Below are 85,228 nucleotides of genomic sequence, written 5' to 3'. Positions count from 1 at the left end.
CCTTTGCCACAGATAGAAAAAAAGCAACCCGCACTAGCTCAAAGCAGTGTCGTTAAATAATGGCTCGGTTTTACGATTTTCCAGATCCTATGGATGCGCCCGATTTTGCGCCGCTTGCAAGTGGCGGCGATCTGAGCGAGGATTGCTTGCTTAGTGCTTATAGCGCAGGGATATTTCCGTGGTTTAGCGAGGATGAGCCTATTTTATGGTGGTCGCCCAATCCGCGCGCGGTGCTTGATCCGCGCGAAGTGCGCGTGCAAAAGTCCATCAAGCCCTATCTTAAGCGATATGAAGTGAAATTTGACGCGAATTTTAAGGGCTTCATCGAGCGCTGCAAAGACGTGCGCAAAAAAGAGAGCGACGGCACGTGGATCAGCGAGCAGATCGTGCAGGCTTACTCGCGTTTGGCAGCAGACGGCTATGCTCACAGCGTCGAGACATACGAGGAGGGCGAGCTTGTGGGTGGGCTATACGGGCTAATTTTTGGGCGTGTGTTTTGCGGCGAGAGTATGCTGAGCCTAAAGAGCAACGCTTCGAAAGTAGCGCTGATTAGGCTTTGTGAGGTGCTTGAAAATTTCGGCTTTCTAATCGATTGTCAGATTATGAACGAGCATCTGAAATTTATGGGTGCTAAAGAGATGCCGCGAGCGGAATTCCTCGCTTTATTTGCTGAGCTTAGTGTGCAAGATAGCGGCTTTGAGCGATTTGCGGATCTTAAAGTTCCGCGCGGAGCGCAGCATTGAGCCAAAGCTTGAAATGCGGCGGCGTAAAAAACGCGCGGAATTTAAAATTTTAAAGAAATAAGATGTGGCAAAGAGATAAAAGCTCCTCAGTCGGTATGATTATCGTGATGTTTATATTCGTGCCGGCGGCGCTTTTCGTATTTTTGGCGATTTTATATTTTTGGGGCAGCACCGAGCGCAAGTTACCGCGTCTGGACGTCAATGAAACCAACAGCGCGATCCGCGGCGCGATAATCGCAAAAGATAATTATGTCGCGGCAAATTCCGTCAAACTCTACAAAGTTAGTGTCGATGCACGTAGCATCGATAAAAACAAGCTTGATCTTTTCGTGCGGCTATACTGCATCTACACGGGCGATAGCGAAAAGCGTGTCAAAAGCGCTATCGAGGGCTCTGGCGGCACGACAGTGCTGTCGTATAAGATCGACGCCAAAACCGCCGTGCACCTTAAAGAGCTTGCGTATAAGCTAAATTTAAAAAAGGTCTTTGTTAGCTTTATAGGCGCAAACGGCAGGCTAAATCCGCCTATCCGCATGAGCGTGAGCGAAAGCGGCGAGAAGCGCAGCTACAATGTCGGTGATTCGCTCACTCCGTTAATCGGCTATATCAATAAAAAAGAGGTCGGCGGCATCACTAAGGTTAGCGGCATCAAAGGGATTGAGAAGTACTACGAGTATTATCTAGCGCCGGTTAGAGATGAGTTTATCGTGGGTCCGCGCGATATCGGCGGTAATATCATTCTAGAGCGCAGCAGCAAAAAGACGGGCAGGATCGACGGCTACAATGTCCGCCTAAGCGTGCCGCTAACGCTGCAAAGAAAGATAGAGCGCCTAAGCGATGAGGGCGCTGATAATTACGATGCGCGAGAAATCGTGGTGGGCATTATGAACTCTAAAACGGGCAAAATTTTATCTCTTGCGACCAATGCCCGCTATGACCCCTCAAACATCACGAAAAACGATCTTAAGAATTTAAATTTTACCGCGAGCGAATACGCCTACGAGGTGGGCTCTATTATGAAGCCGATAATTTTCGCAATCGCCTACGACGCCAAAGCCGTCAAACCGGGCGAGATTATCAATACCTATAACGGCAGCTATAAGCTTGGTACTCGCACGATCCGCGACACGCACCCGGCTAAGCAGATGAGTGGCGAGGAGATCATCATCCACAGCTCAAACATAGGAATGATTAAAATTTCAGAGCGGCTGGAGGGGCAGGCTATTTATGATGGGCTTATGAATTTTGGTATGTCGCAAAAAACAGGCATTGATCTGCCGTATGAGCAAAGCGGAAATATCCCAAGCATCAAAAGCCTGAATAATAAAATTTACAAAGCCACGATCAGCTACGGCTACGGCGCGCAGATGACCTTCCTTCAGATGCTCAATGCCTATACCGTCTTTAACAACGGCGGCGTCATGATTAGCCCGCGCCTAGTCGAAAATCTAGAAAATAACGGCAAAACTTACACTGTTAACGAAAGCGAAACCCGCCAGGTAATCTCTAAAACTACCGCTGACGTAATCAAAGGAATTTTAATCAAAACGGTTGAGAGCGGCACGGGGCGCAAGGGGCGGGTAGCGGGGCTGCAAATCGGCGGCAAGACGGGCACTGCGCGCATCGCCAAGGGGGGCAGCTATTCGAGCGCCTATAACAGCTCGTTTTTTGGCTTTGCCAACGACGCGGACACCAGCTACACGATCGGCGTTTTGGTGCGCGAGCCTAAAAGGGGCAGCTACTACGCCGCTCAAAACGCGCTACCGATATTTAAGCGAGCGGTAGGAATTTTGATAGAGGAGGGCTATCTAAAGCCCGCAGCCGACGCAAACGCCACGCAAAAGGTCGAGATCAAGGATGAGGCGGTTGAAATTAAAGATTAAATTTGCTAAATTTCGCGAGGTTTTTTAAAATTTTGCGGCGATGAAATTTTACGGAATTCGGCGCAGCTTTTTGAAATTTTAAGGCGTTTAAATTTTATGGCGCGGAATTTTGGTGGCATAGAATTTCGCAGCGCAAATTTTAACGGCACGGCGATGGAATTTTATCGTGATGCGAAATTTTGCCGCGGCGTAAAATTCCGTATCAAGACAAAATTTTAAATTTGCTGTCGCGCAAGTAATGCAAGCAAAATGGCGAGCAAGCTTGTAGCGTAAATTTTTAAGACGCAGCGCTATAAATTCACGCCGTATGTCTGCGCAACTGCGAAATTTAGCGAGTTTGGCTGCGGAATTTAACGATGAAATTTAACGCAAAGAAAAGAGGAAAATATGAAAGCAAATGAGGGAAAAATGAAAATAGCGATAATCGGACTTGGCTACGTGGGGCTTCCTTTGGCGGCGGCGTTTGCCGCGAAACACGAGGTCGTGGGCTTTGACGTAGCTCAGGACCGCATAGACGAGCTGCGCGGCGGGCACGATCGCACGCTGGAGCTTAGCGACGAGGAGCTTGCTGCGGCGATTCAAAACGGGCTTAAATTTAGCGCAAATCTAGATGATATGAGGCAGAGCAATTTTTATATCGTGTGCGTGCCTACGCCCGTAGATAGGCTAAATCGCCCCGATCTTACGCCGCTAATCAAGGCCAGCGAAAGCGTCGGGGCCGTGCTTAAAAAGGGCGACATCGTCGTGTATGAAAGCACCGTTTATCCGGGCGCTACAGAGGAGGACTGCGTACCAGTACTGGAGCGCGCCAGCGGGCTTAAATTTAACCGCGATTTTTTCTGCGGATATTCGCCCGAGCGGATCAATCCGGGCGATAAAATTCACACCGTCACGAAGATCAAAAAGATCGTCTCGGCAAGCACGCCGGAGGCTTTGGACGTCGTAGATAGCGTCTATCTTAGTATCCTGCAAAACGGCACCTTTCGCGCTAGCAGCATCAAGGTCGCCGAGGCCGCAAAGGTGATCGAAAACACCCAGCGCGACATCAATATCGGCTTTATAAACGAGCTTGCGATCCTGTTTGGCAAGCTCGGTATCAACACCAACGACGTCATCGACGCGGCGGCTACGAAGTGGAATTTCTTAAGCTTCCGTCCGGGCCTCGTGGGCGGACACTGCATCGGCATCGATCCGTATTATCTGGCGCAGAAGGCGACCGAGGTGGGTTATCACCCCGAAATCATCCTCTCAAGCCGTCGCATCAACGATAATATGGGAAGCTACGTCGCTACGGAGGTCATCAAGATGATGATAAAATACGACGAAAAGGTAAAGGGCGCGAAGGTCTTGATCTTGGGACTTACGTTTAAAGAAAACTGCCCCGACACCCGCAATACGCGCGTTGTGGATATGATAAACGAGCTTAAAAATTTCGGCTGCGAGGTAAGCGTCTATGATCCTTGGGCGAGCGCCGCCGACGCTAAGAGATACTACGACATCGATCTGCTGCAAAAGCCCGATTTGCGCAAATTCGACTGCGTCGTAATTGCCGTGGCGCATAAGCAATTTTTCGAGCTTGATTACAGGGGCTCGCTGGTTTACGACGTGAAAAACGTCTATAAAGACGCGCAAGGAAGGCTTTGAGATTTTGCTTGGGGTTTAAAATTTAGACTTTTAAATCGATGGCTTAGCGGGGATAAGGATGAACGAGGCAAGGCTTGAAAAGTTAAAGAGACTTTTAGATGGGCGGCGTCAGAATTTAGAGCGGGGCTCACAGGAAAATTCTGACGCTCAAAATTCCAATGCCTTAATTTTAATAAAGGAGATATAGATGAGTAGAGGAAGTGTTGATAAAAGGTGTACTTATTACAGGTGGTTTTAAATCGCTACAAGAATATTCTGATTTGCCAAAAGCTACTAAAGGAATACAATGAAAAACCCGCTTTACTACGTAGATTATTGGTATGATTTGATTAAATTCGGCTTCGATCGGAAACACACTTTTATAACGCTAATCGTTGTTTGCGTTTCATTTATCGCACCGATACTTCTTTTGATAGCATATCAAAGCGCACCTAGTAGAAAAAATATAGAAGATCCTTTTGTTTTTGTTGGAACTATAAGCGAATTTCATAAATATGATAGCTATCGTGGCGGAACCGGCTGCAATATATCCGTGCGAGGAAGCGGTAAAATTTTTGATCTGCATATCGGAAATAGCAAGACAGATTATGAACAATTCGGTATGCAATTTTGTGATTTAATTTACAAAAACTATATAGATCAAATTTGCGTAAAAATTAAAATGTCGGAAAGATTTTTAAATGAATACGGGTATTGCGATGGAACAAAAATACATACCTCAAATGCAGAGGATTGGGATAATTTATATTTTCAAAGAAATATACTAACCTTAACTAGTATATTGCTATTTTTATCCGCATTGTATTCAATCCTCAAGCTTCATAAAGAATATAAAAAATCCAAACTAAAAGATTAAATTTTAATCTCTAAATTTACAGCGCCTGCGCGAGTATAAATTTTGCAAAATCCTCGCGGGAGTTCGGGCATTTGCACACTTCGTAGTATTCGTAATTCAGCTCGCGCGCAAGCTGTCTATAAAAAATATCTAATTCGAAATTCGTTTCTGAATTATCCACGCAAAATGCGATCGGAAATATGAGCGCTTTTTTGCTCTGCAGATCTCGCAAGACGTCCGCGACATTGGGCTCTAGCCACTTCACGGGACCCAGGCGCGATTGATACGCCAAAATGATCTCTTTAAATTTAATCCCGCGCGCAGCCAGCAGATCTTTTAAAATTTCCACATGCGCCTCGACCTGTGCCTCGTAAGGATCGCCCGCGGCGATCATTTTTACCGGCAGCGAATGCGCAGAAAATATGAGCGAAATTTGCGAAATTTCATCCGCGCTAAATTTCGCGACGCAGCTTGCGATTAAATTTAGTAAAATTTCGTTGTAAGCGGCGTTGTCGTAGAAGATGTCAATGGTTTTATAATTTTTTATACCGAGCCGTTTAAGCGCCGCTTCGGCAGAGTACAGGCTCGATTGCACCGTAGTTTTCGAGAAGTGCGGATACAAAGGCATCAAAATTATCTCGTCAAAATCCGCGTATTTTTTAAACACATCCTCCGCAAATGGCGGCGTGTAATTCATCGCATAATCGCAAATCAGCTCGTCTATCGGTTTTTTATCCCGCGGCGCTTCATTTTGCAGCGCCTCGCCCTGCGTCAGGACGTCTCGCGGCTGCTTGCTTTGCAATGAAATATCTTGCGGCGGCTCATTTGCGGCACCTGCATCCGCCGTGCCTTCAAATTTTAATCCCGCGCCTAATTCGGCTCGCGCTAGCTCGTTTACCCGCCCGCAAAGAGCTGCGGTGATGGAGCATATCGGCGAGCGTCCGCCCAGTTTTTCGTAGTTGCTACGCGCCGCCGCCGCTCTACTTCTTACGATGAGTGTAGCCAAAATGCTGCGCCAAAAACCACTTTTAATGCTCAAAATAAAGGGGTCGTTAAACATATTTTTTAAAAAAACTTCAACCTCGCCCAGATTGTTCGGACCGCCCATGTTGAGCAAAATTAAAGCTTTTTTCATGAGATGATTTCTCTGATTTTTATCGCATCCTCTACGCTTGCAAGACCTGCGTTAGTGCTGCTGTCGCACATCGCGCAAAACGCTTCGTGTTCACGTCGTAGCGAAAAGTCATCGCGATCGACGCGTAGATTCACGCGCCCGTCAGGCGTAATTTTAAAAAGAGTTATTGAGATTAGATCGCCGAAATACACGCCACTATCGGTGCAAATCTCGATACCGTGGCGTCTGATCGGATAGAGATTGGACTGCATTAGCGTGCAATAGCAGCCGCTTTTTGTGTGAAGCGTTGCACATGCGGCTAGAGTGCGCTCTTTAGAGATATTTTTGCTAAGTTCTATGCAAGCGATCTCGCTGTGAGAAAGCAGCCGCACAAGATCGATATCTCTAAAAAGGGCATTGGCGACGATATCTGCTCTATCATCGTTTGCAAAACCGCTTACAAAGCTCATCGAAAAAATTTTATCCCCCTTGGCAAGCTCGCGTAGCAAGGATACGATGACAGGATTGTAGCGGTCGGAGTAGCCTACGGCTAGGCGTGTACCGTTAGTGGTGACTGCGTAGTTTATCTCTCTAGCTTCGGCTAGGCTTTGTGCGAGCGGAGATTCTACAAAGATATTTTTAGTAAACGGCAGGCATTTTAAAATCAGCTCTTTATGCGATGGCGGGGGAGCTGTGATGACTACGGCGTCGGGCTTAGCGACGTTAAAAAGATCGGTTAGATTATCAAAGATCGGATAGCGCGGGCCAAAATTTTCACTGCTGCCCTTATGATAAAGCGCTACAAGCTCGAAATAATCGCTCCTTCTTAGCTCGCTGAAGTGCTTTTGACCAAGCTCGCCCATGCCTATGATCGCTATCTTTTTTTTCATCGCCATGCCCTAAATTTAATCTTTTGTGCCATTATAACTAAGAATGGTTAAAATTTATAATTTTTAAAATCTAATTTAGCTAAAATGCGCCTTTAAAATTTAACTTGAAATAGGACAAATCATGGATATTAGAAGCGAATATTTAAATTTCTTTGCAAGCAAGGGCCATCAGATCATCCCTAGTGCACCGCTGGTGCCAGATGATGATAGCTTGCTTTTTACAAACGCGGGCATGGTGCCGTTTAAAAGCATATTTACTGGAGCCGTTCCGCGTCCGACGCCGCCTATCCGCACGAGCTGTCAGACCTGCATCCGCGCCGGTGGCAAGCACAACGACCTAGACAACGTCGGCTACACCGCGCGCCATCATACGTTTTTTGAGATGCTTGGAAATTTCAGCTTCGGCGAGTATTTCAAAGAGCAGGCAATCGCCTATGCGTGGGAGTTTATCACTGAAATTTTAAAGCTTCCTAAAGATAAACTCTACGTCACCGTGCATGAAAAGGACGATGAGGCGTTTGGGTTCTGGGCGCGCCACATAGCGCAGGAGCGCATCTACCGCTTCGGCGATCACGATAACTTTTGGGCGATGGGCGATACCGGGCCGTGCGGACCGTGCAGCGAAATTTTTTACGATCAGGGTGAGGAGCATTTTCACTCGCCCGAGGATTATATGGGCGGCGACGGCGACCGCTTTTTGGAGATTTGGAATTTAGTTTTCATGCAGTACGAGCGCAGCAAAGACGGCAAACTTAGCCCGCTTCCAAAGCCTAGCATCGACACTGGCATGGGGCTTGAGCGCGTCACAGCGATTAAAGAGGGCAAATTTAGCAACTATGACAGCTCGCTTTTTATGCCACTAATCGACGAGGTTGCAAAGCTTTGCGGCAAACCTTACGTTTATGAAAGCGGCGCGAGCTATCGCGTCATCGCCGATCATATCCGCTCGGTTACGTTTTTGCTAGCGCAGGGAACAAATTTTAATCGCGAGGGCAGGGGATATGTTTTGCGTAGAATTCTGCGCCGCGCCGTTCGCCATGGCTATCTGCTCGGCATCAAAGAGCCCTTTATGTATCGCCTCGTGGATAAAGTATGCGAGCTGATGGGCGGGCACTATGCCTATCTGAATGAGAAAAAGCAAGCCGTAAAGGAGCAGATCAAACTCGAAGAGGAGCGGTTTTTCGCCACTTTGGCAAACGGCATCGAGCTTTTTAACGAGGAGCTTGCGCGCACTAAAGAAATTTTTAGCGGCGAGGTCGCGTTTAAGTTATACGATACCTACGGCTTTCCGCTCGATCTGACCGCCGATATGCTGCGCGAGAAAAATTTGCGCGTGGATGAGGCTAAATTTGACGCGCTTATGAGCGAGCAAAGGCAGATAGCTAAGGCTGCATGGAGGGGCAGTGGCGATAAAAACGTCCGTGGCGATTTTAAGGCACTGCTAGAGAAATTCGGCGAGAATAAATTTAGCGGTTACGAAGAGCTTAGTCGCACGAGCAAGGTTTTAGCACTGCTTAACGAGGATTTTGCGGAAGTGGATGAGCTCAAAGCCGGCGATATCGGCTGGGCGATGTTTGATATCACTCCGTTTTATGCACAAAGCGGCGGTCAGATGGGCGATAGTGGTGAAGTGGAGTCCATAGCCGATGTGTTTGATACGCAGAAATTTTATGGGCTAAATTTATCCCACTTGCGCCTTAATCGTAACTTAAAAATTGGCGATATCGTCGGGCTCAAGGTTTCTGAGGAGCGTGAGCAGATTGCACGCCATCACAGCGCGACACATCTTTTACACGCGGCGCTTCGTGCGGTGCTAGGGGCTCATATCGCTCAAGCAGGAAGCTTAGTCGAAGCAGACCGCTTAAGATTTGACTTCTCGCATCCTAAGGCACTTAGCGATGAGGAGCTAGCTAAAATCGAGGAATTTGTAAATAATGCCGTTTGCAAGGGCTGTGCGGCAAAAACTGAGATTATGGATATAGATGATGCTAAAAACAGCGGCGCGATTGCGCTTTTTGGCGAAAAATATCGCTCAAAAGTGCGCGTTGTGAGCTTTGGAGAGATTAGCAAGGAGCTTTGCGGCGGAATTCACGTGCGTAATTTAAGCGAAATAGGGTCGTTTTTTATAGTCAAATAAAGCGGCGTAAGTGCGGGTGTTAGACGTATCGAGGCGGTTTGTTCTCGCGCTGCTTTAAATTTAGCGCTTCAAAATCGCGCTAAGCTTGCTGAAATTTCTGCGGAGCTAAAAGGGATTGAGCCTCTCCGCGCGATTGAGAAATTAAAAGATGAGATCAGATCGCTAAAAGATCAGATCAAGCATGCAAGCAGTTCTCATTCACTGGCGTTTTTAAATGTTGGCGATACCAAACTTTGCGTAGCCTCGGTCGAAAGCGGCGATATAAAAACTATGATAGATGAGTTTAAAAATAGCCACGAAAAGGCGGCGATAATGCTGATGCAAGTGGGCTCAGATGGCAAAATTTCAATTGCAGCAGGCGTTAAAAACGCACCTATTAAAGCAGGTGAGTGGGTTAAGCTCGCGGCGCAAATTTTAGGCGGCGGCGGCGGCGGACGCGATGATTTTGCAACCGCAGGCGGCAAGGACGTGCTAAAAATCGAAGAAGCGATCAAAGAGGCGATCTCTTACGCAAAAGGTAAAATTTGAACGAAATCGATACCGGCTTCATCAAAGCCTCGCAAATTTTGCCGCTGATTCACATTTTAAGCGTGATTTTTTTGATCTGCGCGCAGATCTGCGTATTTTTGATCGCGCGAATTTTTATGAATTTAAGCAGTAAAAGCCAAGCAGATGTAAAGGATGTAAAATTTACAGAAATTTTGCGATATATGAAACGCTACGAACAACTCTTTGCACTATTTTTGGCGATCGTTTGCGTAAGTGGATTTTTTCTTGCGGACGGCGGAGGTTTTAAATTTTCAGATCCTATGGTAAAAGGCGCGATTGCGACACTGTGGGCTGGCGCCGGCTTTATATTACTAAATTTTATCTACATGCATTATAAAATTTCATCTTTGAAGCGAGCTTTGGATGCGGGAGATGAGCTTGAGGCGAATGAGCATTTAATCATCGTCGTTAAATATTTCATCCCGTTAAATATCGTAGTTACGCTGATTTGCGTTTATTTGGGCGTGACAGTGGGTGAATTTTGATGATTTATTTAGCTTCAAGTTCGCCTACTAGAGCGCAAATTCTAAAGGATAACGGCGTAGAATTTACGCAAATTCCTTTTAATTTCGATGAAAGCGGCATTAGCAAGGACGATGCACGCACCTATGCTTACCGCGTTGCCGTAGCCAAGAAAGTGCAGTTTTTTAAAATTTATAAAAATTATGATAGAGTGCTGTTTGCCGATAGCTCCGTGCTTGCCGGCGGTAAAATTTTAGGCAAGGCGCGGGATGAAGCGGACGCATTAAGAATGCTGCGAGCTCAAAGCGGTGCCAGCTGCGCCGTTTATACTGCGATGATTTTTTGCAGTAAGGCGCTAGAGCTTTCGGCACTTAGCGTCGCAAGCTTTGAATTTGCGGAATTTAATGAAGCGGATTTAAAAAGCTATATCGCTAGCGGCGATTGGCGTGGCAAGGCGGGTGCGATGAGTATCGAAGGCTTTAACGAAAAATATATCAAAAGCTCGCGTGGGTCAAAATTCACGGCGATGGGGCTTGATCTGGAAATTTTAAAGAGGTTTGTATGGTAAGAGTTTTATTTAGTTTTATTACGGTTTGTGCGTTTGCCGCAGGCGGAATTTTTTTGTATTTTTACTCGCAAATCCGCTTGGAATCGGACTCGATCATAGATTATCATCCCGAGCTTACGACTAAAATTTATGACCGCAACGGCAATTTGATAGCCAATGTTTTTAATGAACAAAATAGAATTTACGTAAAATTTGACGAGATCCCGGGCCGCGTGATCGAGGCGCTCGTAGCTATCGAGGATACGGCGTTTTTCGAGCATGGCGGCGTGAACGTGGAGGCGATTTTTAGGGCGATTATTAAGGACGTCAAAGCGATGAAATTCGTCGAAGGGGCTTCCACGATTACGCAGCAGATCACGCGAAATTTAGTTCTTTCGAGCGAAAAGAAGCTTGATCGCAAGATCAAAGAAGCGATTCTATCGCTTAAGATAGAAAACGCCCTAAGCAAGGAACAAATTCTAGAGCGTTACTTCAACGAAGTGTATTTCGGGCACGGATATTACGGCATCCGCACGGCGGCTTTGGGATATTTCAAAAAGGATTTGCAAGATTTGAGCCTTAAAGAGATCGCGATTTTAGTGGGCTTGCCGAAAGCTCCTAGCAGCTTCGATCCTACTAAGCACCTAGATTTGTCGCTTTCGCGCGCCAATAATGTGATTTATAGGATGCATGAGCTCGGCTGGATAAATAAGACCGAATATGAGCTTGCGATGAACGAACAGCCTATGATCTACAATGAAACGCTCACGCAAAACGTAGCGCCGTATGCCGTAGATGAGATTATAAAAGAAGCCGAAAAAATTCTGCCGGACGTCCGTACGGGCGGATATCGCATAGACACGAGCCTTGATCTAAAGGCGCAAGCGATGGCGCAAGAGGCATTAGTTTTCGGCTACAATGAAATTTTAAAGCGCAACAAAGACGCCAATGCAAGTAACGTAAACGGCGCTATGGTCGTCACGCATCCGCAAAATGGCGAAATTTTAGCCTTAGTAGGCGGCGTGGATTACGCGAAATCAAATTTCAATCGCGCCAGCCAATCCCAGCGCCAAACCGGCTCCAGCTTCAAGCCTTTCGTCTATCAAATCGCCCTTGATATGGGCTACTCGACGATGACCGAAGTTCCCGATATAGCTAGAGAATTCGACGATGGCAGCGATAAAACGTGGAAGCCGAAAAATTACGACAAGACTTACAGCGGCTACATCACGATCAAAGAAGCTTTAACGCGCTCACGTAACCTTGCCTCGATCAATCTGATGCAATCTATCGGCGTTGATCGCGCGGTAAAAAAGCTGGGCGAGTTCGGCTTTAAAAACGTCCCGCCCGCTCTATCGGTGGCTATCGGCAGCTACGGAATTTCGCCGCTTGAATACTCCACAATGTATTCGATGTTCCCGGGGCTTGGAATTACAGCAAAATCAAAATTTATCGTTTCGATTACCGATAAGGACGGCAAAACTCGCTTTATCGAGCCTGAGAGACGTCGCGTGCTGCGCCCTGAGCAGGCATATCTGATGACTACGCTGCTAAAAAATATCGTGCAGCGCGGCACCGGTACTCGCGCGCGAGTGCAAGGCATCGACATAGCGGGCAAAACAGGTACCTCAAACGACAGCATAGATGCATGGTTTTGCGGCTTTACGCCCGATCTGCAGATCATAATCTGGTATGGCAACGACGATTATAAACCTATGCGAAAGGTCGAGGGTGGCGGACGTACTGCAGCACCGGTCTTTGCGAAATTTTTAGATGCCTATTTAAAAGAATATCCGCAAACCAAGCGCAACTTTACCATCCCAGACGGCGTTTTTAGCCGCCAATACAACGGCAAGGAGGAATATTATACTAAAATTTCGCCGCTTCCTAAACCCCGAGAAAGTAGCAGCGACGGATCGCTTTAAATTTGGATGCAAATCCAAATTTAATCCGTTCTCGGAAGCCCTTACATAGATTGCGTTACACAAACTATAAATATGCTAATTTTATAGTTTGTGTAAGGTTGTAGGCAATAAAATGCGTAATCATTTTATTTAGGGGTTAAGATTGCAGGATTTAGAATTTGAAAGCAAAAAGATAAGAATAGAAAATACTCGTATAAAATTCGGTAAATTTTTTACGAAATTGTGTTTTATATATTTTTTATATTCTCTTAGCGCCTTTATAATTCCTAAAAATATTTTAGATATTTCTCCTGTGTGCTTAAATTTCGTAAATTTTATGAAAAGCTATTTTCCAAATATCGAAATTATCGGCAATATTAGCCCATACACCCAACTTTCGGAATTTTACGTTAGTATTATGTGGATATACGGGATTATTATTTTTTGCGGTTTCTAGCTTATATTCATTGGTTTATTATATTTACTTTTGCAGATATGATGATGATTTTATAGTGCTTTCAAAAAAGAAGCGGGAAAACGATTGCCCGTTTTTGTTGCTTCCATTTATGTTCGGTCTTGGTATTTTTATGTTTTGGGTTTATTATACCGGATATTTTGCAAGTAGCGGTATAAGCATAAGAACAAGCCATTTTATGCCGGAATTTCAAAGTAGATTTTCAATTTTTGGATATATCTTTTTCTTTCAATCCGGTTTTTCTCTTTCGGGTTCCGTAATATTAATGTCTACATTCGAATTTATTTACAAAATATATTTCTATTTAAAAGGAGTGAAAGATGCAGAGCAAAGTCAATGAAAAGAGCGGCGTATTGAATTAAAAATTTGGAGTATTATCGTATGAAATTTCAAAGTTATAAATCTGAAATGCCTCTTTTTATGATCAAAGATTATTGGACTAAAATCAGCACAGAATGTTATTTAATATTAGCTGTATTTTTAGTTATATTTCTATTTTTCTGCAGAGGAAGTGCTTGGGCATATCAATTTTTAGGAGCTGTTACTTTTTTAGTGGGAATTTTATTTATTAATAAACATAAATTTTTAAATTTCTATTCCGATAGAATAGAATATAATTCTTTATGCAAAAATTATAACGATGTATATTCGGTACATAAAAGTGTAAAGGCTTCTAATTTCGATAAAATCGCTATTTATAAATTTTCTGGACTCGTGATTGAAGACGCTTGCAAATACAATGCCAATATAACTAGGTTTAAAAAATTTCTCTTGCTAATTTTATCGTACGCTTTGCATCCGATAAATCTTCTTTGCTTTGGTGTACTTAAAATTTTAAGAAGAATAGATAGCATAAATTTAAATGTTCTAATTTTATTAGATAGTACTCATAGTAATTATTTTGCCATTCCGTTAACTATGTTAAGTGAGTATGAACGAGTAAATTTGAAAAAGTATTTAAAAGACAAACTAAATCTAAATCTTGATAATATTGAGGTAAGGGATAGATTTATAGATATAAATTTTATATAAAATTTTTTAAAACCCTTTATTTCAGTATACTTTAATAAATTCCAGCTTAAGCAGATAAATTTTATCTTTTTATTGACGGACCTCAATGCTTATAGAAATTTAAATAGGTAAAATTCACTCCTAATTTCAGTTAAAGGAGTGAAAATGGCAGAATTTAAGAAGCTCTGGATGGCGCTTGTAGCGGTGCTCATCGTGGGCTTTAGTTTCTTGGGTTTTTACGGCGGCGAGGTGTATAGGCAGTCTCCGCCGGTGGTAAAATTTACCGATGCTAGCGGCAACGAGCTAATCAGCACCGAGCGTATTTACCGCGGGCAGGAAGCCTGGCAGAGCATCGGCGGTATGCAGGTGGGCTCGATCTGGGGTCACGGCGCGTATCAGGCGCCCGATTGGAGCGCGGATTGGCTGCATAAGGAGCTGGTTGCGTTTATGGATATCAAGGCGCAGGAGCGCTTCGGAGCGAAATTTGACGCTTTGAGCGACGAGCAAAAGGCGCAGATTAAGGCGCTTACCAAGGCCGAGTACCGCACCAACACCGTAAAAGACGGCGCCGTTAAACTAAGCGATGATCGCTTAAAGGCTATGGCGGTCGTAAAAGACGAGTACATGGGCGTTTTCGGAAACGATCCGCGCTTTAAAAAGCTTCGCGAGGATTACGCGATGAAGGAAAACACGCTCGCAAACGAGCAACACCGTGCCGAGCTCGTGGATTTCATATTTTGGACTGCGTGGGTGGTTTCTACGGATCGTCCGAGCGGAGAGGCGACCTATACCAATAACTGGCCGCATGAGCCACTGATAGACAATGTCCCTACCACGGAAAACGTCGTTTGGACGATCGCAAGCCTCGTTATTTTGCTTACCGGCATCGGTCTTTTAGTGTGGTTTGGAAATTTCTACGGCAAAAAGGATGAGGATTTCGAGGCTCCTGCGAGGCTTAGCGCAGATCCGATCGCCGCTTTAGCGCTTACGCCGTCGCAAAAGGCGCTCGGCAAGTACCTTTTCGTAGCGGTTGCATTGTTTGCATTTCAGGCCTTCATCGGCGGCTTCGTTGCGCACTATACGATCGAGGGTCAGTCCTTTTTCGGGCTTGATATTTCGCAGTATATCCCTTACTCGCTAGCGCGCACCTGGCACGTGCAGGCGTCCATTTTCTGGATCGCTACGGGCTTTTTGGCGGCGGGATTGTTTCTAGCTCCGATCATCAACGGCGGCAAGGATCCGAAATTTCAAAAGCTCGGCGTGGACGTGCTTTTCTACGCGCTTCTTTTCTTGGTCGTCGGCAGCTTCGCGGGCGAATACATGGCGATTGCGGGCAAGATGGATCCAAGCAGCAGCTTCTGGATCGGACATCAAGGATACGAGTATTTAGACCTCGGTAGAATTTGGCAGCTGATACTGTTCGTGGGCCTCGTGATCTGGATGGTGCTCGTGCTGCGCGGCTTTATCGCGGGCTTTAGAGCCGAGGGCGATAAGAATTTATTAGCGATCTTTACCGCTTCGGTTATCGCCGTGGGGCTTTTTTACGGCGCAGGGTTATTTTACGGACAGCGCTCGCCGATCCCTGTGATGGAGTATTGGCGCTGGTGGGTCGTGCACCTTTGGGTCGAGGGATTTTTCGAGGTTTTCGCAACGGCGTCTTTGGCGTTCGTGTTCGCGTCCTTAGGCTTAGTAAGCAAGAAATTTGCTACCTACACCTCGATTGCTAGCGCGTCGATTTTCCTAATCGGCGGAATTCCTGGCACCTTCCACCACCTTTATTTTGCGGGCACCACTACGCCGATAATGGCTGTGGGCGCGAGCTTCTCGGCGCTTGAGGTCGTGCCTTTGGTGCTTTTGGGTTCGGAAGCGTTTCATTACTACAAGCTTCAATTCGCGCAGGATTGGGCTAAGCGCCTAAAATGGCCGCTTTACTGCTTCATCGCCGTAGCGTTTTGGAATATGCTGGGCGCGGGCGTTTTTGGCTTTTTGATCAACCCGCCGCTTGCGCTATTTTACATCCAGGGCTTAAACACCACCGCAGTGCACGCTCATACGGCGCTATTTGGCGTATACGGCTTTTTGGCGCTCGGCTTCGTGTGGCTCGTGGCGCTGTATATTTACAAAGACAAAAATTTTGACGATACGCTGATGAAGATCGGCTTTTGGGCGCTTAACGCGGGTCTGCTTCTAATGGTGCTGATTTCGCTATTACCTGTCGGAATTTTGCAGGCGTTTGCGGCGATCGACGTAGGTATGTGGTACGCAAGAAGCGCGGAGTTTTTGCAGAAAGATAGCCTCTACGGGCTCCGCTGGGCGCGTATCATCGGCGATACAATCTTTTTGGTTGGAAGCGTATGCTTCTTGCTTCAAATCGTGCGAATGATATTCTCGCGCTCTAAATAGAGCCTTTGCGAGCTTTTATCGCTTGCTTTGCCTCGCAGGAATTTTTGTTCTTACGGGGCTTTTAAATTTTACTAGGCTTCGCGCGAGCCTTTCGTGCGTGAGCTTATTTTCGCGGACGATATCCGCGCGAGCTTTAAGCTTAGCCGCAAATCGTGCTAAATCTTTAAAATTTTAAAATTTAATCCTCTTAAATTTACCCGAGCCAAATTTTAAATTTGCTACAATTACCGCCGAAATTTCAATCTCAAGGAGTGGAAAATGGGTGTGCGAGAGCAAATTTTAGAAGACATTAAAACGGCGATGAAAAGCGGCGATCACTTCCGCAGAGACAGCCTGCGGATGCTTAACGCCGCGCTTAAGCAGGTCGAGGTGGACGAGCGCATCAGCCTTAGCGACGAGCGCGTCTTTAGCATACTTCAAAGCGAGATCAAGCGCCGAAACGACTCTGTAGAGCAGTACCGTGCGGGCGGTCGCGACGATCTGGTGCAAAAAGAGCGGGGCGAGATCGAGATCATCGCGTCTTATCTACCCGCGCAGCTAAGCGATGCCGAGCTTGCCGCCGAGGTTGGCTCACTAATCGCGCAGCTCGGTGCGAGCGGCGCAAAGGATATGGGGCGCGTGATGAAAGCCGCCAAGGAAGCGCTCGGCTCAAGCGTGGACGGCAAGCGGCTGAGCGAGGCGGTCAAAGCGGCACTGAAGTAGAGCCGGGATTTAAAAGCCGTGGCTTTTGCTTCTCGGCGGAGTTTTACGGAGAGGAATTTGTGGCTGGAGCTTTGCTGAGCGCAGAATTCCGTATCGAAATTCCGCACCCAAAATTCTGCGCCGGGATTTTATAGCGCGGAATTTGGCACTGAAATTCCGAGCGTGAAATTTAAAGCGCGAAATTTCGCTGCTGAAATTTTTAAATAGAGTTTTAGCCGTGGAATTCATACGTTAATTTAAAATTTTAAAGGACTATCATGAAAAAATTTATCGCGGTTTTACTAGCTGTCCTGCTTGTGGGATGCCAGTGCAAACAAAACGTAGTGCCTGGGGCGAACGAAACGCCCGAAAAGATCACAGCATTTTTCATAAACGACGGTAAAGAATACATCGTAGGCGAGAAACTCAGCTATGTGCTGACGGACGGCTCGTCGCTTAAGAATATCTCGGAATTTTACGATGGCGGATACGCCAAAGGGCTTAAGCGCGAGTTTGTGCAGATCGAAGTAACCGATGCTAAAAACGGCGAGGCGCGCGGCAGCTTCAGTGCATTTTTGAATTCCGCAGCCGGTGCAGATGTCGCCAAAATCAAAGCTTTAGCAGATCGCATCGAAATCGATGAGAAAAAAGGCGAGATAGAAGCGATTTTCTACTTCGATGCGCGCGTCGTGCAGATCAAAAATCTTAACGAAATAATGAAGCCTAGTGATAGGTTGCGCTCCCCAATCCCAGCCAATATCGAGGTTAGGCCTGAACGCTGCGAGGGCAACGCCCTATTGTATACGATAAGCACCATCGTAGCTATACCGATAATAATCGTGGGAACAGTGCTATTTCTACCTGTGGTGGCGATGCAGGAATATAGCCCGCGATAATAAAAGCCGTGAAAATTCCGTATCTTGCAGCGAAACTTACAATGTAATGATCGATGAAGCTCGGCGAAATTTGGCATAACTTAGATCGTAAGTTTGATCTATTTATGATCGCATTTTATTTGGCGGCGATGTGGTACGGATTTCTTTTTGGCTTGAATCCGAAAAGCTTAGACGACCTGAAAATTGCACACGGAATAATCATGGATGTTGGAAGCGATGATGAGCGCGAATATATGCAGATTTTTACGGACGAGTGCAAATTTATCAAAATCTTTTTAAATGGCGATACGGATAACTTAACCTCCTTTTATAAAAATAAAATTTTGCTCAATGCAGCAATTGCTGAAGCTAATTTTAAGCGGACAGGAGCAGACGAGTGGCAAGGCGTAAATATTAAGCCTTCTATCTCGTTAATCGCATACGAATGGCTAGAAGGCAAGCGAGTTAAAGCTTGGTATCAAAGCCGTCCGTTTCCGTTTCAAGATCGCGGCACGGCATATCAAGTTTTATTTTTGGATTACAATGCAAGCATATATCCGCCGCAGCGCGAGTATCTGATGAAATTCAGATATGACAAATACGCTGCGATGGATGATAAATTTACAGCTATGGTATTTGGAGCTTTGACACTCATTTTTCTTGCGATTATGGCGGGTAAATTTTATCAAACATTGCGCCGCGAATTTTAAGTAGCATCGGATAGCCTGAAAACACGGCGCGCAGTATTGATATGAAGCATTTTAAAAGACTCTAGGCTTGCGGCGTGCATTTCATTGCGGATAGCGGCGCAAACAGGATAAGCTTACGACGATAAATTCAGAGCGTCATTAAAATACAGGCCGAAACGAGATTTAAAATTTAGATAAATAGCGTGCGCCGAGTTTTGAAATTTTGCGGCTTTGTCTGCGCCAGCTAGCGCTAAATTTTAGAATTTAAACTGCGCGAGATTTCAAAATTTCAAAATTTTAAATCTCGCGCTCGTTTAGCAGGATCCATAAATTCCAAACGTCAAATGGGGGCGGATGGGCTAAAATAGCCCATTTATCAGTCCCTTAATCGCGTCAGATTTTTCCTTTTTCGCGTCGTTTTTGCTGCTGTTATCGTCCTTTTTTACGCCGAAAAGTTTGTCGATACCCTTGCCGATCTGCTTGTCGAGCTTGCCCTTTAGATAATCCGATTGGATATTGTATTTCGGCTCTTTGATCGTGCCGGTGATGTTTATTTCAAGATCGGTCTTTTCGATATTTGCTTTAACCGGTACCGAAATCGCGCCCGTTTTGCTATCCAGCGTGCCACCGGTGACGTTTAGCTTGCTTTTTTGCGCGCTCATATCGGCGTTGAAATTTATCAAATTTTGCTTGATCGTGCCGTTTACTTTGGCGTCGTTATAGACCTCGCCGCCTAGATCGCGCCCTAAAATTTTACCGATTTTATCGATCAATCCGCCGCTAGGAAGGCGGCCGTTGTTGATGATCGCGTCGAATTTGCCGCTGTGCGAGCTCGTATTATACGTAAGATTTGCGTTGCCCGTGCCGTCGTAGACGTGATCGATATTTAGAAGCGTCGTAAGCTCTTTGACGATAAAATTTTGGATTTTAAAGTTCGCTTCATCGCCCGCGATCTGTCCGTTTAGCTCGCCGCCCGCGACCTTGGAATTTATGGTCGCAAACAGGCTCTTGCCGTCATGCGAAAGCTCGCCCGTCGCAGCAATTTTGCCGTTTAGTCTGCGATTTAAGAAAAACTCTAGTCGCTGCAAGCTCGGGATCAGCAGCGCGTAGTTTGCTTTAAGCGCTTTGTTTTTGAGTTCATAAGTGCCGTTTAAGCTCTGAAGCTGCGCCAGATCGGAGTTTGCGCTAGCGCTAAAGGTCGCGACTGAGTTTTTGATATTTGTCTGCGCCTGCGCGTCCGCTTTTAGATCGCTCGGGAAGTTCTTGCCCGTCGCGCCGTCTAAAAATTTCTTAAAAATCGCGCCGTTAGCGAGCGAAATTTGCGCCGTGCCGTTGATGCCGTCTTTTAAGCTTAACTTCGCATCGCCGTTTATCGTGCCCTCTCCGATGGCGCTACCGTAAAACAGAGCCGAAAGCACGGCCAGATTTAGGTTGCTCGCCTTAAGCTTTAGATCGCTTAAATTTCCGTTCGCATTCAGGTTGCCGCCCATCGCGTTTAGATTTAAGTTTAGATTTTTAAGCTCATTTTGCGCTAGAGCCGCGCTAAGCTCGCCGTTTGCCTTGCCCTGCAGCTTCACTCCCAGGACGTTTTGCAGCGCGGCTAGATCGTTTGCATTTAGCTTCGCGGACAGCTCGCCGTTTTTGTTTTTCAGGTCAAATTTGGCCTCCGTATCCGCTTTAAGCGCGTCTCTAAACGCCGAAATTTGCGAGTTTGAAAGCTCAAGCGTAGAAAAATCGGTCTTTAAATTTCCGTTTGCTTTAACGTCGCCAGAAATTTTACGCCCGAGCAGGCTTTCGAGCTTCGCTAGATTGGGCAAATTCAGATTAAAATCTGAGTTTAAAGTTTTGTTTTTCAGATCAAATTCCGACTTTTCGGCGCTGATTTTGCCTAGCGTCGAATCGATCTTGCTTGCTGCTCGCAAGACGTCATTTTGCGCCGTGATGTCCGAGTTTAGCGTGATCTGCACGCCTTTTGGGATGGAGATATTCATATCTTTAAACGCAGATTCGTTTAGGATCAAATTTGAGCTTTTGATGCTTGCGTTGCCCTCTGCGCCGCCGCTGCTAGCCTTGATGTCCGAGAGCACGTCGATATTTCCTTTTGCGTAGATCGGCAGTGAGGCCACGGCAAGGGCTTTTTCGACATTTAGGCCCTTAGCGTCGATTTGCAGATCAAGTGGTTTAAGGTCTTTTAAATTTGCTAAAAATTTTACGTTGCTATCAAAAATCCGCCCGCTGCCGTTGATGCCGAATTTGTCAAGATCGCCCAAAATTTGCCCTTTGAGGCTTAGCCCTTCGCTCGTTTTGATGCCGAGCTTGGCTAGATCGTGCGCATTTGCGTCGTAGTTAAGATCGAAAGAGCGCGCAAAAAGCGAGTATTTGCCCTTTACGTTTACGCTCGCAGCATCATTTACGTTGGCGCTGATGTCCAGATCGCCGAAATTTAGATCGAATTTCTCAAGCTTCACGTCAAGGCCGCTTTTTTCTTTGATCAAATTTTCTACGTAAGGCTTGGTAAGATTGTTGCCAAAATCGCTGAAAAATAGGCAGCCCGCGCCTACGATAAGCAGGATTAAAATTCCTGCGATTATGCCGAAAATTTTCATTTCGTCCCCTTAAAATTTAAAATTTGAGGGTATTATAGCCCTTAAAATTTAACGTTTGAAATCTCAATACTTGAGTTCAAATCACTAAAGTTTTATAAAAATTTTTCATAAACTATTGACAAGATTTTAAATTTTGCATATAATCTTAGCACTCAAACACATTGAGTGCCAATTTTAGAAATCACAAATCAAAGAAAGGACTGAAATGAAATTTCAACCACTTGGCAAGCGCGTTCTAATCGAGCGCGAGGAGGAAACTAAAAAGACCGCTTCGGGTATCATCATCCCCGACAATGCTTCAAAGGAGAAGCCTTCGACCGGCAAAATCGTAGCCGTCGGCAGCGAATGTGAAGGTGTCAAAAATGGCGATACCGTAGCGTTTGCAAAATACGCAGGCAGCGAGATTAGCTTAGATGATAAGAAATACCTTATCTTAAATTTAGAAGATGTTTTAGGCATAATTAAATAAAAAGGATTGAAAATGGCAAAAGAGATTATTTTTTCAGACGACGCAAGAAACAAGCTTTACGCAGGCGTTAGGAAGCTCAACGACGCTGTAAAAGTTACGATGGGACCTCGCGGTCGCAATGTCTTAATCCAAAAGAGCTTCGGCGCTCCTGCGATCACAAAAGACGGCGTAACCGTCGCTAAAGAGATTGAGCTAAAAGATACGCTAGAGAACATGGGCGCTTCTTTGGTGCGCGAAGTAGCGAGTAAAACCAACGATCAAGCAGGAGATGGCACTACTACAGCAACCGTGCTAGCTCACGCGATCTTTAAAGAGGGTCTACGCAACGTAACTGCGGGCGCAAATCCGATCGAGGTTAAACGCGGTATGGATAAATTTAGCGCTGCGATCATCGAGGAGCTAAAAAAGTCCTCTAAAAAAGTAAGCGGCAAAAAAGAGATCGCTCAGGTCGCTACGATCTCTGCCAATAACGACAGCGCGGTGGGTGATCTGATCGCAGACGCTATGGAAAGAGTCGGTAAAGACGGTGTTATCACTGTCGAAGAGGCAAAATCGATCAATGATGAGTTAAACGTAGTCGAAGGAATGCAGTTTGACCGCGGCTATCTAAGCCCGTATTTTATTACAAATGCCGAGAAAATGCTAGTCGAGCTCGGCTCGCCGCTGGTTTTGCTATTCGATAAGAAAATTACAAATTTAAAAGACCTGCTACCGGTTTTGGAGCAGGTTCAAAAAAGCGGCAAACCGCTTCTAATCATCGCCGAGGATATCGAGGGCGAGGCGCTTGCGACATTGGTCGTAAATAAACTTCGCGGCGTACTAAACATCTCCGCGGTCAAAGCCCCAGGATTTGGCGATCGCAGAAAGGCGATGCTTGAAGATATCGCGATTTTAACGGGCGGTACCGTCATCAGCGAAGAGCTTGGCAGAACGCTAGAAAGCGCTTCTATGGCTGATCTCGGACAAGCCGAGCGCATAGTGATCGACAAAGACAACACCACTATCGTAGGCGGCGCGGGCAAGAAAAAAGATATCGATGCGCGCGTTTCGCAGATCAAAGCTCAAATAGCCGAGACTACGAGCGATTACGACAAAGAGAAGCTTCAAGAGCGCATGGCCAAGCTTAGCGGCGGCGTCGCGGTCATCAAGGTGGGCGCTGCGACCGAAACCGAGATGAAAGAGAAAAAAGACCGCGTGGACGACGCTCTAAACGCAACCAAAGCAGCCGTAGACGAGGGTATCGTAATCGGCGGCGGCGCTGCGCTAATCAGAGCCGGACTTAGCGTAAAGCTAGCTCTAAGCGGCGACGAGCTTATCGGCGCAGACATCGTTAAACGCGCGCTTTTCGCTCCGCTTCGCCAGATTGCCGAGAATGCGGGATTTGACGCGGGTGTCGTAGCAAATAAGGTCGAGCAGGGCTCAGACAAAAAATTCGGCTTCAACGCCGCAAACGGCGAGTACGTCAATATGTTTGAGGCAGGTATCATCGATCCAGTCAAGGTTGAGCGTATCGCGCTTCAAAACGCGGTCTCCGTCGCAAGCTTGCTTCTAACGACCGAAGCGACTGTAAGCGAGATCAAAGAGGAGAAACCTGCAATGCCTCCAATGCCTGATATGGGCGGAATGGGTGGCATGGGCGGAATGATGTAGTCCCATAGGAGCGTCATTCGGCGCTCTTATGCTATTGCAACGGCGCTGCAAGATTTTGCGGCGCCGCGAAATGCTTTATGCGCGGCGATGTTTTAGCTATACGCCGCTAAAATGATATGTGCCGCGTTTTGGATATGTCTAAGACGCGGCGATTTATTATGAATTAGCGATTAAGCGGTGTGATTTTTAGTCATTGCTTGATCTGATAAATTTCGTATCTCATCGCAAATTTAGGATTTTGCTGCATTATCCTTTAACTTAAAGGCTTTATCTGAACTTGCTTTTTACCTTAAATTCTGACTTGCCACTCAAAATTTAAGCGCAGAATTCTAAAGCTTTAAAATTTTATCAGCCCTCCCGCCTAAACACTTACAAGATAAAATTTTGTCGTGGTGTAATATTTTTTTTGTGATAAAATTTTATTGCCAAACAGAATCCTAGCTGCGGAATTTTTAAAGCTTAGCCTTTATCCAGGTTTTTATCTGGCGATACGGCTTGGAATTAGAGCTGAGATTTCATAGCCTCACTCATTAAATTTAACGCGGCTTAATCTAAGCTTTGCTAAATTTCGCCTAAAATCCATGGAAAGGAAAACGATGAAAAATTTAGCTCGTATCTTTTTAATCACGTTCATTTTGGCGAGCTTCTCTAGCGTTTTTGCTGCGCAGCAAAGCCACAAATCGCCCGCCGCGCAGCAAAACCATAAATATAAAATTTCATCTCAAAATCTGCGAGCCAAAGATCATTCGAGTAAAAATATAGCGGCAAGATCCTCTGCCGAGCCACATGCTAAAAAACCTGCAAATGCTAAAAGCCTTTCAAATTCCAAGCTCACAAAAAATACGCGTGCATCTGGGGATTCCGCTAAAAATTCCACGCAAAAAAGCGCGAAAAATTTCACTAAAAATCCCGGGCAAAATTCCGCATCGCATTCTGCGAGAAATAAAGCACCTAGGCGCTCAGCCAATCGATCAAGCAGTCAGAATGGAGCTAGCAAGAGCCTAGTCGCGACGCTGATGCGTTTGCCAAAGACCCGCATCTATGAGGATGAGGTGCCAAACGCCCGCGATACGGAGCAAACTTACAGAGGTGCAGATATGCGGAGAAGCGTAAGCGCGCAAACCCATGGAGGCGCGGATGAGCAGACTGACAAAATCGTAGACGCACGAACTCGCAAATTAACGACGACTCAAATTGTACAGCCGCAAGCTCGCCACGGCTATAGTGCAGCTCGTTCTGGCACTATGGAGCATACAGCAGCCGCATCTCATTCGAGCGCCACGAAATATACGGCTCGTCAAAATGCTCGCGCGCCCTATCTTCCCACATCTGCTCGCTCTAGCCGTGCGATAGGGCGCCCTGGCGGTAGCGCGCTTAGTAAAATACAGTCGCCGGAGAGAAGTAATGCGCTAGGGCAAGGTGCTGCGATGCGTTATGATGAGCGTTGGGCGAAGCCCGCTCCACAGCCGTACGAGCCTGCGCCTGAGACCGAGAAAAAGCGAGGGCTAATATTTTCGTCGCAGTGGGGTCCCGCCGCGCCGAAAAGTAAGTGGCAGCAGCACGAAGCCCCGACGGATGACGCTTCGTCGCGCAATGAGTCGGTGATGGATATGTTGCAGGACAAGATGAGCAGGGTCAAGGTGAATATGGAGCTGGTGCGCTAGCCTAGGCGGCACGCCGGCGCAATTTATATGCGTAGGCGGGTTAATTTTGCTTCCTCTGTAAGAACGGCGCTTGCATTGCAAAAACACGAACGCTGATGTTTTTTCGGCTTTGTCGCCGTGCGAAACAATACTCCCTACTGCTGCAATTAAAAATAAAATTTTCATATTTCATCCATGCGCTTTGAAATTTCACGGCTGCATGCCGCGCTGCTAGGATAAACCAGACTACACTCGTTTTGCGCGAACGAGCGCTGCGACGATACTGCGGATAAAATTTCGCCGAAATTTCAAAAGCTTAATTTTGTAATTTTACGTCGCAGGACTTCGCCCGCCTCGCCTACTAAATTCGCGGAATTTTGCTTGGCCGCGTAGTTTGTTAAATTTCGCTTGCCATCAAATTTTGTAGAGTTTCATTTGTCGCCGGAATTTTTATAATTTTATTAGATGGCGGAATTTTATAGAACTCTATTCGCTCAAATTTCGCGGCGAAATGAAATTTTTTGCAAGCGCGAAAGCAAAATTTAGCGGGTAAAATTTTGCAGGCAAAATTTTAGCAGTGGTCAGATGGCGCTTTGTTAATCGTTAAGTTCCATTGTTTGCGCGGACTATAATAAATTCCGCGTAAATCACGGCTTTGCTATGCTTTTTATTTTCCCTCATCGTGGCTTTTATTATAATCCTGCAGGCGAAATTCTACGGCGGCTAGCGAGTGCGAATTATTAAATTTTAACCCCGTTTTGAATAAAATAGCGCAAAAAATTCTAAAGGCTTAAATTTGAAAAATCGCTATCCGACCCGCCAAATCTCCGTCGGCTCCGTCAAAATCGGCGGCGGCGCGCCCATCTCCGTGCAGTCGATGAGCTTTTCTAAAACGAAGGACGTGGAGGGCACGCTAGAGCAGATTAACCGCCTGTATTTCGCGGGCTGCGACATCGTGCGCTGCGCCGTGCTCGATAAGCAGGACGCGGACGCGCTCGCACGTATCAAAAAAAGCTCGCCGCTTCCCATCGTAGCGGACATCCATTTTAATTTTCGCTTGGCGCTGCAGGTTGCGGAGTTTGTCGATGCTATCCGCATCAATCCGGGCAATATCGGCGGCAAGGACCGCATTAAAGAGGTCGTGCGCGCGTGCAAAGCTCGCAGCTTACCCATCCGCATCGGCGTAAATTTGGGCTCACTCGAGGAGCAGTTTGAGCAAAAATACGGCCGCAGCACTGAAGCAATGGTGCAAAGCGCGCTGTATAACGCCGCGCTGCTGCAGGATGAGGACTTTAGCGACATCGCGATCTCGCTTAAGACTTCGGACGCGCCGAGTACGGTGGCTGCGTATCGCGCGCTGCGCCCCCTGTGCGAGTATCCTTTTCATCTGGGCGTGACCGAGGCCGGGACGAAATTTCACGCGAGCATCAAGAGCGCGATCGCGCTGGGAGCACTTCTGATGGAGGGGATCGGCGATACGATGCGCGTGAGCATCACGGGCGAGCTTGAGGAGGAGATCCGCGTCGCGCGCGCGATCCTGCAGGATGCGGGCGTGCAAAAAAGCGGCGTCAATATCATCTCGTGCCCTACCTGCGGGCGTTTGCAAAGCGATCTGCTAAGCGCGATCAAAATCGTCGAAGAAAAAACCGCGCATATCAAAACGCCGCTAAACATCAGCGTCATGGGCTGCGTGGTAAATGCGATCGGCGAGGCGAAGGGCGCGGACGTGGCGATCGCGTTCGGCAATGGGCGCGGTATCGTGATGCGCCACGGCGAAGTGGTCGCCAAACTCGAGGAGAGCAAGCTCGTGGAGCGGTTTTTGCAAGAGGTCGAGGACGAGGTGCGGGTTCGCGAAGGCGCGTGATAGCTGCGGAGCGCCTAGCGGCTTAAATGTCGCTATGACGCGCGGCTTGGGCGGCTCAGCCCTGAATTTCGGCGCGCTTGGCTAGTTGTAGTTTGCTCGGCGTTTTAAGGCGCTCTCGGGCTCATCGCGGTTCGTTTAGGCTCATCGGTACAGCGCGTCTTGGCGTGAAATTTTAAAATTTCATCTTAAGGCAGCGCTTTTAATTTGAGCCTTTGGAGAGTGCAGCTTAAAATTTCGGGCTTAGAATTTTAGCTTGAAATTTCGTGTGAAATTTTTGAGTTTAAAATTTTAGCTTTGAAATTTGGGCTAAAATTTCGGCTCCGAAATTTTGCCTTGAAATTTCGTTTTAAAATTTTAAACTCGCGATTTGAAGTGAAATTTTATAGCGCAGAATTTGCAGTGTAAAATTTTAAGGCGCAAAATTTTAAACCGTAGGGCTCGGCTGCGTAGAGTTAAAATTCGGCGTTCAATACCAGCCGCGTTAATTTAATGCGCTCACGCTCACGACAGCCGTGCGGGCTCCTGAGCTTAGATGAGCCGCGTAAGCGCCGGACGTGCTGTTTTGCGAAACAGCGGGCGAATGTTAAATTTAAATGCCGCGGCTTCGGCTCGTATTTAAGGCGCTTGAAAAATTTCAAGTCGCGACGTTCGGTTTAAATGTAGCAACATTCGCTCGCTACGGAGTGAGCATAAAATTTGGCGCCAGAGCTCGAGGCGCTAAATTTTTAATGGGCGGGCTTAAAATTTTAACAAATTCTAAGCCCTAGCGAAATTTCAAGCTCTATGAAATTTCAAAATTTTAAATCCGCCACCGCAGTCTTTGGGTGTAGCCTAAAAGTCGTTGCGGTATATGTGGCATAAGGCATAGCGGCTTAAAATTGCGCGACTTTTGAAAACGTTAAGTTTTAAGAATGCAGCGGTTTCAAAATCGTTCGATCTTTCAAGATCGCAAGCTGTTTGATCTAGCGAGGTTTTGGGTTGCAAGGCTCCGAGCTTCGCGAGCTTTCGGAAGCACAAAACTTTCAAAGCCGCGATAGTTCCAAGGCCACGACGAACGTTCAAAGCCGTATCGGTTTTCAAAAGAGCGGACCGGGCTGCGGATTAAATTTACGATTTTATAGAGCTTAAAATTTAGACGCGCAAAAGCGCGCGAAACGACGGGAGAGACGATGGCAACGAAGCAGAATGTGCCTGCAAATTTATACGATCTGGATATGGAGCGCGCGATTTTAAGCTCGCTTTTGCAAAACGAGGACGCATACGGCGAGCTGAGCGAGATAATCTCGGTCGGCGATTTTTTCTACAAGCCGCACGCCGACATCTACGAGGCGATCGTCAAGTGTTCTTCGCACAACGAGCCGATCGCGCCGAGCTTCGTTAAAAAATGGCTGGCCGAGCGCTACGACGATGGCGCATTTACCGAGGTCGTAGCCACCAGCGGCGTGGTCGATGCCCCAAAATACGCGCTCGAACTGCGCGAAAAATCGATCAAACGCTCGCTAATCAAGGTCGCGCACGAGATCCCTTCGATGGTAAATGAAGCCGTGCGCAGCAAGGACACCGCCGATAAAATCAGCTCTAAAATTTACGAGCTCATCGATGAGGAGCGCCACGGCGGCATCAAAAAATCACACGAGATTATTGCCGATGTGGTGGAGGAGCTGAAACGCCAAAAGGCGCTCGCAGGCTCGGAGCTCGTGGGACTGGATACGGGCTTTCGCTTCCTAAACGACTGCACGAAGGGGCTGAAGCCGGGCGAGCTCATAATCATCGCCGCCCGCCCCGGCATGGGAAAGACCGCATTTGCGCTAAATTTGATGATGAAAACGTTGCAAAGCGGCAAAGGCGTCGTATTTTTTTCGCTCGAGATGCCCTCTGTGCAGCTGATGTATCGCATACTAAGCGCGCTTAGCTCAATCCCGCTAAGCGACATAATGAGCGCCAAGCTCAGCGACGACGACTGGACGCGGTTCAACGACGCCTGCGATGCGGTGCTGAATATGCCGCTTTTCGTCTATGACAGCGGCTACGTGAACATACACCAAGTCCGCACCCAGCTGCGCAAACTCAAATCCGCGGATGCCAACATCGAGCTTTGCGTGATCGATTACATCGGACTTATGACGAGTACGAGCAACTACTCCGAGCGCCACCTACAAATCGCCGAAATTTCACGCGGGCTCAAGCTCTTGGCGCGCGAGCTAAACATCCCGATTATCGCGCTGTCGCAGCTAAACCGCTCGCTTGAGGCGCGCTCGAACAAACGCCCGATGCTAAGTGATCTGCGCGAAAGCGGCGCGATCGAGCAGGACGCCGACATCATACTTTTCGTCTATCGCGACGAGGTTTATAAGGAGCAGATGGAGCGCGAGCGCATTTCGCGCCTGGAGGCCGAGGGCAAGGACGCGGGCGAGCCCGTGTTTAGGCGAAACGACTATCAGGAAAAAGCCGAAATCATCGTCGGCAAAAACCGCTCGGGCGAGGCGGGCAGGACGATCGAGGTGGGCTTTCAGGGCAGATTTACCCGTTTTGTCGATACGAGCTTCGGCGGCGAGCCCAGCGAGAGCGCGATCTTTAACGAAAATGACAATCTCGACTACGTCTCTCAGCTACAAGATCAGGGCTTCGAGGACGCCGCTGCGGCGCGCTTCGATACGGCGCAGCAGGGTGTAGCACAAAATTTACAGCAAGATTTAACGCAGAATTTTAATGAAGCTCAAAATTTTAACGAAGCGCAAAATAGCGGCGTAAGCTTAAATGAAAGCTCCGCTAGCGCTCGAAATCCCGGAGTAAATATCGATTTTGATGAGATGCCTAGCTTCGGCCAAAGCGGTGCGCAAGACGGCGAGGAGATAGACGGCGAGTCTAAGCTTAGTGCAGAACAGGGCTTGGCAGAAACACGGCGCGCAGCACAGGGCGCACCGCAGAAGCAAGAATTTGAGGGGCAAAATTTAGATGATACGAGGATGGGCGGTGTCGCGCCCGAAACAAAGCATATGCGCGGAAATTCGGCCGAGCAAAACGTAAAGAGTGCGGAAGGCGCAAAAGACGCGCGGCAACGTGCAGAGGGCAAATCGCAAGGCGCAGAGAAGGTAGCGGGAGCGTCGCGAGGAGCGGAGAGTACGCAGCGAGAGGATGCCTCGTATTTTGAGAGTGATGATAGTGCCGATGGCGGCAGGTCGTCTTTTGAAGCGCAAGAGCGGCGGCAGGATGAGGCGAAATTTAAACCCGCACCGCCTTTAAATATCGAAGAGATGGGCATTCCAAAGATCAATGAGGCAAACAGGCTCGATGACGACGACGCGCCGTTGGATCTGTGAAATAGCGCTTAGGCTAGCGCTGATCGTTAGCGTTTTTTGCTTCGCGCTTTACGCGCAGGGTTTCGACGATGCGGGCTTTTGCGCGTTGGCGGTGTTCTGGGCTTACGCACTATTTCGGGTGCTATTTAGCTTTTTTTACGAGGCGAGGCAGCGCGCTAATGCGGCGCTATTTCGTAGCGGCGGGACTTTGATTAAAATTTTTAGAGGCAGGCTAATAAGCGGAGTTTTAGCCTTCGCGGGCGCGATCCTTTTAAGCGCTACTTTGGCGCTAGGTCTAGCGGATCTGCGCGGCGCAGAGCTGTTTGTGACGCTAGCAGCGCTGCCAGCGGGGCTTGCTCTGATGCGTCTAGCGGTGCTTAAGCTCAGCCTAAAAGAGATTAAAAATCCTAGAATTTTATCGCTCAAACTTAGTATTTTGCTGCTCGCCATGCTTGCCGTAGCGGTAAATTTTGCCATAAATTTGGCCTATTTGCGGCTTGCAGACGCTGCAGATCCAGCCACACACTCTTTAAATTCCGCGATAAATTTTATTTCGTCCGCCAGCGCTACCGTATCTTCTAGAAATTTCGCAACAAATAACGCTTCCGCACCTGTCGGAAATTTTGCAACAGATAATGCCTCTAAATCCGCTAAAAATTTCGCGACAAATAACGTCGCCATAGTTATCGGAAATTCCGAGACGGATAATGCCGTCAAGTACGTGCCGGTCACCGTCAAAAAACCTACCGCTTCGGCCGCAAATTTTAAAGCGGGCTCCGTCAAGGCGGTGTACGCCTCGGCTGAAAATTCAAAGGCAAATACCGCTGCCACATCGCAAATCAACGCTAAAAATTCTACGACTAGCCCCGCTGCACCGAGTATGGCTGCCGACAGTTCCGCTGAAAAATCCGCGACTAGCCCTACATCGGTAGCCGAAATTTTTGAAATTTTAAAATCTACCGCGCCGCAAGCGCACTTCAAATCCGCTCTGCTAAATGAAATTTACGCTTTGAAATTTTACAAAAACGCGCTGTTTGAGCTGGCGCTGTCGCAAAGCCCTAGCTCGCTAAAAATCGTCCTTTTGCTTCTGATCTGCGCGGGAGATTTCGTCTTTTACTGCGCGATCTTGCATCTTTGTGCCTTCGTGCTTTTTATGCCGCGAGCTACGTCCGCGCCCAAAATAGGGCGCTTCAGCGGCACTATCTTTGCGCTTGCCTACGTCACGCTGTGTTTGATCTGCGCCGCGCAGACGTACACGGCAAGGGGTGAGGCGGAGCGCCCTAAAAGCGCGGTCGAGACGGGCGTGCAGATCGTGCTGCAAAGTGGCGAGCGGCTGATCTTAAGCGCGCGAGAGGCGGACGTTCTAAGAGGCGAGCTAAACGCCACGCGCTTTGCCGCGGAAGCGAACGCCGCGTCCGCGCTGAATAGCTACATCGACGCCGTTTACGACGAGAGCGCGAGGCTTAGCGCGCAGAAAATGGCGGATTTCAATTACTCGTTTCTGAGCGATTATCTGGTGCTGTGGCACGGCGTGTGGGACGATGACGCGGGGGCGTATCTGAATGAGAAATTTGCGAGCTTCGTGAGCGAAAGTTTTCCGAAAGATTTTGGCGAAAACATTGCTAAAATCGCTGCGGCGAACGTCAAAAATTATGAGAGCTCGCTAAATTTTACGCTCAAAAAATACGGCGCGAAAATCGATCTTAACGTCACGCAGAGCTTCAGCCTAAAAAGCAAGGCGTATCGCGCGAGCGGGACGGGGCTGGGGGCGCTGGGCGGCGTGCTGGGCGCAAAGCTGATAAGCAAGAGCCTCGCTAAAACTGCAGCCAAGACGGGCGCGAAAGCCCTTACCAAGGCGGGCGCCAGCGCGACTAGCGGTGGTGCGGGGCTCGTGTGCGGCCCGGGCGCGGTGGTGTGCGTGCCTGCGTTTGCCGTGGCTACGTGGTTTGGGCTGGATTTTGCGTTTGCCAAGGGCGACGAGGCGCTGAATCGAGAGGAGTTTGAAGCTGCGATCGTGCGCGATATGATGGCGGCGAAAGAGGAGCTAAAGCGCGCGCTGGCGGAGGATTTCAACGCGACGGTAGATGAAATTTCGAGCGAAATTTTAAATTTAGACGGGAAGTAGGGCGGCGGATTATGCCCGCGCAACTTAGACTCCTTGCGAGTGAAATTTTACGGCGGATTATGGAGTTTTCGTGCGTGGCGGGCGGCGAAATTTTAAAATTTAATCTAAGTGTGGGCGGCGGACGGGATTACGGCGCACTTATAGCACCGCTGTGCCTCTTAAATTTTAAGAAGCAGCTAAAAATTTTTAAATATAATCGCCGCTTAAAATAAGGAGTGCTAATGAAAAAATTCTATCTTAAAATTTCGTTATTTGCGTTTATAACGGCATTTGCGGCGATTCCTGCTGCGGCACAACCGCCTTTGGTAAGCTTAATAGAATTAGAGAATTTTAAAAATGAAGAGCAAAGGACGCTTTTGAAATCCTGTGATTACGGCGAAGGTAAATATAGCTCATGCAATAAACTCGTTGAAATTTTATCTAAAGAGTGCGACGACGATAGGCGTTATTTAAGTTGCGAATTAAATGCGCTTCTTTTATTGACATTAAATAGAGACGAAGAAGCTATAAATTATCTTGTTAAAAGTTGCGATGCAAATTTAATGACGAGTTGTTTATGCCTTAATTGGGAAGATCTGTATTTCACCGGAAATACGGATAGGGTTTTAAAGAGCTTTAAAAAAATATGTAGTATGGATTCGGAATCTGCACATGAGTATTGCGAATTTTACGATGAACTTAAAATTTGTATGGAAGATAAAGAGTGCAATCCAAGAGGAAAAATGAAAGAAATTTATAATAAACTATATGGGGAGTTGAAATGACAAGGCTATGCTTTATATTTTATTCTATGATATTTTTAGTTTCTGTCGCAATGGCTGGCAAGCCTACGGCTGAAGAGGAAAATCTTTATAATGAATGCGATAAAGGAAACGGCAAATATAGCTCATGCACTAAGCTAATAAAAATTTTATCCGAAAAATGCGATAGCGGAGATATGATCGGGTGCGCCGATGTGGGTTATATTATGGGCTTTGAACTGGGTATGCGTGAAGCAGCTTTTGTGCCTTTAGAAAAATCTTGCAAGGCGGGTATTGCAGCCTCTTGTTTTAACCTAGGAATTCATGATATTGCGATAAGAGGCAATGTCAAAAGAGCGGCACATAACTACGCTATAGCTTGCGAAAAATATTCAGAGCATCTAGAAAAAGAAAGAATATTTAAACTAAAATCTTGCGCGCTAAAGATGGCTTTAGAAAACTGTTTACGAGATGAGGAGGAACACGATCCCGTAAAGTGTGCGAAAAAAGCCTTTTGGGAAATAAGTGATAAATACGACGCAAATTCAACCAAGGAGTAAAAGATGGCGAATCCAAAGAGGGGTAAAGAGCGATAATGAAAGAATTTTATCCCGCAATTTTGGCTCCTTTAATAACGCAAGCCGCGGCAGAACTCAACCAAAGCGCAGCCGCTAGCAAAGAGATAAAATTTACGTCGTTTTCTGATTTAAAATTTAAATTTATATCGTTTAGAGCGGCTGAAATGAAAGCACTATGTTTATACTCGTATCGGCTCTGTTTTTGAAAGCCGCGAGCGTAAGCGAAATTTATTCTCTAGGGGCGCCTGCGTGCGATACTTACGATTTAAATTTAAAGAAATGCAGTAGCGGCGACGGCGAAGCATGTTATTTGGCGGCTTTAATTCTAAATAATAAATCTTGCGCACGAAAAAATGGCGATTTGGCATTGGAATTTTTTGAAAAATCATGCAGTTTGGGATATGCCAAAGGCTGCATTTTTATGGGGCAAGCGTATTCGCTTACTTCTTTGGACGAAAAACACGCGAAAATCAAGACATATTACGAAAGAGCTTGCGAGCTAGATGCGAAATTTTGCGACGATTACGGGCTTTTATATTTTTACGGCGAGGGCGTAAAAAAGGATGAGCTTGCGGCAAAAGAGTATTTTAAAAAATCCTGCGATGCGGGAAATCCCGCAGGATGCGGGCACTTTGCCACATCGTTAAACAGAGAGGACAAAGATATAAACGAGGTTACGAAATTTTATGAAATCGGCTGTAGCGGAGAGCATTACCCTTCGTGCTACGCTTACGGACTGCTGTTGTGGGCTAAAGTAGATAAAAATAAAGGCAAAAATTTTTGCAAGAAGGCTTGCGACAGGGGTAATATAAAGGAGGCGTGCAAATGGGTGCTTGATATGAGCGAGGAGGAGGAAGAGCAAATTTTATATTTGAGGCGGTATTTAAAGCTGGGCTGCAAAGACGGCAATGCGCAAATGTGCAAGGATTTAGAAAAAACAGGGAATTAGGGCAGAATTTTAAATACTAAATTGCCCCACTTGCAAGCTCATGAAATTCGGACTTTAAAATTTAATCTTAATTGGGCTATAATCTTAGAATTAATATTCAAAAAAGGAGTTTTTATGCAAACGCAAAATAATTTTATAAACCGCGAGCTAAGCTGGCTACGCTTCAATACACGCGTGCTGGAACAATGCAAAAAGGATATCCCGCTAATTGAAAAATTAAAATTTCTAGCGATTTACAGCACTAATTTAGACGAATTTTATATGATCCGCGTGGCGGGCTTGAAGCAGCTTTTTACCGCCGGCGTTATAACCAGCGGAGATGACGAGATGACGCCTCTTGAGCAGCTACGCGCGATTCGCTCCTATCTAAGAAACGAACAAACCGAGCTTGAGCAGCAGTATTTCGGCATCCAAAAGGAGCTTTGCAAAAACGGGCTTTTTATCAAAAGCTACGACGAACTGCAGCCCGAGCTAAAGCCGGCGGCGGATGAGTTTTTTTTCTCGCAGATAATGCCAGTAATCGTCCCGATCGCAGTGGATGCGACCCATCCGTTCCCACATTTAAATAATCTCAGCTTCTCCCTTGCGGTCAAGCTCTGCGATGAGGGCGCGCCCGAGTCGGTACATTTTGGAATGATTAGGATCCCACGCGTGATCCCGCGCTTCGTACAGGTCGCGCAAAACACCTACGTGCCGATCGGCACTATCGTAAAGCGCCACGCGGAGGAAATTTTCCCGGGCTATAAGCTTCTTAGCTCCGCAGCTTTCCGCGTTACGCGAAACGCCGACATCGTAATCGAAGAGGAGGAAGCGGACGATTTTATGATGATCTTAGAAGCGGGGCTTAAGCTGCGCCGCAAAGGGGCTTTCGTACGGCTTCAGATCGAGAAAGACGCCGACGCCGAACTATTAGAATTTCTAAATTCTCATCTTAAAATTTTTTACAAAGATATATATGAATGCGCCGTGCCGCTTACGCTGGACGGGCTTTGGGAGATCGCTTCTAATAAGGATTTTTCCTTTCTAGCCCATCCTCAGTATCTGCCAAAGACGCTGCCCCCCTTTAACGAAAACACCTCTGTTATGAGCGCGATGGAGAAGGAGGATATCCTGCTGATCCATCCTTACGAAAGCTTCGATCCGGTGCAAAAACTCATCAAAGAAGCCGCCAAGGATCCAAAGGTCATCTCGATCCGTATGACGCTGTATCGCGTGGAGAAAAACTCCCCGATCGTCCAGAGCCTGATCGAAGCCGCAAGCGACGGCAAGCAGGTGACGGTGATGGTCGAGCTTAAGGCGAGGTTTGATGAGGAAAATAACCTACACTGGGCGAAGGCGCTCGAAGACGCCGGCGCGCACGTCATCTACGGCATCACGGGCTTTAAAGTCCACGCCAAGGTAACTCAGATCATCAAAAAAGAGGACGGTAAGTTAAAATTTTATATCCACTTAGGCACGGGCAACTATAACGGCTCGAGCGCTAAAATTTACACCGACGTGAGCTTTTTTACCTGCGGCGACCGCTTTGATAAGGACACGACGAATTTCTTCCACATCCTCTCGGGCTACAACAAAAACCGCAAGCTTGACAACCTCTCTATGTCGCCGATGCAGATCAAAGAGCGGCTCCTGGCGATGATAAAAAACGAGGAAAAAAAGGGCTCCGCCGGCAGGATCATCGCTAAGATGAACGCCCTTGTCGACGGCGATATGATCAAGGCGCTGTATAAAGCAAGCGCTGCGGGCGTGAAGATCGATCTCATCGTGCGCGGCATCTGCTGCTTGCGCCCGGCGCTTAAGGGCGTCAGCGAAAATATCCGCGTGATCTCGATCGTCGGCAAATACCTGGAGCACGCTAGAATTTTTTACTTCGCGCACGCCCAGCCCAGCCTATACATCGCGAGCGCGGATTGGATGCCGCGAAATTTGGAGCGCAGGCTGGAGCTGATGAGCCCGATTTACAACGAAAATTTGCAAAACAAGCTCAAAGAAATTTTAAAACTTCAGCTAAGCGACAACGAGCTTGCATTCGAGCTGCAAAGCAGCGGCGAGTACCGAAAGATCGCGCCGAAAAAGGGCGAAGATAAGATCGACGATCAGGAATTTTTAGAAATTTATTTCAATAAAATTTATAAAAACATCCGTAAACACGATGAAAGCGGCACGGCACTAACTAAGCTTTTGAAAGAGAGCTAGGCGCCTAGAAATTTTGCGTCGTTTGGGCTAGCTATTCGCTAAGCCCGCGCGCAAACCGAGATCATAAAATATTAGATGTGGAATTTTGCGCCGTGAACGCGCAAGTAGATTTACAGAAATTTCAAAGGGATTAAATGAAAAGATATCTTTATCTAGCCGTTATAGCTATGTTTTGCATGGGTGGAGTTTTTGAAGACGCAGACAAGCTCTATGAAGACGGCGATTATTCTAAAGCGATAAAAATGTGGCAGCGCAACTGCGACGGCGGAGATACGCGAAGCTGCTATAGGCTCGGGAACTTATATAAATTCGGTAGGAACGTCACTCAAAACTATCAAAAAGCGGCGGATTTTTATCAAAAAGCCTGCGAGAGCGGAGATATGACCGGCTGCTATGAGCTTGCAGGACTATACTTCAAAGGCTATGGCGTTAGACAAGATTATCAAAAGGCGGCGAGCCTGCATCAAAAGGCTTGTGACGGCGGCAATATGTTTTCGTGCAATTTACTTGCAATTTCATACGAATCCGGTATCGGCGTCCCAAGAGACAAGCACAAGGCTATGGTTTTGTGTCAAATGATTTGCGATAACGGTGATGCAGATATGTGCAATAACCTTGCATATTTATATAAAAACGGCGACAAGGTCAGACAGGACTTGCAAAAGGCGGAGATTCTATATAAAAAAGCGGCTGTTTTGTACCAAAAGAAGGCTCAAATAAATCAAAAGAAATGCGATGAAGGCGACTTATATGAGTGCCAGCGCCTAGCGGATCTATATATAGACGGCAAGGGCGTAGAGAAGGATTTCAAAAAGGCTGCGGATTTATACCAGAAAGCTTGTGATGGCGGCAGGGCGGCGGCGTGCTTGATTCTGGGAGACTTATACAAAGCAGGTAATTACCAAAAAGCAGAAAGCCTATATCAAAGCGGGCTAAATTTGCTTAAAAATACTTGCGAGAGCGGGGATGCGGACTCGTGTAGTTATCTCGGGGATTTATACAAAAATGGATGGCATATTAAACAAGATAAATCCTTAGCAAAAGAATTTTACGGGAAAGCATGCGATTTAGCAGAGCAGATCGGCTGCGACGAATACAAGCAATTAAACGAAGCGGAACTCATCGATGATAAGCACGACATCGCACCGAGCGCGCCTTAATCCATGAAAGCTTGCATGCTTGCGCGCAAACAAGGCTACGCAATCAGCGAGCTATCAAATTTTTAGAATTTTAAAATTCTAAATTTTATAAATTATCTTAGGCGCAGCTTCCTAGAAATACTAATCTGCCATGATGTCAGCTATAAACTGCGCGTAGATAAAATTCCGCTCACTTATGATAAAATTTTGAAATTTCTCAAGTTGGAATTTTAAAATTTACTCACTGTCTCATCGCATGCATTTCATGAAAATACTTTTAAATTTAAAGTAAAAATTTGTAATTTTAAAAAATGTAAATTTAAGAGATAAAGGCGTAAGCCTGGGGATTCTTTAAATTTAATTAAATTTTATAACTATAAATGATAAATAAATTCTTTTTAATTTAAATTTAAAGAATTTTTCACTAATATACTGTTCTTTTTAATAACGCCTATGAGAAATAGTATTATAAAAGGATCAAAATGAGCTTATTTAGGTTTTCCATTGCAGCGGCGGGAGCGCTTTGTTTATGCGCGGCCACTTTAGCTGCACAGGATGATAGCGAAGGTGGCTCCCAAAATTTAGGGCAGATCAATGTTACGGGAAACGTAGAGAGCGACCCGCTTACCAAAAAAGTCGGCGAAACGAAAAAGAGCGCCAAGCAACTCGCCAAAGAGCAAGTTAGCGATAGTAGAGATATGGTTCGTCACGAAACCGGCGTTTCAGTTGTCGAAAGTGGAAGATTCGGTGCTAGTGGCTACTCGATCCGCGGAGTAGATGAAAACCGCGTAGATATAAGCATAGATGGACTTCGCCAAGCAGAAACGTTAAGCTCGCAAGGTTTTAAAGATCTATTTGAAGGATACGGAAACTTTAATAACACTAGAAACGGCGTTGAGGTTGAAAACGTAAGACAGGTAGATATCACTAAAGGTGCAGATTCGGTAAAAAGAGGCTCGGGCGCGCTAGGTGGCTCAGTAGCGTTTGAGACAAAGGATGCGAGAGATTATCTAACGGAGAAGGATTGGTATTACGGATTTAAGCGCGGGTATCAAAGTGCGGATAGACAAAACTGGCAAAGCCACGCAGCTGCAGTTAGGTTTAAGTGGTTTGATCTTTTGGCTATTCACACCGATAGAGAAGGACATGAACTAAAAAACTGGGGATATAAAAAATATGATCCTACTGTTATAAGAAAAGTTAGAGAAAAGCCTGATCCCTATAGAATTTACAAAAAAAGCACATTGATAAAATTTGGCTTTCAGCCTACCGATACCGATAGATTTAGCCTAGGATACGATAAGTCTAATATAAAATCAGAGGGAATAGACTGGTCGAATCAATTTGCTCTTTATAATACGCAAACTCCTTGGGGAGCCTTGACTAATGACATACGACATACCAACGATAGAAGCGAAAGAAAAAACTATTCGTTCACTTACGAGAATTTCGATGAAACGCCTTTATGGGATAGCTTAAAATTTAGCTATAACAAGCAACACATTAAGCTAAAAGCGAGAACGGATGAGTATTGCGAAGGCGATGACTGCGCGGGGATTTCAAATCCCGCGGGGCTTCATTTAGAAAACGGAAAGTTAGTGGATAAATACGGAGGCGAGCTGAAGCAAGGACTAAAATGGGGATTTATGCCGATAGTAACGGACAGTCGCGGAGAGGAGCTGGATACCGATATTTACGACGGGCAAGAAAACACTATGAGGGGCGGCGTCTCGGATGTCTTAGTCAATTGCGATAACTACGACTGTTCCAAAGGTATCGATCTATTCGATATGAATACGTGGAGTTATCAGCACTACGATCTTACCCCTACCCCTACGCCTAACGGCAAAGGAAATTATGCGGTAATAAACCCGAAAGACAGCAACGGCGATTATCTTTTACTGCCTACTCAACACGGATTTGTGGATAATAACTGGAAAGATAGGGATCTAATCACCGACACGAAGCAATTCAATCTCGATCTTACCAAGGATTTTAATATAAAAAGCACCGAGCACACCCTAAGCTACGGCGGTCTTTATAGCAAAAGCGATAAGCGAATGGTAAATAGGCAAGGATACGGTCCCATTAATAAACAATGGTGGGCGAATACCTTTTTCGGCATATCAAATACCAATCCGTCTTTTCCTATACTAGGCACTTGGTATGCCGATAAATGTAAATTATACAACGGAAACGACTATGTATCGCTTTGCGGTCACGAAGACGATCCTTTTAGCTTTCTTATTCCGGTCGAGACCAAAACGGGAGCGCTTTATGTGGGAGATGATTTTCAAATAAACGACATTTTAGGCTTCGATCTCAATTATAGATACGATAGGATTAAACATAATCCCTCATATACCCCGGGCGTTACGCCTAAAATTCCGACCGATCTGTTTATCGGGATGTTCGTTCCATACACGCCGCTTCCGGGCACTCCGTCTAACGACGAGATAAAAGCTCATAGAGACGCCAATGCCGAAGCCAACGCCGTGTATTTGGCTTCGCAAAAAAGAAAATATTCGGCAAGCTCATATTCTTTATCTACGAATATCGATCCGCTCGATTTTTTTAGAATTCAGCTTAAATACGCAAACGGATTTAGGGCTCCTACCTCGGATGAAATTTACTTTACGTTTCAGCACCCCGATTTTTCGATATATCCGAATTTGGATTTGAAAAAAGAAACGGCAAAGACTAAAGAGATTGCCTTTACGCTTCATAATTCGCCAAGCTTCGTTACATTGAATTTATTCCAAACGGATTATAGAAATTTTATAGATTTACAATATAAGGGGGAATTCCAGCTTCCTTACGGAAACGGCGGAAGCAGGCTGCCTACCTCCGTGTATCAAAACGTAAATCGTCCCAAAGCTAGGGTTAGAGGAATAGAGATCGAATCGAAGCTATTTTTGGATCAAATTTGGCAGCCTCTGCAGGGCTTTCATATAGGATATAAGCTAAGCATTCAAAAAGGCAGAATGGATATAGGTCACGGCAAAACCGATACGCCGATGAATGCGATCCAGCCGCGAACAGCGGTTTATAGCGTAGGCTATCAAAGCCCGGGCGATAAATACGGCGCGGATCTGTTCGTAACCGCGGTAGCCGCGAAAAAGGCGAGAGATACCTACAATATGTATTGGTACGAGCAGTATCTAGGCGGCAAAATCGTAAACGGCAAACTCGTAAGAAATAGCGAGGTGGAGTGGAGAAGCGGCGGATATACGACGATCGATTTCGTAACCTACGCCAAGCCGATCAAATATCTGACGCTTAGAGCGGGCGTTTATAATATAACCGACCGCAAATATATCACTTGGGAAAGCGCGAGATCGATAAGACCTTTCGGAACGAGCAATCTGATAGATCAAGAAACAGGACTTGGCATCAATCGCTTTTACTCGCCTGGTAGGAACTATAAACTGACATGGGAGTTTCAGTTTTAAAATTTAATCAAGTGTTTGACGTCTTATTAAAACAAAAGCCTTTGGAATCAAAATTTATAGATTTATTACTAAATTTAAAAAGGATAGTGATAGTAAATCATTTGGTGTCATTTAAATTTTCAAATTTTATGTAGCGTGTAAATTTCAAATTTTACGTGGCGCGGTAGTCCAAAGGCTTTTTTCTGCGATGACATCAGCTTTATAATTTTGCAATGACGCTCGCGATCTCTTTCAAAATTAAGATAGCGAATTTTGAAATTTTAACTGCACCATGCAAAGCCTTTTGGCCCACGGAATTTTTCTGCCATTAGTTTGTAGGGCTCCGATCCTCGTCGCACCATTTCACGCAATGTAGTTTTAAAAAATCTTTATTTAATAACCCAAGACTGCTTAGCTTAACTGCCGAAAAACAAGCGAAAAAAACCAAGCGCGGGCTTCAGGTAAAATTTGCGTGGAATTTAAAAATATTTTAAAATTTGAAAATTTATAGAATTGAAATTTAAAGATAAATTTTGACCGAACTGATCGGTCAAAATTTGATTAAATTTTAGCGCCGAGCGCGCAAAAAGGGATTATTTATAAGCCTTAATCGCTTTGTCTAGGATTTTCTCCGCTTCCGCGGCGCCTGCGAAATCCTTCACTTTGACCCATTTATTCGGCTCTAAAAGCTTGTAGGTTTCGAAGAAATTTTTGATCTTATCCAGCGTCGCTTTAGGCAGATCGGCGACCCCTTTAATGCCCTCATATCGGGGATCAATCTTGCTAACCGGCACGGCAAGCAGCTTCTCGTCTATGCCGCTTTCGTCCTCCATCATCAAAACGCCGATTAGACGGCACGGGATCACGCTACCGGCGGCAAGCGGGTACTCGTTCAGCACCAAAACATCCGCAGGATCGCCGTCGTCTGCTAAGGTGTTGGGCACGAAGCCGTAGTTTGCGGGATAAAACATCGCGCCGTAGAGCACGCGATCTACGCAGAGCGCGCCGCTTGCTTTGTCGATCTCGTATTTGATGTTCGAGCCGTAAGGGATCTCGATTACCGCGTTGATTTTATCGGGGTTTGAGCCCACTTTTATCTTTGAAAGATCCATAGTTTTCCTTTATTTAGAATTTAAAATTTTGATATTTTTTACGTCTATCGTCGTTTTGGTAAAATCTTTATCGATCTCGCCGCTAATTCGCACGAGCGTATTTTCATCCACGCTCACGCCGCGCCAAACATCATCATCTATCTCAACCTCGATGCTATCGCCGTTTTGATCCACAAATCTATAATGCTCGTGTTTGAGCTGAGATTTTATCTTGCCGTCTATTACGACAAAAGAATCATCTCTTAATTTAAGCGCTTCTTTGACGCTTAACGGCTGAGTTTGCGCCGCGGAGCCGCTTGGCACAAACCCGCCCGCAGCGAATGCAGCTGCGCACAAAGCCATACTAAGTAAAAATTTTCTAACCATATCTATCCTTAAAATTTTAATCTCTGCGTCCGCAAACAGATCTGAAATTTTATTAAATTTAAATCCATTTGTATTTGACGCTTGCATTTAAATTTACACAGCGAGCTGCTTAAATTTACGCTTGAACTTTGGCTATCTCGCGCAACGGCAAGTATAAATTTAAAGGCGCGCTCGCTTCGTAGGCGCACTAAATTTAAGCGCGATCTGCACCGCTTGCGCTATGAAAAAGAAGCCAAAGGCACTTAAAATTTAAGCCGCCATCCAAGCGCGCTAGCCCAGTTTTTCGATCTGCGCGGCGATTATAGCGTTTATGTCCGCTACGATCTCCTCGACCGTGCGCTCGCCGTTTACGCTGTAAAATACGCCTGCGTCGCCGTAAAATTTACGGATATCCTCGATCGGCTCTGAAAATACCGCCATGCGGTTTTTAAAGACCTCTTTGTTATCGTCCGCTCCGCGAGCGCGTCCTAAAACGCGCTCCTTGGCGACCTCTTCGCTAACGCATACCTCGATTACTGCGCTAAGATTTACATCATCGTCGCCTCGCAGCACCTCGTCTAGTTTATTCATCTGCTCGACGCTTCTTGGATAGCCATCGATGATGATGAAGTCTTTAGGCGAGCTCTTAATTGCGCTAACGATAGCATTTACGACGATATCAAGCGGCACGAGATTGCCCTTAGAAATGAAGCCGTCTATCTGTTTGCCCAAAGCGCTGCCGCTTGCCACCTCGGCGCGTAGCAGATCGCCTGTGGAGTAGTGCTCGATGCTTTGATTCATCTGAGCGATCATACTCGCATCGGTCGTTTTGCCGCTTCCCGGAGCGCCGATGATTAGAAAAAGGCTTTTCATTTTTGCTCCTTCTTGTGAAGCCTAAGACCTAGCTCGCGAAGCTGCTCGTCTGTAACGACGCTAGGGGCTTTGGTGAGCGGACACTGCGCGCGCTGCGTTTTAGGAAACGCGATAACCTCGCGGATACTGCTTGAGCCGGTAACCAGCATCATCAGCCTATCAAAGCCGATCGCGATACCTCCGTGCGGAGGCGCGCCGAAGCTTAGCGCATCAAGCAGGAAGCCGAATTTCTCCCTCTGCTCCGCAGGCTCGATCTTAAGCAGCCTAAAGACCTTTTCTTGAATGTCCGCTTTGTGTATCCTGATGCTGCCGCCGCCAAGCTCGATGCCGTTTAACACGACGTCGTAGGCAATCGAGGTAATATCCTCCAAATCGGGCTCGTCTGGATTGTTCGGCATCGTAAAAGGATGGTGCATCGCGGAGTAGCTGCCGTCGTCGTTTTGCTCAAACATAGGGAAATTTACGACCCACAAAAACTCAAGCCTGTTCGGATCGATTATGCCAAGCTCATTTGCAAGGAAAATTCTAAATCTACCCATATAATCAAGCACGATTTTCTTTTTGCCCGCGCCGAAAAATACGACGTCGCCGACCTTTAGCTCGCAGCGCTTGATGAGCTCGTCCAGCTCGCTTTTTTCAAAGAATTTTACCAGCGGCCCCTTTAGACCGTCCTCTTTTACTTGGATAAACGCCAAGCCCTGCGCGCCGAATTTTTTCACGTATTCCTCAAAGCCTTGCATCTGGCGCTTGCTAAATTTCAGATCGCCGCCCTCTACTTTTAGGGCTTTTACGCGGTTGGCTTTGCGGTCTTTGGCTAAATTTGAAAAAATTTCGTTGCTCGATTTTTCAAAAATATCGGCTACGTCGATGAAAGGCATATCGTATCGCAGATCGGGTTTATCGCTGCCGTAAAGCTCCATCGCGTCCTTATACTCCATATGTCTAAAAGGAGTGACGATCTCGCGGCCGCAGGATTTGAAAATATCCTTTAGAACCTCCTCGGCTACACGCATTACGTCGTACTGGGTATTGAAGCTCATCTCGATATCGATCTGCGTAAATTCCGGCTGGCGGTCGGCGCGCAGGTCCTCGTCGCGAAAGCAGCGCGCGATCTGGAAGTATTTATCAAAGCCTGAGCACATCAAAAGCTGCTTGAAAAGCTGCGGGCTTTGCGGAAGCGCATAGAAGCTGCCCGGATATACGCGGCTAGGCACTAGATAATCCCTAGCGCCCTCGGGCGTCGCGCGCGTTAAGATCGGCGTTTCGACTTCGACAAAGCCTAGCCTATCAAGAGCATTTCGCGCAGCGATCGCAGCCTTGGAGCGCATCTTAAATTTATCGAAGCTTCCCTCTGCGCGCAGATCCAAAAAGCGGTACTTAAGCTTCGTTTCTTCGTTGACGCTTTTATCACCGATTACGAAAGGAAGCGGCTTGCTTGGATTTTCGATCTCTAAACTTTCTACTACGACTTCAATGTCACCCGTTTTTAAATTTGGATTTTCCAGCCCTTCGCCGCGAGCGCGGATCTTGCCGACGGCTTTTAGAACGAATTCGTTTCGCACGGTATTTGCTACCTCGTATGCCGAGTGGCTATCTTTGGGATCACAGACTAGCTGTAAAAGCCCGCTTCGGTCGCGCAAATCTATAAAAATCACGCCGCCGTGGTCGCGGTAAGAATTTACCCAGCCGCACACGGTTACACTTTTGCCGATATCGTTTTTACTCAAATCGGCGCAATAATGACTTCGCAAATTTACTCCTTTAAATTTATTTGTAAAATGCAAGTATAGTTAAATTTTGCTTTTACAAAGCTAATTTTTTATAAAATAAAACTATGGAAAACAAAATTCATAAAAACCTTAAATTCGCGGGGCTAATAGCCAAAAAATCAGAAGAGATTCGCCCCGTCGTGGAGCAAATTTGCGAAATTTTAAAAGCGCAAGGTATTGAGCTTTTGCTTGAAGAGGACGGAGCGGAATTTTTCGGCCTTAAGCCGCATACGCTTGCAGAAATTTTAAAAAAGACCAATTTTTTAATCAGCCTCGGCGGCGACGGCACGCTTATCGGGCTTGCGAGGCTGCTAAGCGACAAAAACGCTTTTATTTTGGGTATCAACGCGGGCACTCTCGGGTTTTTAACGGACGTGCAGCCGGGCGAATTCGCAAAATTTTTAAAGGAATTTTTGCGCGGCGAATACGAGATCGAGCGCCCGTTTTTGCTCGAAGTGATACTGGAAAACGGCAGCGGTAAAATCGTCCGCAAGACCGCATTTAACGACGTCGTAATCACCCGCAGCCACATCTCTTCGATGGCGAAGATCGACGCGTTTTTAAATAGAAAATATTTCAACACCTATTACGGCGATGGCGTGATCGTAAGCTCCGCCGTAGGCTCGACCGCGTATAATATGAGCGCGAACGGATCTATCGTCTATCCGCTGTGCGACGTGTTTTGTGTCACGCCGATCTGCTCGCACAGCCTAACGCAGCGACCTTTGATCCTGCCAAAAGAGTATCTCGCAAGTTTTAAAAACGCCGGAAGCTCCGAGGTTAGCGTCGTCATCGACGGACAAGACGTTTTTGATATGGCGGAATTTCACAGCGTAAGCGTTAAAATTTCACACGCCAAGGCAAATTTAATAAAACGCAGAAGCTACGATTATTTCGACGTTTTAAAAGCCAAACTCAGATGGGGACACGGCGGATGCTAGAAAGAATTTATATTAAAAATAATCTAGGTTTTTGCGAGAGCGAGCTTAGTTTTGGCCCGGGACTTAGCGTATTTACAGGCATCAGCGGCGCGGGTAAATCGGTATTAATAGGCGCTATTTTAGCGGTGTTCGGGCTTAAAGAATGCGAGGCAGAGCTCATAGAAGCGGACGTAGAGCATAAATTTGATATGGAAAATTTCGGCTTGATAAACGATACGCCAAATACCTTTCGCGTTCTAAAAGAGCGTAGCTTGCGATACTTTATAAATTCTCAATCGATCTCGAAAAAAAATCTAAGCACGATCGCCGGCGAATACGTGAAATTTTTAGGCGCGAAAAACGCCGGCGAAATGAGTAGCGACAGCTTGCTAAAATTACTTGATTTTATCGCCGCGAAAAAAGATACGGCATACGCGCAAAGCTTATTGGAGCTTCAAAGCGCTTTTGTGGAATTTAGCCGCACAAAAAAGCAGCTGGATGAAATTTTAGATCAAGAGCGCAAGATTGAGGAGTTAAAGGAATTCGCTCGCTTCGAGATTGAAAAAATCGAGCGCGTATCGCCTAAGATCGGCGAATATGAGGAGCTTTTGCAGATCAAAAAAAAGCTTAGTAAAAAAGATAAGATCGAGGAACTTTGGGCTAGGGCACAGGGCGTTTTTGAGCTGGAACGCAGCGTCATCGAAGCGCTAAGTCTCAGCGGACTGGATAGTGCGTTTTTTGAGGATGCGATGAACGAGCTACGGCTAAAGCAGGAAAGCTTAAATTTAGAGGAGCTAGAAAACATCGACATAGAGAAAATTTTAGATCGCATCGAAGCTCTTAGCGCGCTAAATAGGCGCTACGGAAGCGTAGAAGAGGCTTTAGCTACGCTTGAAGCGCGCAAGAAAGAGCTTGAGCATTACGAGCAGTTAAGCTTTGAAAAAACCAAGCTACAAGCGGAATTTAAACGTCTTAGCGAAAGCACCGCTATCCTTGCCAAAAAAATTAGCGAGGCTCGCAAGGGCGCTAAAAAACGGCTCGAGGATCTGATAAATTCCTATCTAAAGCAGCTCTATATGGACGGCGTGGAGCTTAGTTTTAAGCTTAAGGTGCTTAGTGAGTGCGGCATAGACGAAATTTGCGTTAGCTTGTGTAAGACGGAATTTAAGAATTTAAGTTCAGGCGAAACGAACCGCTTACGCCTTGCTTTTATTGCTGCGAGCTTGGAGCTTACAAATAATGGCGAGGGGATTTTAATCTTAGACGAGATTGATTCAAATTTAAGCGGAAAAGAGGCGATGAGTATCGCAAATGTGCTGGTAAAAATTTCAAAATTTTATCAAATTTTTGCGATCTCGCACCAGCCGCAGCTTAGTTCCAAGGCTGCGTCACACTTTTTAGTAAGTAAAACGAACGGCAAATCTAGCGTGAGGTTATTAAGCGAAAATGAGAAAATAACAGAGCTAGCTCGTATGATAAGCGGCGAGACGATTACTGCAGAAGCCCTGGAATTCGCTAAAAAACTAAGGCAAAGCTGAAGGAATTTTAAGCTTAAGTTTAAATCTGAAATTTTTTGTTACAATACCGCGTTTAATTTAAATTTAAGTGTGATTTTGCAAAACGACGTAAAATCCGCTTCGAAAAATTTTATCAAGTGAGTTTTATGATTATAGATACACATTGCCATTTAGACGATGCTAGTTTCGATGCTGATTTGGACGCGGTGATTGAGCGCGCCACGATTGCAGGCGTGCGCAGCATCATCATTCCCGGTGCCGATGTAGCAGACCTAGATAAGGCATGTAAAATTTCGCATGCATGGGATAATGTGTATTTTGCCGTAGGGGTACATCCATACGAGATAGATTCTTTCGATATGGAGGTGCTGAAGCGGTATGCTGACGATCCCAAATGCGTGGGCGTTGGCGAATGCGGTCTTGATTATTTCAGACTTAAGCAGCAAGAGAACAAGGAAACCAAAGCCTTAGAAATCTCCCGCCAAAAAGACGCCTTCATCTCACAAATCGATCTAGCAACACAACTTCAAAAACCACTTATAGTCCATATCCGAGAAGCAAACGAAGATAGCTTTGGAATTCTAAAAGATCGTGCCGGCGATTTATGCGGCGGTGTTTTGCACTGCTTCAATGCCAGCAAGCTTTTGCTAGGTCTTAGCGAATACGGATTTTACTTCGGTATCGGCGGAGTTTTGACATTCAAAAATGCAAAAAACTTAGCTGAGATCTTACCGCAAATTCCGCAAGAGCGCCTCTTAATCGAGACGGATGCACCATATCTAACTCCGCATCCGCATCGTGGCGAGCGCAACGAGCCTGCATTTACGAGACTCGTGGTAGAAAAAGTCGCGGAAATTTTAAGCCTAAGCGTAGAAGAGGTCGAAGCAATAACGACTCAAAACGCCTGTAGGCTTTTTGGCGATAAAATCAAAGGAGAGATATGAAAGCCATAAAATTTATACTACTAGCCCTACTTTTAGTGGGCGAAGCGTTTGCGAGCCAGCCCGGTCTGATGCGCGCAAATCACGACTATATTTTAAATCAATTCGGCATCGAAAATAACGAATCGAGCAAAAATGTAGTCGCGGGCATATTCCGTGCGATCAATGCAAGCGATCGCAAGCAGTTTAAGCATATCGTGACTTCACAGTCGCACAATGCCTACTTAGTCAAATCCGAGGTCGATAACATTGAAGCTCCGGAATTCTTATTGTATTTGGCAATGGTAGAATCTCATCTTAAAAATACGGTCACATCAGGCGCTAGCGCAGGTGGTATGTGGCAGCTGATGCCGGCGACCGCAAAAAATTTCGGTCTTAGAGTAGATAGTGCTGTAGATGAGCGTCGCGATCCCGCAGCCTCTACGGATGCTGCGTTTTCGTATATTTTGCATCTGAAGCAAAATTTTGGCAAGTGGTATTTAGCGCTAATGGCGTATAATTGTGGCGATCAAAAGCTTAAAAATGCGATTGCAGCTACTGGCAGCGATGATCTGGATCGCTTGCTAAAAAGCCCCGCACTTCCTAATGAGACTAAGAATTTTATCAAGCGCATTATCAAATACGCTTACATCGCTCAAAATGAAAATATGCGTAAAATTCTGCTTTTTGAAAGCGAGCCGTGGGGGCTAAAGCGTATCGCAGTAGCTCCGGGCACAAAGCTAAGCGCAGTTGCAAAACAGATCGGAATTTCGCCGTCGCAGATGCAGGATTATAACGCACATATTAAAAACGGAATTTCGCCGCTTAACGGCAAGTACTTCTTTTATATCCCACAAAGCAAATATGCAGAATTTGTCGTAAATCAAGGCGCGTTTCAAGCGTATGAACCACGTCTGAAACAGCGCAAGCCAGGACGTGTGCTAGCAGGTTTGGCGAACGAGCTTAGCCTTAAAGACAAAAACGAAATAGCGCTAAATAATATAAAATTCAACAAATAAGATCGGATCGTAGGTGTCGTACCAGAAAATCGCTCTTTTTAGTGCGCTTTTTGCGCTGATTTTTGCCGGTTGCTCGTTCCGCACCGCACCGTCGTCTAGATCGTCTGCGGGCGGTGCGGGCAAGATTGGCAAAAACTCTCCCGCCACCATGCGCCCTTATAAAATCAACGGCAAAACCTACTATCCAGAGCAGGTAAGCGTCGGTGACACTCAAATCGGTATCGCCAGCTGGTATGGGCCGAATTTTCACGGCAAATACACTTCTAACGGCGAAATTTACGATATGAATGGCATGACCGCCGCACACAAAACCTATCCAATGAATACTATGGTAAAGGTCACGAATCGCGACACCGGCGCTACCGCAACCGTGCGCATCAATGACCGCGGTCCATTCGTGGATGGTCGCATCATTGATCTTAGCAAAACAGCTGCCAATCTAGTGGGCGTATTTGCCAAAGGTACGGCGCCTGTAAAGCTCGAAGTAGTGGGCTTTTATGGGCATACTATCGCCAAAGGCTCGCCGAAGGCAACCATCGTCGGCGGAAATTTTATGGTACAAATCGGTGCGTTTAGAAACAGAAGCGGCGCACAAATTTATCAGCGCGATTACCACGGCACGGCGGGATATCCTGCGATCATCAAAGAATTTAGCATAGATGGCGCGCCGATTTATCGCGTCTTTTTAAGTGGATTTAAGAGTGAGGATGAGGCGAGAGATTTCGCGCATAATGGCAAGTTTACTGGAGCTTTCATCGTAAGGGAGTAGCAGTTTTATTTGACGGCTTTTAACTTTGCTTTTTTGCTTGATAAGGGCTTTGTTAAATTTATTGTGAGCTACTTGCGGTAAAATTTCTCGTCATCTAATAGTCGTTGCTTTAGTTGCGGCAAAGTGCGAATTGCTTACAAGCTGTCTGTGACAGAAAAGCATGCTTGCTTGTTTGTGCTTCGCTTTTAATAGGGCGCCGCAGCTGATAAAATTTTTATATTGCCAGGGGATAAAGTATGCAAAAATATCCGGAAGTTTATAGTTTAGAAAAGAGTTTGGCTATACTTGAAAAATATAAAGACGAGCTGAGCGTAGAACAATACGAGTAAAACAGATCTATCATCTGCAACCACGTGATAGAGGGTATGTTTGCAAACGAGCAAGATATAATCGATCTTATCAAGGTTGATAAGGGAGAAAAAACATCCGATGAGATAATAAACGAATATAAAAGAGAGTGGGGGGTGTTTTATAGCGCAGTAGAAAATATTAAATTTGGATGGTGAAATATCAGAGGTATTTTGACGCAGCTCATCGGTCCTTTGAATTTTAATCGTGCAGAAAAGTTACGACTTCGTGTTCTTTTGAAACATATTCCCTATTTTCAATACCGCCGCTACCATACTCAGACAAGGCTTCATTTAAAATTTTATAAAGCTCGTCTATCGAAATATCTCCAATGTCAGAATTTATGCTTTGGAATTTATATTTGACCTTAAATGGATTTTCCGTGAAATATTTACTCGTAGTCTCATCATAAATTCGCCTTATATCAAGCTCGATTTCTCTACCTTTATAATAAAGCAGCCAAATATCCTCGCCCGTATAGCCATCTCGTGGATCCGGTAATTGAGGGCTACCGATAAAGATAAGATAGGTATGTTTTTGTTTATCTACTACCCAATTTAACCATCTAATATCTTGATTGCTCAATAAGGGTTTTTTAAATTTTGTCCTAATTTTATTAACAGTGTCTATAACATTATATTTCTTCAAATCCTCTTTCAAAATATATTCCGCTATAAACGCCATCTAGCCCTCCTTGAGAAATTCTATAATTTAAAGTAGATCGATCGCTCGTATATAGACCGAACAAAGACGAGATTTCAAATTTAATCCTTTCGCTGACGATAACTTATCGTTTAAACAGCCAATTTATATACGATTATCGTTAATTCTTAATATAATCTTTCGTAAAATTCGTTATGAAATTTAAAAATTTCAAGCACTTTGGCGCTCGCCACCTCTTTTAAATTTAGCGTCCAAAAATACGCAGAATTTCACGCCGTATAGGTAGAAAATCCAGCTTATGTAGATCCACAGAAAGAAAAATAGCGCGACCGAAAACGAGCCGTAGATACTAAGATAGGTTTTGTTATAAAAGACGTATTGCGCAAAAACCAGTCTTGAAAGCCACCATAAAATCGATGCCACGAGCGATGAGGCAAGTACCGCTTTTGCACGGATCTCGCGGTTGATCGCCGTAGCGTAAGTGATCGCAAAAATCCCCCAAACGATTAAGTAGGGTAGAATTTTAAGCAAATTTATCCAGCTCGTAAGCTCGGTTTTATTTAGTAGCTCCTGAAGCTCGCCGCTGATATAAAATGACGCTCCAAGCCCCACAGGAGCGAGCGTCATCAGAGTCCAGTAGGTGCTTAGGCTCTTAAAAAAGCTTCGCTCGGGCGAATGCGAAATTCGCGCGATAATCGCTTCAAAGTCCCCGAAAAACAGCACCGACGTAACTAACACCGCGCAAAAGCCCGTTACGCCAAGGCTTAGCCCGTTTGCCATAAATTCTTCGATGTAGTGCGCCATGCTCGCTTGATTTGCAGGCAGGAAGTTTGAAAAAATAAAGCCCATAATCTTATCGTAGTAGCCTTTAAAGCTTGGCAGCTGCATAAAGACGCTAAGCGAAACCATCAGCACCGGCAGTAGCGCCAAAATCGTGTGAAAGCTAAGGCTTGATGCATGGTGCATGAGCTCGGTATCGTAGAGGCGGAAGAAATTTTTGAGTCGGTTTTGCGCTTGCTTAAGCGCCAGTATTAGTTTTTTCATACGGGCGATTTTACATTAAAAATTTAGAATTTCATATAAATTTGCGCAATTTTTCTTTTGTATCTCAGTATATCGTCTATGAAATTTTAAACTGCAAAAATGCGACTACAAATATATAAATTTATATCTCGAATTTAGTCTAAATTTAGGAAAATTTTTCTAATATGCTAAAAAATAATATTAAATATATCCATAACGAAGGGAAAATAATGGAACGAAGGAAAACGATGAAATTTAAAATTTCATTAGCGGCATGTATGTGCTTACTATGCAGCAGTTTGGCTGCAGTGCAAAGCGGCAGTAATTCTGCGTCTGAAAAATCGCAGAATATGGGTGTAATCGAGGTAAATTCCGTCGGCGATAATATCAGCGAGAGCGGCATCGACGAGGGCTTTTTGAGCAAAAACGTGCAGCATAGTATGCTTGCGGGTAAGCGCGCTTTGGATCTTCCGTATCAGATCAACACGATCAGCAAGGAGATTATGAATCACCAAGGCGTCACCGGCTATGAGGAGGCGGTCAAATACTTCCCGTCCGCGCAGATTCAGATGCGCGGCGGCGCTACGGTAGGACGCCCGCAGACGCGCGGCTTTGAGGGCAGCGTCGTAGGCAACAGCTTCTGGGACGGCTTTTATACGATTTCGACGACGGCGATTCCGATGGCGATGTTTGAGAGTTTTCAAGTACAAAACGGCGTCGCGGGCTCGCTCTATGGCGCGCAAAATCCGGTGGGCATTTTCAGCTACACGCGCAAGCGTCCGGTAAAAGATCAGTACATAATTTGGGGCGATTATATGTCGCGCAGCAATCTAGGTCTTGGTCTTGATCTATCGAATAAATTTGAAAAATTCGGCTACCGCACGGTATTTTACGGATCAAACGGCGACAGACAACCGAAGGGCTCAAATTTGCAGCGCCGCCTAGCTAGCGTCACGATGGAATTTTATCCGACGGGCGATCTTACTTTTGAAACCGCGGCGAGCTATTACGAGCACAATACCAAGGGCTTTGCAGGGCAGTTTGCTCTCGGCGTGCGAGACGGTAAGATCGTAGACGGCATGGAGCTTCCAAAGGCTGTGGATTCCTCAAGGCGCGGTCTTGGACAGAGCTTTGGAGGCATGCATCTAAAAACCACGACCGCAAGCGCGAAATTTAAATTTACGCCTACCGATAAATGGTATTTAGAGGGCGGCTTTCAGTTTCAGCGTGCCGATCGCGACACTCACGGCATCGTAAACTACATCTTGCCTAGCACGCATCCGCAATATACGAAGCCGGGCGATTATCAAACCAGACACAGCGGCGGTGCTACGGCGGCATATAGATTCGACCTGCCAAGCGGCTATCTCAAGGCCAATACTCAGTTTAACACGGGAGATATCGAACATGATTTCAGCGTGCAGACCAACGGATACCATTGGACGCAGGATAGATATAAAAACGCGAGCACCAACTATACCTCGCCTACCATAGGCAATATCTACGATCCTAAAATTCTAAATTATACCGGTGCTAGACGCGGAAGTGGGCTGTATCACTACGCGATCTTGGATATGTATAACGTCTCGGTGCTAGATGATATCACGATAAACGATAAATTTGACGTGATGCTAAGCGCATCTAAGGCGTGGATGAGGCAGGAATCCTACAATAATCGTCAGCAAAGACTTGTCAAAGCCTATAGCGATTCGGGCTATAGCTGGGCGGGCAGTTTGATATTTCATCCGGTAGAGGATGCCAGTATCTACTACACCTACGCAGATAGCTTGCAGCAGGGCTCTACATTTACTTATCCGGCCGGCAATCCGCGCGCAGGCGAGGTTGTTACCACATCTTCGTATCGCTCCAAGCAGCACGAGATCGGCGCTAAAATCCGCGTAGCTGATATGATCGATTTTAGCGTGGCGTATTTCGATATCCGCAGACCTATCGCGTATCTAAATAGCTCTACGGGGATCTACGGCATAAACGGCGAGCAGCGCAACCGCGGATTTGAGTTTATGAGCGGTGGGCGAATCACCGAAAATTTAAGCGTGTTAGGAGGCTTTACCTACATCGATCCTAAGATGCATAACGTAAGCATCGCGGGCGCTAATCGCAAGGTCGCAAACGGCATCCCGAAAATCAATGCAAATTTAATGCTTGATTACGTGATCCCCGGCACCGATAAGCTTGCGATCAGTACGAATTTTCACTACACCGGCAAGATGTATCTGGATGATCTAAACACCCAGCACACGCCTAGCTTTTTCGTTACCGATCTTGGTATCAGATATACGAGCGAGCGTCTTTTGGGCGATAAGACCACGCTGCGCTTCAACGTAAATAACGTATTTAACAAAAAATACTGGGCGGGAATGTATCCTGCGAGCGCCGACGGTGCGGGCGGACTTAACGTAACTAGCGTGCTAGGCTCGGCAAACGGCGTGACGCTGGGCGAGAGCAGAAGCTTCATGCTCTCTGCGGAGGTAAAATTTTAAAATCTAGCGGGTTTAAAATTTTTGCTTAAGCGACGCGAATGATTATGGCGCCGCTTTTAAATTTATGAAATTTTATCGCTCTAAGCGGCGAGATTAAATTTAACGAGGCTTGTTTTAATTCATTTTAAAATTTAAGCCTTGGATTTGGAATTTTAAACCTTGATTTTGAAATTTAAATCTTTAAATTTTTAAGTCGCCGTGCCTCGGCTCGCCCGCAAAATTTATCCGCGCGCGGTTTAAAATTTAGCCGTTTTTGGTTATAATCTTTGCAAAACCACGAAACGGAGAGCAATGAAACAAGTTTTAATCATCGCAAGCGGAAAGTTTGCGCGCCATTTTTTATCCAAAGTTTGTAAAATCAAAGATGTCATCAGATCATATCGCGTCATAGCTAAAAATACGGATGCTGTGCCCGCAGAGCTTGAAAACGAGTCAAATTTTTCGGTCGAAATTTTTGATCCTACTAGCATTGAGCGGTTGCGCGTGGTGCTAGCAGGAGAGGAATTTGACCGCTGCATAGTGATAATGGAGGATGAATTTGACACTAAAGTAACGCTTGAAAATTTAAAGACGCTCGCTCCGGATTTAGAGCTTTACGTGGCCGATTTTTGGGGACTTTTGCGCGAAAATAAAAATGAAGCTCACGTAAAAATCGTAAATACCCTCGCGCTAAATTCCTCGCGCTTCATCGGTTTTTTGCCTGATAGCCCCGTTTTTGCTGATAATATCGGGCTTGGACGCGGAGAGATAATGGAGGTAAAAGTGCCCGTAGGAAGCTCGTTTGCGTATAAAAAAATCAGCACGCTTTCTAATGCTAAATATCAAATTCCCATGATCTACCGCCACAATAATTACATCGTAACGACGCCCAGCTCGCGGATATATCCGAATGATACGATCTTGGTCGTGGGTGAGCCTAGTGCGCTGCGAGCGGTGTTTGCTGAAGTAAAAAAGCAAAGCGGGCAATTTCCATCGCCGTTTGGGCTAAATATTTTCGCGCTAATCGATATGAAAAAAATGAGCGGTGACGAGATAGCTAGGACGGTTAGGGCGCTTGAGTTTTTGGATTTGCATATTAGAAATCATAAAATTTATCTGCGAATTTTAAATCCTTTGCTAAACGACGCTTTTAGCGAGCTTAAAGCTCTGTGTGAGCGGGATAAATTTGAAATTCTCATCGATTACTCGGGCGAGCTAAATTTAAAGCGCGACGTGAGCGAAAATAAAGCGGGCTTGGTAGTTTGCTCAAGCGGAGTTTTTGAGGCGAAAAAAGCAGCACTTAAAGCGCTTGAAATTCCGGTGTTAAGCCTAGGTGAGGGCGAGCTAAAAGATGTGCGTAAAAGCGTCGTGCTAAGTGCCGGCGAGCGGCTTCGTGAGGAATCAAGTATCGTCTTTGACATAAGCTCGCAGCTAGGGCTAGATGTGTATTTGTATCTTTTCGGCGAGAGCGAAAAAGGCGAGTTTGCGCAAAGCTACGTGAGCTTATCGAAGCTTTTTAAGCAAAGTTTATTCGTGATTCCTTGCGAGCGGCAAAATCCGATTTTAGCGCTAGGCAGCGAGCGAGATCTGTTGCAGTTCGTGCCATTTAATGATAGAATTTTGGCGCGCAAGCTCACATCGATTTTCAATCAGGATTTAGACCGGATGTATTTTAAACTCGGCAAAAATCATCAAATTTTCGTTCCGAGCGATTACGGGTATGAAAAGTAATCGAAATTTATGTTACAATACCCAAAAATCAAAGGCTAGCGTATGAAAATCGATCTTAATTTAGGCAAAAAATATAGCGTTTTTATCGACGAATTGCATAGTTTAAAAATTAGCGGTAAGGTCGCTATCGTGACAAATCCTAAAGTAGCGGGGCTGTGGCTTGATTTCTTACTACAGCGGCTAGATTGCGAGCAAAAATTTATCATCACGATCCCGGACGGCGAAGAGTATAAAAATACCGCGAGCGTGGAGCAAATCTTAGAGCAGCTTTTTGGCTCCAAGCTTGATCGCAAAAGCATGCTCATCGCTCTTGGCGGTGGTGTCATTAGCGATATAACGGGCTTTTGCGCGAGCATTTATGAGCGTGGCATCGATTTTATCAATATTCCGACGACCTTGCTAGCGCAAGTAGATGCGAGCGTTGGTGGTAAGACGGGCGTAAATAATCGCTTCGGCAAAAATTTAATCGGCTCGTTTTATCAGCCGCGCGCGGTTTATTGCGAGAGCAAATTTTTATCGACGCTTCCTGCGCGAGAGTTTGCGGCGGGCGTTGCAGAGGCAGTAAAGATGGCTGTATGCTTTGATGTCGAACTATTTAAATTTTTCGAGACGCACGATCTAAAAAGCGCCGATGAAATTTCGCACGTAATCGCTCGCTGCGTAGAGATTAAAGCAAGCGTTGTAGAGCGAGACGAGCGCGAAAGCGGCGTGCGTGCGGTGTTAAACTACGGGCACACCTTCGCTCACGCTATCGAAAAAATTACTGATTATAAAAAATTTTTGCACGGCGAGGCTGTGGCGATCGGCATGGTGATGGCAAATGCGCTAGCGCGGCGCCTCGGCAAGCTAAGCAGCGAACAGGAGGAGCAGATCCGCAAAGTGCTTCAAAAATTTGCGCTTCCGATAAAATTCCACGTAGAGGATGCGGCGGAATTTTACGAGCTGTTTTTTCTCGATAAAAAAAGCGAAAACGGCAAGATAAAATTTATCCTGCCCGATTGTATTGGTAAATTCTACGCTTCCAAAGAGATTGCAAAAGATGAAGTAATTGCAGCGCTGAAAGAGTTTGAATGAGAGCGCTTGCAGCTATTTTTTTGATTTTTAATCTTGCATTTTGCGAGGCAAATTCTACACTCTCCACCGCGCGCGCGCGCTTAGAATCTAACGCTAGCTCCGCCGCTAGTGAGAAGAAAGATGAAAATTCCAAGCTAACCGCGTCGCTAAAAGATCAGATCCGTGTTATTGACGATGAGATTAAAAATAATATCTGGGTCTCGCGCTTTTCAAATTTCATCGGCTATCAAAATTTACAAAAGCAATCCAGCCAGCTCGAAGCGGAGCTAAAAAAGAGCGCCGGCACCGATAAGATCGCAGAGATTCAAAAAAGACTTCGCGCCGTAAAAGAGCAGCTCATACTGCTAAAAGAGTATGAAAAATCTCCGTTTTTAGATATCATTGCTATGCCTGAAACTCCAGAGCCTGCGCGCATTACAAATCCTTTTTCGATAATTTCCGGTTTTTCTACGATTAGAAATTTGCAAGCTCAAAAGATGGAGCAGAAAAACGCCATCGAAAATATTAAAGCTTTAATCGATAAACTTGAAGCAAAAAGGGCGTTATATGAGCGTTTGATGCAGATTGATACGGACGCAAGCGCTGCGGCGGAGCTTAAAAGCTTAGATTACGAGCTTAGCGAGTTTAGCTCCGCATACGAGATCGCGCAGACCACGTACGACGTTTACGAAAAAAAGATTAACTCCCAAATCGCCGTGCAGACCGCCGATATAAAAGCGCAGATTAAGCGCGCGGGAAACATCGCCGTATGGATACTCGTAGTCATCGCGCTGTCGTTTTTCTGCAAGGTAGTGGCGAAAAAATATATCAAAAACGACGAGAATTTTTATATCGTAAATAAAGCTATCAATGTTTTAAATTTCACGCTGATCGCGCTGATACTGCTCTTTTCTTACATCGAGAATATGACACACTTCGTAACAGTTTTGGGCTTTGCCTCGGCAGGTCTTGCGATTGCAATGAAAGATATGTTTATGAGCTCCTTAGGCTGGCTTACGATCGTGCTTGGCGGCAGCTTTCGCGTGGGCGATCGCATCAGAGTACATAAAAACGGCGAGACCTACGTAGGCGATATCATCGATATTTCGGTGCTTAGGATGACGATTTTTGAGGACGTTACTATGACTACGTGGAGAGAAAATAAACGCGCGGGCAGGGTAATTTTCATACCGAACAATTATATTTTTACCGATCTTATCTCAAACTACACCCACAGCGGACTTAAGACCGTCTGGGACGGCATCAGCATACTTTTAACATTTGATAGCAACCATAAAAAGGCGATGTATCTCATAAAAAACATCGTGCGGAAGTATTCCAAAGGCTACACCGACATCGCCAAAAAGCAGATGGGCAAGCTTCGTTCGCAATACAGTATCAAAAATCCAAATGTCGAGCCTAGAATTTTTAGCTTTTTTGAGCCATACGGCATTGAAATTTCGGTTTGGTATATGACGAACTCTTACGCGACGCTCGGGCTTCGCAGCAACATCTCGGCTGAAATTTTAGACGCCCTAAGAAGCGAGCCCGACATCAAGATTGCCTATCCTGCTTACACGCTTTTTAACGGCAAAAATTATGCGGCGGCGGGCGGAAATTTTGCGGCGCAAGATCTCGGCTCCGAGCAGCAAGGCTCGCAAAATTTAAACGCAGCGGCGCAGGGCGCGGGCTTTGCCACAGGAAGCGGATCCGGGAGCGAAATTTGAAAATTTATTTTAAAACGTTTGGATGCCGCACCAATATCTATGACACGCAGCTTATCAAAAGTAACCTCAAATCGGGCGAGATCACGCACGACGAGCAGGGCGCGGACGTAGTCGTGATAAACTCCTGCACCGTTACGAACGGTGCCGACGCAGACGTACGAAACTACGTAAATAAGATGAACCGCCTCGGCAAAAAGGTATTGCTAACCGGCTGCGGCGCGGTCTCGCGCGGCGAGGAGCTGTATAAAAGCGGCGCGGTCTTTGGCGTATTCGGGATGTCGCAAAAGGAAAAGATCGACGAGTTTTTGGGCTCGGAGTCGAAATTTTACGATATCGGCGATCTAAGTAGCGTCGAAAGAAACCTGGTAAGCGACTACGAGGATCACACCAAGGCCTTTATTAAAATTCAGGAAGGGTGCGATTTTAACTGCAGCTATTGCATAATCCCCTCGGTGCGCGGCCGCTCGCGCAGCAGCTCTGAAGACGCGATCTTAAAAGAGGCGGAAAGCCTTGCCGCAAACGGCTTTAGCGAGATTGTGCTAACGGGCACCAATATCGGAAGCTACGGCAAAGCCGCAGGCACGAGCCTGGGCGCGCTGCTTCAAAAACTAGGCGCGATACGCGGAATTCGCCGCATTCGCCTAGGCAGTATCGAGCCCTCGCAGATAGATGAGAGCTTTCGCGAAATTTTATCCGAGCCGTGGCTGGAGCAGCATCTGCACATCGCGCTTCAGCACACTTCGCAAAAGATGCTAAGCATAATGCGCCGCCGAAATTCCGCGCTAAGGGATTTGGAGCTTTTTTGCGAGCTTGCGGAGCGTGGGTTCGCGCTGGGTACGGACTTTATCGTCGCGCATCCGGGCGAGAGTGAAGAGATTTGGCTAGAAGCGGTAGAAAATTTCAAAAAATTTCCGCTCACGCATCTGCACGCCTTTATCTTTTCGCCGCGGCAAGGGACCGCCTCGGCGTCGCTAAAAGGTCGCATAGACGGCAAAACGGCGAAGGCGCGGCTAAAGATGCTACAAAACATAACGGCCCTGAATAATTATAAATTTCGTCTTTCGCACAAGGTGCCGCTAAATGTGCTAATCGAGCGGAAAAACGGAGAGTTTTATGAAGGATATGATCAATTTTACGATAAAATTTGGATCAAAAGCGATGAGGATTTGTCGAAAAAATGGATGGAGATAAGAGATTATGAGGTTAAATTTGATGGAAATTTTGCATAAAATCAAAAGAAGCAAGCTAAATATAATTCTAATTTTTTTGGTGCTGCTTATCGTTTTGCTCTCGATCGTTTATTTTAAAGACGATTCGCGATACATTACCGAGCGCGAATTTAGTGAGCTAGTCCGCGCAGATCAGATCAAACGCGCGCATATCGAGGACGGCAATTTAAATTTTACCTACGACGGCAAACGCTATAAAATTTTAGTCGATCTCGTAGATCTTAAGGAGCTATCAAATCACGCTCTAATCAGCAAAGAAAAGGATGATGGCACGAGCGGTATCAGTGCGATTTTGGTGATTTTTACATTCGCATTTTTTCTCTTCGTATATTATTTTGAAACCGTTTTGGCGCGGCGCCGTAGGCTAGACGGCGTAGGCGCCGCACGTCAAAATACTAGCGCAAGCGGCGAGCTCGGTGATCTCTCGCCAAGCGTTAGCGACGTGAGATTTAGCGACGTCGCGGGCATCAGCGAGGTTAAGGACGAGCTAATCGAGATCGTGGATTTTTTAAAAAATCCCGCAAAATACCGAAATTTCGGCATCAAGCTGCCGAAAGGAATTTTAATGATCGGCGAGCCGGGCGTCGGTAAAACGCTAATTGCAAAAGCCGTGGCGGGAGAGGCAGATGTGCCGTTTTTTTACCAAAGCGGCGCAAGTTTCGCCGAGGTCTTTGTGGGCGTCGGCGCTAGGCGGGTTCGCGAGCTGTTTGCGAAGGCCAAATCCTGCGCGCCTGCGATTATTTTTATCGACGAGATCGATGCAGTCGGCGGCAAGCGCGGTATCGGGCGCAACGACGAGCGGGAAGCGACGCTAAATCAGCTGCTGACCGAGATGGATGGATTTGAGGAAAATAGCGGCGTGATGGTAATCGGCGCGACCAATAAAATAAATTTGATCGACGATGCGTTATTGCGCTCGGGGCGCTTTGATAGGCGCGTTTTCATCGGGCTTCCGAACTACAAAGACCGCATCGAAATTTTAAAAATTTACCTCGAGGGTAAAAGGTGCAGCGCGAATATCAACAAAGTAAGCCGCCTCTGCGTGGGCTTTAGCGGCGCGGGAGTAGCGACGCTGGTAAATGAAGCCGCAATCAACGCTCTTAAGCGCGGCAGCGATACGATCGAGCTTAGCGATTTTGAAAACGTGCGAATGAGAGTCTTTTACGGCGTGCAAAAAAGTAGAATTCTCACCGAATACGAAAAGGAGATCCAGGCGTTTTATCAGGGCGCAAAGGCGCTTAGCGCGTATTGGTATTCGTTTGATTTCGAAAAAATCGAGCTTTTAAACGATAAATTTTTAAACGAGGATTTCGAGATCGAATCCAAAACGCAAATTTTAAATCAAATCAAAGTGCTTTTAAGCGGTATGGCGGCGCTGCAGATTCATAAAAACGACGCTTTTTCAAATTCTGCTAGCGACGTAAAACAGGCTATCGCGCTGGCGCAAAAGATGGTTTTCGAGCTCGCGATGGGTGATAGTTTCACCCCTAGCGCGCAGAGTGTGAATAAAATTTTGCAAGATTGCTACGACGAGGTAAGCGAGATAATCCGCACGATGCAGGATAAGCTAAATCAAATTTCAAAGCAAATTTTCGTTTATGAGTTCATAACTTTCGAGGATGTTCAAAAGATCTGCGAATCTGATAGTGTGGAGCAAGAAGGCGTCTCCGCGCAAGAGCAAGATTTAAAAAAGCCGGAAAAAGATAGTGAAAGCTCTGAAGAAAAGCCGCAAGACGGCACGCTAAATTTCGATTAAATTTTAAAATTCTAATAAAGGAGAGGAAATGGTAAAAATAGGAATTTTAACGATCAGTGATCGCGCTAGCGGTGGCGTTTACGAGGATTTAGGAGGCAAAGAAATAATTGCCGTGATGGATGATTGGCTAACTTGCGAGAAGCAGTATTTTTATGAAATTGTCCCCGATGAGCTAGAGCTGATCAAAGATAAGCTGATTTATCTTTGCGACGAAGCGGGTTGTGATTTGGTGCTAACTACGGGTGGCACGGGTCCTGCTCCACGCGATGTAACGCCTGAAGCGACCGAAGCGGTAAGTGAGAAATTAATGCCAGGCTTTGGCGAATTAATGCGCGCAGAGAGCCAAAAGATCGTGCCTACGGCAATTTTATCTCGCCAGATAGCAGCGATCCGCAAAAAATCTCTGATTATAAACTTACCTGGCAATCCAAAAGCGATTAAAGAGTGCCTCCTGCCGGTATTTCCTGCTGTGCCGTATTGCATTGATCTAATGGGAGGAAATTACATAACAGCGGATGAAAATAAGATAAAAATATTTCGTCCTAAACGCAAATAATTCGCAAAATTTAGCAGGAATTAAATGATTTATGATATTATTTGGGCGCAAATTTAAGGAAAAATATGAAAATAAATCACAACGATATTTTGGAATTTCATAAATATTTTAGCAAAATCAGCCACAGCAAAGGTCGTATTCGTATCCGCGTAAGTCCCAAAATTAGAGAGTTGCGAGATAGCGTGAGCGAAGAGAGCCTGAAGGCTAAAATAGCTGCAATTCGCGGGATAAAAGAGTATAAATTTAACTCTCTAATCGGCTCGCTGACGATTCATTATGATGAAAGCGTTTTTCCGATGCACCTTTGGGAGCAGTTTTTAAGCGGCATCAGTTCGCCTGAGCTAGTAGCGCTTGTAAATTCCAATATAGAGGCGATTTCTTGAACGAAGAAGTATTACGTAGCACTAAAAAATCGCGCAAAATTTCTAATAAATCTCGGAATTTAAATGAAGCGCAAATTGCAGATATCGCTCTTTTGCTCGAAAAAGAGGCACAAATTTTACAGTTTTATTCACTGGGCGCAGTTAAATTTCAAGATAAAAAGTTAGGAGAAATTCTATCTTTACGAGCTGGATTACTTGAGCGGATGTTAGACTTTGCAAATTCTTGTGGACTTGGTGCTATGCCTCCTGAAAATGGCAGTGAGGCACTGGCTGCAAAAGGTATGAATGAGTTTTTGGCTTCGGCGCTTTTGATAGAAAAAAGCTCTATGATGTTTTATGACGATCTAATTAATTCGTGCAAGAACGCGGAATTTAAAGAGCTGCTGTATAAGGCACAGGCTATTTCGTATAATGAAATTTTGCCGATTTTGAAGGAACTGAATTCTAAATGCGAGGCTGATTTAAATTCTTTGAATTTCGCTGATTTATTAAACGAAATTTTTAAAAATCCGCAGGAATTAGAGCGGATATTTCAAAAATACGATTTGCAAAATATCTTAAATAGCGCATTTTCCAATTTAATTAAAGGAATTTTGCAGAAAAATTAAATTAGGATTGCAAAAATCTAAAAAAGTCGCTATAATATCAAAATCTATGTAAAGTTGATAAAATGACTTTATAATCTTAACACAAGGAGAATGAAATGCCGATCCCATTTCTAGCAGGTTTTGCGCTTGGTTGCGCGGCGGTTTACGCTTATAACAATCGAGATAAAATTAAAGAAGGTGCGAATAAAATCGTGAGCAGTAAAAGCGTCGAGGAGCTGAAAAATAGCGTCAAAGGCGGAGCGGAAAAATTAAGCAAAAAATCAAAAGAAATTTTTGCGGAAGCCAAAGAAGGCTTAGATGATGTCGCTGAGGCGGTAAAAGGTAAAAGAAAGTCTGGTAGTAAAAAAGCTGCGACAAGTAGCACTAGCACTGAAACTAGCACTGCAAAAAAAACCAGAAAAAAGCCGGGACCAAAACCGGGATTTAAAAGAACTAAAAAATCCACCGCGAGCTCTAAGACTGGCGAAACACCGGCAGGTGAGACATCCGTAGCATCTACTACTCCGCTTAATATCCCGCAGATCGTAAAAATGGACGATAATTCTTCGGTAAAATTTACGTCCGCAGATGACAAATCAGAAAAATAGAGGCCTAAATGAATAGATCACTTACGACACAGCGTTCGCCGCTGGATCACGTTTTAAGCGGCGCTATAGCGGGGGCGATCGGCGGTTGCGCCGTAGAGCTCGTTAAAGCAAAAGAAGGCAAAAGCAAATCTAAAGCGATTCGCGATGCGCTAGATATTGCGCTAAGCGGCGGTATCATCGGCGGCGGCGCGATTTACAGCGCAAATAAACTCGTACAAGGCGAGTATCTACGCGCAGCGGCAGGCGTCGCAGTATGCGTAGGCGCGCTCATTGCGGGTAGAAATTTTATTCTTAAGGTAGGCAATGAGTAATCCCTATATCACAAAAAAAGATTTGAAAGAAATTCTAGACGATTACGATTTTGGTAACAACAAATATGCTAGCGGCTCTGCGGGTAGCTTTGCCGGCGACGAAAGGCTTGGCGGTTGGGCTAAATGGATAAACGAGCGGGTAAATTCTACACCTTTTAATAGTTCTGCTTCCAGCAATAACTCGGATAGTAAAGATTCCGCCGCTCAAAGCTCAAGCGACGTAAATTCTACTCAGGGCTCGCATAATTCTGCTTTCGGTGGAATTTTTAATTCCTTGGGTGGCAGGCAAAACGCGAACGGCTTATTCGGTAGCAACTCATTTATCACAGGCATCGTTCTGGGGGCCGCAGCGACCTATTTTCTCACCGACGAAAATGCGCAAAAAAAGCTTTTTAAGCTCATTGCAAAGGGCACCGAGATGTTTCAGATGGGCATTGAGGAGATGAAGGAACGCTTCGAAGACGCCAAGGCAGAGATGCAAGAGTAGTCGATGCAAAATTTTAAAATTTTACATGAGATCGAAACTAGACTACGGCTAAAGATCGTCGGTTTTAGAGATATCGATGCGAGTGCACTGCAAAAAGCTGCTGCGAGGCTTGAAGGCGTAACGGAAGCTAGATTTAACGCTAAAATCGGCTCTTTGATCCTTAAGCTTGACGCGGGTGTAGATAAGGCAGGAATTCTAAAGCAACTTGAAGCTTTAAATTTAAGCGAGCTAAAATCAATTATCCCCTCTAGCCATAAAAATCTGCCAAGCAAAAACGAATTTATTTTAGCGCTTCTAGCGTTGGGGGGAAATTTAATCTTCCGCACTTCGCCTTTAGCGCGCGCATTTAGCATCGTAGCGTGCGTGCCTATCTTAAAAGAGGGCATTAAAGAAAGCTTTCGTCATGGACTTACTTCAAAGGGTTTGGAGGCTGCTGCTGTCGGAATTTCTCTCGCGCGCGGAGATATCTTTGCTGCAAATAGTACCAACGCTATGCTCGCTCTTGGCGAATACATGGAGGAGAGCACCGTTTATAAAAGTGACGATCTTATCCGCGAGCTCGCCCGCCCGGACATTGCCGAGGCGTGGGTCGAGATAGATCAAAACGGCAAAAAGACCGAAGTCAAAATCGCAACTTCCAAGCTAAAGGTAGGCGACATCGTGGTTGTGGGCGCGGGCGATGTCATAGCCGTGGACGGACACGTCGTAAGCGGCGAAGCGATGATAAATCAAGCCAACATGACGGGCGAATCGGTCGCGGTAAAAAAATCCCGCGGCGATAGCGTGCTAAGCGGCACGATCGTAGAGGAGGGCAGGATCCGTATCTGGGCGGAAAACGTCGGCGAAAACACCTCCACGCAGCGCATCAAGCACTACATCACGGCATCTCTTAACGAGCGCTCCAGCATCGGCATGCATACGACCCACTTGGCTGACAAACTCGTGCCGGTAACCTTCGGGCTTGCGGGCGTGTCCTATCTGATAAATCGAAATTTTATGAGCGTAGCTTCGGTGCTGCAGGCAGACTACTCGTGCGCGCTTAAGCTGCCTACGCCGGTTGCTTTTAAGTCGAGCATCTCGAAGGCAGGCAAGAACGGGATTTTGATCAAAGGCGCCAAGGCTCTTGAGTCGCTTGCGAGCGCCGACACCTTCGTATTTGATAAGACGGGCACGCTTACGTACGGCAACCTGGAGGTCGCCGAGATCATATCGTTTGACGAGCGCTTTAGTAAAAACGATATTTTAAATTTAACCGCGAGCGCCGAGGAGCATTACTTTCACCCCGTAGCCGAGGCGATCGTGGATGCCGCCAAAAAGCACGGTTTTATCCACAAACACCACGACGAGGTGGAATTCGTCGTCGCTCATGGCGTAAAGACTAGTATCGAGGGCAAAAAGCTCATCATCGGCTCGCGCCACTTTCTCGAAGACGACGAGATGATCTCATTCGCGGCGCACGAGGAGACCATCGATCTTGCGATGCAAAAGGGGCTCGCACTGCTTTACATCGCATTTGACGGCAGACTTTTAGGCGTCATCGGGCTTAGAGACGAGGTGCGCGCAAACGCCCGTGCCGTCATTACTAGGCTTCGCGAGCTAGGCGCTAAACAGATCGTCATGCTAAGCGGCGACGTGAGCTCAAAAGCTCGCGCCGTAGCCAAAAAGCTCGGCGTAGATCGCTATTACGGCGAGCTACTGCCGACGCAAAAGACCGAAATTTTAGAGCAACTCAAAGCCGAGGGGCGCAAGGTGGTTTTCGTGGGCGACGGCATAAACGACGCGCCGAGCCTGATGAAGGCGGACATCGGCATCAGCATGTTAAACGGCGCCGAGATCGCCAAAGCTTCCGCTCAAATCGGGCTTTTGAAAAACGACATTGAGGGCGTCGCGCAGGTAAAGGCGCTAGCCAACGACACGCTGCGACTCGTAAATCGAAATTTTAACGCCACCGTGGGGATAAATTCGATCATTTTATTTTTGGCGACCTTCGGCGCGCTAAGTCCCGTAGCTACGGCGCTGCTGCATAACGGCACGACGATAGGACTACTACTGAATTCCATCAAAGGGGTAAAATTTGAGCATTGAAGATAAAATTTTGGATCTAAACTTTCAGCGCAAAGCGGCTAAAGTGACGCTGGGAGTGAGTATGGGCATCACGGCTCTAACCGCGCTGAATATGAACTCGCGCATGTCGCAGCTGCATAAAATTTCCGGCATAGTGATGCTGGGATGCGCGATCTGGCACGCTAGTCTTTACAGCTCGCCATACAGCGAGTTTTTGCAAAATAGAAAAGCAAAGAGCAGGGGCAGAAAGAGATCCGTAGCAAATTTAGCCTTGGAAAATTTATCGGATAGCAAAAGCACGCCTGCAAAAAGTACTCCTGCGAAAAGAAAGCCTCGCGCGCGCAAAAGCGCCTAGCGGCATAGCGCGTCGCGGCTTTTGAAAGTGCAAAAAAACTCTAAAACCGCTAAATTTCTTTAGACGCAGCCGCCGAATAAAACGTCGTAAGCGGTGAAATTTGCGCCGTTTGCGACTAAATTTACTATTTTATTAATTATTTATCTATTTATCCATATAATTTCATCAAAATTTTAGGGAGAGACGATGAAATTAGTTTTATTGTTTTCGGTATTGACTAGTCTTGCTTTGGGGCTTGATTGCAACGCCAAGACCTATTGCTCGCAGTTTAGCAGCTGCGAAGAGGCGACGCGGTATCTGCGAGAGTGCGGCAGGGCTCAGGAGGGTGGCACCCAGCACACCGACGGCGACGGCGACGGCGTGCCGTGCGAAAAACAGCTGTGCGGTCATAGTGGTCATAAATTTAGCGGATTTTCTAGCGCGCGCGATGAAAAGAGCGAAGTTTCAAATTTAAAAGACGTTGCCGACTCATGCGGTGCGGAGAAATTTAATGGTAGCGTTATAGCTATAAAATTTGCTTCATAAGTGCGAAATTTTATCTCGACGCATCTTTAAATTTATAATATAAAGCGCGCCGTGATCTAATGCCGCCGCGCTCGCTAAATTCGCAACGTTTGATTAAATTTTAATTATAAGAGAGCCGGTAAATTTTACATTTAGCGGCTGTGTCGCTCGCTACCGAAATTTTAATCCGCAAACGCCTCATAATACCCTTATAAATTTTTCCCCGTCTTTACCTGCCGCAAATTTAAATTTCGCTACAATCGCTTTTTAAAATTTTGCGCCGAGTGCGCACAAGAAGCTAAATTTAAAGGATCAAGATGGATTTTCAAATAGACGCCGAGGACGGCGCGGCGCGCGCTTGCACGATCCGCACTGCGCACAGCACGATCCGCACCCCTGTTTTTATGCCGATCGGCACCGTGGGCGCGGTCAAAGCGCTCGATGCGACGGACGTAGTGCAGCTCCTGGGCGCGCAGATCATTCTCGCTAACACCTATCATATGTATCTGCGCCCAGGCTCGCGGGTGGTGGCGGGCTTCGGCGGGCTGCACGGATTTACGAAATTTCCCCGCAGCTTTTTGACCGACAGCGGCGGCTTTCAGGCTTTCAGCCTGCGCGCAAACACCAAAAACGACGAGGGCGGCATAAAATTTAAAAGCCACATCGACGGCAGCATGCATTATTTCACGCCGCGCTCGGTGCTGGATACGCAGTATGAGCTAAACTCCGATATTATGATGATTTTGGACGATTTGGTGGAACTACCGCGTGAGCCGGGCGCACTGAGCTTCGATGATAGATCGCGGCTTAAAAAGAGGATCGATCTAAGCGTCGCGCGCACGATAAAATGGGCTCGCGAGGCGATAGATTATCACGAGGCCATGAAATCTCGCGGCCTGCACGTGCATCAAAACATCTTCGGTATCATACAAGGCGGCACCGACCCGCAGGCGCGCAAATTTTGCGCCGAAGCGCTGTGCGATATGAGCTTTGACGGGCTTGCGATCGGAGGGCTTAGCGTAGGCGAGAAAAACGAGCTGATGTACGACACGGTAGAGGCTATGATGCCCTTCGTCGATGCGGCGCGCCCGCGATATTTGATGGGGGTCGGTACGCCCGAGGATCTCGTCGAAAACGTCGCTCGCGGCGTGGATATGTTCGACTGCGTGATGCCTACGCGCAACGCCCGCAACGGCACGCTATTTACGAGCTTCGGCAAGATCAGCATCAAAAACGCGAGCTTTATCAGCGATCACGATCCGATCGATCCGCACTGCGACTGCTACACGTGCAAGCGCTTCAGCCGCGGCTACCTAAATCATCTATTTCGCGCGCGCGAGCTTAGCTTTTACCGCCTTGCGAGCATTCACAATCTGCATTATTACCTGCGCCTTGCCGCGGATATGAGAGAGGCGATAATGCACGGGCGGTTTGCGGAGTTTAGGCGGGAATTCTACGCCACAAGAAGCGGGGCGCGAGATTAAATTTCAGCAGGCGAGGGCGCGGAATTTAGTGCGATAGTTAAATTTAGCCGCGGCGGCGACGGGGCGGAATTTTAATACGGCGCGCGGTTAAATTTAAACGCGACAAAATTTTGGCATTGAAATTTTAAGAGCTGCGGCGCACAGGGCTTGTAGCTTTAAATTCCGTACTTAGGCTTTGGCATCAATTAGAGTTTTATTTTGGCAAAATTTTATTATGATAGAGCTATGTCTTGGAATTTTGCCGTAGAATGCGATGTGAAATTTGGCTTTGAATTTCGTGCCGAATTGCGTGGATAAAATTTTCTGCGTCGATATGTGCTGAGCGCGCGAGATTTAAAGATGGATTTTAGCGGTAGGATTTTACAGACGCTATGTAAAATTGCTATGACTTTTGTCAAATAAAAGAGGGCATTGCATCGAAATTTCGCGGACATTGGTGTATTTTTGCAAACGAGCGTTACGTGTAAAAAAACACGTATATTGCTTTAGGGCGCGCGATCTGCTCCTAAATTATGAAATTTTATTGTGATAAAATTTTAATGCGGTAGAATTTTACTTTGATAAAGTTCAAATCCCCTCTAAATTCTGTCTTAGTGCTAAATTTTGCGATGAAATTTTGAGCAGAATTCAATCATAGTAGAATTTCATCATAACTAAATCTGCGGTAAAATTTTGTAAAATTATTTTTTAATCCGCCTTAGCATACAAAACCCAAGGAAATAAAGCGGCGACATAACGATAAAAATTATGATGTATCTCCACGCCGTGCTCGCAAAAAATAGCCCCGTAAGCTCCATAAATTTCATCGACGCGCCAGTATAGCGGTCGCCGATGCCGATGAAAATAATAGCTGCGAGCTCCACAAGCAGCGCGGGAGCAAATAGGATTGAGCCTGCAGTTTTGAAAAACATAAACGCAAACGCCTTGAGCTTATAATAAAACGAAATTAACCCAAATCCGATCACGCCGCAGATGAAAATCTGCTCGAACTCATCCAGCCCCAGGCTCTTATCCTGCAGGATCGTAGAGATGACGCACAGGATGATAAAGACATTGTAATTCGCCATTTGACGCATCGGGTATTGATCGTGCGTCGCTATGGAGAGTAGGTTTATCGCGCGGTTAAGCGGCAGCAGATAAAATAGCGCAAAACTGAGGAAAATCAGCAGATCCATCACCATATAAACCGTATCTTGATTAACGTAAGCTTCGATCTGTGAAAAAGATAGAAATATACTTGCGATTTGCGAACGGAATATCAAAATAATGACTATCGGCACTATCGGCAGGATTATGGATTTAAGCCCTTCCTTACGGATAGATGAAGTATAAATCTTACTCTCAACGCTTTGCGTAGTGCGCAGATCATCGGTTTGGACGAACTCAAATCCAAAGAATTTCGGTTTTTTTGCACTCGTAGGCTTGGCTTTGCGGTTAAATTTAAATTTATTAAATTTTTTTGCGACCTTCGTTTCTTTTACGGCAGATATATCGTTTGCAATATTTTCGGTAGAGCTTTGAAAGGATGGCGTTTCGGATATATTGTTTTCTGCAGAATTCTTATCACCAAAAATTTCATCGTTTTGTTTTGCAGATTCTTTTGGCTGTGGGGCTACTTTTTGCGCTACGCGGTCTTTAGATTTAGAGCCCTCGACGCGCTTTATATTTATCGCGCTGGATGTTAGCGTGTCGAAGCTTACCTCATCGCCATCGGTTAGGCTAGGATCGCGCTCGCCAAGCATTTCGTAGCTATACTCGACCCCGCCTGTGGCGACTATGACATTTTCACCTCTGATAAATCCGATAAGTCTCATATACTAACATTCCCCGATTTTTTAATGAGAAATATTAGTCAAAATGAACTTAAAAAACGATTATTCTACGGTGACGCTTTTGGCTAAATTTCGCGGCATATCCACGTCGTTGCCGAGTCGCACGGAAATTTCAAGAGCTAGAATTTGTAAAATTATCATCATCTCAAAAAACTCGCTCATCGCGTGGCTTTGCTCGCTCGTTTTGATAAAATCGTCCGCGACTTCGGGCTCTTCGGGGCTGATCGCTAAAATATACGCATCGCGCGCGGCAAGCTCCTCGACATTGCTTTTGGTTTTTTCATAAAGCGTATTTTTAGGCATTAACGCGATCGTAAAAAGGTTGGAATCCGCAAGAGCGATCGGTCCGTGCTTCATCTCGCCGCTTGGATAGCCTTCCGCGTGCAGATAGGAGATCTCTTTGAGCTTGAGCGCGCCCTCAAGAGCGAGCGGATAGAAAATATCGCGCCCGATAAAGAAAAAGCCGTGTCCGTGCAGATAGTGCTTACTCATGCGGTAAATTTTATCCTGCAAGCCGTCTTTGATCTTTAAAATTTGCGGGATATGAAGCATCGCTGAAATTTCAGCGGAATTTATGCGCGCCGAGATGACTTCGCGCAGATTTGCAAGATACACGACGAACATCCATAGCACCATAACCTGTGTCGCAAAGGCCTTCGTAGATGCCACACCCTTTTCGATGCCGGCGCGGGTGAGGATCACGCTGCCCGCCATGCGCACGATCGAGCTGTTATCGACGTTGCAGATCGCAAGCGTCCTAAGACCAGCTTTTTTAGCGATATGTAGCGCCTCTAATGTATCGGCGGTCTCGCCGCTTTGTGAGATCACGATAAATAAGGAATTCTTGTTTAAAAATGGCTCCTTATAGCGGAATTCGCTGGCAACTTCTACTTTTGTGCGGATTTTAGCGATGCGCTCGAAAAGATACGAACTTACGAGCGCGGCGTGATAGCTTGTACCGCAAGCGCATAGCACGACCTCGTCGATACCCTCAAACATCGCCGCATCAAGCTCGTCAAATTTTATCTTACCGCCCTTTATTACGCGCCCCATCATCGCTTCGGTTACGACCTGCGCCTGCTCGTAAATTTCTTTTTCCATAAAAAATCTAAAGCCCTCTTTTTGCGCATAGCCTTTATCTTTCGGAAGCTCACTAAAGGTGCAATTATGCGGTTTGCAATTTTTAAAAATGTCTATTTGTCCGAGCTTGGCAACGCCGTAAATTTGATCGTCCAGATACGCGGCCGTATTTGCAAGCCCAATGAGCGGAGCATCCGAGGAGCTAAAGAAAATTTCGTTTTTATCGTTTTTTGCGACGATCAGCGGAGCCGCGTTTTTAGCAAAGAAAATTTCGCCGGGTGCTGCCTTGGTGATTAAAAGCGTTGCGTATGCGCCTTTTAGCCGTTTAATTGTGGCTTCATATGCCTTAAATGCATCGTTGCTAGCCTTGAAATTTTTCTCGAAAAGATGCACGATTACTTCGGTATCGGTCTGGCTTAAAAATTTCACGCCGTCCGCTTCGAGCTCGTCCTTTAGCTCGATGTAGTTTTCGATGATGCCGTTATGTACGACGAAGCTAAAATCTCCAAAATGCGGATGCGCGTTAAGCTCGGTGGGCTTTCCGTGCGTCGCCCAGCGAGTGTGACCGATCGCGACGCCAAAGCCTTGCGAAGTAAAATCTTTCATCTTTTCTTCGAGATTATTTAGCTTGCCGACTGCTTTGAAATATTTGATATTGGCGCTCTCGTCCATAACGGCAAGGCCCGCGCTGTCGTATCCTCGATACTCGAGTTCTTTCAGTCCATTTATTATGATTTTTTTCTTTTCGGCGTTTCCGATGTAGCCTACGATTCCACACATTTTGCTTTCCTTGTTCAAAATTTGGCGTCCATTTTACTACGCTATTTTAAATTAACGAAATTCGGCTCTAAATTTAGTTCGCTTATCCGTTTTGTAAGCAAAAAATTATATAATTAGCACAAAATTTGGCTTGGGAAATCGATGGAAATTTTAGAAAAACTACAAAGCGGCGAGAGATTAAATTACGAAGACGGCGTGAAGTTATGGGATTTGGATCTTTTCGATCTGGGCAAATTCGCCTTTGCTATTCGCAAAGAAAAAAATGGCAAAAACGTCTATTTCAACGCAAATCGTCATATCAATCCTTCGAATTTATGCGCAGATACCTGTAAATTTTGCGCATTTTCGGCGCACCGCAAGAACGAGAACGCCTACACGATGAGCGATGATGAGATCATGCGTATCGTGGACGAGACGGTAGCGCGCGGCACGAAGGAGATTCATATCGTAAGCTCGCACAATCCGTTCGTTACGCCGCAGCAATATTTGGGAATTTTTAAAGCGATAAAGCAAAAATATCCGTTTCTGCACATCAAGGCGATGACCGCGGCGGAGATCGATTACTGGCGGCGAAAGTGGAAGATGAGCTACGAGGAGACGATAGAGCTGATGATGCAAAGCGGCGTGGATTCGATGCCCGGCGGCGGCGCCGAAATTTTTGACGAACGGATCAGGGATCAAATTTGCAAAGGCAAGGTCTCAAGCGAACAATGGCTACGTATCCACTCGCTGTGGCATGCGCGCGGGCGTCAGAGCAACGCCACGATGCTTTTTGGTCATATCGAAAGCCGCGCTCACCGCATCGATCACATCTTGCGCATCCGCGCGCTGCAAGATGAGAGCCTAGCTCGCGCTAACGGCGGCGGTTTCAACGCCTTCATCCCGCTCGTGTATCAGCGCGAGAACAACTACCTGGACGTGAAGGGCTTTTTGGGCTCGGTCGAAATTTTAAAAACGATCGCGATTAGTAGAATTTTGCTCGACAACGTCGCGCATATCAAGGCGTATTGGGCGACCTCGACGCTAAGCTTAGCTCTTGTAGCGCAGGATTTCGGCGCGGATGATCTTGACGGCACGATCGAGAACGAAAGTATTCAAAGCAGCGCCGGCGCCGGCAGCAAAAAAGGGCAGAGCAAGTGCGATTTTATCGATATGATCGGCACTGCGGGCTTTGTACCCGTAGAGCGCGACAGCTTGTATAATCAGATCGAAATTTACAAATAAATTCTAAAGGAGGAGCAAGTGGAGAAATTCTTTCATCTCGCCGCGGCAAAAACGTCGGTAAGGCAGGAGCTTATCGCAGGGCTTACTACGTTTTTGGCGATGATTTACATCGTGCCGGTAAACGCTAACATTATGAGCATCGCAGGTATGCCGTTTGATGCGCTGGTTACGGCAACCGCGCTTATTACGATAATCGCAACGCTATTTAATGGGCTTTTTGCAAATACCCCCGTTGCGCTTAGCGTCGGCATGGGGCTAAATGCGTATTTTACCTTTGCGTTGTGCGTGGATGCGAAGATGCCGTGGCAGAGCGCACTTGGCATCGTAGCGATAAGTGGAGCGCTTTTTACCGTGCTTTCGTTTACAAATTTTCGCGTTTGGGTTATCAAATCTATCCCGCTTGATCTGCGTCGCGCCATAAGTGCGGGTATCGGGGCTTTCATCTGCTTTATCGGACTTAAACAGATGGGCGTCATCGCGCCTAGTCAGGCGACGCTAGTAACTTTGGGAAATTTAAAAGATCTAAATGTTTTGCTTGGGATTTTAGGCTTAGCGGTCGTGCTTGTGCTTTTCGTGCTTAGAATCAAGGCAGCGTTTATCTTAAGCATCTTGATTACTTCGTGCGTTGCGTGGGTGGCTGGAATTTCGCCTGCACCTCATGGCATAGTAAGTGCGCCAAGCGGCATAACGCCGATATTTGCTAAGCTAGATATCCCCGGAGCGCTAAAGCTCGCGTTCGTGCCTTTTATAATCACATTTTTCGTTACGCATCTATTCGATAGCATCGGCACTCTCACCGGCGTGGGAAACCGCGCGGGGCTTTTTGGAGAGAACAGCAAAGACGGCATGAAAAAACTATCTAGAAATTTAACCTCCGATGCGATAGGAAGCGTCGCAGGAGCCGTTATAGGAACGAGCACGGTCACCGCATTTGCCGAGAGCGCGAGCGGCGTGGAAGCGGGCGGCCGCACGGGGCTTACCGCAGTGTTTTGCGCTATATTTTTCGTGCTGACGCTGTTTATGCTACCGCTATTTAAGGCGATCCCCGCAAATGCAATCTATCCGATCCTCGTAATGGTCGGGGTTTTGATGTTTAGCGAGCTTGGTAAGATCGATTATAGCGACGCGGGAATTCTAATCCCTGCGTTTTTCATAGTGTTTTTGATGCCTTTTACTTACTCGATCACCAATGGCCTAAGCTTCGGCTTTATCGCTTATATCGTAGTTAGGCTCGCTCAGCGTAGGATAAAAGATTTAAATTTCGGCGTTTTGACGCTTGGCGCGATTAGCGTTTTAGTATTTTTAATGCATTAAATATTAAGGAAAGATATGAGATTTTATAGTTTTGACGAGATGGATCGCGACGCAAGAGTTATAGCAAAGCAGGTTAGGGACGAATTTATGCCCGATGCAATCGTGGCGATCGCTAGAGGCGGGCTCACATTCGGTCACGCGCTAGCTAATGCGCTTGATATGCGGACGATATTTTCGATAAATTCCATCCACTACGCGGACACCAAAAAGCTCGACACCATCGACGTTTTCAACGTGCCCGATCTGGAGCTTTACAAGCGCGTGCTGCTGGTGGACGATATCATCGACAGCGGCGACAGCATGGTCGAGATCAAGCGCGTGCTGCTGGAGAAATTCCCGCAAATAGAGCTTAAAACCGCGGTGATTTTTTACAAACCCAAGGCGCTTATCCAGCCCGATTTTAAAATTTCAAAGACGGATGAGTGGATAAATTTCTTTTGGGAAAATTATACGATAGAGGAATGAAGCGGTGCGCGGTTAAATTTAGCGGCTAAATTTTAAAAGATTCGGCGGCTTAAATTTTATAAAATTTCGGCCATAGAATTTAGCCGTAAATTTAAAGCGCCCGCAGCAAGGATGAGAGTGAAGAAGCTTTATCAAAACGAAATTTTCGTGATCTCCATAATGTGCCTGTTTCAGGGCATATTTTTGCTTTATGCTATCTCAAATTTAAGCATCAGCTACTACGAAGCCGAAATTTTTTACGAGAAAAAATCCCTCGTTTCGCTAATCGCAAATTTAAGCTGCGAAATTTTCGGGCGCAACGATTACGCCCTGCGCATACCGTTTATTTTGATCCACTTCGCAAACGCTGCGATGATCTATAAAATTTCAAAATTTATTCTAAAGCGTCGCTTCGATAGAGTGGTCGCTACGGCGCTATTTATGGCGCTTCCTGCATCGATGAGTAGCGCGATCTTGCTAAATCCTGCGGGCATCATCGTTTTTTTCACACTGCTAGCGATATATTTTGCAAAGAGCGAATACAATATCGTGCTTTTCGTGCTTCTGTCCGTTTGCGCCCTGATCGATCGCGCGTTTTTTATGCTCTACGTAGGCTTTGGAATTTGGGCGCTTTATACGCGCAAAAAGGAGCTTTTGCTACTTTGCATAGCGCTATTTAGCTTCAGCGTGATCTTTTACGACGTAAGCTCTGAGGGCAAGCCAAAGGGATATTTTTTAGACACCGTGGGCGTTTTTGCGGGCGCGTTTTCGCCTTTAGTGTTTTTATTTTTCATCTACACGATCTATAGAATTTGGATCAAAGAGGAGAAGAGCCTGCTTTGGTTCATCGCTACGAGCGCGCTTTGTCTAACGATGCTTTTTTCTCTAAGACAGCGCGTGCCGCTTGAGATGATGCTGCCGTATTGCGTCATCGCTACGCCTTTAATCATTCGGGTTTTGTTTAATTCGTACCGCGTTAGATTGCCTAAATTTCGCACTTTTCATAAGATTGCCGTGGGTGTAACGCTGGTAAGCTTAGCGGTGAGTTATTTTGCAGTGATTTTCAGCGACGTGATGTATGAGGCGATGTTCGCAAACAAACCGCAGCGGCATTTCATCTATAAATTTGACGTAGCTAGGCAGCTGGCAAGTGAGCTAAAAAATCGCGGAGTAAAAAGCGTAAGCTGCGAAGACGAGAGGCTCTGCCTGCGCCTGAAATTTTACGGACTGCCTAGCGGGGATAGCGCTTTTATCTATGCGGATAAGCCGGAATATGTCTCGGATCATAAAAATTCGATACAAAATATAGATATTTACAAGCGAGGCGTGCGAATTGCTAAATTTTATGTTAAAATATAAACAAAATTTTTATGAAAGGTAAAAATTATGAAAAAAGCATTTACTATGATAGAGCTGATTTTCATCATCGTGGTGGTTGGAATTCTAGCGGCGGTGGCGGTGCCTCAAATCAATCGAAATAGCCTTGTGGAGGCGGCAGATCAGGTTGTTTCGCACATTCGTTACACGCAACAGCTTGCAATGAACGATAATAAATTTAATGCAAGTGACCAGAATTGGTTTAGAAGATTATGGAGAATACAATTTACTAACGCTGGTGCTCCTGGTTCTGCTGCAGGATGGAGATATAATGTGTATTGGGATAACGGAACTTTTCCTAAATCAAACGGACAGCCTAATAGTTTGGCTTCAATTGCCGTAGATCCTTTAAATCCCAATAAATTGCTTACTTCAGGCTTTGCATCTCAGCCTTCAAATACAGATGGTGCAAAAATGAATAAAAAGCTGAATTTAGGTGGTAGCTATGATATCGTTAATGTGACTTTCGGTGATGCTTGCAATCAAAGAGGGAACACTACGATAGCTTTCGACGTTAAAGGAAGACCTATGAGACAGGTGGCTAAAGTTGCGCTTTATGCAAATTTAATTGCCGCTCCCTGCACCATTACTTTAACTAATAGTGCAAACGATAGGGCAATCATTACGATTCAACCTGAGACTGGATATGTAAATTACGTATTAAATCAAGCCGGTTCGCGATCGCAGTAAATTTTAAATATAAATTTTATGTTACGTTAGATTAAAATACTTGACGGAATCAATAGAAGGAGAATAATGAAAAAATACATAATGACGCCGATTTATTACGTAAACGACGTCCCGCACATCGGTCACGCATACACGACGATCATCGCCGATACGATGGCTAGATTTTATCGCTTGCAAGGACACGAGGTGTTTTTTAAAACGGGCACCGACGAGCATGGCCAAAAGATCGAGGAGGCCGCAGCCAAGCACGGCCAAAGCCCAAAGCAGTACGCAGACGGCGTAAGCGCTAAATTTAAAAACCTGTGGGACGAGTTTGACATCAGCTATGATATGTTTTCGCGCACTACCGATGCCGCGCACGAGGCGGCGGTGCAAAACGTATTTCGCAAGATGTATGAAAAGGGCGACATTTATAAGGGCGAATACGAGGGCAACTATTGCGTAAGCTGCGAGAGTTTTTTCCCTTCCGCTCAGCTAATCGACGGCGAGTATTGCCCCGATTGCGGCAAAAAGACTAAAATTTTAAAAGAGGAGAGCTATTTTTTCAGGCTTAGCGCCTATGCAGAGCGGCTTTTGAAATGGTATGAAGACGAAAAGTGCATCCTGCCGCTAGGCAAAAAAAACGAGGTAATAAGCTTCGTAAAAAGCGGTCTGAAGGATCTTTCAATCACGCGAACGGGTTTTGATTGGGGCGTTAAAATTCCGCCCGAGCTAAACGATCCGAAGCACGTGATTTACGTCTGGCTGGACGCGCTGATGGATTACCTTAGTTCGCTTGGATTTTGCGCGGGCGGCGAGCGGATGGAGTATTGGAGCGACGCGCTGCACATCGTAGGCAAGGACATTTTGCGCTTTCACGCTGTTTATTGGCCTGCGTTTTTGATGAGCCTGGGACTAAATATGCCACGCAGCATCGCAGCTCACGGCTGGTGGACGCGTGACGGCAAAAAGATGAGCAAAAGCCTTGGCAACGTTGTGAATCCGCGCGAGGTCGCAAACGCCTACGGGCTGGAGCAGTTTAGGTATTTTTTGCTGCGCGAGGTACCGTTCGGTCAAGATGGCGATTTTTCGCAAAAAGCGATCATCAACCGCGTAAATTCCGAGCTTGCCAACGAGCTTGGAAATCTACTCAGCCGCATCGTCGGCATGAGCGCAAAATACTCGGACTACATCATAAATTCCAAAGACGTGATGAAATTTTTCACCGCCGAGATCGAGGAAGCAAACTCCTATCTGAGCACCGCACTTAGCGCGCTTGAGGAAGTCGCTACCAATAGATACTTAGAGGAGCTTTGGAGGGCGCTTGCGCTCGCAAACGCTTCGATTGCGAAATATGAGCCGTGGAATTTGATGAAAAACGGCGAGCAGGCTAAGGCGCTGGCTCTCGTCGCATTGGTCGCAAATATTCTGGCTAAAGTCGCCGTGCTGCTAAGCCCTGCGATGCCGAAGACGGCGGCACGTATCGCAGACACGCTCGGCTTTGAAATATCCACTCCGCTTTATGAAAAACTCGTACTTCGAGGCGAAATTTTAGATTTTAAGGCCAAGTCGTGCGAGCCGCTTTTTACCAAGATCGATCATGAGCTAATGCCGAAGGCGGACTACGATAGACTGGATGGCGCTGTAAATTCTACAAGCTGTTCGGGCGCAGACGCCGCGGCAAAAGGCGCGCTAAGCTTAAACGCAAACGCTTCCAGCTCGGACGCTACGGCGCAAGAAGCCAAAGGCGCGGCATCTGAAGCGCAGATTAAAATCGATGATTTTAAAAAATGCGTTATCAAAGTCGGCACGATTTTGGAGTGCGAAAACATAGAGGGCAGCGAGAAACTATTGCGATTTATGATCGATCTAGGGGAGGAGAGGCCGCGTCAAATCATCAGCGGTATCGCGAAATTTTACGATCCCGCCGCGCTTGTCGGCAAGCAGATCTGCGTGCTGGCAAATTTAAAACCCGCTAAAATTTTTAAACATAGCAGCGAGGGTATGATTTTAAGCGCCGAGGACGGCAGCCTTACGCTGCTTAGCACTCTCGCACCCGTAAAAAACGGCGCGATCGTAGGTTAGCGATGAGGGCTCTAGCGCGCAAGGCTTCAAAGCTCGCTATCTACGGCGCGGCCGGGCTCTGCGCGCAAAAAAGCAGCGCTTCGGATAAAATTTTAAAGCTTTGCCGCAGCTCCTCCCTTGCCGCAAAGATCGGTGCAGGCGGGCTTGTGTGCGCCACGCCTTTGGCGCTAAAGCTCGGCGCAGGTGTTGCTTTAAAATTTGCGGCGCGTAAAATTTTAACGCTCGGCATTTGCGAGCTGTCGAAGTTCGCCGCTTTAAAATGTGCAAAGCTCGGTACGCGCGCGGTTGTGCGCTCGTTTTCACATACCGATAAATTTACGGACGAGCGCACAAAAAAGCGTGCAAGTGCGGATGGCGAGAGCTCTAAAGCAAGCGCCGCGTCGCGCAGAAAGCGCACGGCAGGTGTTTCTAGCGCAAGCATTAAAAAAGACGCCTTGCTTTCCAAAAGTGTCACTACTAAAAAAAACACAGCGACAAAAAGCGCGCCCGCAAAAAAATCCCCGCTTGCTAAAAAACCTGTACCTATCGCAAAAACCGCATCGACCGCCAAAAGTATCGCAGCAAGTGTAGTCTCTACATCCACGGCAAAATCGCCATCTGTCGCAAAATCAGCGTCCATAAAAAGCGCCGCGCAAAATAAAATTTCCGCGCCAAGCGCAAAATGGGTACCGGCTAAAAGTGCCTCTCGGAACGCAAAATCTCGCCGCATCGAAAAAAATACTGCCGCACCTGCCGTAATCGCCGCAAAAGACGCCGCCGCGTCCGGCGTAAGTTCCGCATCTACCGCAAAGCAGCCGCACCGCGCCGCAAAGAGCGCGCTTCTTAAAAGTTCCGCCGCGGGGAAATCGTAATGGTAAATTTATTAAATTTAACCCGTATCGTAAACGGAACGATGCTAAATAATCCTGCGATCTCCGCGGTCGAGAGCTTTGCGATCGAGCCCGCAAAGGTCGCGAAAAAGGGAGCTTTCATAGCACTCGGCGCAAACGAGCGCGACGTGCGCACCGCGATCGATAACGGCGCGTACGCGATCATTTTCGATAACAATTTCAAGCCGCTTAACGACGAGATCGCCTTTATCAAGGTCGAAAATTTATGCTCGGCGCTCGTGCGGCTGATAAAATTTCTGGGCGAGACGTGGCGGCACGGCTTCGTGCTGATAAACGAAGTGCAAAGCGAGATCCTGCGCTACACGAGCGTGCCGAAAAATTTGATGTTTGCGCCGCGCAGCAAGGGCGAGCTTTTCATCAGTCTGCTGAATGCCAAAGAGAAAAATACCTACTTCACCACCGACGGCGATCTTTTGCAAAGCCTCGGTATCTCGCCTGTCACGATTCCCGCTAGCGCGGATTTTAGGCTGCTTTACGGCGGCTCGATATTTTACAGTAGCTTCGTTTTCGGCGGGCTTTATTACTCAAACTTAATCTTTCCGCAGCTATTTTTGCCCGAGCTATGCGGCGTGATCGAGTATCTCTCGCGCAAAAACATACCCTTTAAATTTCAAAACTTAAGCGCATTCGGCCATTTCGAGCCGATTTTTGTGGATAGGTTTTTTAACGTTAGCTCGCTTGGCGGAAGCTACCGCGCCTTTATTGCCGAGAGCGATCCTGAGCTTTTTGCGCGCGAGGCGGATTTTTTGCGGGCGAAATTCCGCGAAAAAATTATCGTCTGCGCTAGCTGGGAGGATCGCTTAGACGGCGTTAAAATCGACTTTCGCTTTAATAAGCTAAGCGCGCTAAAGAGCCTGCCGGAGTTTCATTACGCGCTGGTTTTTGCGGAAAAAAGCGCGATCGTGCAGCTTCTAAATCAAAAACCGCAAGAAAAAAATCTATTTTTTTAAAGGCAGCGGATGCAGAGCTTTGATGAAATTTTAAACAGAAATTTTTGGATAAAGAGGCTTTACGAAAACGGGCTATTGCGTGAGGTAAAGGAGCAGATCGGCACCGAGCTTGAGATCGCGCACGCAAGCTACATCGAGGTCAAAAGGGAGCACTCGCAGGCGTTGCTTTTTACGAACGTGCGAAACGCGCAGGGCAAACGGATGCCGCCGGTGCTAAGCAATATTTTCGGTTCATCTTCTGCATTAAATTTAATCCTCGGTCGCGAACCTGACGAGATCGCCGCCGAGATTGAGAGCCTGCTAAAGCCGAAGCGTCCGCAAAACTTCAGCGAAAAGCTTGATTTTTTAGCGCACTTAATCTCGCTGCGTAAAATTTTTGTAAAGCGCCTTAGCGGCCGCGGCGAGTGCCAGCAGGTCGCACATCTGGGTGCTGACGTCGATTTGGGCGAGCTTCCCGTGCTTAAAACCTGGGAGAATGATGGCGGCGCATTTATCACGATGGGGCAGGTCTATACGAAGGATCTGAACTCGCAAACGCAAAATCTCGGCATGTATCGTCTGCAAATTTACGGGCGCGACCGCTTGGGGATGCACTGGCAGATACACAAAGACGGCGCTGGCTTTTTTGACGAATACCGCAAAGCGGGGCGCAAGATGCCCGTATCCGTGGCGATCGGCGGCGACCCGCTCTATATCTGGTGCGGTCAGGCGCCGCTGCCGAAGGGGATTTTTGAGCTGCTGCTTTACGGCTTCATCCGCCGCAGCCCCGCTCGCCTCGTAAAATCGCTTACGAATGAAATTTACGTTCCAGAGGGCGCCGACTACGTGATCGAGGGCTTTGTCGATCCAGCAGTAAGCGAGCCGGAAGGGCCTTTCGGCGATCACACGGGATATTACACGCCGGTAGAGCCATTCCCCGTAATGGAGGTTAGCGCGATCACGCACAAGCGCGCGCCCGTATTTCACGCCACAGTCGTGGGTAAGCCGCCGCTTGAGGATAAATTTATGGGGTATGCGACCGAGCGGATCTTTTTGCCGCTGTTTCGCACGAGCGCGCCCGATCTGATCGATTATAAAATGCCCGAAAACGGCGTATTTCACAATCTGATTTTGGCTAAGATCGCCGTGCGCTACCCCGCCGCCGCTAAACAGATCATGCACGCGTTTTGGGGCGTGGGGCAGATGAGCTTCGTAAAACACGCCGTTTTCGTGCCGCAGGACGCGCCGGGCTTAGATGAGTACGAGGCGCTTACGAAGTACGTCCTAAACCGCATAGGCGCGCGCAGCCTCGTTTTTAGCGAGGGTGTGTGCGATCAGCTCGATCACGCAAGCCCGAACTCCTGCTTCGGCGGCAAGCTCGGCATCGATGCGACGGCGGATTTAAGCTCGCAGGCGCCGCAAATTTTAAGCGACGAGGAGCTGCTAGCTAAATTTCAAAGCGAAGAGCCCGCTATTTTGGCGCTTAAGCAGCACTTTTGCGATACGAAAAACCCGCTCGTGCTGATAAACATAGACAAAAAAGAGCTCGTAGAGCGGAGCTGGCGGCGGATTTTGAAATTTAGCGAGCATTTTAAAATTTTGATTTTTACCGATGCGGGGAATGACGCGAGCAACCTCTATATGAGCGTTTGGCGCGTCGTAAATAGCATCGATGCGCTGCGCGACGTATTTGTGGCGCAGGACGATCGCATCTGCATCGACGCTACGAGCAAGCACGAGTGGGAGGGCTATACGCGCCGGTGGCCGCAGGAGACGCTTTGCAGCCGCGAAGTCGTGTCAAGCCTCATAGAGCGCGGCATCGTGCAGAACGAGCCCGAGCTATTTAAAAAATTTGAAATTTTTTGAGGACGCGGGGCTGAATTTCGCACGGATTTGAAATTTTAAAATTTAGCTTTGGTTTTAAGGGCTGCGCGTTAAATTTAGATAGAATTTCATCTAAACTTAGAGTTAAAGGCGATAAAATTTTATAAAATTTACCGCTTCGCGAGGGTTGAAATTTTAAGGCGTAAAATTTGCTGCGGCGTAAATTTTAAAATTTCAAAAATTTTTAAAGCGGCGCAAAAGCTCGATATAGCGCAAGCAAGCACAAAATGAAAGGACATAAATGATAGAGTGGATACAAAATTTTTTTAGCGGAGCGATACCGAAACTGCTGCTAAACGCGACGCTGGAGACGCTGTATATGACCTTCGTAAGCACGGCTTTGGCGTTTATTTTGGGGCTCGTGCTTGCGATCGTGCTTATCCTTACGCGTCGCGGCGGGCTCTGCGAAAACCGCATCGTCTACGCCGTGCTGGACGTCGCGATAAATACGCTGCGAAGCTTCCCGTTTATAATTTTGCTAATCGTACTCTTTCCGCTTACGAAGCTTCTTATCGGCACTAGCATCGGCACCACCGCGGCGATCGTACCGCTTACTATCGGCTCGGCGCCCTTTATCGCGCGCCTCATCGAAAGCG

General features: G+C 46.4%; 67 protein-coding genes and 3 pseudogenes. 58 read left to right on the top strand and 12 right to left on the bottom strand.

Annotated elements, in window-relative coordinates; all coding sequences use genetic code 11:
- The first annotated feature begins 59 nt into the window (after positions 1 to 59).
- The 5 genes from aat (at position 60) to KH703_RS06995 (ending at position 5,126) form a co-directional block, all read left to right on the top strand.
- On the top strand, positions 60 to 743 hold the full coding sequence (gene aat / locus KH703_RS07015) for a leucyl/phenylalanyl-tRNA--protein transferase (RefSeq protein WP_304295202.1): 684 nt from the start codon (positions 60 to 62) through the stop codon (positions 741 to 743).
- Between the two features lie 62 nt (positions 744 to 805).
- Complete coding sequence (locus KH703_RS07010; RefSeq protein ID WP_304295201.1) at positions 806 to 2,626, top strand: penicillin-binding protein 2; 1,821 nt, start codon at positions 806 to 808, stop codon at positions 2,624 to 2,626.
- Positions 2,627 to 2,722: 96 nt separating this feature from the next.
- On the top strand, positions 2,723 to 2,845 hold the full coding sequence (locus KH703_RS07005) for a hypothetical protein (protein WP_304295200.1): 123 nt from the start codon (positions 2,723 to 2,725) through the stop codon (positions 2,843 to 2,845).
- A gap of 189 nt (positions 2,846 to 3,034) precedes the next feature.
- On the top strand, positions 3,035 to 4,270 hold the full coding sequence (locus KH703_RS07000) for a nucleotide sugar dehydrogenase (protein WP_304295199.1): 1,236 nt from the start codon (positions 3,035 to 3,037) through the stop codon (positions 4,268 to 4,270).
- Positions 4,271 to 4,556: 286 nt separating this feature from the next.
- Positions 4,557 to 5,126: a hypothetical protein gene (locus tag KH703_RS06995; protein ID WP_177386614.1), complete on the top strand. Its 570-nt coding sequence runs from the start codon at positions 4,557 to 4,559 to the stop codon at positions 5,124 to 5,126.
- A gap of 16 nt (positions 5,127 to 5,142) precedes the next feature.
- On the opposite strand, the gene hemH is transcribed toward KH703_RS06995, so the two are convergent.
- Entirely contained in the window at positions 5,143 to 6,240 is a 1,098-nt protein-coding gene (gene hemH, locus KH703_RS06990) for a ferrochelatase (protein WP_304295198.1), read from the bottom strand.
- Positions 6,237 to 7,109, bottom strand: a complete 873-nt coding sequence (locus KH703_RS06985; protein ID WP_040304050.1) for a Gfo/Idh/MocA family protein — start codon at positions 7,107 to 7,109, stop codon at positions 6,237 to 6,239. The genes hemH and KH703_RS06985 overlap by 4 nt, the downstream gene beginning before the upstream one ends.
- Positions 7,110 to 7,230: 121 nt before the next feature.
- Between KH703_RS06985 and alaS the strand changes: the two are divergent.
- From alaS to KH703_RS06940, 9 genes and pseudogenes are all read left to right on the top strand, one after another.
- A pseudogene (gene alaS, locus KH703_RS06980) lies at positions 7,231 to 9,774 on the top strand (alanine--tRNA ligase).
- Positions 9,771 to 10,280, top strand: a complete 510-nt coding sequence (locus tag KH703_RS06975; RefSeq protein WP_304295197.1) for a hypothetical protein — start codon at positions 9,771 to 9,773, stop codon at positions 10,278 to 10,280. The pseudogene alaS and the gene KH703_RS06975 overlap by 4 nt, the downstream one beginning before the upstream one ends.
- Complete coding sequence (gene maf / locus KH703_RS06970; protein WP_304295196.1) at positions 10,280 to 10,825, top strand: septum formation inhibitor Maf; 546 nt, start codon at positions 10,280 to 10,282, stop codon at positions 10,823 to 10,825. The genes KH703_RS06975 and maf overlap by 1 nt, the downstream gene beginning before the upstream one ends.
- Positions 10,819 to 12,729 carry a transglycosylase domain-containing protein gene (locus KH703_RS06965; protein WP_304295195.1) on the top strand — a complete coding sequence of 637 codons (1,911 nt, stop codon included), beginning with the start codon at positions 10,819 to 10,821 and terminating at the stop codon, positions 12,727 to 12,729. The genes maf and KH703_RS06965 overlap by 7 nt, the downstream gene beginning before the upstream one ends.
- An 835-nt stretch (positions 12,730 to 13,564) precedes the next feature.
- Positions 13,565 to 14,215 carry a hypothetical protein gene (locus KH703_RS06960; protein WP_304295194.1) on the top strand — a complete coding sequence of 217 codons (651 nt, stop codon included), beginning with the start codon at positions 13,565 to 13,567 and terminating at the stop codon, positions 14,213 to 14,215.
- 144 nt (positions 14,216 to 14,359) lie between these two features.
- Positions 14,360 to 16,597 carry a nitric-oxide reductase large subunit gene (locus KH703_RS06955; RefSeq protein WP_304295193.1) on the top strand — a complete coding sequence of 746 codons (2,238 nt, stop codon included), beginning with the start codon at positions 14,360 to 14,362 and terminating at the stop codon, positions 16,595 to 16,597.
- Between the two features lie 258 nt (positions 16,598 to 16,855).
- The gene (locus KH703_RS06950; protein WP_304295192.1) at positions 16,856 to 17,299 is read left to right on the top strand and encodes a GatB/YqeY domain-containing protein; all 444 of its coding nucleotides are present in this window, start codon (positions 16,856 to 16,858) and stop codon (positions 17,297 to 17,299) included.
- 257 nt (positions 17,300 to 17,556) lie between these two features.
- Complete coding sequence (locus KH703_RS06945; RefSeq protein ID WP_304295191.1) at positions 17,557 to 18,174, top strand: hypothetical protein; 618 nt, start codon at positions 17,557 to 17,559, stop codon at positions 18,172 to 18,174.
- Positions 18,175 to 18,374: 200 nt separating this feature from the next.
- Positions 18,375 to 18,863 carry a hypothetical protein gene (locus KH703_RS06940; RefSeq protein ID WP_304295190.1) on the top strand — a complete coding sequence of 163 codons (489 nt, stop codon included), beginning with the start codon at positions 18,375 to 18,377 and terminating at the stop codon, positions 18,861 to 18,863.
- A 338-nt stretch (positions 18,864 to 19,201) separates the two neighbouring features.
- On the opposite strand, the gene KH703_RS06935 is transcribed toward KH703_RS06940, so the two are convergent.
- Positions 19,202 to 21,448 carry a hypothetical protein gene (locus tag KH703_RS06935; RefSeq protein ID WP_304295189.1) on the bottom strand — a complete coding sequence of 749 codons (2,247 nt, stop codon included), beginning with the start codon at positions 21,446 to 21,448 and terminating at the stop codon, positions 19,202 to 19,204.
- Positions 21,449 to 21,653: 205 nt separating this feature from the next.
- Between KH703_RS06935 and groES the strand changes: the two genes are divergently transcribed.
- The 13 genes from groES to KH703_RS06870 all read left to right on the top strand — a co-directional run bounded on the left by groES (position 21,654) and on the right by KH703_RS06870 (position 41,552).
- Positions 21,654 to 21,917, top strand: coding sequence for a co-chaperone GroES (gene groES / locus KH703_RS06930; RefSeq protein ID WP_005871710.1), 264 nt, complete (start codon positions 21,654 to 21,656; stop codon positions 21,915 to 21,917).
- 12 nt (positions 21,918 to 21,929) lie between these two features.
- On the top strand, positions 21,930 to 23,567 hold the full coding sequence (gene groL, locus KH703_RS06925; RefSeq protein ID WP_304295188.1) for a chaperonin GroEL: 1,638 nt from the start codon (positions 21,930 to 21,932) through the stop codon (positions 23,565 to 23,567).
- Positions 23,568 to 24,163: 596 nt separating this feature from the next.
- A complete protein-coding gene (locus KH703_RS06920; RefSeq protein WP_304295187.1) occupies positions 24,164 to 25,231 on the top strand; it encodes a hypothetical protein in 1,068 nt (355 codons plus the stop codon).
- A 775-nt stretch (positions 25,232 to 26,006) separates the two neighbouring features.
- On the top strand, positions 26,007 to 27,074 hold the full coding sequence (gene ispG / locus KH703_RS06915; RefSeq protein WP_304295186.1) for a flavodoxin-dependent (E)-4-hydroxy-3-methylbut-2-enyl-diphosphate synthase: 1,068 nt from the start codon (positions 26,007 to 26,009) through the stop codon (positions 27,072 to 27,074).
- Between the two features lie 1,169 nt (positions 27,075 to 28,243).
- Positions 28,244 to 30,394, top strand: coding sequence for a replicative DNA helicase (locus tag KH703_RS06910; protein ID WP_304295185.1), 2,151 nt, complete (start codon positions 28,244 to 28,246; stop codon positions 30,392 to 30,394).
- Positions 30,348 to 32,498, top strand: coding sequence for a hypothetical protein (locus KH703_RS06905; protein WP_304295184.1), 2,151 nt, complete (start codon positions 30,348 to 30,350; stop codon positions 32,496 to 32,498). The genes KH703_RS06910 and KH703_RS06905 overlap by 47 nt, the downstream gene beginning before the upstream one ends.
- A 59-nt stretch (positions 32,499 to 32,557) precedes the next feature.
- Positions 32,558 to 32,710, top strand: coding sequence for a hypothetical protein (locus KH703_RS06900; protein WP_304295183.1), 153 nt, complete (start codon positions 32,558 to 32,560; stop codon positions 32,708 to 32,710).
- A gap of 9 nt (positions 32,711 to 32,719) precedes the next feature.
- A complete protein-coding gene (locus tag KH703_RS06895) occupies positions 32,720 to 33,262 on the top strand; it encodes a hypothetical protein (protein ID WP_304295182.1) in 543 nt (180 codons plus the stop codon).
- On the top strand, positions 33,259 to 33,798 hold the full coding sequence (locus tag KH703_RS06890) for a hypothetical protein (RefSeq protein WP_304295181.1): 540 nt from the start codon (positions 33,259 to 33,261) through the stop codon (positions 33,796 to 33,798). Before KH703_RS06895 ends, KH703_RS06890 begins: the two co-directional genes overlap by 4 nt.
- Before the next feature lie 193 nt (positions 33,799 to 33,991).
- Complete coding sequence (locus KH703_RS06885) at positions 33,992 to 34,765, top strand: tetratricopeptide repeat protein (protein WP_304295180.1); 774 nt, start codon at positions 33,992 to 33,994, stop codon at positions 34,763 to 34,765.
- 114 nt (positions 34,766 to 34,879) lie between these two features.
- A complete protein-coding gene (locus tag KH703_RS06880) occupies positions 34,880 to 36,961 on the top strand; it encodes an RNA degradosome polyphosphate kinase (RefSeq protein ID WP_304295179.1) in 2,082 nt (693 codons plus the stop codon).
- Positions 36,962 to 37,095: 134 nt separating this feature from the next.
- Positions 37,096 to 38,121, top strand: a complete 1,026-nt coding sequence (locus tag KH703_RS06875; protein WP_304295178.1) for an SEL1-like repeat protein — start codon at positions 37,096 to 37,098, stop codon at positions 38,119 to 38,121.
- Between the two features lie 461 nt (positions 38,122 to 38,582).
- The gene (locus KH703_RS06870) at positions 38,583 to 41,552 is read left to right on the top strand and encodes a TonB-dependent receptor domain-containing protein (RefSeq protein ID WP_304295177.1); all 2,970 of its coding nucleotides are present in this window, start codon (positions 38,583 to 38,585) and stop codon (positions 41,550 to 41,552) included.
- Positions 41,553 to 42,124: 572 nt separating this feature from the next.
- On the opposite strand, the gene ppa is transcribed toward KH703_RS06870, so the two are convergent.
- The 4 genes from ppa to aspS form a co-directional block, all read right to left on the bottom strand.
- Positions 42,125 to 42,643 carry an inorganic diphosphatase gene (ppa, locus tag KH703_RS06865; RefSeq protein WP_304295176.1) on the bottom strand — a complete coding sequence of 173 codons (519 nt, stop codon included), beginning with the start codon at positions 42,641 to 42,643 and terminating at the stop codon, positions 42,125 to 42,127.
- A gap of 9 nt (positions 42,644 to 42,652) precedes the next feature.
- Complete coding sequence (locus KH703_RS06860; RefSeq protein ID WP_177389221.1) at positions 42,653 to 43,009, bottom strand: NirD/YgiW/YdeI family stress tolerance protein; 357 nt, start codon at positions 43,007 to 43,009, stop codon at positions 42,653 to 42,655.
- 270 nt (positions 43,010 to 43,279) lie between these two features.
- Positions 43,280 to 43,861, bottom strand: coding sequence for an adenylate kinase (locus KH703_RS06855; protein WP_177389223.1), 582 nt, complete (start codon positions 43,859 to 43,861; stop codon positions 43,280 to 43,282).
- Positions 43,858 to 45,612: an aspartate--tRNA ligase gene (gene aspS, locus KH703_RS06850; RefSeq protein ID WP_304295175.1), complete on the bottom strand. Its 1,755-nt coding sequence runs from the start codon at positions 45,610 to 45,612 to the stop codon at positions 43,858 to 43,860. The genes KH703_RS06855 and aspS overlap by 4 nt, the downstream gene beginning before the upstream one ends.
- A gap of 83 nt (positions 45,613 to 45,695) precedes the next feature.
- Between aspS and KH703_RS06845 the strand changes: the two genes are divergently transcribed.
- From KH703_RS06845 to KH703_RS06820, 6 genes and pseudogenes are all read left to right on the top strand, one after another.
- Positions 45,696 to 46,571, top strand: a complete 876-nt coding sequence (locus tag KH703_RS06845) for an NAD(+) kinase (RefSeq protein WP_304295174.1) — start codon at positions 45,696 to 45,698, stop codon at positions 46,569 to 46,571.
- Positions 46,565 to 48,088, top strand: a complete 1,524-nt coding sequence (locus KH703_RS06840) for an AAA family ATPase (RefSeq protein WP_304295173.1) — start codon at positions 46,565 to 46,567, stop codon at positions 48,086 to 48,088. Before KH703_RS06845 ends, KH703_RS06840 begins: the two co-directional genes overlap by 7 nt.
- A 125-nt stretch (positions 48,089 to 48,213) precedes the next feature.
- Entirely contained in the window at positions 48,214 to 49,011 is a 798-nt protein-coding gene (locus KH703_RS06835; protein WP_304295172.1) for a TatD family hydrolase, read from the top strand.
- Complete coding sequence (locus tag KH703_RS06830) at positions 49,008 to 50,006, top strand: lytic transglycosylase domain-containing protein (protein ID WP_297882548.1); 999 nt, start codon at positions 49,008 to 49,010, stop codon at positions 50,004 to 50,006. The genes KH703_RS06835 and KH703_RS06830 overlap by 4 nt, the downstream gene beginning before the upstream one ends.
- A gap of 13 nt (positions 50,007 to 50,019) precedes the next feature.
- A complete protein-coding gene (locus KH703_RS06825; RefSeq protein ID WP_304295171.1) occupies positions 50,020 to 50,775 on the top strand; it encodes a septal ring lytic transglycosylase RlpA family protein in 756 nt (251 codons plus the stop codon).
- 236 nt (positions 50,776 to 51,011) lie between these two features.
- Positions 51,012 to 51,281: pseudogene (locus KH703_RS06820) on the top strand (hypothetical protein).
- A 43-nt stretch (positions 51,282 to 51,324) separates the two neighbouring features.
- Here the strand turns inward: KH703_RS06820 and KH703_RS06815 are convergent.
- Together KH703_RS06815 and KH703_RS06810 are read right to left on the bottom strand one after the other, a co-directional pair.
- A complete protein-coding gene (locus tag KH703_RS06815) occupies positions 51,325 to 51,807 on the bottom strand; it encodes a hypothetical protein (protein ID WP_304295170.1) in 483 nt (160 codons plus the stop codon).
- A gap of 189 nt (positions 51,808 to 51,996) precedes the next feature.
- Positions 51,997 to 52,830, bottom strand: a complete 834-nt coding sequence (locus tag KH703_RS06810; RefSeq protein WP_298053233.1) for a YihY family inner membrane protein — start codon at positions 52,828 to 52,830, stop codon at positions 51,997 to 51,999.
- A 227-nt stretch (positions 52,831 to 53,057) separates the two neighbouring features.
- Between KH703_RS06810 and KH703_RS06805 the strand changes: the two genes are divergently transcribed.
- From KH703_RS06805 to tgt, 16 genes are all read left to right on the top strand, one after another.
- Complete coding sequence (locus KH703_RS06805) at positions 53,058 to 55,310, top strand: TonB-dependent siderophore receptor (RefSeq protein ID WP_304295203.1); 2,253 nt, start codon at positions 53,058 to 53,060, stop codon at positions 55,308 to 55,310.
- Positions 55,311 to 55,601: 291 nt separating this feature from the next.
- Positions 55,602 to 57,020 (top strand): TrkA C-terminal domain-containing protein, encoded by a 1,419-nt coding sequence (locus tag KH703_RS06800; protein ID WP_304295169.1) that lies wholly within the window; start codon positions 55,602 to 55,604, stop codon positions 57,018 to 57,020.
- 42 nt (positions 57,021 to 57,062) lie between these two features.
- A complete protein-coding gene (gene aroB / locus KH703_RS06795; protein WP_304295168.1) occupies positions 57,063 to 58,094 on the top strand; it encodes a 3-dehydroquinate synthase in 1,032 nt (343 codons plus the stop codon).
- Complete coding sequence (locus KH703_RS06790; protein WP_304295167.1) at positions 58,091 to 59,800, top strand: mechanosensitive ion channel family protein; 1,710 nt, start codon at positions 58,091 to 58,093, stop codon at positions 59,798 to 59,800. Before aroB ends, KH703_RS06790 begins: the two co-directional genes overlap by 4 nt.
- Positions 59,797 to 61,029 carry a tRNA (N(6)-L-threonylcarbamoyladenosine(37)-C(2))-methylthiotransferase MtaB gene (gene mtaB / locus KH703_RS06785; protein ID WP_304295166.1) on the top strand — a complete coding sequence of 411 codons (1,233 nt, stop codon included), beginning with the start codon at positions 59,797 to 59,799 and terminating at the stop codon, positions 61,027 to 61,029. The genes KH703_RS06790 and mtaB overlap by 4 nt, the downstream gene beginning before the upstream one ends.
- Complete coding sequence (locus tag KH703_RS06780) at positions 60,998 to 62,785, top strand: AAA family ATPase (RefSeq protein ID WP_304295165.1); 1,788 nt, start codon at positions 60,998 to 61,000, stop codon at positions 62,783 to 62,785. The genes mtaB and KH703_RS06780 overlap by 32 nt, the downstream gene beginning before the upstream one ends.
- A 28-nt stretch (positions 62,786 to 62,813) precedes the next feature.
- Positions 62,814 to 63,341, top strand: a complete 528-nt coding sequence (mog, locus tag KH703_RS06775; protein ID WP_304295164.1) for a molybdopterin adenylyltransferase — start codon at positions 62,814 to 62,816, stop codon at positions 63,339 to 63,341.
- A gap of 65 nt (positions 63,342 to 63,406) precedes the next feature.
- Positions 63,407 to 63,724, top strand: coding sequence for an HMA2 domain-containing protein (locus KH703_RS06770; RefSeq protein ID WP_291936786.1), 318 nt, complete (start codon positions 63,407 to 63,409; stop codon positions 63,722 to 63,724).
- A complete protein-coding gene (locus KH703_RS06765) occupies positions 63,721 to 64,332 on the top strand; it encodes a hypothetical protein (RefSeq protein WP_304295163.1) in 612 nt (203 codons plus the stop codon). Before KH703_RS06770 ends, KH703_RS06765 begins: the two co-directional genes overlap by 4 nt.
- A 95-nt stretch (positions 64,333 to 64,427) precedes the next feature.
- Complete coding sequence (locus tag KH703_RS06760; protein WP_304295162.1) at positions 64,428 to 64,919, top strand: hypothetical protein; 492 nt, start codon at positions 64,428 to 64,430, stop codon at positions 64,917 to 64,919.
- A gap of 8 nt (positions 64,920 to 64,927) precedes the next feature.
- Positions 64,928 to 65,230: a Cys/Met metabolism pyridoxal-phosphate-dependent enzyme gene (locus tag KH703_RS06755; RefSeq protein ID WP_177386687.1), complete on the top strand. Its 303-nt coding sequence runs from the start codon at positions 64,928 to 64,930 to the stop codon at positions 65,228 to 65,230.
- Positions 65,223 to 65,717 (top strand): hypothetical protein, encoded by a 495-nt coding sequence (locus tag KH703_RS06750; RefSeq protein ID WP_304295161.1) that lies wholly within the window; start codon positions 65,223 to 65,225, stop codon positions 65,715 to 65,717. Before KH703_RS06755 ends, KH703_RS06750 begins: the two co-directional genes overlap by 8 nt.
- A gap of 3 nt (positions 65,718 to 65,720) precedes the next feature.
- Positions 65,721 to 67,802 carry a heavy metal translocating P-type ATPase gene (locus KH703_RS06745; RefSeq protein WP_304295160.1) on the top strand — a complete coding sequence of 694 codons (2,082 nt, stop codon included), beginning with the start codon at positions 65,721 to 65,723 and terminating at the stop codon, positions 67,800 to 67,802.
- Complete coding sequence (locus tag KH703_RS06740; RefSeq protein ID WP_304295159.1) at positions 67,792 to 68,136, top strand: hypothetical protein; 345 nt, start codon at positions 67,792 to 67,794, stop codon at positions 68,134 to 68,136. The genes KH703_RS06745 and KH703_RS06740 overlap by 11 nt, the downstream gene beginning before the upstream one ends.
- Positions 68,137 to 68,322: 186 nt before the next feature.
- Positions 68,323 to 68,661 carry an excalibur calcium-binding domain-containing protein gene (locus KH703_RS06735; protein WP_304295158.1) on the top strand — a complete coding sequence of 113 codons (339 nt, stop codon included), beginning with the start codon at positions 68,323 to 68,325 and terminating at the stop codon, positions 68,659 to 68,661.
- A gap of 296 nt (positions 68,662 to 68,957) precedes the next feature.
- The gene (gene tgt / locus KH703_RS06730; RefSeq protein WP_304295157.1) at positions 68,958 to 70,124 is read left to right on the top strand and encodes a tRNA guanosine(34) transglycosylase Tgt; all 1,167 of its coding nucleotides are present in this window, start codon (positions 68,958 to 68,960) and stop codon (positions 70,122 to 70,124) included.
- Between the two features lie 680 nt (positions 70,125 to 70,804).
- Here tgt and KH703_RS06725 read toward each other — a convergent pair.
- Both KH703_RS06725 and glmS read right to left on the bottom strand, forming a co-directional pair.
- Positions 70,805 to 71,938, bottom strand: a complete 1,134-nt coding sequence (locus tag KH703_RS06725; RefSeq protein WP_304295156.1) for a hypothetical protein — start codon at positions 71,936 to 71,938, stop codon at positions 70,805 to 70,807.
- A gap of 60 nt (positions 71,939 to 71,998) precedes the next feature.
- Positions 71,999 to 73,816 (bottom strand): glutamine--fructose-6-phosphate transaminase (isomerizing), encoded by a 1,818-nt coding sequence (gene glmS / locus KH703_RS06720; protein WP_304295155.1) that lies wholly within the window; start codon positions 73,814 to 73,816, stop codon positions 71,999 to 72,001.
- A gap of 141 nt (positions 73,817 to 73,957) precedes the next feature.
- Between glmS and mqnE the strand changes: the two genes are divergently transcribed.
- From mqnE to metG, 6 genes are all read left to right on the top strand, one after another.
- Positions 73,958 to 75,040: an aminofutalosine synthase MqnE gene (gene mqnE, locus KH703_RS06715; RefSeq protein WP_304295154.1), complete on the top strand. Its 1,083-nt coding sequence runs from the start codon at positions 73,958 to 73,960 to the stop codon at positions 75,038 to 75,040.
- An 18-nt stretch (positions 75,041 to 75,058) separates the two neighbouring features.
- Positions 75,059 to 76,354 (top strand): NCS2 family permease, encoded by a 1,296-nt coding sequence (locus KH703_RS06710; protein ID WP_177386696.1) that lies wholly within the window; start codon positions 75,059 to 75,061, stop codon positions 76,352 to 76,354.
- Between the two features lie 15 nt (positions 76,355 to 76,369).
- Positions 76,370 to 76,819, top strand: coding sequence for a phosphoribosyltransferase (locus KH703_RS06705; protein WP_005871628.1), 450 nt, complete (start codon positions 76,370 to 76,372; stop codon positions 76,817 to 76,819).
- Between the two features lie 111 nt (positions 76,820 to 76,930).
- A complete protein-coding gene (locus KH703_RS06700; RefSeq protein WP_304295153.1) occupies positions 76,931 to 78,157 on the top strand; it encodes a glycosyltransferase family 39 protein in 1,227 nt (408 codons plus the stop codon).
- Between the two features lie 27 nt (positions 78,158 to 78,184).
- Positions 78,185 to 78,865: a type II secretion system protein gene (locus KH703_RS06695; protein WP_304295152.1), complete on the top strand. Its 681-nt coding sequence runs from the start codon at positions 78,185 to 78,187 to the stop codon at positions 78,863 to 78,865.
- Between the two features lie 66 nt (positions 78,866 to 78,931).
- Positions 78,932 to 80,929, top strand: coding sequence for a methionine--tRNA ligase (metG, locus tag KH703_RS06690; protein WP_304295151.1), 1,998 nt, complete (start codon positions 78,932 to 78,934; stop codon positions 80,927 to 80,929).
- Between the two features lie 40 nt (positions 80,930 to 80,969).
- Here metG and KH703_RS06685 read toward each other — a convergent pair whose 3' ends face one another.
- Complete coding sequence (locus KH703_RS06685; RefSeq protein ID WP_304295150.1) at positions 80,970 to 81,548, bottom strand: hypothetical protein; 579 nt, start codon at positions 81,546 to 81,548, stop codon at positions 80,970 to 80,972.
- A gap of 231 nt (positions 81,549 to 81,779) precedes the next feature.
- Between KH703_RS06685 and KH703_RS06680 the strand changes: the two genes are divergently transcribed.
- The 3 genes and pseudogenes from KH703_RS06680 to KH703_RS06670 all read left to right on the top strand — a co-directional run.
- Positions 81,780 to 82,769, top strand: a complete 990-nt coding sequence (locus tag KH703_RS06680; protein WP_304295149.1) for a hypothetical protein — start codon at positions 81,780 to 81,782, stop codon at positions 82,767 to 82,769.
- A gap of 9 nt (positions 82,770 to 82,778) precedes the next feature.
- Entirely contained in the window at positions 82,779 to 84,614 is a 1,836-nt protein-coding gene (locus KH703_RS06675; RefSeq protein ID WP_304295148.1) for a menaquinone biosynthesis decarboxylase, read from the top strand.
- Between the two features lie 259 nt (positions 84,615 to 84,873).
- Positions 84,874 to 85,228: pseudogene (locus KH703_RS06670) on the top strand (methionine ABC transporter permease); the annotation flags it as partial.

Source organism: Campylobacter gracilis (assembly GCF_018374135.1).
GTDB classification, from domain to species: domain Bacteria; phylum Campylobacterota; class Campylobacteria; order Campylobacterales; family Campylobacteraceae; genus Campylobacter_B; species Campylobacter_B gracilis_A.
Note: the sequence above shows the minus strand (reverse complement) of the source record. Positions and strands in the feature narration are given on the sequence as shown.

Bases quoted from the DNA above. Each gene is read 5' to 3' on its own strand.
- aat (WP_304295202.1), top strand. From the start codon at position 60: ATGGCTCGGTTTTACGATTTTCCAGATCCTATGGATGCGCCCGATTTT.
- KH703_RS07010 (WP_304295201.1), top strand. From the start codon at position 806: ATGTGGCAAAGAGATAAAAGCTCCTCAGTCGGTATGATTATCGTGATG.
- KH703_RS07005 (WP_304295200.1), top strand. From the start codon at position 2,723: ATGGCGCGGAATTTTGGTGGCATAGAATTTCGCAGCGCAAATTTTAAC.
- KH703_RS07000 (WP_304295199.1), top strand. From the start codon at position 3,035: ATGAAAATAGCGATAATCGGACTTGGCTACGTGGGGCTTCCTTTGGCG.
- KH703_RS06995 (WP_177386614.1), top strand. From the start codon at position 4,557: ATGAAAAACCCGCTTTACTACGTAGATTATTGGTATGATTTGATTAAA.
- hemH (WP_304295198.1), bottom strand. From the start codon at position 6,240: ATGAAAAAAGCTTTAATTTTGCTCAACATGGGCGGTCCGAACAATCTG.
- KH703_RS06985 (WP_040304050.1), bottom strand. From the start codon at position 7,109: ATGAAAAAAAAGATAGCGATCATAGGCATGGGCGAGCTTGGTCAAAAG.
- maf (WP_304295196.1), top strand. From the start codon at position 10,280: ATGATTTATTTAGCTTCAAGTTCGCCTACTAGAGCGCAAATTCTAAAG.
- KH703_RS06965 (WP_304295195.1), top strand. From the start codon at position 10,819: ATGGTAAGAGTTTTATTTAGTTTTATTACGGTTTGTGCGTTTGCCGCA.
- KH703_RS06960 (WP_304295194.1), top strand. From the start codon at position 13,565: ATGAAATTTCAAAGTTATAAATCTGAAATGCCTCTTTTTATGATCAAA.
- KH703_RS06955 (WP_304295193.1), top strand. From the start codon at position 14,360: ATGGCAGAATTTAAGAAGCTCTGGATGGCGCTTGTAGCGGTGCTCATC.
- KH703_RS06950 (WP_304295192.1), top strand. From the start codon at position 16,856: ATGGGTGTGCGAGAGCAAATTTTAGAAGACATTAAAACGGCGATGAAA.
- KH703_RS06945 (WP_304295191.1), top strand. From the start codon at position 17,557: ATGAAAAAATTTATCGCGGTTTTACTAGCTGTCCTGCTTGTGGGATGC.
- KH703_RS06940 (WP_304295190.1), top strand. From the start codon at position 18,375: ATGGATGTTGGAAGCGATGATGAGCGCGAATATATGCAGATTTTTACG.
- KH703_RS06935 (WP_304295189.1), bottom strand. From the start codon at position 21,448: ATGAAAATTTTCGGCATAATCGCAGGAATTTTAATCCTGCTTATCGTA.
- groES (WP_005871710.1), top strand. From the start codon at position 21,654: ATGAAATTTCAACCACTTGGCAAGCGCGTTCTAATCGAGCGCGAGGAG.
- groL (WP_304295188.1), top strand. From the start codon at position 21,930: ATGGCAAAAGAGATTATTTTTTCAGACGACGCAAGAAACAAGCTTTAC.
- KH703_RS06920 (WP_304295187.1), top strand. From the start codon at position 24,164: ATGAAAAATTTAGCTCGTATCTTTTTAATCACGTTCATTTTGGCGAGC.
- KH703_RS06910 (WP_304295185.1), top strand. From the start codon at position 28,244: ATGGCAACGAAGCAGAATGTGCCTGCAAATTTATACGATCTGGATATG.
- KH703_RS06905 (WP_304295184.1), top strand. From the start codon at position 30,348: ATGAGGCAAACAGGCTCGATGACGACGACGCGCCGTTGGATCTGTGAA.
- KH703_RS06900 (WP_304295183.1), top strand. From the start codon at position 32,558: ATGGAGTTTTCGTGCGTGGCGGGCGGCGAAATTTTAAAATTTAATCTA.
- KH703_RS06895 (WP_304295182.1), top strand. From the start codon at position 32,720: ATGAAAAAATTCTATCTTAAAATTTCGTTATTTGCGTTTATAACGGCA.
- KH703_RS06890 (WP_304295181.1), top strand. From the start codon at position 33,259: ATGACAAGGCTATGCTTTATATTTTATTCTATGATATTTTTAGTTTCT.
- KH703_RS06885 (WP_304295180.1), top strand. From the start codon at position 33,992: ATGTTTATACTCGTATCGGCTCTGTTTTTGAAAGCCGCGAGCGTAAGC.
- KH703_RS06880 (WP_304295179.1), top strand. From the start codon at position 34,880: ATGCAAACGCAAAATAATTTTATAAACCGCGAGCTAAGCTGGCTACGC.
- KH703_RS06875 (WP_304295178.1), top strand. From the start codon at position 37,096: ATGAAAAGATATCTTTATCTAGCCGTTATAGCTATGTTTTGCATGGGT.
- KH703_RS06870 (WP_304295177.1), top strand. From the start codon at position 38,583: ATGAGCTTATTTAGGTTTTCCATTGCAGCGGCGGGAGCGCTTTGTTTA.
- ppa (WP_304295176.1), bottom strand. From the start codon at position 42,643: ATGGATCTTTCAAAGATAAAAGTGGGCTCAAACCCCGATAAAATCAAC.
- KH703_RS06860 (WP_177389221.1), bottom strand. From the start codon at position 43,009: ATGGTTAGAAAATTTTTACTTAGTATGGCTTTGTGCGCAGCTGCATTC.
- KH703_RS06855 (WP_177389223.1), bottom strand. From the start codon at position 43,861: ATGAAAAGCCTTTTTCTAATCATCGGCGCTCCGGGAAGCGGCAAAACG.
- KH703_RS06845 (WP_304295174.1), top strand. From the start codon at position 45,696: ATGGAAAACAAAATTCATAAAAACCTTAAATTCGCGGGGCTAATAGCC.
- KH703_RS06840 (WP_304295173.1), top strand. From the start codon at position 46,565: ATGCTAGAAAGAATTTATATTAAAAATAATCTAGGTTTTTGCGAGAGC.
- KH703_RS06835 (WP_304295172.1), top strand. From the start codon at position 48,214: ATGATTATAGATACACATTGCCATTTAGACGATGCTAGTTTCGATGCT.
- KH703_RS06830 (WP_297882548.1), top strand. From the start codon at position 49,008: ATGAAAGCCATAAAATTTATACTACTAGCCCTACTTTTAGTGGGCGAA.
- KH703_RS06815 (WP_304295170.1), bottom strand. From the start codon at position 51,807: ATGGCGTTTATAGCGGAATATATTTTGAAAGAGGATTTGAAGAAATAT.
- KH703_RS06810 (WP_298053233.1), bottom strand. From the start codon at position 52,830: ATGAAAAAACTAATACTGGCGCTTAAGCAAGCGCAAAACCGACTCAAA.
- KH703_RS06805 (WP_304295203.1), top strand. From the start codon at position 53,058: ATGAAATTTAAAATTTCATTAGCGGCATGTATGTGCTTACTATGCAGC.
- KH703_RS06800 (WP_304295169.1), top strand. From the start codon at position 55,602: ATGAAACAAGTTTTAATCATCGCAAGCGGAAAGTTTGCGCGCCATTTT.
- aroB (WP_304295168.1), top strand. From the start codon at position 57,063: ATGAAAATCGATCTTAATTTAGGCAAAAAATATAGCGTTTTTATCGAC.
- KH703_RS06790 (WP_304295167.1), top strand. From the start codon at position 58,091: ATGAGAGCGCTTGCAGCTATTTTTTTGATTTTTAATCTTGCATTTTGC.
- KH703_RS06780 (WP_304295165.1), top strand. From the start codon at position 60,998: ATGAGGTTAAATTTGATGGAAATTTTGCATAAAATCAAAAGAAGCAAG.
- mog (WP_304295164.1), top strand. From the start codon at position 62,814: ATGGTAAAAATAGGAATTTTAACGATCAGTGATCGCGCTAGCGGTGGC.
- KH703_RS06770 (WP_291936786.1), top strand. From the start codon at position 63,407: ATGAAAATAAATCACAACGATATTTTGGAATTTCATAAATATTTTAGC.
- KH703_RS06760 (WP_304295162.1), top strand. From the start codon at position 64,428: ATGCCGATCCCATTTCTAGCAGGTTTTGCGCTTGGTTGCGCGGCGGTT.
- KH703_RS06755 (WP_177386687.1), top strand. From the start codon at position 64,928: ATGAATAGATCACTTACGACACAGCGTTCGCCGCTGGATCACGTTTTA.
- KH703_RS06750 (WP_304295161.1), top strand. From the start codon at position 65,223: ATGAGTAATCCCTATATCACAAAAAAAGATTTGAAAGAAATTCTAGAC.
- KH703_RS06745 (WP_304295160.1), top strand. From the start codon at position 65,721: ATGCAAAATTTTAAAATTTTACATGAGATCGAAACTAGACTACGGCTA.
- KH703_RS06735 (WP_304295158.1), top strand. From the start codon at position 68,323: ATGAAATTAGTTTTATTGTTTTCGGTATTGACTAGTCTTGCTTTGGGG.
- tgt (WP_304295157.1), top strand. From the start codon at position 68,958: ATGGATTTTCAAATAGACGCCGAGGACGGCGCGGCGCGCGCTTGCACG.
- KH703_RS06725 (WP_304295156.1), bottom strand. From the start codon at position 71,938: ATGAGACTTATCGGATTTATCAGAGGTGAAAATGTCATAGTCGCCACA.
- glmS (WP_304295155.1), bottom strand. From the start codon at position 73,816: ATGTGTGGAATCGTAGGCTACATCGGAAACGCCGAAAAGAAAAAAATC.
- mqnE (WP_304295154.1), top strand. From the start codon at position 73,958: ATGGAAATTTTAGAAAAACTACAAAGCGGCGAGAGATTAAATTACGAA.
- KH703_RS06705 (WP_005871628.1), top strand. From the start codon at position 76,370: ATGAGATTTTATAGTTTTGACGAGATGGATCGCGACGCAAGAGTTATA.
- KH703_RS06700 (WP_304295153.1), top strand. From the start codon at position 76,931: ATGAGAGTGAAGAAGCTTTATCAAAACGAAATTTTCGTGATCTCCATA.
- KH703_RS06695 (WP_304295152.1), top strand. From the start codon at position 78,185: ATGAAAAAAGCATTTACTATGATAGAGCTGATTTTCATCATCGTGGTG.
- metG (WP_304295151.1), top strand. From the start codon at position 78,932: ATGAAAAAATACATAATGACGCCGATTTATTACGTAAACGACGTCCCG.
- KH703_RS06685 (WP_304295150.1), bottom strand. From the start codon at position 81,548: ATGGACGCTGATTTTGCGACAGATGGCGATTTTGCCGTGGATGTAGAG.
- KH703_RS06680 (WP_304295149.1), top strand. From the start codon at position 81,780: ATGGTAAATTTATTAAATTTAACCCGTATCGTAAACGGAACGATGCTA.
- KH703_RS06675 (WP_304295148.1), top strand. From the start codon at position 82,779: ATGCAGAGCTTTGATGAAATTTTAAACAGAAATTTTTGGATAAAGAGG.